The organism is Microbacterium caowuchunii (genome assembly GCF_008727755.1).
Lineage (GTDB): Bacteria > Actinomycetota > Actinomycetes > Actinomycetales > Microbacteriaceae > Microbacterium > Microbacterium caowuchunii.
This window is the reverse complement of the sequence record NZ_CP044231.1, coordinates 171,628-284,692: the sequence shown is the minus strand read 5'-3', so window position 1 is coordinate 284,692 and position 113,065 is coordinate 171,628. Positions and strand designations below refer to the sequence as shown.

Here is a 113,065-nt window from a genome sequence, read left to right as displayed (position 1 = left end):
GTCTCGGGCTGTCGACGTACCTGTACCAGTTGTGGATCCCCGCGGGGACGACGAACGTCAGCGTCCCGACGTTCCCCCGCCTGGACATGGGCCCGCTGACCGACATCCCGCTGATCGGCCCGATGATCTTCGGGCAGAGCGCGCTCGTCTACGGAACGCTGGTCATCCTCGTGGCGGCGTGGGCCGTCATGCGGTTCACCCGGTTCGGCCTGCAGATCCGTGCGGCCGGCGCGGACCCCGCATCCGCCGCCCTCCGCGGGGTGCGACCGCGTCGCGTCGGCGCGAACGCGCTGCTCATCGGCGGCGCGCTCGCGGGCCTCGCCGGAGGGTTCATCGCCCTCGGCTCGATCGGCTCGTTCACCCCCGGGATGACGGCCGGACGCGGCTACATCGTGCTCGCGATCGTCATCATGGGCCGGATGACGCCGGCCGGGATCGCGCTCGGCGGCCTCCTCTTCGGATTCCTGCAGAGCTTCTCGCTGCTGTCACAATCGACGAGCATCGAGCTCCCCAGCGAGCTCTACACGACGCTCCCGTACCTGGTCACGCTGCTCGTGCTCGTGCTCACCTCCCGCGCGCAGATCCGACGCCATGCGTCACGACTGCGCCTGGCCTGATCCCCACCCGACCGACTGACCCGAACAGTCCGACCCGAAAGGAGCATCCGCATGCTCACCCGTCCCTCCCCCGTCTCCGTCCCCGCCGCCGAACAGCGCTGGGTCGACACCGTGGCGGAACTCGCACCCGGCTTCGCCGCCACCGTCGCCGCGGACGACGCCGCCGCGCGGCTGCCGATCGACCACCTGCAGACGCTGCACGCCTCCGGCCTCGACGCCGCGTTCCTCCCCGTCGAGCACGGCGGGGAGGGCCTCTCCTACGCCACGCTCGGCACGATCGTCCGCACGCTGGCGGCATCCCACCCCGCCGTCGCGACCGTCTGGCTCATGCACATCGGCGCAGCGCACGCTCTGGTGACGCTCTCCGCACCGGAGGAGGCGGCCTTCTTCGCCGCCGAGCTGCGTGCGGGACGCCGCTTCGCGAACGCCCTGTCGGAGCCGGCCGGCGGCAACCACTTCCTCGCGTCACAGCAGGACGCCGACCCGGCGGGCGAGGACTGGACCCTCACCGGACGCAAGCTCTTCGTGTCTGGTTCGGAGGCGGCCACCCACCTGTTCCTGAACGCCCGCGTCGACGGGGGTCCGGCGTTCTTCGGGGTCACCCTCGACGACACCGTGACGTTCCCGCCTATCGACGAGACCATGGGGATGCGCGCGACCCGCAGCCGCAGCATGGTGTTCGAGAAGACGCCGCTGCGTCGCGCGCGCCTGTGCGCTCCGCCGGCACCCGACTACGCCAACCTCATCACGGTGGGCTTCGCGTTCCTGTCGGTCGGTATCGCACAGGCCGCGCTCGACGCCCTGCGCGACACCGCCAACAAGAGCAAGGGCGGCACGACCCTGGCCGACGTGCAGTGGGTCCGCCAGGAGACCGGCATGATGTGGGCCGAGGTCGAGGCGACCCGCCTGATGGCCGAGCGCACCACCTGGCTCGCCGATCAGCGCTCCCCCGAGGCCATGCTCGCCGCGACCGAGACGAAGATGCTCGCGAACGAGGTGGCCAAGCGCGCCGCCGCGCTCGCGGTGCGCGTCGGCGGCGGCGGCGGGTACCTCCTCGCTTCGCCCATCCAGCGCATCTTCCGCGACGCTCAGGCGGGCGCGCTGATGGCCTACTCCGTGCCGTTCAGCCAGGAGGTCGTCGGCGGCTGGGTGCTGCAGACGGTCTGACCGACCCCCGGCCGGGGATGACAGCGCGCCCCCTACGCGGTCAGCCCCGGCCGGGCCTCTCCCGGTGTCCGCACCGCGGTGGTGACGCCTCGCCGGGCTGTGCGGCTCCGCGGGTCGCCGCGGCATCGGGTGACGGGGTCGCCGGTCGCCGGTCGCCTCGGGTGACGGGGGTCGCCGGTCGCGGCGGCATCCGGGCCGCCTCCATGGTCGCCGCGGCATCGGGGGATGTCCGCACCCCCGCGTAGCCTGGGGACATGGCCTCTCGTCGACCGGCACCCGCCCCGTACCGCTGCACCGAGTGCGGATGGACGACCTCCAAGTGGGCGGGTCGCTGCGGCGAGTGCCAGCAGTGGGGCACCGTCGTCGAAGCCGCCGCGCAGACCGGCGTTCTCCGGAACTTCTCCCCCGTGGCGCCGTCGGCGGCGCGGGCCGCACGGCCCATCACCGAGTTCACGACGGCCGAATCCCCGCGCCGTCCGAGCGGCGTCGCGGAGTTCGACCGCGTGCTGGGCGGGGGCATCGTGCCCGGCGCCGCCATCCTGCTCTCCGGCGAGCCCGGCGTCGGCAAGTCCACGCTGCTGCTCGAGGTCGCGGCTCAGGCCGCGCGGGACGGCAACCGCGTGCTCTACGTCAGCGCCGAGGAGTCCACTGCACAGGTGCGGTTGCGCGCCGAACGCACCGGCGCCCTGCACGACGAGCTCTACCTCGCCAGCGAGACCGACCTCGCGACACTCATCGGGCACGTCGACGAGGTCAAGCCGTCCCTGCTCATCGTCGACTCGGTGCAGACGGTCTCGTCCTCGCTCAGCGAGGGTCTGGCGGGGCATCCGAGTCAGGTCCGTGAGGTCGCCGCCACCCTCATCCGGATCGCCAAGGAACGGGGACTGCCCGTCCTGATCGTCGGGCACGTCACGAAGGACGGCTCCATCGCCGGACCGCGACTGCTCGAGCACCTCGTCGACGTCGTCTGCCATTTCGAGGGCGACCGGCAGACCTCACTCCGGTTCGTCCGGGCGCTGAAGAACCGGTTCGGGCCCACCGACGAGGTCGGCTGTTTCGAGATGACCGGCGACGGCATCAGCGAGGTGCCCGACCCTTCCGGACTCTTCCTCGGCAAGGGCGCACCGGTAAGCGGCACGTGCGTCACGGTCGCGCTCGAGGGACGCCGTGCCCTCCCGGTCGAGATCCAGGCGCTCGTCATCCCGACATCCGCCCCGAACCCCCGCCGGGTCGTGAACGGTGTCGAGTCCTCCCGTGTCGCGATGATCCTCGCCGTGCTGGAGCGTCGGGCGCGGCTGAAGCTGAGCGAGCGGGACGTGTACGTGTCGACGGTCGGCGGTGTGAAACTGACCGAGCCGGGCGCGGACCTGGCCATCGCGCTGGCCATCTCCAGCGCCGCCACGGATCGCGCCATCCCGCACCAGGTGGCTGCCTTCGGCGAGTTGAGCCTCACCGGCGAGATCCGCCCGGTCGCGCAGCTCGCGCAGCGGCGCACCGAAGCCGGACGCCTCGGCTACACCGGCCTCATCGACGCCGGCGTGCAGGACCTCACCTCCGCGCTCGAGCGGCTGCGACTGCTTCCCGACTCCGGCGGACCGGGCGAGGACGCCCCGGTCGAACGCGGCGCATCCCGCGGGCGGCGCGAGCAGCCGGCCAACCGCGCGTCGTCTCCGGCGCGGCGCGAACAGTCGGCCGGGCCATCCCGTCCCGCGGCTCGCGTTCCGGATCGGATCGCCGCCGGGTCGGGAATGGCGGCCGACGACGGCATCTCCGAACACCCGGGCTTCTAGAGGGCTGGTCCCCGGGCGGGTTCGGGCGTGCGGGGTTTACCGTCGGGCTCAGACTTCGAGGGCGGCCAGGATGTCGGCGGGCGTCGCCTGCAGGGGGTGGGGTCCGGCGATGTCGAGGAAGACCGTCGTGATCTCGTCGCTGTGCGCGGTGAGGAAGGTCTTCAGCCATTCCGGGGACTGCAGCCCCACGGCTGGCGGGAGGCTCTCCGGCTTGTGCGTCGCGTCGCTGAACAGCAGCAGGGCCACCTGCCCGGTCTCCGGATCGCGATAGGTCCACACCTCGCCCTGATCCAGCGGGTTGTCACGCGTCCCGGGACGCATGAGTGGCACCACGGTCGGGCCGTGCCGGAGGGCGAACGCGATCGCGGCCATGTCCTGCGTCTGCAGGGCGTCGATCAGCGCCGTGTTGGTGAAGTCGACATCGGGCGCTGCGCGCTTCTTCCCCTTCTTACCGGCCATCGTCCCAGCGTATCGCCGGTCGGGCGATCGCCCTTGCTGTGCGCCCGTGCTCAGGAGAGGAACCCGCGCATCAGCGCCTCCGACGCGGCGAGATGGTCGCGCATGGCGGCGTCGGCGGCATCCGGACGTCCCGCCAGGATCGCGGTGATGATCCGCTCGTGCTGCTCCTCGGAATGCTCGATCGTGCGGGGAAGCAGCGGGAATGCATCGAGCCAGGCGTTGACCCGGGCCCGGCTGTCGGCGATCAGCGGCACGATCGAGGGGATTCCGGCGGCCTCGGCGATGGCGAGGTGGAGCAACGAGTCCAGCCGGCGGTAGTCCTGCAGCGATGCGGAACTCGTCGCCGTGTACCGCTGCCAGAGGGAGTCCCGTTCCTCCGCGGTCATCGTGCGCAACGCCGCCGCCCGCGCCGCTCCCGGTTCGAGCACCCGGCGCATCCCGAGGACGTCGTCGATCTCCGCGGGGTCGATCTCTGCGGGGTCGGTGGGACGGGGCAGCGGGTCGGCGACGAACGTGCCGCCGTATCTCCCGCGCCGCCGCACGAGGAAGCCCGTGTCGGAGAGCTCCCGGATGGCCTCACGGACGGTGTCCCGGCTGACGCCGTACATCTCGGCGAGCCCTCTCTCCGGCGGCAGCGCCTCCCCGGGGGCGACGACCCCGATCCGGATCGTCTGCACGAGGCGCGAGACCGTGTCCTCGAGGGCGTTGGAACGGCGTACGGGACGGTACACCGCACGGTGCGCCTCGTCCCAGCCCGGTTCCACACTCATGCTCCGAGCTTCTCACGAGGCACAACTCCTGCGTTCCGCCCTGCCCGCCCTCCGACAGCCACCACCAGCCCCGTTCTGCAGGAGTTGTGCCCGCCGCCGGGCCCGCTGCCCCCGCCCGCGGCGGAGCCGGTACCCGCGGCACGGCGGAGCCGGTACCCGCGGCACGGCAGAGCCGCCCGCGGCACAACTCCTGCAGTCCGGCCACCCCGCACGCCGCCGGCACGGCTGGACCCCGGTTCTGCAGGAGTTGTGCGGGCCCTCACACCCGGACCGAGCAGCGCCGACCTGCGGATGCCGCGCCCACCGCCCCGGGGATCAGCGGGTCACAGGGGCGTCACGTAGGCGTTCGTGATCCCCCCGTCGACGACGAAGGCCGTCGCCGTGATGAAGCTCGCGTCGTCGGAGGCGAGGAAGGCGACGGCCGCCGCCATCTCCTCCGGTTCCGCGAAACGGCCCATCGGCACGTGCACCAGCCGGCGCTCGGCACGCTCGGGGTCCTTCGCGAACAGCTCCTGCAGCAGCGGGGTGTTCACCGGCCCGGGGCACAGGGCGTTCACGCGGATACCCCGCCGGGCGAACTGCACCCCCAGCTCGCGTGTCATCGCCAGGACGCCGCCCTTGGATGCGGTGTAGGAGATCTGCGACGTCGCCGACCCGAGCAGAGCGACGAACGACGCCGTGTTGATGATCGACCCGCGCCCGGCTGGCACCATGTGCCGGAGCGCTGCCCGAGAGCACAGGTACACGCTCTTCAGGTTCACGTCCTGCACGCGGTCCCACGCCGGAAGCTCCGTCGTCTCGATCGAGTCGTCGTCCGCGGGGGAGATACCCGCGTTGTTGAATGCGATGTCGATCCCGCCCAGTTCCGCGGCCACCCCGTCGAACAGCTCATCGACCGACTGCTGGTCTGCGACGTCCACCGTCCGGTAGCTGCCGCCGACCTCCGCCGCGGCCCGTTCACCGGCCCCGCGATCGAGGTCGGCGACGACCACCCGGGCTCCCTCCGCGGCGAAGCGGCGCGCCGTGGCCAGCCCGATCCCGCTGCCGCCCCCGGTGACGACCGCGACGCGGTTCTGCAGACGCTGCGTCAGATCCATGGATTCCCCCTCACTGGCCGGGACGGACGGCGCACCGTCACGCCTCCGTCGCGTAGAACACGTTCTTGGTCTCGGTGAAGTGTTCCGCGGCGTCCGGACCGAGTTCCCGCCCGAGGCCGGATGCCTTCATGCCGCCGAACGGCGCCCAGTACCGCACCGAGGCGTGCGAGTTGACCGAGAGCACGCCGCTCTTCACGGCCCGCGACACCCGGACGCCGCGGCCGAGGTTCTCGGTCCAGATCGAGCCGGCGAGCCCATAGACCGTGTCGTTGGCCAGACGGATGGCGTCCGCTTCGTCGTCGAACGGCAGCACGGCGACGACGGGGCCGAAGATCTCCTCGCGCGCGACACGGTCCCCGGATGCGGCGCGCACCACCGCCGGGGCGAACCAGAAGCCGTCCCCGCCCGGAGCGGAGCCACGGAATGCGATGTCCGCCCCGTCGAGGAAGGAGGCGACGCCGTCCCGATGGGCGGCCGAGATCAGCGGACCCATGTCGGTCCCTTCTGCGGAGGGATCCCCCACGCGCCAGGCTGCGACGGCCGGTTCCAGCAGTTCCAGGAACCTGTCGTACGCGGAGCGCTCGACCAGGATGCGGCTGCGCGCGCAGCAGTCCTGGCCGGCGTTGTCGAACACGGCGCCCGGCGCCGACGCGGCGGCCCGCTCCAGGTCCGCGTCGGCGAAGACAATGTTGGCGCTCTTCCCGCCGAGTTCGAGGGTCACCGGCTTCAGCATCCGTGCGCACCCCGCGGCGACCGCGACCCCGACCTCCGTGGATCCGGTGAAGACGACCTTGCGCACATCGGGATGGGACACGAACCGCTCGCCGACGACCGAACCCGGTCCGGGCAGGACCTGCAGCAGCCCTTCCGGCAGGCCCGCCTCGAGGGCGAGCTCCCCGATGCGCACCGCCGTGAGCGGGGTGAGTTCGGCGGGCTTGAGCACCACGGCGTTGCCTGCGGCGAGCGCCGGCGCGAAACCCCATGCGGCGATCGTCATCGGGAAGTTCCAGGGCACGATCACCCCGACCACGCCGTAGGGCTCGTGGAAGGTCACGTCGATCCCGCCGTCGACCGGGATCTGCCTGCCCATCAGCCGCTCCGGCGCGCCCGCGTAGTAGTTCAGCACCTGCGCGACGTGTCCCGCCTCCCACCGCGCGGAGCCGATCGGATGCCCCGAATTGCGCACCTCCGACCGCGCCAGTTCCTCGATGTGCTCCTCGATCACCCGGGCGAACGCACGCAGGGCATCCGCGCGGGCGCCCGGCGGGAGCGCTGCCCAGTCACGTTGCGCGACGACGGCCCTCGCGACGGCGGCGTCCACGTCGGCCTCCGTCGCCCGAGGGAGCTCATGGAACGGTTGCCCCGTGGCGGGGTCGATCAGGGTGATGGTGCTCATGCGTCGGTTCCTCCGGCCGGGACGGGGGCGGATGCGGTACGTCGGGCGCGGAAGGCGGATGCGGCCGCGACGAGCCCGAGGAACAGCCGCCGGTCTGCGGCGTTCTCCTCGGGGTGCCACTGCACCGCGACGAGGTACTCGTCGCCGGGGAGCTCGAGGCCCTGGACCAGGCCGTCGTCCGTCCGGGCCGTGACAGCCAGCCCCGTGCCCACCCGGTCGACGCCCTGGTGGTGGTAGCTGTGCACGACGTACTCGCCCGCCCCGAGGAGGCCGGCCAACCGGGTCCCGTCCGTGATCCGCACCGTGTTCTCGGCGAAGACCCCGCCGCCGAGGCGGTACTGCTCGGTGCCGAGCGCTTCCGGAAGATGCTGGTGCAGGCTTCCGCCGAAGGCGACGTTGATCACCTGCAGCCCGCGGCAGATGCCGAAGACGGGGATGCCGCGCTCCCGCGCGCCGCGCAGGAGCGCGAGCTCCCAGGCGTCACGGTCGGGGCGGGCGGGGTCTGTGAGCGGATGCCGGGCGGCTCCGTAGAGCTCGGGCTGCACGTCGACGCCGCCGGTGAGGATGAGCCCGTCGAGGCCTTCGAGCACGGCGGCCGCGGCCGGCTCGGGATCGGCCTGCGGAGGAAGGAGCACCGCGGCCGCCCCGGATGCGGTGACCGCCTCGACGTACGGGCGGGGCAGGAAGGCCGCCGGCACGTCCCAGACCCCCTGGGTCGCACGCTCGAGGTACGTGGTGAGTGCCACGACCGGCATCCCGTCAGAGTCGTTCGAAGCCACGCACGCGCTCCCAGTCCGTCACGGCCGCCTCGAAGGCCTCCACCTCGACGCGGGCCTGGTTCAGATAGTGCTCCACGACGTCGTCGCCGAACGCGGCACGGGCGATGCCGGACTCCTCGAAGAGCGTGGCCGCCTCACGCAAGCTCGTCGGCAGGGTGTCGACGCCGGAGGTGTAGGCGTTGCCCCCGAGCGGTTCCGGCAGCGGCAACTCGTGCTCGAGCCCGTGGAGGCCGCCGGCGATGATCGCCGAGATGGCCAGATACGGGTTCACGTCTCCCCCGGGCACCCTGTTCTCCACCCGGAGTCCCGACCCGTGCCCGACGACCCTCAGCGCGCAGGTGCGGTTGTCCACCCCCCAGGCCACCCCCGTCGGCGCGAACGATCCCTTGGCGAACCGCTTGTACGAGTTGATGGTCGGGGCGTAGAGCAGGGTGAACTCGCGCAGGGTCGCGAGGACCCCGGCGATCCAGTGCTCCATCAGAGGGCTGAATCCGTGCGCACCCTCCCCCGACATGACGGGCTCCCCGGAGGCCGACCGCACCGACAGGTGGATGTGGCAGCTGTTGCCCTCGCGCTCGTCGAACTTCGCCATGAAGGTGAGCGCCTTGCCGTGCCGGTCCGCGATCTCCTTGGCCCCGTTCTTGTAGATCGTGTGGTCGTCGGCGGTGGCCAGCGCCTCGTCGAAGCGGAAGGAGATCTCGTTCTGTCCGAGGTTGCACTCGCCCTTGACGCCCTCGCAGTAGAGGCCGGCGGCTTCCATCCCGTTGCGGATGTCCCGCAGGAGCGGCTCGATCCGGGTCGTGGCGAGCAGGTTGTAGTCCACGTTGTAGTCGCTCGTGGTGGCGAGGCCGCGATACCCCTTGCGCCAGGCATCCCGGTACGTCTCGTCGAACACGAGGAACTCCAGCTCGGTGCCGGCGAACGCGACGAGTCCCCGCTCGGCGAGACGCTCCCGCTGGCTGTTGAGCACGCTGCGCGGCGAGGGGACGACGGCGGCACCATCCGCCCAGCGGAGGTCGCTGATGACGAGGGCGGCGCCCTCCTGCCACGGGATGCGGCGCAGCGTCGAGGTGTCGGGGACGAGCAGCATGTCGCCGTAGCCGGTCTCCCAGCTGGACATGGCGTATCCCTCGACCGTGTTGAGATCGACGTCCACCGAAAGCAGATAGTTGCATGCCTCGGCACCGTGGGACAGCACCACGTCCCGCCACATCCGTCCGGACACGCGCTTGCCGACCAGCCGTCCCTGCGCGTCGGGGAAGGCCACGACGATCGTGTCGATCTCGCCCGCGGCGATCGCCGCGTCGAGGTCGGCCACGCTGAGGTTTCCCGGCATCATCGTCCTCCCGTCAGCCCGGATGTCCGGGCGAACCGACCTTTGCGGCACCGGGGGGCGCCATGAATTCCCTCACCCTAACGACCTGACGGGCGTTAAAGGTAGACATGGCGTGCCAATAGGGAACACAATCTTGCCCACGGCGCACATCCCGGTGCGGCGGTCACGGCAGCACCCGAACCCGCACGGAGGATGGATGTCTCAGAGCAGTGAGTCACATAGGGTCGCGGGGGCGACCTACACGCGCGCCGGCGACGGCTACTTCGAGAGGCGCACGCTGAAGCGGTCCGCCGGGGTGTGGGGGCTGTGGGCGCTCGCCGTCGCGGCGGTCATCTCCGGGGACTTCTCCGGCTGGAACTTCGGGATCGACTTCGCCGGCTTCGGCGGCATGACGATCGCCTTCGTCATCCTCGTCGTCATGTACTACGGCATGATCTTCTCGATCGGGGAGATGGCGGCCGCGATGCCGCACACCGGAGGCGCGTACTCGTTCGCCCGGACCGCGATGGGCCCCTGGGGAGGTCTGATCACGGGCGCGGCGGAGACCATCGAATACGTCGCCACGACCGCCGTGATCGTGTACTTCTCCGCCTCCTACGCCGACGCCATCACGAGCGAGCTGCTGGACTTCTCGATGCCGGCGTGGGTGTGGTGGGTCATCCTGTACGCGGCGTTCATCGCGCTGAACGCCGCCGGGGCGAACATCTCCTTCACCTTCGCGATCGTGGTCTCGATCATCTCCATCGGCATCATCCTCGTCTTCTCGGCCATGGCGATCTTCTCCGGGGCGTTCTCCTGGGCGAATCTGTGGGACATCGCCCCCGATCCGGGTCAGACGGCGTTCCTCCCGCATGGTGTGCTCCCGATCCTGTTCGCCCTGCCGTTCGCCATGTGGTTCTTCCTGGGCATCGAGGAGCTGCCGCTGGCCGCCGAGGAATCCCATGATCCCGTCCGCGATATCCCGCGCGCCGGCTTCTGGGCACGCGGCACGCTCATCGTCACCGGACTGCTGGTGCTGTTCCTGAACACCGGGGTCCTGGGCGCGGAGGCCACCGGCGTCGCCGGGGAACCGCTCCTCGACGGCTTCCGGGCGATCGTCGGCGACGGCCTCGCCGCGGTACTGGCGCTGTTCGCCCTGGTGGGGCTGCTGGCCTCGCTGCAGGGCATCATGTTCGCCTACGGACGCAACATGTACTCGCTCTCGCGGGCGGGCTACTACCCGCGCTGGCTCTCCCTGACGGGCAAGCAGCAGACGCCGTGGGTGGCGCTCGTCATCGGTGCCGTGATCGGTTTCGTCGCGCTCGTCGTGCTGGACACGCTCTCCCAGCTCAACGAGAGCATCGGGGCTGTCGCCGGGGCGATCGTCCTGAACATCGCCGTGTGGGGCGCCGTGCTGGCGTACTTCCTGCAGCTGGTGTCGTTCCTCATCCTGCGTCGGAAATTCCCGGATGTCGTGCGGCCCTACCGCAGCCCCTGGGGCGTCCCGGGAGCGGTGGTCGCGGCCGTCATCGCCGCGCTCATCTTCGTGGGCTTCCTGCTGAACCCCACGTTCCTCCCCGCCATCATCGCGATCGTGGTGGTCTACGCGATCATCCTGCTCGGGTTCGCCCTGTTCTTCCGGCACCGGCTGCTGCTCTCCCCGGAGGAGGAGTACGCGCTCTCCGGCGGTCAGCACCGGGACCCGCAGTCCGAGGGCTACGACACCATGGCGAAGGAGGTCTTCGACCAGAAGCCCTGATGCGGGCGCGCCTCAGCCCAGGATGAACTGGGCGGTCGAGGTCGACGGGATGCCGCCGATGGCGACCGCCAGGTGATAGGACGCACCTCCGCCGGGCGCGGTCGCTCGGTTGGGGTCCTGACACGAGTCCACCGAGGACCGCGTGCGGTCCCACGTCACAGGGGCAGCGCTCATCACGCTCTGACCGGCGGCGATCGTCACGACCATGTCGCTCGGCTCCGTCTGGCAGTCGGTCGAACGCCACCACGTGTCGTTGCCGCTCGTGATCGTGAACGACTGACCGCTCGTGCCGACGTTCATGGCGCAGTCCGTGTCGGACGTGTTCGTCAGCCGGATGGAGAGCTGAGGATTCTGGTCGGCGGCGTAACTCGCCTGGTCGGTCAGCGCCTCCACGCTCACGTCGCCCCGTGCACACTCGGCCACCCCGTCCGCCCCCTCCGCGGGGGCGTCCGGCACGTCCGCGGTGGCACCGTCGGAGGTCGAGCTCGGCGCGGCCGAGGGCGTCGTCGTCGCGAGCGTCACCGTCGGGGAGGAGGCCGGAGCGGATGCGGTGTCCCCCCGCCAGGGTTGGGCGATCAGCAGCCAGACGAGTGCGGCGACGCCGATCAGCAGGATCAGCAGCGCCAGCCGACGGCGCCGATAGACGGCCGGGGAGTGTCGACGACGGGCGGGAGTGCTCACCCTTCCAGGCTAAGCGCCCGGGCGGGGACCCACGGATGCGGCGCGCCCGCGGCGGGCCGCGTCAGAGCGTCTTCAGCATCCGCGTGTTGCCGAGCGTGTTGGGCTTCACGTGCGCGAGATCGAGGAACTCGGCGATCCCCTCGTCCGGGCTGCGGACGAGCTGCGAATAGACGTCCGGGTCGACGACGTGCTCCCCGATCGGCACGAAGCCCCGCCGGGTGAAGAAGTCCACCTCGAAGGTGAGGCAGAAGAGTTGCTTCAGACCCAGCTGTCGGGCGCTCTCCTCGAGGGCCTCGACGATCCCGCGACCGACACCGCGGTGCAACCAGTCGTCGGCGACGATGAGCGTGCGGATCTCACCGAGATCGTCCCACATGACGTGCAGGGCGCCGCATCCGACGAGCTCGCCGTTCTCGTCCTCGGCGACCTGGAACTGCTGCACGGCCTCATAGAGCACGACGAGGTCCTTGCCCAGGAGGATCCGTCGCTGCACGTACGGATCCAGCATCCGGTGGATGCCGCGGACGTCTGCGGTCCGTGCGGGACGGACGGTGAACTCACTCACGCTCCCACCCTACGCCGGGTGCCCCGGGCGTCCGCTGAGCGCGCCCCGGGGACGACGAAGGGGCGGATGCCGCAGCATCCGCCCCTTCGTGCGTCGGTGTCAGGCTCCGGCGACGATGTCCGGGGTCGCGGTGATCTCCCCGGCGGAGGCGACGCCCACGGCGACCTTCTCGCCGCGGGGCGCGGTCTCGAACACGAACTTGCCGTCCTGGACGTCGACCTTCACGTGGTCGCCGGCGTTGAGGCGACCGTGCAGGATCTCCTCGCTCAGCTGGTCCTCGACCTCTCGCTGCATCGCACGACGCAGCGGGCGGGCACCAAGGGTCGGGTCGAACCCGATCTCGATGAGCTTGTCCCTGGCCGCCTGCGACACCTCGATGGTGAGGTCACGGTCGAGCAGGCGCTCGGCCAGGCGCTTCGTGAACAGGCCCACGATCTCGCGCAGTTCGTCCTTGTTCAGCTGCGGGAAGACGATGACGTCGTCGACGCGGTTGAGGAACTCGGGCTTGAAGTGACGCTTCAGCTCCTCGTCGACCTTGCCCTTCATCCGCTCGTACGTCGTCTGCGCGTTGCCCTCGACCTGGAACCCGACCGGTCCGCCGGCGATGGCCTGCGAGCCGAGGTTCGTCGTCATGATGATGACGGTGTTCTTGAAGTCGACGACACGGCCCTGACCGTCGGTCAGACGACCCTCTTCGAGGATCTGCAGGAGCGAGTTGAAGATGTCCGGGTGGGCCTTCTCGATCTCGTCGAACAGCACCACGGAGAACGGCTTGCGGCGCACCTTCTCGGTGAGCTGGCCGCCCTCCTCGAACCCGACGAACCCGGGAGGGGCACCGAACAGGCGGGAGACGGTGTGCTTCTCACCGAACTCCGACATGTCGAGCGAGATCAGCGCGCCTTCGTCGTCGAACAGGAACTCGGCGAGGGCCTTGGCGAGCTCCGTCTTTCCCACACCGGTGGGGCCGGCGAAGATGAACGAGCCCGAGGGACGCTTCGGGTCCTTGAGACCGGCGCGCTGGCGGCGGATCGTGCGCGACAGCGCAGCGATGGCCTCCTCCTGGCCGATGACCCGCTGGTGCAGGGCCTTCTCCATGAAGACGAGACGGCTGGTCTCCTCCTCGGTCAGCTTGAACACGGGGATGCCGGTGGCCTGCGCGAGCACCTCGGCGATCAGGCCCTCGTCCACGACCGCGGTCGTGGCGACGTCGCCGCTCTTCCACTGCTTCTCGAGGCGCAGGCGCTCGGCGAGCAGGGACTTCTCCTCGTCGCGCAGCGATGCGGCCTTCTCGAAGTCCTGCTCCTCGGAGGCGATCTCCTTCTGCTCGCGCACCTTGGCGATCTTCTCGTCGAACTCGCGGAGCTCGGGCGGGCTGGACAGGATCGACAGGCGCAGGCGGGCACCGGCCTCGTCGATCAGGTCGATCGCCTTGTCGGGCAGGAAGCGGTCCGAGATGTAGCGGTCGGCGAGGTTCGCGGCGGCGACGATCGCGCCATCCGTGATCTGCACCTTGTGGTGCGCCTCGTACCGGTCGCGCAGCCCCTTCAGGATGTTGATCGCGTGGGGCAGGCTCGGCTCGGCCACCTGGATCGGCTGGAACCGGCGCTCGAGCGCAGCATCCTTCTCGAAGTGCTTGCGGTACTCGTCGAGCGTCGTCGCACCGATCGTCTGCAGCTCGCCGCGGGCGAGCAGCGGCTTCAGGATGGAGGCGGCGTCGATCGCGCCCTCGGCAGCACCGGCGCCCACGAGCGTGTGGATCTCGTCGATGAAGACGATGATGTCGCCGCGGGTGCGGATCTCCTTGGTGACCTTCTTCAGGCGCTCCTCGAAGTCGCCGCGGTAGCGGGAACCGGCGATGAGCGAGCCGAGGTCGAGCGAGTAGACCTGCTTGTCCTTGAGCGTCTCGGGCACGTCGCCCTTGACGATGGCCTGGGCGAGGCCCTCCACGACGGCGGTCTTGCCGACGCCGGGCTCACCGATCAGTACCGGGTTGTTCTTGGAGCGGCGCGACAGGATCTGCATGACGCGCTCGATCTCCTTCTCGCGTCCGATCACCGGGTCGAGCTTGTTGTCCCGCGCCGCCTGCGTCAGGTTGCGACCGAACTGGTCGAGCACGGCCGAGCCTCCCTGGGCGGCCTGAGTGGACTCGTTGGCGGCGCCACTGACAGCGGCGGGCTCCTTGCCCTGGTAGCCGGACAGGAGCTGGATGACCTGCTGGCGGACCTTGTTCAGGTCTGCGCCGAGCTTGACCAGCACCTGCGCCGCGACACCTTCGCCCTCACGGATGAGGCCGAGCAGGATGTGCTCGGTGCCGATGTAGTTGTGACCGAGCTGCAGTGCCTCACGCAGGGACAGCTCGAGCACCTTCTTCGCACGAGGCGTGAAGGGGATGTGGCCGGTGGGCTGCTGCTGCCCCTGGCCGATGATGTCCTGGACCTGCTCGCGCACGGCGTCGAGCGAGATGCCCAACGACTCGAGTGCTTTGGCAGCGACACCCTCGCCCTCGTGGATGAGACCGAGCAGGATGTGCTCGGTACCGATGTAGTTGTGGTTGAGCATCTTCGCCTCTTCTTGGGCGAGGACAACAACACGACGGGCTCGGTCCGTGAATCTCTCGAACATCGTCCACTCCTCCGGGCGCACTCCGGCGCCGTACATCGGGCGCAGCTCTGGCGCTGTATATCGAGGCTAACCAGCCGCGGCGGGCAGGAGGCGCGTGTTCGCCCTGGGCGCACGGACGCCATCCGGCCTTGCGCGAACCGGCGCATCCCCCGCAGCGCGAGCGGAGGAGATCTCGCGAGGGGAGGAGGGAGAGGGCGGGTCCGGTCCTCCGCCCGCCGAATCTCCTCCGCTCGACGACCGCCCTCAGCCCAGGATGGGGATGCGGACGCCGGAGAAGGTGTCGCCCTGCAACACCAGCTCGACGCCGTCGTCGTCCGCGAGACCGTCCACGGCGGCGAGCGCCACCCGCGGCGCCATGTCCATCGTGCAGATCCGATCGGCGGGCGGCGTGGCGAAGGTCAGCGTGACCTCCTTCTCCGCGGATGCCTGGACGTCCTCGACCACGGGCGCACAGGACGAGGAGCCCCAGGTCACGACCGCGAAGAGGCCCTCCTCCACCCAGCCGGCGCTGGGCTCGTAGTCCGTCGGAGTCGTGGGGGCGGCGAGCCCCGGGACGCCGTCGAGTTCGGTGTCACCGACGGCGGATGCGTACGTCACGCGCACGTCGAGGTCCTGTGCCGGGTCGATCCCCTCCGGAAGGCCCACGAGCGTCGCCCGCGGCGCCATGTCGGCGGTGCAGGCCCGCTCCGTCTCCTCGCCGACCGGAGGCGGATCCAGCAGGGTCACGCTCAGCACGCCGTCCTGCTCGAGCACACCCTCCTCCGCGATCGGTGCGCAAGTCGAGCTCCCCCAGGTGACGAGGGCGATCATCCGCCCGTTGTCCACCCACGCGGCCTCGACCTCGAGGTCGTCGATCACCGTGGGCGTCCCACCGCTCGTCCCGGCACAGCCCGACAGCGCCACCGCTGCCGCCAGAGCCATGCCCGCCATCGCCCATCCCCGTCGACTCATGTGTACGCCCCTCCGCGATCCATGTCTTCCCCACATCATGTCGCAAAACGCCTGCGCGTCCGCCGAAGGGCTGGTCACGGCACGGTCACGCGTGGACCGTGCGGTTCACTGCAGGGCGGAGGTCAGCCGGGCCAGGTTGTCCAGCACGGTCGAGCGCAGCGGCTGCTGCAACCACTCGTCGAGGGTGAGCTCTCGGCTGAGGCTGCGGTACTTGTCCTCGACCTCGCGCATCTCCTCGACGAACTCACCGCCCCGGATCATGAGCGTGATCTCCATGTTCAGACCGAAGGAGCGCATGTCCATGTTGCTCGAGCCGATGACGGCGACCTCGTCGTCGATCGTGAACGCCTTGGTGTGCAGGATGTAGGGACGCCGATACATCCAGATCCGCACGCCGGCGCGGAGCAGCGCCTCGTAGTAGCTGCGCTGCGCATGGTAGACGAGGGCCTGATCGCCCTCCTCGGAGACGAACAGCTCGACCTCGACGCCGCGGTGACATGCCGTGGTGATCGCGAGGAGGATCGCCTCGTCCGGGACGAAGTAGGGGCTGACGACCGAGATGCGTCGCTTCGCCGCGTAGAGCAGGCCGATGAACAGGCGCAGGTTGTTCTCGAACTCGAACCCGGGTCCGGACGGCACGATCTGGCAGTCGAGATCGCCGGTGGACCGGTTCAGGTCGTACTGCCGCACCTCTTCGCTCAGGATCTCGTCGGTCTCGCTGTACCAGTCCGAGAGGAAGACGGCATCCACGCTGCCGACGACCGGGCCCTCCAGCCGCACCATCAGGTCGACCCAGTGCAGGCCGCGCTTGATGTTCTTGCGCAGGTTGTAGGTGGAGTCCGTGACGTTCTGCGACCCCATGAAGGCCACCTGGCCGTCCACCACGAGGAGCTTGCGGTGGTTGCGCAGGTCCGGCCGCTGGTACTTGCCGCGCAGCGGCTGCACCGGCAGCATGAGCCTCCACTTCGCGCCCATCGCGTCGAGCCGCTTCAGCGTCCGACGGTAGTAGGGCTTGCCGCGGTTGGCCCAGTGGTCCAGCAGCACCCGCACGCTGACGCCGCGGGCCGCGGCCTCCTCCATCGCGCGGAAGAAGTTGTCGGTCGAGGCGTCCGACTGCAGGATGTAGAACTCGACGTGCACGTAGGCCTCGGCATGGCGGATGGCGTCGGCCATCGCGTCCAGGCTCTCCTGGTAGTCGGAGATGAGGTGCGCGTCGTTGTCACCGGAGATCGGCATGGCCCCCAGGTTGCGGTTGAGCGTCACGAGCGACGTGAACCAGCCGGGTGCATCCGGCCGGAGCGTCCCGAAGTCGAGCCCTCTGGTCGTCTCCTGGATGTACTCGTTCACCGCGCGTTGCCGGCGCCGCCGGACGCGCGGGAGCCGCGGCGTGCCGATCAGCAGGAAGAGGAAGACCCCGATGATGGGGATGAAGTAGATCGCCAGCAGCCAGGCCATCGCCGCGGTCGGGCGGCGGTTCCGGGGCACGATGATGATCGCCGCGATGCGGATGGTGGCGTCGAACACGAAGACGGCCAGCAGCCACCACGGATCATCGAAATCGATCTGGAACACTCGGCCTCCCGGGCAACTCGATCAGCGTATCGGGCAGGGAGGCTGGAAGCGGGACGACGGCTGCGGTGGCGGCGCAGTACGCGTCGACGGTGGCGGCGCTGAGCCGGAGCGGATGCGGTCGACCGGAGAGGCGGCGCCGGCCCGGAGCGTCAGCGGTCGGCAGGAGCGGATGCAGGCGACGGCATCCCGCGCTTGGCGCGTTCCTCGGCCTCGATCCGCGCGTAGACCTTGCGCTCGGTGCGGTCCATGCGCACGATCGAGCGGAAGATGTAGAAGAACGCCAGGGTGACGACGATGGTCGGCAGGATCGCCCACAGCACCGCGACCCAGTAGCTCTCCATGACTCCATCCTAATCCCCTGCGACCTGTCCTCCCCTGGGAGAGTTCCGCTCGGACCGCCTGTGGACTCGGTCACGGCCGCCGCCGCGCGAGCACGCTCGGGACATGACCACCATCATCAAGGCCGCGGATGCCGCGGAGTTCCTCGCCCTGGCCCCGCACCTGCTGGGCTTCACCCCGAGCCGGAGCGTCGTGCTGGTGCCGTTCGCCGACGGCCGCAGCCTCGGCGGCATGCGGTTCGACCTGCCCCCGGAGGACGCCGATCCCGTCGGCTTCGCCTCCACCGCCATGGGGCTCGCCTGCCGGGTCTCCCCCGTGGACGCGGTCCTGGCGATCGTCTACTGCGATGCGGCGGAGCTCGCCCCACCCCCGCGCCGGGAGCTCGCCGCGGCGCTGGAGACCGCCGCCGAGCGGTGCGGCCTGCGTCTGATGGACCTCCTCTGCGTGGGGACGGACGCGTGGACCCGGTACGGGCCGGGGCCCCACCCCGTCGCTCCCCTGGCCGGGCTCCCGGCGCCGCCCCCGCAGGCCCTCGCCGAGAACCCGCTGCATCCGGACCACCTCGCCGGCGCAGAGCTCCCGCGGGCAGATCTCGCCGCCCGCGAGCGGGTGGGACGAGCGCTCCAGCAGGTGCAGCGCGCGATCGCGGTCTGCTGCGACGGCTCCGCCGCGGGGTCGGACGACCGGATCGATCCCGCCGCCTTCGTGGCGGCGTGCGCGCTCGACGATCTGCCCGCGCTGTTCGAGGAGGCGCTGGAAGAGCCGCCGGACGACCCCTACGACCAGGCGGCGCTCATCTGGTGCCTCGCCCGGCCCTCACTGCGCGACATCGGGCTGACGGCATGGCTGGACGGGCTGGATGCCGGCGACGCCGCCCTCGACGCCCAGTTGCGATGGGAGGGCGGCCACGAGTATCCGGCCTCGCTCGCCGAACGGATGATGGGCGAGGGGGAACGCCCGGACGGCGAACGGCTGAGGACCGCGCTGGAGGTCACCCGGCGACTCGCCGCCGTCGCACCGCGGGACGTCCGGCCGGGGCCGCTGTCGGTCTGTGCCTGGATCGCCTGGGCCCTGGGCCGGTCGACGCACGCGGAACGGTACGCCTCCTGGGCCTGCGAGATCGACCCCGAGCACGGCCTGAGCCGCATCGTGCTGTCGATGGTGCAGGCGGGCCATCTGCCTGACTGGGCCTTCCGACCCCGCCGGGACGGAACTACTTGACCAGCGGGAAGAGGATCGTCTCGCGGATGCCGAGACCGGTGATCGCCATCAGCAGTCGGTCGATGCCCATCCCCATCCCGCCCATCGGCGGCATGCCGTGCTCCATGGCGCGCAGGAATTCCTCGTCGATCCGCATGGCCTCGACATCGCCGCGCGCGGCGAGCTTGGCCTGCTCGACGAAGCGTTCCCGCTGGATGACCGGGTCGATCAGCTCGGAGTATCCGGTGGCCAGCTCGAAGCCGCGCACGTACAGGTCCCACTTCTCCACGACCCCGGGGATCGACCGGTGCTCCCGGACCAGGGGGCTCGTGTCGATCGGGAAGTCCATGACGAAGGTGGGACGCGTCAGATCGCGCTTGACGAAGTGCTCCCACAGCTCCTCGACGTACTTACCGTGCGTCGCGTGCGGCGGCTCGTCCACGCCGGACTCCGCGGCGAACGCGCGCAGTTCCTCGAGCGGGGTCTGCGGCGTGATCGTGCGTCCGCACGCCGCGGAGAGCGAGTCGTACATCGAGATGCGGTCCCAGTCACCGCCGAGGTCGTACACGGTGCCGTCCGCCCAGACGACATCGGTCGAGCCGGACACCGCGATGGCGGCGTTCTGGATGAGCTCCTGCGTCAGGTCGGCGATGCCGTTGTAGTCGGTGTACGACTGGTACGCCTCGAGCATCGCGAACTCGGGGCTGTGCGTCGAGTCGGCACCCTCGTTGCGGAAGTTGCGGTTGATCTCGAAGACCCGGTCGAGCCCGCCGACGACGGCGCGCTTCAGGTACAGCTCCGGCGCGATGCGCAGGTACAGCTCCGCGTCGAACGCGTTCGAGTGGGTGACGAAGGGCCGCGCGGACGCGCCACCGTGCTGCACCTGCAGCATGGGGGTCTCGACCTCGATGAAGTCGTGCTCGCTGAAGGTCCGGCGCAGACTCGCGTTGACCGCCGCGCGGGCCCGCACCGTGGCGCGCGCCTGATCGCGGACGATGAGGTCGAGGAAGCGGGAACGCACCCGGCTCTCCTCGCTCAGCTCGGTGTACATGTTCGGCAGCGGCAGCAGTGCCTTCGAGGCGATCGCCCAGTCGGACACCATGATCGAGAGCTCACCACGGCGGCTGGAGATGACCTCACCGCTGACGAACACGTGGTCGCCGAGATCGACGAGATCCTTCCAGCGCTGCAGGGACTCCTCCCCGACGGCCGCGAGCGAGACCATGGCCTGGATGCGGCTGCCGTCGCCCGACTGCAGGCTCGCGAAGCAGAGCTTCCCGGTGTTGCGGCTGAACACGACGCGCCCGGCGACACCGGCGCTGACGCCGGTCTCCTCGCCCGCCTCGAGACCCGCGTAGCGTTCGCGCAGGGCCGGGATGGTGTCGGTGATCGGCAGCGAGACGGGGTAGGCGCCACCGGCGGCATCCGTGCGCTCCGCGATCAGACGCTCGCGCTTGGCCAGGCGCACCGCCTTCTGCTCGAAGACGTCCTCATCGGTCATCTCGGCGGGCGCGGCGGAATCAGGCGATTCGGTCATCGTGGGGGCTCCTCGGAAGTCACCGCCCAGTCTATCCGCGGCGCATGCCCCGCCCCGCGGGCGCGGATGCGGAGAGCCCGCGGATGCCGCGCGTCACCCGAGCGGGTCGTCGGGAAGCTCCGGGGTCCCGCCGTGCGGCGAGGCGCGGGTCAGCGCGTCGTCGACCGTCGAACGGACGAGCGCCGAGAGGTAGCCGCCCGGGTTCTCCACGCCGATCCCGCCGAGGATGCCGGTGGCCTGCTGCACGATCGAGCGGGCGAACTGGGTCGCGATGGCGATCGCCTCCGCGTAGGCGGGCCGGTCGCCCTCGGCGACCACCACCGGCTCGCAGCCCATCTCGACGGCGAGCGCCTGGGCGATCGGGAGCACCGCGGCGGGCGCGGTGACGGCGGCGTACGAGGCGGGCAGCTGCCGCAGGTCGATGCTCGTGCCCGTGAACGTGATCGCCGGGTGGACGGCGAGCGGGATGGCGCCCCGCGCCGCGGCGGGGGTCAGCACGTCGGTGCCGTAGGCGGCGTCCACATGCAGGACGAGCTGACCGACCTGCCATGCCCCGAGCTCGGCGAGCCCCGCCACGAGACCGGGCAGCTCTTCGTGCGGGACGGCCAGGACGACCAGTTCGCTGCGCCGGACGACCTCCGGCGCCTCGAGCACGGGCACACCGGGCAGGATCGCCTCGACCCGGTCGTCGTCCGAACCCGAGGTGATGCCGGTGAGGGCGTGTCCGGCACCGGCGAGTGCGGCGCCCACGATGGGGCCGACCTTGCCCGCACCGATGATCCCGACTCCCAGCCGTCCGTCGCGGCTCATCGTGTCTCCGTCCTTCCCGGCGACGTCAGGTCCACCGGGTCCGGGCGCTCCGGCGTCACCGCGACGGGCACGTCGGCGGTCCCGCCGTCCGGCTCCCGCCCCTGCTCCTGCTCCTGCTCCTGCTCCTGCTCCTGTTCCTGCTCCTGCTCGGCCGCGTACCAGCGGTGCGTGCGATCCCGTGCCGAGCTCGCGATGGCGCCCGCCTCGGCCTCGGCGAACAGCGCCAACGCATCGAGCCGCTCGATCGCCCCGATGCCGGTGTAGACGGTGCCCGTGACGGTGTGCGCGCGGACGGTCGCCACCTCCAGCATCCGCTCGATCGGGCCCTGGTGCACGGCGATGCTCTGCATGCGTGCCAGCGGGACGATCGCGAGGGAGCGGAGGATGCGGCCGCGACGGAGGAACAGGGCGTCCGGCGTCATCCGGAAGCCGTTCCGACGCCAGGAGACCGGTCGCAGGAACCAGCGCGCCGCGGGCGTGGTCGTGAAGGGGTCGTCGCCCGGTTCCGCCAGCACACCGCGGGCGAAGACGAGGTCGCGCTGCTCGGCGGTCAGCCACGGCAGCAGCAGATCGACCACGCGTTCCGCGTCCGCGCGGGTGCCCACGGGCAGCACCTTGGTGAACGCCTCCGACGCCTGCTGTCCGGACCGTGTCCCGGATAGCCGGTTGATCGTGACGGTCCACCATCCCGCCCGGCGCCACAGCAACGGCTGCCGTACCTGCACGGCGTGCACACGTCCCGGCGGGAGGATCTCGGTCACGGTCGTGAACAGGCCGAACACGATCCGTACTCCGTGGTCGGTGGGGGCGATCGCGTACCGCAACGCGCGCGTCACGGACCGGATGGTGTACGCCCCGAACGCCAGGACCATCGGGAACAGACCGATGAGGATCCACGGCGTACCCACCGAAGCACCCACGATCATCGCCGCCACGGCGGCCAGGATGACGATGGTCGTGCTGCTGAGCACGACGGACCCGATGAGCCGGCCGGGCGGGATGTGGACGACCGACTCGGGTTCGGCCGGCTCCTCGACGCCCATGACGATCCCGGTCACGCCGTCCGCGATCGTGTCGGCCGCGCCACCCGCCCAGGTGCGGGCTCCCGCGGCGGACGTGACCGCCGCGCCGAGTTCCCTGCCCGACGCGAGCTGGAGGATGTCGGCGCGGACCGCCTCCGCGGCGGGCGTCGACAGGTACTCGAGCCGGACGTTGGCGTCGAGACCCGCTCCGACCACCTCGAGCTTCGCGAGGCCGAGCAGGCGCGCCACGAGCGGGCGGGTGAGGTTCACCCCCTGCACGCGGTCGAGCGGCGCACGGCGATGGGTGCGGAAGACGACGCCGCTGCGCACCTCGACGTCGTCCCCGGTGATCCGGAACGTGTGGAACCGCCAGGACAGCCAGAACAGGGCGACGAGCACCAGGACCGCTCCGAGGACCGCCAGCAGCGCGAGGAGCACCAGGTCATGGCTCAGGATGTAGTCGAGCGGGTCCCGCGGGCGCTCGGCATCCTCGTCCGGCAGGAACCAGGGCAGGAAGATGTCCACCAGGCGGTCCCGCAGGTTGGCGATCACGATGCCCACGACCACCACGAGGAAGAGCCCGCCGCGCAGCAGCGGGGTCAGCGGATGGGGCCGGTGCCATTCGCCGTCACTGAGTGGCGATCGCGCGGCGAGCGGGGGCGTGCTCACAGTCCGGTCCGACGCGTCTCGGCGACCTCGATCAGGGCGTCCCGGAGTTCCTCGGCGGCGGCCTGGGTCAGCCCGGGGAGGGCGACCGCCGTGGCCGCCGCGGCGGTGACGAGCTTGAGCTGTGCGATCCCGAAGGCGCGGTCGAGAGGGCCGTGAGTGATGTCGACCAGCTGCATCCGCCCATAGGGCACGGCGACCACGCGCTGGAAGAGGATGCCCCGGCGCAGCACGAGGTCGTTCTCGCGGAGCCGGTAGCCGAAGGAGCGCACCTGGCGGGGCGTGATCGCGAGGGTGACGGCGAACACCACGAGCAGGACGGAGGCGGGGATCCACACCCAGACCACGCCGGTCGCGAGGGAAAGGACGGTCGCAGCGACCGCGACGAGCACCAGCCACAGCGCCGTGGAGATCAGCTGCACCACGAGATAGGGACGGGCGAGCTGGTGCCATGTCCCGTCACCGATGACGAGACCCGGCCGACGCGGCTCAGGGATCGTGGAGAACGTGCCGACGTCCAGCGTGGAGTCCGCGGCGGATGCGGTGCGCTCGGGGACCTCCGAGATCACCGGGCCCTGGGCCGTCTCAGTGGGCGAGGGTGTCGCCGGCGGCTTCTCCGGTTCCGGGTTGGTCGTCATCGTCGTCCTTCCGGATGGTGCAGAGATTCTCGGCGACGAGCGCGCAGGCCGTGAGTAGCGCGCACGCCGCCACGGTTGCGATGACCGCCCCCATCGAGCTTACCGAGGGGACCACGGGGCGGGTGAGCAGGAAGATCAGGAGGCCCACCGAGAGCCCGCCGACGGCCGCTCCCACGATGCTCGCGGCCTTCGAGAGCATCGCGACCCGGACGGCGCGGAACGGATCGATCGGTGTCCGAACCGGCCCGCGCGTGGCTCGCCGGATGGGGATGGCGAGGGCGAGCACGAGTCCCCCGAGCAGGGCGAGCAGGATGGGCAGCGTCGCCGTCGGGGTGAAGGTCGCGTTCCCGGACGCGGTGAGCGCCTGGTCGATGGCGAAGCCGAGGCCCGCGCCCAGGACGGCGGCGGTGGCCAGGACCGCAGGACTCGTGCGCTTCATCGGTCCTGCTCCAGCTGTGCGCGCAGGGCGTCGACCCGGCCGAGCCCCGGTATGACGGCGTCCGGGTCGAGTTCCAGCCACGGATCGAGCACGAACGGACGCTCGGCGGCACGGGGATGCGGGACGGTCAGCCGCGGCGTGTCGACCCGGAGATCGCCGTACACGATGAGGTCGAGGTCCAGGGTCCGGTCACCCCAGCGCTCCCGCCGTTCGCGTCCGTGCCGGTCCTCGATCGCGTGCAGGTACGACAGCAGGATGGAGGGGGCCAGCCGGGTGGAGATGAGGGCGACCGTGTTCAGGTACGCCGGCGCATCCGCATCCGGTCCATCGGGACGGACGGCGACCGTCTCGATCGGGGTGGCGACGTGCACACCGGAGGTCAGGGGCAGGCGGCCGAGGTCGGCGATGGCGGCGTTCAGGAGCGTGACCCGGTCACCGAGGTTGGATCCGAGGGCTACGACCGCCTGCACCGCCGGTCCGGGGTGCGGTTCGGTCACCTGGATGCCCTGCGCGAGACGACGGTTCACCGGTCCTCCCGGGTGCGTTCGACCGTCACCGACACGTCGGTGAACGGCACGGTGATGGGGGCGGAGGGCTTGTGCACGGTGACGGCGACCGCACGCACCAGGGGGCGGGCGAGCACGACATCCGCGATCCGTCCGGCGAGCGTCTCGATCAGGTCGACCGGGCGCTGTTCGATCTCGGCGACCACGTCATCGGCGACCTCGCCGTAGTGGACGGTGTCGGCGACGTCGTCGCTCGCGGCGGCGGGCCGCAGATCCACGGTCATCGTGACGTCGACGACGAACTCCTGGCCCTCGCGCTTCTCCTCGGGATAGACCCCGTGGAAGCCGAATCCCCGCAGGCCCGTGATCGTGATCCTGTCACCGCTCATGCCGCGCCGCTCTTCCATGCCTCGGCCACCCGCAGCGCGTCGCGCGTGGTCGGCACGTCGTGCACGCGCACCGCCCAGGCGCCGGCCTGCGCGGACAGGACGCTCGTGACGGCCGTCGCCAGGTCGCGCCGTTCCTCCGACGCGTCCTCCCCGAGTACGTCGGCCAGGAAGCGCTTCCGGCTCGTGCCGACCAGCACGCGAGCGCCTGCGCCGACCAGGTGCGGGAGTCCGCGCAGCAGCTCCCAGTTCTGGGCGCCGCGCTTGGCGAAACCGATCCCGGGATCCAGGATCACGCGGGAGGGCGCGATGCCCGCGGCGGCAGCGGCGGACAACCGCTCGCGCAGCTCACCGACGACCTCGCGGGTGATGTCCCGGTACTCCGCCTGCGCGTACATCCGGTCCGAATGACCGCGCCAGTGCCCCAGGACGATGTCGGCGCGGGACTCCGCCACGACCGGCAGCAGGTCGGGATCCGCGAGACCCCCGGACACGTCGTTGACGATGCGCGCACCCGCCGCGATGGCGGCGGACGCGGTACTCGCGTTCATGGTGTCGATGCTGACCACCGCACCGAGCTCGGCGAGGGCGTACACGACCGGGATGACGCGTTCCTGCTCCTCCTCGACCGAGACGCGAGCGGATCCCGGCCGGGTCGATTCGCCGCCGACGTCGAGGATCGCCGCTCCCTGCTCCCGCAGGCGCAGCCCGTGGGCGACGGCGGATTCGGGATCCGCATGGCGTCCGCCGTCGCTGAACGAGTCGGGCGTGACGTTGACGATGCCCATGATCAGACAGGCCATTCTGTCCTTCCGGTCAGGAGTGCGATGATCTCGGCGCGCGCCGCGGGCTCGGAGAGCTCGCCGCGGGCGGCGATGGTCAGCGTATCGGCGTCCGGCTGCCGGCCGCCGCGCATCGTCATGCACTCGTGCTGCGCCTGCAGGATGACGAGGACCCCGCGGGCGTCGAGCGCGCCGGCGATCGTGTCGGCGATCTGCTCGCCCAGCCGCTCCTGAACCTGCGGCCGGGCGGCGAGCACGTCCACCACGCGCGGCAGGGCGCCGAAGCCGACCACCTGCTCGCCCGGGAGGTACGCGATGTGCGCGCGGCCGCGGAACGGCAGCAGATGGTGCTCGCAGATCGACCGGAATCGGATGTCGCGGACCATCACGGCGCCGGATGGCAGCGTCTCAGGGGCGGGACCGCGGGAGACCGAGATGGTGTGGGCCAGAGCGGCCGCGGGGTCCTCGCCGACACCGGCGAAGAACTCTGCGAAGGTGTCGGCCACGCGCTGCGGCGTCTGCTTCAGCCCCGGCCGGTCGGGGTCCTCACCGATCGCGTCGAGCATCTCGCGCACGAGTGCGGCGACACGTTCCCGGTCCACGGCCATTGGCCGAGCCTACGCGGTCGCGGGGCGCGCCTGTCCCGCAGGACGACGGGCAGGAGCCTCCTCGGCCGCCGACTCCGCTTCCTCCTGCGCGACGGCACCGACCGGCATGGTGCGGCGCGGCACCTGCACCGGCGGCACCTCAGACACCGGGCGTTCGGAGCTGGACAGCCACTGCGGGCGCTCGGGCAGACGACGGATGTCCTTGAAGATCTCGGCGAGCTCCAGGTGATCGAGCGTCTCCTTCTCGAGCAGGAGGAGAGCGAGCCGGTCGAGGACGTCACGGTTGTCGTTGAGCACCCGGTACGCCTCGTTGTGCGCCTGCTCGATGAGGGCACGCACCTGAGCGTCGACGCGCTCGGCGATGCGCTCCGAGTAGTCCCGGCCATGGCCCATGTCGCGGCCGAGGAACATCTCCCCCGAGCTGCCCCCGAGCTTCACCGGTCCCACATCCGTCGTCATGCCGTACTCGGTGACCATCTTGCGAGCGATGTTGGTCGCCTTCTCGATGTCGTTCGAGGCACCGGTCGTCGGGTCGTGGAAGACGATCTCCTCGGCGACGCGTCCGCCCATGGCGTAGGTCAGCTGGTCCTGGAGCTCGTTGCGGGTGACGGAGTACTTGTCGTCGAGCGGCAGCACCATCGTGTACCCGAGCGCCTTGCCGCGCGGCAGGATGGTGACCTTCGTGACGGGGTCGGTGTAGTTCATCGCCGCCGCAGCGAGAGCGTGGCCGCCCTCGTGGTACGCGGTGATGAGCCGCTCCTTGTCCTTCATCACGCGGGTCCGGCGCTGGGGGCCGGCGATGACGCGGTCGATCGCCTCGTCCAGCGCGCGGTTGTCGATGAGCTGAGCGTCGGAGCGCGCCGTGAGCAACGCCGCCTCGTTCAGCACGTTCGCGAGGTCCGCACCGGTGAATCCGGGGGTCTTCCGCGCGACCACCTCGAGGTCGACCGAGTCGGCCAGGGGCTTGCCGCGCCCGTGCACCTCGAGGATCTTCTGGCGACCCTTGAGATCCGGCGCATCCACGCCGATCTGACGGTCGAAGCGTCCGGGACGCAGCAGCGCCGGGTCGAGGATGTCGGGGCGGTTCGTCGCCGCGATCACGATGACGTTGACCTTCGGGTCGAAGCCGTCCATCTCGACGAGCATCTGGTTCAGCGTCTGCTCGCGCTCGTCGTGCCCGCCGCCCATGCCGGCGCCGCGGTGACGGCCGACCGCGTCGATCTCGTCGATGAAGATGATCGCCGGAGCGTTCTCCTTCGCCTGGTTGAACAGGTCGCGCACGCGGCTGGCGCCCACGCCGACGAACATCTCGACGAAGTCGGAACCGGAGATGGAGTAGAAGGGGACCCCCGCCTCACCCGCGACAGCGCGGGCGAGGAGCGTCTTACCGGTTCCGGGAGGGCCGTACAGCAGCACGCCCTTGGGGATGCGGGCACCGAGGGCCTGGAACTTGGTCGGGTCCTTCAGGAAGTCCTTGATCTCCTGCATCTCCTCGATGGCCTCGTCGGCACCGGCGACGTCCTGGAAGGTCACGGTCGGCGTCTCCTTCGAGACGAGCTTCGCGCGGGACTTCCCGAACTGCATGACCTTGTTGCCGCCGCCCTGGGCGGAGGAGATGAGGAACCAGAAGATGAGGCCGAGCAGCAGGATCGGCAGCATCAGGGAGAGCAGGCCGTCGAACCACGTCGCGCGCGGCACCACGTCGTTGAAGCCGTCCGAGGGGTTGGCCGCGTCGACCGCGCTGACGACCTCGTCGGCGCGGGCACCCACGTAATAGAACTGGACGTCGTTGGCGCCCTCGTAGGGGCTCGACAGCTTCATGTCGACGCGCTGGTCGCCATCCGTGTTGGTGACCTCCGTGACCGTGTTCCCGGAGAGCAGCTCCAGACCCTGCTGCGTGGTGATCTGCTTGGCGCCGCCGAGGCTGGAGATCAGGGAAAAGCCCACGATGAGGAAGAGCCCGATCAGGAGCACATACAAAAGAGGATTGCGGGTGATCTTCTTGAAGTCCATTGTGCGGGGACGGACCCCGGCCCTTTCGTCAACGAACCGCCTGCCGGACGGTCGTTACAGGGTAGCGCGAGCCATCTATGACCCGTCTGTGCATTCGCCCACGGCGTACAGCCCGGGCGGGCGCTCAGGAGTAGACGTGCGGCGCGAGGACGGCGACGTCGCGGAGGTTGCGGTAGCGCTCCGCGTAGTCGAGTCCGTAGCCCACGACGAACTCGTTCGGAATGTCGAATCCGACGTAACGGCAGTCGACCTCGACCTTCGCGGCCTCGGGCTTGCGGAAGAGGGCGAACACCTCGACGGAGGCGGCGCCGCGCGCGGCGAAGTTCTCCAGCAGCCAGCTCAGGGTGAGTCCCGAGTCGATGATGTCCTCGACGATCAGGACGTGCTTGTCGTGGATGTCGGTGTCGAGGTCCTTGCGGATCTGCACGACACCGCTCGAGCGGGTTCCCGTGCCGTAGGAGGAGACCGCCATCCAGTCCATCGGGGCGAGGAGCGGCAGGGCGCGGGAGAAATCGGCCATCACCATGATCGCGCCCTTCAGGACGCCGACGAGCACGAGATCCTTGCCCTTGTAGTCGTCGGCCACCTGTGCCGCGATCTCGTCGAGCTTCGCGAGGATCTCCTCCTCCGTGGCCAGGACAGTGGTGAGGTCGTCCGCAAGATCGGCTGCGCGCATGGGTTGAGTCTACGAGCCCGGAACTGTGGCCGAGGTGAAGACGATCCTGGGCCCCTCGCGGTGTGCGCGGCAGCCCGGCAGGTCGATGGGACCCTGGCCGCGCCAGTCGGTGACGAGCCGCGCGACCTCCAGGGTCTGGGTCCGGCTCAGCGACACGTGGAACTCGCTGGCGACGACGTGGCGGATGATGCGGTTGCGCAGCGCCGCGGGGTTGGCCGCGAGCGCGGGGACCGATACCGCGATGCCCGCCTCGGCGGGCTCGACGATGTCCTCGATCGTCTCGTCGATCATCTCCGCGAACGCCTCGGCGTCCTCGCGCAGCTGTTCGGCGGTGCGCGCGAGCGCCTCCGCGACGCCCGGTCCGAGCTCCGCTTCCAGCACCGGGAGCACCCTGGTGCGGGTGCGGACCCGGGCGTACTGCGGGTCCTCGTTGTGCGGGTCGTGCCAGGGGGTCAGACCCTGCGCGGCGCACGCCGCCTCGGTGGTGGCCCGCCGGACGCCGAGGAGCGGACGCGTCCAGGCGATCTCGTCCTCGTCGACGATGGGCGCCATCCCGGCCAGGCTCGCGGCACCGGATCCCCGGGCGAGGCCGAGCAGCACGGTCTCCGCCTGATCGTCGAGCGTGTGGCCGAGCAGCACCGCGGAGGCGGTGTAGTCGTAGGCGGCGTCGCGGAGGGCCTCGTAGCGCGCCGCGCGCGCGGCGGCCTCCGGGCCTCCCTCGTCGCCGACCTCCACGGCGACGATGTGGGCCTCGAGCCCGAGCCTCCGCGCCGTCTCCGCCGCTTCGGCCGCGACGGCGACGGAACCGGGCTGGAGCCCGTGGTCGACCGTGACGGCGATCGCCCGGACGGCGGCCTTCTCCGCCTCGAAGGCGACCGCGGCAGCGAGCGCGAGCGAGTCCGCCCCGCCCGAGAAGGCGATCAGGACGGTGGTGTGGCCCTCGAGGGCCGGCCGTACGGCTCGGCGGGTCTCGGCGACCGCAGGATCCAGCTTCGGACGCATGCTCCCACCGTAGCGCGGCGCACAACTCCTGCAATCGGCCCGGCTCCGCCGCCCGCGGCGGCCCCCTCCCCCGATCTGCAGGAGTTGTGCGCCGCGCGACGGCCGAACGGCACCGGTGCCGCCCGGGTCACGCGGCTAGGCTGGTGCGCGGAATCCACCGAACCTCCGAAGGAGCACACGTATGGGCGCATACGACGCCGTCATCGAGATCCCGCGCGGCAGCCGCGTCAAGTACGAGGTCGACCACGGCACGGGTCGGGTCTTCCTCGACCGCGTCCTGTTCACCCCGATGGGATACCCCAGCAACTACGGGTTCTTCGAGAACACACTGGGCGAGGACGGCGACCCGCTCGACGTCATGGTCCTGCTCGACCGGGAGATCTACCCCGGTGTGATGGCCAAGGTGCGCCCCGTCGCCGTCCTGAAGATGAGCGACGAGGCCGGCGGCGACGACAAGGTCGTGGCGGTGCTCGCCAAGGACCCGCGCTGGGCGCACATCCAGGACGTCGGCGACATCGACGAGTGGACCAAGGGCGAGATCAACCACTTCTTCGAGCACTACAAGGACCTCGAGCCCGGCAAGTGGGTCAAGGTCGACGCCTGGGGCGACGCGGCCGAGGCCGAACGTCTCGTCTCCGAGGCGTTCACCCGCTTCGAGGAGCACGAGGGCGAGACCCGCACGCAGGGTGAGGGCGAGTCCCCCAAGACCGTCTGACTCAGACGCTGCGAAAGACGAGGAGCGGATGCCGGGCGACCGGCATCCGCTCCTCCTCGTTTCAGGGGCGGTCTAGATCCACACGCCGCGGTTCGCGAGGAAGTGCCGCGGGTTGGTCGTGCCGCCGTTGACGTAGACCTCGAAGTGCAGGTGGCAGCCGAACGAGTTCCCCGTGTTTCCGACGTGCGCGATGACCTGACCGGCGTTGACCCACTGTCCACGCGAGACGCGGATGCCGCCGCCCACGATGTGCGCATACCCGGTCGCGACGCCGCCACCGTGCTCGATCCGTACGAAGTTCCCGTATCCGCCGTTGCCGCCGGCATAGCTGACCGTGCCGGCAGCGGCGGCGTAGATGTTCCCCCAGCATCCGGTACCGAAGTCCGTGCCGTAATGGGTGCCGCTGGCGCAATAGCTGGGTCCGCACTGGGAGTACCGCGGCCCGTACTCGCTGGACACGCCGCCCGCGGTCGGGCGCACCCATCCGGAGCCGTTGTTGACGGGAGCGCCACCGCCACCGCCTCCGCCGCCGCCGCCGCCACCACCGCCTCCGCCGCCCTGGTTGTTCTTGGCGGCCTCCTCGGCGGCACGGCGGGCGGCTTCCGCCGCCGCGGCCGCGGCCGCTGCCTCACGCGCCTTGCGCTCTTCTTCCTCACGGCGCCGCTGCTCCGCGACGCCGGCTTGGTAGTCGGCGACGGTCTTGGCCGTGGTGTCCTTGAGCGCGGCGAGCTGCGCCTGCAGTTCACTCAGGTGCGCGTTCTGCGCGTCGAGGGCCGCCTGGGCCGCGTCCGCTGCCGCCTGCGACTCCTGCATGGCGACCTCGGCCGCCTGCTGGAGCTTGTCGCGCTCGTCGCGCGCCGACTTGGCCTGATCGGTGAGCACCACCGCGGCGTTGCGCGCGGTGACCGCATCCGCGTACACCGCCTGGTTGCGCTCGAGGAGCTTGTCCATGGTGCCGAGCCGGTCGAGCAGGTCGTCGGCACCCGCCGCTGATCCCGTGAAGAACAGCTGCATCGACGTGTCGTCGCCGCCGGAGCGGTAGAGCTGGCTCGCGACGCGACCGGCCTTGTTGGCCGCTTCGGTCGCCGCGGCGGCCTGCGCGTCGGCCTGCGTCTGCAGCGAGTCCGCGCGGAAAGCGGCGTCGAAGAACGCCTGCTGCGCCGCGAAGAACTCGTTCGACTTCTGCAGCGCGATCGCCTGCTTGTTCGCGACATCAGCCTGCAGTTGGGCGATGAGTCCCTCGATGCGAGAGATCTCGGAGTTCTTCGCCGACTCGTTGTTCTTGGCACGCTGCACGTCATCCCAGGAGGGGTAGCCCTCGATGGCGAAGGCCCGCGGCATGTGCGGACCGGCCACGACTCCGAGCCCCACGACGCCGAGCGCACCGACGCCGAGGGCGCCCCGGCGGGTCACGCCTGGCCAGAGGCGCGCACGCTCACGAGGCGTCGGAGCGCAATCGCAATCCTCCGCCGGCGGGAATTCTTCGGGTGTCACAGGAGCCTCTCCGTACAGCACAACTTTGAACACAGTAACAACTTCACTCACATGCGCAACAGTTTTGCCCGGTCCGGGGCGTTTTCGTCACCTGAGGGCGAAGGCGTGCTCGCGTCATCCTCCCTCCGTCTCAGCCCATGGCGCGGGCGGCGCGCGGACACGGCCGCGATCTCGATTTGGCGCAACGGCGGAGGGATGCGTATGCTTGACCTTCGGTAAGCGTGAGCCCACCGGGTTCGCTCGGCCCCATCGTTTAGCGGCCTAGGACGCCGCCCTTTCACGGCGGTAGCACGGGTTCGAATCCCGTTGGGGTCACTCACCGACATACAATTGAATACATCAAGGCCCTGTAGCGCAGTTGGTTAGCGTGCCGCCCTGTCACGGCGGAGGTCGCGGGTTCAAGTCCCGTCAGGGTCGCTCTGAGCGACGGGCCCTTTCTTCTGGAGAGGGCCTTTCGTCTCGGGCGCGACATTCGTGCCGCGCGGCTCTGTAGCTCAGTTGGTAGAGCGTTCGACTGAAAATCGAAAGGTCACCGGATCGATGCCGGTCGGAGCCACAAGGATCATCATTACAGTGATCCCAGAAACCCTCGCCTAGCTTCTACATGGCGGGGGTTTTGCTTTTCCCCTCCGGACCGTCCCGACGCATCTCACTCTGGCCTTCCCCTCGCGCCGTCTCATAGGTTGGGAGCATGCGCGACCTGCAGAATCCTCTGCTTCCAGCCGGGTACGACATCGCCTGGTCGACGATCACGGCGCTCACGATCTGCCTTGTCGTTGTGGCTCTGATCTCGCTCGCCCGCTCAGCCAAGCGCCTGACCTCAGCTCAGGCGTTGGGGTGGACCCTGGTCACGCTCCTTCTTCCCGTGCTCGGGCCTATCGCCTGGTTGTCGATCGGACGGCGGTCGGCCTCGACAGAGCGCGCCCGCCAGCAGACCTAGCCGAGCGGGGAGGATCGTGAACAGCACGACGAAGAAGATCAGCTGGGGGGTTGCCGGCCTGGCGGTCGTCGGCCTCTTCGCCCTCGCGCTCCCGGCGGTGTCGTCAGTCGTCACCACCGCGCAAGCCCTGGGCAGCAACACAGCGAAGCTGCTCGAAGAGCCCGAACCCGAGTCGGAACCCGCCGGACAGCGGGCGGCCTCGACCGCCGAGCTTCCCGAAGGCTATGTGGACATCGGCGAAGGCGTCTCCATCCCCGCGGGCGGTCCCGGCGACTGCACGGCATCGTCGTTCATCAACATCACGAGGGACGACGGCAGCCCCTGGCGCGCGAGCCTCCTCGGCCCCGACCTCGTCGACATGGGGCCGCGGGAGTTCGCGGTCGGTGATGTCGGTTATGCGGCGGACGGCCGCATCGCGACATACACCGTCGAACCCGGCGACTCCCCGTGGGCGATCGGCGACCGGTTCTGCCTCAACAACGGCAATGCGGTCCCCCTGTTGAACGGTCTCAAAGGCTATGAGGCGATCCAGCCGGGCCAGGTACTCGTCCTCAACCCCGAAGCCGTCCCCGACTTCGAGTTCGTCTATCCCTACGACGAGTAGCCACCGGATCCTCACGGTCTGCCCGGCTGCCGTCGTCATTCGAGCGCGCCCCTGCCGCCTTCGCGGCTGCCCGTCAGCGGTACGAGATCCCGCGATCATCGCGGCCGGCGGCGGCGCGACCGTCAACACGTCGTCGATCCTGGGCGTGGTCGGCGAGCCGACGGCGGCCCCGTACGCGGCCGCCAAGCACGGCGTCGCGGGCATGACGAAGTCGGCGCGAGCCGCGTATGCCGCGCAGGGAGTGCGGATCAACTCGGTCCATCCGGGCTACATGGACACCCCCTCCTGGAGGCGCTCCCGCGAGAGGCGTACGACGCCCTCGTGCAGAAGTATCTGATCGACGGCGGCTACACCGCGATCTGACGGCTCCGTCGCCGGCCGACCGGGCCGGCGAGACGCCGCGCTACCCACTGCGCCGTGCGGGGTATCGCGCCGTCGTCATCGTGGATAGGTTGAGGGCCAGATCCTGGAGGTACGACCGACAGGACCGGGGGGGGGCGCGGATGCGGATGTCACGACGGGTCGACCGGGACGGTGGCCGCCGATCCCTCCTCCGCACGGTGATCGGGCTGGCCGCCGCCGCGGCCCTGTGCACCGGCCTCACCGCATGCGTGACGGCGCCGGCAGCGTCGGATGCCTCACCGACTCCGACCGGCCAGGGTCGGACACCCGGTTCGTCGATGGACCCCGAGCTCGTGACCGCGCTGGAGGCGGCGCTGGACGAATCGTTCGGCGCGACCCAGCTTCCCGGCATCCTCGTCGGACTCTGGATCCCCGGCCATGGCGAGTGGGTGGCATCGCGCGGGACGGCGAACCTCGAGACCGGCGAGCCGATGAAAGCGGGCAACCAGCAGAAGATCGGCAGCATCACCAAGAGCATCGTCACCAGCGTCGCCCTGCAGATCATCGGCGAAGGCACATCCGGCATCGCCCTGGAGGACACGATCGACCGCTGGTACCCGGAGTTCCCCGAGGCCTCCCGCATCACCGTCAGGATGCTGATGAACATGTCCAGCGGCATCGGCCCGCCGGGGATGGAGCAGATCGAGCGCATCTGTGCGGACCCGCAGGCGAGTCCCGATCCGGAGCGTGTGATCGCCATCGGAGCGGCGACGCCGCGGACCGGCTTCGCCCCGGGCGAGGGATTCAGCTACTCGGGCTTCAACACGTTCATCCTCGGACGCATCCTCGAGCGTCAGACCGGCGACGACCTCGCCGGTCTGATCCAGGCCCGGATCATCGAACCGTTCGGCATGAACCGCAGCCGGTTCGCCCCCGACGGGCAGGTGGAAGCTCCCTCGACACACGGGTACAGCCTGTTCTGCCCTGGGATGCCGCAGCCCACGGACACGATCGAGTGGTCCAACGCGGAGAGCTGGGCTGCCGGCGGCATGGTGTCCACCCTGGACGACATGCACGCCTGGGGCCGGGCCCTGGGGTCGGGGGCGGGTATCGCTCCGGATCTGCTGCGCGCCCGGTACGCCGCGGCGCCCGGCTCCGAGACCGACGGACTCGGCTACGGGCTGGGGGTGATGGTGCACCGGGACGTCGCCACGCGATGCATCCTCGCACTCGGGCACACCGGCGCGGAGCCCGGGTACGGCACGAACGTCACTTACTTCACCGGCACGGATGCCGTGTTCGTCGCCTTCGCCAACGGCGACGGCGGAACCGGCGAGGAGATCTTCCAGGTCACCCAGGCGCTGCGCCCCCTCTTCCCGTCGACGGTCAGCGAGGTGCCCACCCAGACGTGCAGCGAGTGAGATGCGGCGTCGGACCCGTCGGGTCGAGCTGCATCCATCCGATCCACATGTCACGCCGTGGCTTGCGGCGGGGTCATGAACCACTCCACGAACCGATGCGCACGGCCATCCGGCGCGAAGTGCACCTCCCAGAGGTTCGAGTACTTCTCGTGGCCCGGGTAGTCGACCCATCCGGTGATGATGCCCAGATCGTCGTCCTCGATGAGCACCCGGAGGTCGTACACGGGCTCGGCGGGTTCCTCCTCCTGCCACATCTCCACGATGGCGTCGATCCCGACCACGGGCTCGGGGTCGTCGGGACGGAATCGGTACTCGGCATCCTCGGTGAACAGGGCCCGGACGTCCGCCGGCTCCTTGCTGCGCCATGCCCGCTCATAGCCGGTGAGCCAATCACTCGCGCGTGTCATGGCTCGGGTCTACCTCCTCGGCGAGGGGTGCGCCACGGCCTTGACCCCTGCACTCGGAAGGGTCGGGGATCGCGGCCCCTTTGGACTCTTGTCCCCGATCCGCATCCGTGTCACGCTCCTTCGACAGACAGCGGGTCGGCCGATGGTGGCCGGCTCCCGACCGCTGCCCATGGCGTGCGGGTGGCTGTGGGCGGCTCAGAAACGAGGAGCTCATGGCTGAACTGATCGTGATCGCATTCGACTCCGAGGCCGACGCGGAGAGCGCCTACAACAAGATCCAGGAGCTGCAGAACGACCTGGTGGTGGAGCTCGCAGGTCTCGCGCTGGTGAAGGTGGATGCCGACGGCAAGACGCGCGTGGAGTACCCGGGCCCGGCGGGCAAGATCGGATACGGGGTGGCGGGCGGCGCGCTGTTCGGCACCCTCATCGGCATCCTGTTCTTCGTCCCCGTCGTCGGCCTGGTCTTCGGCGGACTGTTCGGCGCGCTGTTCGCGGGCCTGGACAAGACGAGTCTGGATGCGGAATTCCGGAACCGGGTGCAGTCGACCGTCTCGTCCGGGAAATCGGCCGTGGTCGTCTACGCCCACAAGCTGACGGAGGACAAGTTCGCGGCCGCCCTCGCGCCCTTCCACGGCACCGTCGTGCAGACCTCCCTCTCCGAGGAGGACGAGCGGGAGCTCATCCACGACCTCGCCGGCCAGCCCTGAGACGGGCCGGTCCGTCAGGCCCGCCGCGAAGCGGGAGACCCGGCCGCCGCGCACTCATCATGCATGGATGATGGCGCGGCGGCCGGACCGCTCCGTCGGGGACCTGCTCAGTTCTGCAGGTGGATCTGCTGGCCCTTGATCAGCGGGTAGGCGGCGAGTTCCTTGCCGTCCAGGTCCTCCTTGTGCATGTCGACCCCGCTGACCTGGCTGTTCTCGTAGGTCGTGTAGTAGTAGATCCCCTTGTCGGTGTTGCAGCAGGACGAGTAGATCGTGATCTCGAACTTGCCCGGGGACACCTCGACGCATCCGCGCTGCTGCGCGACCGAGCCGAGGATCTGGAAGAACTGACTGATGGATTCGGACTCGGAGTCCCCGGAGACGGAGTTCATCTTCGTGAACGCGGCTTTGACGAACCGCGACGCGGACGACAGGTCTCCGGGAAGTCCGATCGCGCCCATGCCACGGCTGTAGACGTCGAACTCCAGCGCGTCGGAGAAGTGCTTCTCGGGCGGATTCTTCGACAGGTGCATGAAGTTGTTCAGGTTGAACGACTGGATGTCGAAGGTCGGGTTGTTCGTGAGGACCCCGATGGGGTTGTCGTACACCTTCAGCCCCTCCTTCACGCTCTCCACGGTGATGGATGCCGTCCGGTCGGAGATGATCCAGTGCAGGGGCGAGAGCGGGAAGCTCTCACTGAAGGAGATGTCGACGAGACTCATGGTCTGCAGCGCGGTCTTGACCTCATCCACGGTCTCGAACTGCCCGAGGATCCAGGGGATGAACTCGAACGGGGTGATGTTCGCCTTGTCCGGCGCCTCGGGCTTGTAGTCGGCGTTCTCCGGGAAGTTCAGCCCCGCCATGCTGAGCCCCTTCTCGTTCGTCGCGTCGTAGTACAGCGGGTAACCGTCTGCGATCGTCGCCATCCCGATGATGGCGTGGTGGGTCGGGAGCGGATCCGCCTTGCGGAACTCGAAGGGGAAGTTCCGAGGTGTCACGGTGACGGTCTCGTTGTAGGAGAACTCCAGATCGAGGTTCCGTCCGAAGTAGTGGTCCCGGGTGGTGTAGTTCGCTCCTGTGCACATGTGGCCCTCCGATGTGAGCTGGTCCGTCCCGCGTGGTCGTGCCACCCTACGTCCGGGTGGACCGGCGCGCTATGGCCAAATGACCCGCGAAGGAACGCGTCGATCGGGCGCCGCCGGGGGCTTCCGCGACCTGCTGCGCGACCCTGCGCCCCGTGCTGTGCGCAGGTCCGAGCAGGGCGCCCTCCCGTGGGACCTCCGTCCCTATCATGGCCACGCGGCCGGACCTATTCTCGTCGCCACGGGTACACCAGCGAGCACTCGTGCTCGGGCCATATCGAACGTGTCACGGCCGCCCACCCGTGGTCCTTCAAAGGAATGGGAGAAGTCCATGAACGCATCTCACGCCGACGACCTGACCCCGAAGTTCGCCCGCACGGGCGAGGGTACGGTCCTCGCCCGCCACACCATTCCGCAGCAGGAATCCCTGCCCGACACGGCCAAGCAGATCGTCGATGACGAGACGATGCTCGACGGCAACTCCCGGCTCAACCTCGCCACCTTCGTCGGCACGTGGATGGATGACGAAGCGAAGCAGGTGTACGAGGCATCCTTCGACAAGAACATGATCGACAAGGACGAGTACCCCCAGACCGCCGCCATCGAGGACAACTGCTGGCACATGCTGGCGAATCTGTGGAACGCGCCGGACGCCGCACAGAGCATCGGTACCTCCACGATCGGCTCGTCGGAGGCCTGCATGCTCGGCGGACTCGCCTTCAAACGGCGCTGGCAGCAAGCCCGTCGCGCCGCGGGCAAGGACACCTCGAAACCGAACCTCGTGATGTCGTCCGCGGTGCAGGTGTGCTGGGAGAAGTTCTGCAACTACTTCGACGTCGAGCCACGTCTCGTCCCCATCAGCCTCGAGCACAAGACGCTCGACGGGTACGACCTGGAGAAGTACGTCGACGAGAACACGATCGGGGTCGTCGCGATCATGGGCGTCACCTACACCGGCATGTACGAACCGGTGGCCGAGATCGCCAAGGCGCTGGACGAGATCCAGGCGAAGACCGGGCTCGACATCCCCATCCACGTCGACGGGGCCTCCGGCGCCATGATCGCCCCGTTCCTGCAGCCCGATCTGGTGTGGGACTTCCGCCTGGAGCGGGTGCACTCCATCAGCACCTCGGGCCACAAGTACGGCCTGGTCTACCCGGGCCTGGGGTGGGTAGTCTGGCGCAACACGCAGTGGCTGCCCGAGGACCTCGTTTTCCAGGTGAGCTATCTGGGCGGGCAGATGCCGACGTTCGCGCTGAACTTCTCCCGCCCCGGCGCGCAGGTGCTCCTGCAGTACTACATGTTCCTGCGCCTCGGATTCGAGGGCTACCGCGCCGTGCAGCAGGCCTCGCAGGACGTCGCGAAGTACCTCGCCGAGGGCATCGCCAAAATCGGTGCCTTCGAGCTCTGGAACGACGGCAGTGACATCCCCGTCTTCGCGTGGTACCTGAAAGACGGGCACACCAAGAACTGGAACCTCTACCACCTGCAGGACCGGCTGCGCATGAAGGGCTGGCTCGTGCCGGCCTATCCGATGCCGGACGACCTGACCGACCTCACGGTGCAGCGCATCGTGGTCCGGAACGGGCTGAGCATGGACCTCGCCGCCGAACTGCTCGAGAGCATCGAGACAGAGACCGCGTATCTCGACGCCCTCGAGTCGCCCATGCCCGTCGAGGGCCAGCACCCCGCGTTCCACCACTGAGGCAACGACATGTCGACGACATCGAAGCAGACCTCGGATGCCGCGGCCCAGGCCGCGTCGAATCATCCGCTCACATCCAGCAAGCTGGTCACGAGCTACCTCGGGGTCGGCCAGCTCGCCCTGCTGACGCTGGTCGTGGTCGCCAGCCTGCGTTCCCTTCCCGCAATGGCCGTGTACGGCCTCGGCAGCGTGACGCTCTACATCATCCCGGCCATCCTGTTCCTCATCCCGACGGCGCTAGTCGCCGCCGAGCTGGCCACCGGGTGGAAGGGCGGGGTGTACGTCTGGGTGAGGGAGGCGTTCGGAAACCGCTGGGGCTTCACTGCGGTCTGGCTCCAGTGGATCCAGAACGTGGTCTGGTACCCCACGCAGATCGCGTTCATCGCCGCGGCACTGGCGTTCGTGTTCGTGGACCCGTCCCTGTCGAACTCCGGGCTGTACACCGCGATCGTCATCCTGGTGCTGTACTGGGGGTCGACGCTCATCACGCTGCGCGGCGGGAATCTCTTCGCCAAGCTCGGCTCGTGGGGCGGGATCCTGGGCACGCTCCTCCCGGCGGTCCTGCTCATCGTGTTCGGCTTCATCTGGCTGGGCACGGGGCAGAAGAGCGAGGTCCCGCTCGAAGCCTCGGCGATCATCCCGCCGTTCACCGGCATCGCCTCCATCGTGCTGATCGTCTCCAACGTGCTCGCCTACGCGGGCATGGAGGTCAATGCGGTGCACGTGAACCAGATGAAGGACCCGGGTCGCGGGTATCCACGGTCGGTGCTGATGGCGTCGATACTCATCCTGCTCGTGTTCATCCTGCCGACGATCGCGATCGCTCTCGCCGTGCCGGAGAAGGAGCTCGGACTCACGAACGGCATCATGCTCGCGTTCCAGGCCTACTTCGACAAGTGGGACCTGGGCTGGGGGACCGCAGTGGTGTCGGCGCTCATCGCCGCCGGCGCACTGGCCTCCGTGATCACCTGGATCGCCGGTCCGTCCAAAGGCCTGCTCGCCGCAGCGGAGACGGGGCTCCTGCCGCCGGCGCTGCAGAAGCGGAACAAGGCGGGCGTCCAGTCGGGCATCCTCATGCTGCAGGGCACCATCGTCACGATCCTCGCGGCGATCTTCGTCATCGTGCCGAATGTGAGTGCGGCGTTCGTCGCGCTCATCGACATGGCGGCGGCGCTGTACCTCATCATGTACATGCTCATGTTCGCCGCGGCGATCGTCCTGCGCCGCAAGGAACCGAACGTGAAGCGCACCTACCGGGTGCCGGCGATGAACTTCGTGGCGGGGGTCGGTTTCCTCGGTTGTCTCACCGCATTCGTCCTCGCCTTCGTTCCGCCGGATGGCTTCACGGCATTCCCCGTGGCGGCCTACCCATGGATCGTGGGACTCGTCATCGTCTTGCTGGGGGTGCCGCCGCTCATCTTCTATGCGATCCGAAAGCCGAACTGGGACCGACGGAGCGACGCGGACAAGGCGAAGCACGGCACCCACGACGAGGACGAGGCCGAAGCGGCCGCGACGACGCGATCGAAAACGACGCGAACCGTCGAGCGGCCGGCCGGCGGACCGGCGCCCGGTTCCTCAGCGTCCACGCCGGACTCGACCGGCTGACGGGGCGTTCCCGGGCGTGTCGCTACACCGCAGAGCACCGGCGCGCGGCGAGGATGCGGCGGCGACATCGCGTCCTCGGCCTGAGGACGTCGGGGTCTCCGTCCTACGGATGGGCGGTCACGGACGCCGCGCCCGGGTGGTGCTCCGCATCCGCGTACCGCCCCACACCACGAACGCTCCGTAGGCCACGAGCGCCGAGGCGACCAGCGCCACGAACACCCCGGTCGCCGGCCGCCCCCAGATGAGGTCGTCACGCCGGGCGATCAGTGAGAGCGCGATCGCAGCGAGGCTGACCAGCTGAGCGGGGAAGATGACGCGGAACGCGGACCACCGCCGGTCCCAGAGCAGCGCCACGTTCACCACGCCGGTGAGGCTCAGCACGGCGCCGGTCACCCGGCCCGTCAGTGGAGTCAGCTGCCACGGCCAGAAGGACGCGGCGAACTCCGGCACGAGGAAGACCGTCGCACCGAACCCGAAGGCGGCCGCGCCGATGACGGCGAGCCCCACGGCCACGATGCCCGGCACCACGACGTCACCCGGTTCCGGCTCACGGCGAGCGAAGCGTCGCTGCACCAGGGCGACGACGGCCACCGCGACGGGCGTGGTGACGTAGAGCACCATCCACACGGCGAAGGAGAGGTTCGCCGAGAAACGGTCGAGGTGCAGCAGGGTCGCCACCAGCAGCGCCGTGGCGAACACGATGACCGCCGGGAAGCCGTGCTGCACGCGATGCCACCGGCGTTCCCGCGCGACCGCGCCGAAGAACCAGATGCCGCCCACGTAGGCCGATGCGAGGAAGTAGGCGGAGAGCGGCGGGTCGATCGGCCAGGCGAACAGCTCACCGGTGCGCTCCGGGAACACGTACAGCAGGAACGCGGCGACGAGCAGGAACGGCAGGATGACGAGCGCGAGGATGCGGGTCGCCACCAGGACCCGGTCGTCGCGGCTGCCCCCGGCATCACCCGTGGACGGCATCGAGCACCTCCCGTGGGGCCATGGTCGCGCCGCGTGCGAGCGCGTCGTCGAGCAGCGCGCCCCGCCCATCCGTCCGCATCGCCTCGAGCAGCGGGGTGTACGGCGCGAAGTTCGCCGTGTTCACGAGGCCCGTCCGGCGCCGGACGGCCCCGGCGGATCCGAGGAGCAGTCCTGCACACTCGGCATCGCCCCGCGCCGCCGCGACGCCGCCCAGCCCCTCCAACCCGTAGGCGACCCCCTCGTCATGCTCGAGCATGAGCGATCCGTCCAGGCCCGCCCCGAAATCGGCCTCCGCGCCGGCGAGGTCCCCGCCGGCGAACCGCACCCAGCCCCGATGGTGCCGCGCGATCGCGATACCCAGGAGCTCGTGCTCCTGCTCGGCGAGTTCGAGGCTCCGAGCGAATCTCGACGTCGCGTCCTCGAGCGCGCCACGCATCATGTCCACGCGGCCGAGCACGACGAGAGCCATCGCCTCACCCCACCTGTCACCGCCGTCCCGGAAGCCCGCGACCGCGTCACCCACGGTGCGTTCGGCCGCCGAGACGTCCGGTCCTTCCGGCCTCGCCAGGAATGCCAGGCCGATCGAGATCCGGGCGAGCGCCGCGGATGCCGCATCCCCCGTCTGCGCGAAGAGGTCCGCGCTGCGGGTGAGTCCCGGGACGACGTCGCGCTCCGGGTCCTGCCAGAACCCCACCGCGGAGGTGTAGTAGAGCCCGACCGCCTCGCTCCGCGGATCGATGGGGACTCCCTCCCGCTCGGCGGACGCCAGCATCTCGGTCATCCACGCCTGCATCAGCCCCAGCATCCCGCTCATCCAGACGAACAGGTACATCGACCAGGCGAGCTCCGCCGCCTCCCGGATCCGCCGTGCATCGATGAGGAAACGCAGGACCTGCGTGACGTTCTCGGTCTCCGCGTTGAGCCGCCGCAACCACTCGACCTGCCCGTCACCGCTGAGGCGCCCCGCCGCGTTCGCCATCACCCCCCGGTAGTACGTCACCCAGCGCTCGGTCGGCCCCTCCTCCCCTGGCGCAGGTCCACCCTCCAGGTCGAGCGCGAACTCCCGCACCAGCGAGAGCAGTGTGAACAACCGCACACCGCCGCGCTCCCGCTGCTGCAGCAGGCTCGCATCGGCGAGCGCATCGAGCGCGCTCGGATCGGTCCCGGGGACACCCGCCAGCACGAATTCGGCGGCCTCGCGGGTGAACGGACCGGTGAACACGGCGAGGGCGGCGAGCGCGATGCGTGCTCGTTCGTCGAGCAGATCGACGCTCCATCCGATCGTGCTGCGGATCGTGCGCTGACGAGGCGGGAGGTCGCGCGCCCCGTCCGTCAGCAAGGACCACGCGGAATCGAGGCGGGTGAGGACCTCGGCGGGAGCGAGCGAACGCACCCGGGCGGCAGCCAGCTCGATCGCGAGCGGCAGTCCGTCCAGCCGTCGGCAGATCCGCGCGATGGTCCGTGCGTCGGCGTCGGTGAGACGGAAACCGGGATGCGCCGCAGCCGCCCGTTCGCTGAAGAGCTGAACCGCCGGAGAGTCCGCCGTTTCCGCGTCGTCAGCCGGCACGTCGAGCGGACCGACCTCGAAGACGTGCTCGGCGCGGACGCGCAGGGGTGATCGGCTCGTCACGAGCACGGTGAGCGCCGGGAGGGCGTTCAGCAGCCGGACGAGGTCGGTGCTCGCGTCCAGCAGTTGCTCCATGTTGTCGAGCACCAGCAGCAGTCGCCGGCTCTGCAGGGCGTTCACCAGGGCGGCCTCCACGGAGGCGTGCGCGATGTCGCGCAGACCCAGCGCCCGGGCGATCCCGGGAAGCACGGCGTCCGCAGAGGTCTCGGTCTCCAGCAGGACGAACGCGACGTCGACGCCCTCCCCGGCGACCGCCGAGGCCACGTCGATCGCGAGGCGGGATTTGCCGATGCCTCCGGGGCCGACGAGCGTCACCAGCCGCACATCGGGACGCCCCAGCATCCCGAGGATCTCCTCCCGTTCCCGGCTCCGGCCGACGATGGAGGTGTACGCGGAGGGGATCGGCGCCCTCCGTACGGAACGGTCGGGGCCGTCGCCGGCCCGGGTGGCGTCGAAGCGCTCGGCGAGCAGGGTCACCAGGTCGTTCGCGATGAGCTCCCCCAGCTCCTCCGCGTCGCGGAAGGACTTGTAGGAGACCCGATCGTCGGCGCGGATGCGGTCGAGGAGTTCGGAGAGACGGGCCTCTCGCCCGGGGGCCGGCGACTTGATGTAGATGAGCGAGGGGATGCCGGCGGAGAGGCGGTACTCGTCCTCCAGCCCGGAGATCTCCTCTCCGGGACCGATCCACCCGTAGCTCTGCCAATAGATCCCCAGGAAGACGTCGCTCTGTTCGAGGTAGGAGCGGTAGAGCGAGCGCGGCGGATGCGGCCGCGAGCCCAGCTCGAACATCACCGGTGCGAGGCGCAGCGACTCGACGGCCGTCCGCGCGGCCGCGCGCTCGGGTTGCAGCTCGGCGAGCGTGGAGCTGATGAACACGCGAAGCCGCTGGTCGGGTGTCCGGATGGAGCGCGGTTCCGTGCGGAAGTCGTGGGCCGTCGGCCTATCCATTCGCCCAGTCTGACCCCATCTTCCCCGGGCGGCCAGGAATTATCCGAACCGGGGAGACTCCCCCCTACCTAGCGCGTCGGTACGTAGCGCATCGCCACCGCACCGGTCGCGAAATCCTTCCGGCCGACGAACGTCAGATCGAGCGGCTCCGACAATCCGTCGAAGAGCCGCGGACCGTGCCCGGCGACCCGCGGCTGCACGATGAACTCGTACTCGTCGATCAGGCCCATCTCCGCCAGGGCCGTGGGAAGCGTCACGCCGCCGACGTACAGCCCCGCGCCCGGCTGCTCCTTGAGCCGGCGCACCGCCGCACCCAGGTCGCCGCGCAGCAGCTCCGCATTCCAGTCCACCTCGTGCAGGGTGCTCGAGACGACGTACTTCTTCGCCGCGTCGATCGTGCGCGCGAAGGGACGGGTCCACTCCGGCATCGCGTCGGAGGCGGGCGGGCGCCAGGCGTCGGCCATCATCTGGTACGTCACTCTGCCGAACAGCAGTGCATCGGCACCGGCCAGGGTCTCGGCCGCATGCCGGTGCCCTTCGGCGGTCGCGATGCCCTCACGGTGATCGACGCAGCCGTCCAGCGTGACGTTGATCGAGTAACGGAGCGGGCGCATCGCCGATCACCCGACCAGGATCCGAAGGTGCGCCGGCAGGCGATCCTCGAAGTCCGCCCTCGTCGTCTCGTAGGTGAATCTGCCCATGTCCGCCCTTCGCCGGGCGCGATTCCACGTCTTTTCTCCCCGGCCACCGTGTGGCCGCACACCGCCGGCTCGTCCGCGCTCGTACACATCACCCTGCCGCAGCTCGTCGCCGGTGTCGACCGTCACCGCGACGCACGGATCTCTGCCACCACCACCGCGTGCCCGTCAACCCCCCGATCACGACGACGAGGTCGACGTCGAAGACCTGCCCTGACCTGACATCCGGGTCCTCGCCGCGACACCCCGCGGCGAGGACCCGGGAGTCAGCGCTGCAGGTCCGCGATGCTCCGTGCCCGCGGCTTCGGACGGGGACGTGCCGGCGGAAGCGGATGCGGGTTCGCCCGCTTCGCCCCCACGACACCGGTGAGCTCGCCGAGGCGCTCGACGCGCATCGTGACGACGTCGCCCTCCACCAGCGGAGGCGGCGTCAGCTCGCCACCGGCCAGACCCCACAGCTCGCCCAGGCACCCGCCGTTACCGACGGTCCCTGAGCCCAGCACGTCGGCGGGGAGCACACGGGACGCCCGCGACGCGTAGGAAATCAGCTCGGGGAAGGTCCAGCCCATGTTGGACAGGAGGTCGTGGCCGATGAGCACGCCGTTGACGAAGACCTCGGCGCGCAGCGCGAGGAAGCCATCCGAATCCACCCGGTCCGCGACCTCGTCCGCGGTCACGATCCACGGGCCCAGCGACGTCGCGAAATCCTTGCCCTTGGCCGGTCCGAGCCGCACCATCATCTCGGCGGCCTGCAGGTCGCGTGCCGACCAGTCGTTCATGATCACGTAGCCGAAGATGTGCTCGGCCGCCGTCGCGACGTCCAGGTCCTCACCCGGCTCCCCGCCGAGCACCACCGCCACCTCCAGCTCGTAGTCGAGCCGCTCGGTGGCCGGGGGGCGGATCGTCTCGCCCGTCCCGTGGATGGCGTGCGGATTGGTGAAGTAGAAGGTGGGCGAGCGGTACCAGGCTTCGGGGACGTGGCTGACGCCGTCCGCATCCGAGCTCATCCCCTCCACGTGCTCCTCGAAGACCGCGAAGTCCCGCACCGAGGCGGGCACCAGCGGTGCGAGCAGCGTGACCTCGGCGAGCGGCACTCCCGCCCCCTCCGGAATCCGGGCGCCGAGCTCCTGTGCCGCCGGGAGTCCGGCGCGGAGCACCTCCGCGACCGTCCGTCCGTCCGGGAAGGCGACCACCCGGTCGCCCACGACGAACCCCTCTTCGACCACGTCCTCGCGTGTCCAGCGTGCGATCCTCATGTCCTGTCTCCTTCTGCGTCTCAGACGGCCTGAGCCAGTCGCTGGGACAGCTCGCCGATCAGCTGCGGCATGTCGGCCGAGTGGTCCTCGCCGTCGCGCTGCCACTCCGCGAGCTGGACGGATGCGTCGACGACCGCGGTCGCCCGCGCCACCCTCCGGCGGTGGAACTCGTCCCACAGGTCCTGGTCGATCTCCTCGCGCTCGGTCAGGAGCTCCGTGAGCACGAGCGCGTCCTCGAGCGCCTGCGCGGCACCCTGCGCGATGGTGGGCGGGCAGGAGTGGGCGGCATCGCCGATCAGGACCACGCGGCCGCGGTTCCAGGGCGCCGGCAGCACGTGACGGGTGAACCAGGTGTAGTTCACCGCCGCATCCCCTCGTTCGAGGTCCGCGCGGATCGTGTCCCAGGGGCCGCCGTACGCCCGGGACTGCTCGATCATGAGCTTCGCGGCATCGGCTGCGGGCATGTCGAAGTGCTTCTCCGCGTCGAACACGAGGAAGGCGTACATCGAGTCCTCGCCGGTCGGGGTGTACCCCGCGATGTAGGCGGGACCGCCGTAGTAGAGCTCGGTCGTCTCCACCTCGGGCGGGCGTGAGACGAAGGCGCGCCAGATCCCCATCCCGGTCGGCTGCGGACCGTTCTCGAGACCGAGACCCGTGCGGACGGCCGAGTGCAGTCCGTCCGCTCCGATCACCAGGTCGTACTCACCGACCTCGCCGTCGGCAGAGAGCACCGCGACGCGGTCGCCCCGTTCCTGCGTCCCTGTCGCGCGGATGCCGAATCGGACGGTCGCTCCGGCCGCCTCGGCATGCGTGAAGAGGATGCGCGCGAGAGCCGGGCGCGGCATCCCCATCGCCGACGGGAGCCCGGAGGCGTCCAGCGCCCCCTCGGCGCGTCGGGCGATGACGGGCGCCGTCGGGCCGGGCGCGCGCATGACCATGCCGTCGAAGGCGTAGCCCGCGGCCGCAGCGTCCTCCCAGACGCCCAGGGCCGCGAACGCCTTGAGTGCGTTGCTCTGCAGCGAGATCCCGGAGCCCAGCGCGGTGAGCTGGGGCTGGGATTCGATCACGTCGACGGCGACACCGGCTCGGGCGAGCCGGATGGCCGAAGCCAATCCGGACACTCCCGCGCCGATCACGGCGACACTTCGGACAGCTGGCACGTCGAACCTCCTTGTTCGTGGTGCCTGGGGGCGCGACGCGCGCCCCCAGGTGCTACAGGACGGCGATCGGGTTGATCGGTGACCCGACCGCCCCGGTGATGGGCAACGGGGGTGCGGACAAGAGGAACTCGTAGCGTCCGCGGTCGGCGCACACGCGTCCGATCTCCTCAAGATCCCACATCTCCCCCACCGTCAGGCCCATGTTCGGGATGACGATCTGGTGGAGCGGCTGGAACGACTCGTCGAACTCGTTCGGACGAACCTCGAAGCCCCACGTGTCGGTCGCGATCGCCGCGATCTCGCTGCGGTGCAGCCACCCGGCGGTCGTGATCGACAAGCCAGGGGCGGCGCCACCGGCGTACTCCCCCCAGCCGTTGCGCCGTGCCCGCGCGAGCTGGCCGGTGCGGACCAGGAGGATGTCGCCGCGTCGCACCGCCGAGGTGGCTCCCTGAGCCGCGATGCACGCGTCCAGGTCGGCGGCCGTGATGGCGTAGCCGTCCTCGAGCTCGCCGGTGTCCGGACGCAGGTGACGACCCATGTCCAGCAGCACGCCGCGCGACACGATCACCGCGGCCGCGTGCTCGATGCCGGTGACCCCGTCACCCTGAGTGGTGACGACGTCTCCGGCGCGACGCCCGTTGTAGGCCAGGCCCCGGTCGAAGATGTGCCCGAGTCCGTCCCACTGGGTGGAGCACTGCAGCGGCATCATGATGACGTCGTCCGCCCCGCCGATGCCGTGCGGATTGAAATCCGGGTTCCGTTCGTGGTCGAGGCCCGTGCCGGTCATGGTGTGCACCGGGTTGTTGCGCTTCTTCCAGCCGCGCTGCGGTCCGTCCTCGTCGAACGACTGCGCGAGCGAGACGGTCCGTCCCTCGACCACGAGCCGGGCGGCCGCCGCCCGCGTGGGTTCGTCGATGAAGTTGAGCGTGCCGAGCACGTCGTCCTCACCCCAGCGTCCCCAGTTGCGGTAGGCCTCCGCGCGGACGACGACCTCGCCGAGCGCGTCCGTGCGGTCGAGCTCGGCGGGGTCTTCGGAGAGCGAGCTCACACTCGGCCCTTCAGCAGGTCGGCCTTGATCTCGTCCGGAACGCCCTCCTCGGTGGCCGTCGGACCGTCCGCGGGCGGGAAGGAGTCGCTCAGCGAGAGGGGGAAACCGCTGTTGCGGTAGATGTCGTAGGAGCCCTGCGAGGTCTTCCAGGTCTGCGGCTCCCAGTCCGGCACGTAGTTGCGGTAACCGCCGGTGTTCAGCTCGATGCGCATCGTGGACGGATCGCGGTAGTAGAGGAACGACTGCTCGCCGATGCCGTGGATGGTGGGGCCGTACTCGATCATGGTGCCGTTCTCCATGAGGAGGTCGGCGGCGATGAGCATCTCCTCCCGGGTGTCGTACCAGAAGGCGAAGTGGTTGACGCGCCCGGCGCGGCTGGAGCCGTCGAGCACGACGCCGAGGTCGTGGGACTTCTCGTTCGTGGTGAGCACCGAGAACACCGAGATCGGCGCCTCCTCCAGCACGGTGCGGGCCATGATGCGGAAGCCGAACACATCGCGGTACCAGGTCGCGAAGGCGTCGACGTCGCTCGCGCAGATCGTGACGTGGTCGAGCTGGCGGGGAGCGCCGGCCAGACGCGAACGGCGCTGCGGACGGTCCGGGAAGGTCGAGGCGAGGTCGCCCTCGGTGTAGCGGTGGTGCGCGACATCCCAGTGCAGCACCATCGTGTGACCCCACGGTCCGACGAAACGGTACGCGCGACCGATGTCGCGGCCTTCGAACCATTCCCCGACCGAGCCCGCGGCTTCGATCCGCTCGACGGCGGCTTCGAGCGCCTCGGCGCTGGTCGTGCGCCACGCCATGGAGTGGAGGGCGGGCTCGTCGCCGGCGGTGATGACGAGGCTGTAGCTGTAGTAGTCACCCCAGCAGCGAAGGTAGACGCCGTCGTCGTCGCGTCCGACCTCGGTCAGACCGACCTGGTTGACGTAGAAGTCGACGGACGCCTCGACATCGGGCGTCGTCAGCGCCACGTAAGAGAGGTGCGAGAGCAGTGTGATCATCCTTGATCCTTTCGTCGGCGCGGAAAGGCGCTGACTTCATCTTTCGGCCCGTGGAATTATTCGACAAGCGAAGAATCACTATCACTAGCATCAGAATCTCCAATAGCCCGTGCACCGATGGAGGAGCCGGCGTGCCCGACGATCCGCTGTTGTCCCGTCTCGATCTGAATCTGCTCATCTCGCTCGACGCGCTGCTCACCGAACGCAACGTGACGCGTGCGGCCGAGCGGCTGCACATGAGCCAACCGTCGCTCAGCGCCGCACTCGCGCGTCTGCGCGTGCACTTCGACGACCCCCTGCTCGCGCGCAGGGGGAACACCTACGAACTGACTCCACTGGCCACCCGGCTCTTGGAGCACACCGCCATCGCGCTGAGCACGGTGCGGCGTGTGTTCGAGAGTCAGTCGCGCTGGGATGCCAGCGAGTCCACCCGTGAGTTCACCGTCCATGGATCGGACTACGCCCTCGCGATGATCGGCCCGGCGGTATCCCGGATGACGAGCGAGCAGGCGCCCGGAGTTCGGTTGCGCTTCGTCCCGACCACCAGCCGCGCCATCGAGGACGTCACGGCGCGCCTGTCCTCGGTGGACGGACTCCTGCTGCCGCACGGCGTCGTCACCGACCGGCCGAGCATGGACCTCTGGCGCGACGACTGGGTGGTCCTCGCCGCCGAGGACAACGCGGTGGTCGGGGAGGCGCCGACCCTGGCGACCCTGTCGGCCATGCCGTGGGTCTTCACCTACCAGACACGGGTGTCGTTCACCGCGGTGGGCCGGCAGCTCGAACAGCTCGGGCTGCATCCGCGTCTCGAAGCGATCGTGGAGAGCTTCACGCTCCTGCACCTGTTCGTCGCGAACACCGATCGCCTGGCGCTCGTCCAGCGCCGCCTCGCCCCGCTGCTCACCGGCCTGGGCGGCGTGCGCGTGTGCGAATTGCCGTTCGAGGCCACCCCGCTGATCGAAGCGCTCTGGTGGCACCCCGCCCACGACAACGACCCGGAGCACGAGTGGATGCGCAGCATCTTCCGGGCCGCGGCGGAGCAGATGGGATGACGCCCACGTGCGGGCGGCCGGTCAGCCGGCCCGCACCGCCGAGACGAGCCCGTCCGCGTTCGTGCCGAGGATGAGCTCCGCGGTGTCCGCATCCAGATCCGCTCCGCGCACGAACGCGACCGGATCGTCGAGCCCCATGTCGAAGGGGTAGTCGCTGCCCAGCACGACGCGGTCCGCCCCGGCGACCTCGATCAGCTGGCGGAGAGCACGGGCGTCGTGCACCACGGTGTCGAACCAGATGCGCCGCAGGTACTCGGACGGAGCGTGACGGCAGCCCTGGGCGTCGGGACGCACCCGCCACGCGTGGTCGGAGCGACCGATGGCCGTGGGCAGGTACCCGCCGCCGTGCGCGGCCACGATGCGCAGATCGGGATGGCGGTCCAGGACCCCGGCGAAGATGAGATGCGACAGCGCCACGGCGTTCTCGACCGGCTGCCCCACCGTGTTCGCCAGGTAGAACCGGTCCAGCCGTTCATCGAGGGAACAGCCGAACGGGTGCAGGAATACCACGGCCCGCAATTCGGCCGCGCGCGCCCAGAAGGGCTCCAGCCGCGGATCGGACAGTTCCACGTCGCCGGCGAAGGAGGGGATCTCCACCCCGGCCAGACCGCGATGGACGACCGCGTCGTCCAGATGCGCCACGAGGAGCTCCGGATGCTGCAGCGGGACGAGCCCGAGTCCGATGAGCCGGTCCGGCGCGTGGGCCACGTGCTCCGCGACGAGCCGGTTCGCCTCCGCGGCGGCCCACGCGGCGAGCTCCGCCGGAGCCCACGGATAGAAGTGGTTCGGGGACGCGCTGACCCACTGCCGGTCCACACCCTGCGCGTCCATGGCCGCCAGCCGGGCGGACACGTCCGTCAGCGCGGGGATGCGGGACCCCACCATCGGGCCGGAGACCGCCTGGCTGGCGGCACCGTTGCGGCGCAGATCGAGCTCCGCCGCCTCCCGGACGAGGTCCGGCTCGCGCCGGGTCACCTCGGCATGCAGCGAGGGCAGCAGGACATGTGCGTGGACATCGGTGATCATGGGCGTTCGCCCTTCCTTCTCAGATGGGGGCCGGTCGCGCTCAGCGGGCGCCGGTCAGGAACGGGTTTCGGCGACGCAGCGCACGACCTGTTCGCCCAGCATCGTGATCCGGCCCGTCATGACGTCGCCGTCCTTGAGGAACCGGCCCCAGTGCTGACCGTTGCCGGCCGGGCTGCCGGTCAGGATGAGATCCCCCGGGAACAGGCGCGTCGTCTGCGAGGCATCCGAGATGATCGCGGCGACGTCGTAGATGAGCTCCGCCGTCGTCGCGTCCTGCATCACCTCGCCGTTCAGCTCGAGCACGACGCGGGCGTCACCCGGATCGAGGAACCGGGCGGGCACGAGGAACGGGCCGGTCGGCAGGAAGCCGGGGGCGTTCTTGGAACGGAACCAATCCGCCCCGATCTCGCCGGCTCCTCCCGGGAACACGCGGTCCCGCGTCGTGATGTCGTTGACGATCGTGTAGCCGGCCACATGCGCGAGCGCGTCCTCGGGGCTCACCCGGAACGCCTCCCGCCCGACCACCACCGCGAGCTCCAGCTCCCAGTCGTGCTCGTCGCTGTAGTCCGGGAGCACGAGCGGCTCGTCGTCGCCGACCACGACACCGGGCAGCCCCAGGAAGATGATGGCTCGTCCACTCGCGGCACGCGCGTCCATCGCCGCCTCGGCGCGGGCGCGCAGTTCGTCCCGCGGGACGTCCCGGTCCGCCTTGGCGATGCCCGCCATGATCAGCTGGATGACATGGGTGCGGTAGTTGGCGCCCGCCTGCAGCACGTGACGGGGTTCGACGGGTGCGGTGAGGGTCACCTCGGCCAGGGGCCGCCACGGCCCGTCCGCATCCACGAGACGCTCGAGCCGGTCCCAGTCGCCGGCCGCGAGGAAGCCGTTGAGATCGGCGGCGCCGAGATCCTCCTCGTCGAGCGGCCGGATGCGGTTGCCCGCGACCAGTCCGAGGCGCACCTCTTCCCCGTCGCGGTATCGGGCCAGCGCGAAGGGGGCCTCCGGTCCGTTGGCGGTCATCGTGCTCCCTCTCCTGATGCGCAGGAGGAGGATCCTCCTGTGCTGATGTCGGGCGTCATCCGCCCGTCACCTGCTGGGTCAGACCGTGCTGCTGGATCTCCTCGAGCACGCGGGTCCGCAGCTCGATGAAGGTCGGCGTCGCACGGCTGGTCAGCTGGTTGCGCTCCCGGCCCAACGGCACCTCGACGTCGTCGACGATGCGCGACGGGCGCCCGCCGAGGACGACCACGCGGTCGCCGAGGTAGACCGCCTCGTCGATGTCGTGGGTGACCACGACGATCGTGATGCCGAGGTCGTTCCGCAGCCGGAGGACCAGGTCCTCGAGTTCGAACCGGGTCTGGGCATCCAGCGACCCGAACGGCTCGTCCATGAGCATGATCGGCGCCTCGTACGCGAGAGCCCTCGCGATGGCGACGCGCTGCTGCATCCCACCGGAGAGCTGCCAGGGGTACTTGTCCGCGCTGTCCGCGAGCCCGACAACCTCGAGCGCGTCCTGCGCACGGCGGAGCCGCTCCGCCTTCGGCACCTTGCGGCCCTCGAGCGGGAAGGCGACGTTCTGCGCCACCTTCATCCACGGCAGGAGCGACCCGCGGTAGTCCTGGAACACGACGGCGACCTGCTCGACCGGTTCGGTGATGACCTTGCCCCCCAGCGAGACGGTTCCGCTCGTGGGCGTGGCCAGTCCCCCGAGCAGCCGCAGCAGCGTCGTCTTGCCGACGCCGGACGGACCGACCAGACAGGTGACGTCGCCCGTACGGATGTCGAGATGCAGGTCCTCGATCACCGCGACCCGATCGGCGCCGACGCCGAACGACTTGCTGACGTGAGAGGCGCTGAGCGCCACCTCCGTCGTCGATTCAAGAGTCACTTGCCGTCTCCTTTCACTGCTTTCGTGCGCGTGACGTCAGCGTCTTCGCGCGTCCAGGCGAGCACCCGGTGTTCGATGAGGACGTAGACCGCGGTGAACGCCCATCCGATGACGCCGACCAGGAGCGTGCCGCCCCAGGCCGCGGCGAGCTGGAACCGCTGCCCGCTCTGGAGGATGAAGTAGCCGACGCCTTCGGTCGACCCGTACATCTCGCTCACGACCAGCATGACCAGACCGATGGTCACCGCCAGCCGGATGCCGATGGCGATCTGGGGCGACGCCCCCGGCAGCACCACCCGGCGGATCCGCAGGCCGAGCGGGATGCGATAGCCGCGTGCCGTCTCGAACACGCTCGGAGCGATCGCCCGCACGCCCTCGATGCAGTTGAGCAGGATGGGCCAGACGCAGGCGAGGAAGATCAGGAAGATCTTCGGGCCGCGGCCCACGCCGAGCACGAGGATGACGATCGGCACGAACACGACGATCGGCAGCGTCCGGAAGAAGTCGAGGTAGGGCGAGAGCACCTGCCCGACTCGGGGGAGCAGGCCGATGGCGAGCCCGAAGCCGAGGCCCACCACGATGGCGAGTGCGAGCGCGAGGAAGTAGTTGCCGAAGCTGAAGACGAGGTCGCCCCACAGCTTGCCGGAGGCCGCCCAGTCCACCACCGTCTGGAGGATCGTGGACAGGGAGGGCCAGAAGACCGACGTGGAGTTCGCCGACGCGACGAACCAGAGCACGACCAGGGCGATGGGGAGCCATGCCTGCAGGAGGATGGTGGCGACGGGGCCATAGGTTTTGAGCTTCATCTCAGTTCTCCCCTCCCATGGCGGGACGCCATCTCAGGAGGACGGACTGCAGCTTCTCCAGCCCGATGTTCACCGCGAATCCGAGGAAGCCGGCCGTGACGATGTACGCGAAGGACAGCGCCGAGTTCGCCCCCATCTGAGCATCCGTGATCTGGTTCCCGATACCGGGCGAGCCGCTGAGGACCTCGGTGGCGATCGCCACGAGGATCCCGACGGATGCGCCCAGCCGGAGCCCGGTGAGGATGGACGGGGTCGCGCTGGGCAGCATGACCTTGCGCACCAGCAGCGCGCGCGGGGTGCGGAACGCGCGTGCGGTCTCGATGACCGACGACGGCACGCGACGCACCCCCTGCTGCGTCTGCAGGAGGATCGGGAAGACCACCGCGACGAACACCAGCGTGGATTTGAGCTCGAGCCCGCGGCCGAGGATCAGCACGAGCACCGCGATCAGGGCGACGGCCGGGAAGGCCCGCCCGAAGTCGACCAGGAACCGGGTCGACAGTTCAGCCGCGGTGGAGGCGCCGGTGATGACACCGATCGCGATGCCGACCACGGCGGCGGCGAGGAGCCCGATCAGGGCCCCCCACACCGTCAGTCCGACGGCCTGCCAGTACTCGACAGTCACGACCTGCTGGGCCAGGGTCACAACCACGGATGAGGGGGCGGGAACGAGACCTGCCGGGACGACCCCCGACGCGGCGATCGCAGCCCACAGCGCGATCCCCGCGACGAAGACACCGACTCGCCAGAGCATGATGCCGGGCGTCGCGCCTTTGCGATGTGACGCCGCCGCGCTCGTACGGATGGTTTGAGTCCACGTCATCTTGATCTACTCCCGCCCCCCGACCTACCCGGCCTCAGCGAGCCCCTTCCCAGACGATGTCCTCCACGGTGAGGTCGTCGCGCACCTCGCCGGTCTGCTTCATGCCCTTGAGCAGCACGTCCCAGCCCTTCGGGTTGAAGGCGACATCCAGCGGTTCGAGGATCATCACGTTGTCGATGAACGGCGCGGGCAGCTCCGTGTTCTCGTGGTAGACCTTGCGCACCGCGTCGGGGTTCTCGTTCCCGTACTCCGTGCCGAGCTCCAGGGCCGCGCGGAAGCGCGTGAGGGCTTCCGGGTTCTTCTCGGCGAACTCGACGGTGGAGACCCAGAGGGACTGCGGGGCGTAGGGCAGGAACTCGCGCACGCCGGTCCCGACGCGGGTGAAGCCGGCGTCGAGGGCGGACAGCATGAAGATGCTGAAGGTGAAGACCGCATCGACCTGCCCGTTCTGCGCGGCCGCGACGAGCGCGTCCATCGGGACCGGGACGATCTCGACCGAGTCGAGCGGCACGCCGTTCTCCTCGAGTGCGGTCACGACCGTGAGGTAGGGCAGGCCGCCGAGCTCGGGCACGCCGACCTTCTTGCCTTCAAGGTCCTTCCAGGAGGTGATGGTGCTTCCCGGCGGGACGATGAGCCCGTCGGAGACCTCGCCCTCGTAGTCGGGCTTGGCCGACTTCGTGCCGGCCACGACGACGATCGGCATGTTCTCGTTGATCGCCCGGATGGCGGTCACCGCGTCGGTCGCTGCGATGTCGAACTCGCCCGCGATGAGCGCCGAGTTCGTCGCCGCGCCGCCGCCGCCACCGGTGACCTGGAGGTCGACGTCCAGACCCTCCTGTTCGAAGAAGCCCTGTTCCTGGGCGATGATCGCGCTCTCGAGGTTCACGGCGCCGCGGGCGACGACCACCGAGATGAGTTCCTCCGGAGCGTTCGCGTCGGGTGCCGCGGAGTCGTTCGTGGCCGGAGCCGAGGACGAACATCCGGACAGGGCGACGGAGACCATGAGGGCTGCTGTTGTGACGAGCGCGGCTCCACGCAATGTGCGTAGGGGTCGACGACGTTCCATTTCATCTCCTTTGATGCAGTCGGAACTCACCGGACGGGTAGAGAACCGGTGAACTTACTCCTACTATCCGCACCGGGCGAGCCATCAGGGAAGATGTGTTTCCCGATTCGGATCATCAGAGCTGCCTATACCCCGAGGGGGATTCTTGTGCATCGGACCCGTCATTCCACGGCGAAGACGGTCAGCTCCACGGCATCGGGACGACGGATGCCGCGCCCCACGAACAGGGTCCGATTCACCCAATCCCACCCGCCCGCCGGCGCCCGCAGGGCGGGCACGGAGCGGAAGTAGATGCGGTCCGGGTCCACCGGCTGACCGGCCATGAGCTTGGCGATGTCCTCGGGGTCCCCCGCCCGGATCCCGCGGTTGACGATCTCGATACGGGTGCCGTCGGACGTCTCGATGGCGTACCGGGCCTCCAGCTCCGTGACGCCGTCCGGCCGCAGCACCTGGAAGTCGGCGCCACCGGGCAACACGACGCCCTCCAGCTCGCCGGCCGCGGCGCCGGAGACGATCGGGACGATGCGGCGCCTGCCGTCCGGCCCCTCGCCCAGTTCCATGGGCTCCGCGACCTGCACGCGGATGGTGGAGACGAGCCGGAGGGCGGGAGCTACGGGCGGATGATCGGCGGTGGTCATCCTCGCATCGTAGGAGAGGCGACGCACGGCGACGTACTCCTTCAGTTCGTCGGGACCCCGGCGTAGCGTCTCGGCATGGTCTCCCCCACCGCGTCACCCGCATCCTCCTCCCCCGGCATCGTGCCGGGGTATGTCCTCGCCCGCCTGGCAGAGTCCGGCCGGTTCCCGCAGGCGGCGACAGCCGCGCGGCGGACCTTGCAGACCGGACGCCCGCCGCTCCGGGCACGCATCGACCTGTCCATCGATGACACCGGTTCCCTCGTCGCCACGCTCAGCGACGCCCCCGACCGCACGGTCAGCGACGCGCAGAACACGCAGGACCTGCCCGGCGTGGTCGTCCGCACGGAGGACGATCCTCCCGTCGCCGACGTCGCCGTGAACGAGGCGTTCGACGGACTCGGGGCGACCTTCGAGCTGCTGCTGGCCGCCTTCCAGCGTCGCTCCGTGGACGATGCGGGAGCCGCCCTGCAGGCGACCGTGCACTACGGCGTCGACTACGACAACGCGTTCTGGGACGGCGAACGGATGGTGTTCGGCGACGGTGACGGCGAGGTCTTCCGCGGGTTCACCGGTTCACTGTCCGTCATCGGGCACGAGCTCGGCCACGGCGTCGTCCAGTACACCGCCGGCCTCGAGTACCGCGGGCAGTCCGGCGCCCTGAACGAGTCCATCGCGGACGTGCTGGGGGCGCTGACGGAGCAGTTCACCGCCGGCGAGACGGCGGAGTCCGCATCCTGGCTCATCGGGGCGGGGATCTTCACCGAGGCGGTGCAGGGCGTGGCCCTGCGGTCGATGATCGCACCGGGGACCGCATACGACGACGACGAGCTCGGCCGGGATCCGCAGCCCGCGCACATGCGGGACTTCGTGGTGACGACCGAGGACGACGGCGGCGTGCACATCAACTCGGGCATCCCTAACCGGGCGTTCGCGCTCGCCGCGCGGGAGCTCGGCGGCTTCGCCTGGGAGCGGGCCGGAGTGGTCTGGTACCGCGCCCTGACCGGTCCGTTGTCGAGCACCGCATCCTTCGTCGAATTCGCCGACGCGACGGTGTCCGCGGCCGAGCAGGAGTACGGTGTCGACTCAGAGGTGGCCTCCGCGGTGCGCGCGGCGTGGACCACCGTGGGAGTGTACGAGGATGAGCGAGACCGCCCCGCCGGATGACGACACCCTCCTCGTCAGGGTCGTCCGCACCGGCGGGATCGCCGGCATCCGGCGGCAGTGGCAGGTGCGTCCCGCGGGACGCGATGCGGACAGGTGGATGGCGCTCATCGACCGCTGCCCGTGGCCGGCTGCCCCGGACAGGACACCGGCACCGGACCGCTTCGTGTGGGACATCCGCGTGCGGACGCCGGAGGGGCAGCGGCGGTGCAGCCTCGGCGAACGACAGCTCACCGGCCCCTGGCGTGAGCTGGTCGACGCCGTGCGCCAAGCGGCGGGACGCCCGTCGCCGGACACCGGGTGATCTCGGGGATATCCCAGGTCGTCAGCCTAAAATGTGAGGGCTTCGTCGCAGGTGACGCCGTCCGCGCGTGCGGCTCCGGCGTCGCCCGAGATCGGGTACGCGCCACGTGCCGCCCCTTCCGCCATCCGGCTCCCGCAGGAGCCACGGTGTCGACGGACGTCGTACGAATCGAGGTTCCTCTTGCTCTTCTCCGTCGGTCAGACCATCGCCCACCCCTTCCACGGCCTCGCCACCGTCCGTTCCCTGCGGACGCGCACGGTGCGGGGCGAGGCTCGCGACTACCTGGACCTGGAAGTCGCCCGCGACGGTCTGCGGATCAGCATCCCGCTGGATTCCGCGGATCAGGTCGGCGTGCGGGCGCTCTACACCAAGGCCACGATCGGTGAGCTCCTCGAGGTGCTGCGCGGACCGAGCGAGAAGTACGACAAGACCTGGGCGCATCGCATCAAGCAGTACCGTCAGCGTCTCGTGACCGGAGAGGGATCCGCGAAGGCGGCGCTGGTCCGCGAGATCGTGCGGACGAAGGGCGTCTCCCCCCTCCCGGGCGCCGAGCGTGAGCTGCTCGACGAGGCGCGGAACGCACTCGGCGAGGAGTTCGCCGCCGTTCTCGGCGTGACTTTCGAGGATGCCCTCCGGATGATCAACGAGGCGGCACTGGCGGGCGCGGAGACGGTCCCCCCCGCACGCACGGCCTGATCCGCTTCATCGGCGCGGCACGCGCTCGGTCGGGTACCGTTCCCGGATGCGTTCGCGGAAGAACCGTCCGTGACTGTCGGCGGCGAGGAGCCCCCGATGCACCGACGGCGGCACGGCGAAGTACCGGTACACCTCACCGCTGGTGAACTCGATCTCCAGGACCCCGTTCGCCGCGTCGTAGCCGACCGAGGCGAGTGCTGAGGACTCGACGGGCCGGCGCTTCATGACCGCTCCCGGATGCGCGCGGCGAGCGCCAGCGCGTCGTGCGGAGCGTGCCCGCGCGCATCGTTGTCGAAGTACACGTACACGTCGCGGGGACGCCCGTCCGGAGTGTCGCTTCCATCGGCCCAGGCGAGGATACGGTCCGCCCAGGCGTCGAGCTCGGCTCCGGTGTAGCCGCTGGCGTAGAGATCCTCGGCGCCGTGCAGCCGCACGTAGGCGAAGTCCGCCGTGACCTGCCCGAACGCCGGCCACCGGCCCGCGGTGTCCGCGACCGTGAGCGCCACGGAGTGCCGGCGCAGCATCTCCACCACGGCGGGGTCCTCGAAGCTCGGCGATCGCGGTTCCAGCGCATGGCGGATCGGACGGTCCGCGTCGATCGAGAGCCACGCGCGCCCGTCGAGCCGTTCATCGTGCCGGCGGGCGGACTCCAGTGCCGCTCCCGTCGAACGCGGGAGCCCCTGCAGGAACTCCTCCAGCCCCACCGGGTCGAACGACAACCGCTCGGGCAGCTGCCACAGGATCGGCCCGAGTTGCGCGCCGAGGGCCAGCACACCCGAGGCGAGGAAGTTGGACATCGCCGTCTCGACATTGCGCAGCCGCAGCATGTGGGTGATGTACCGGGAGCCCTTCACCGCGAACACGAAGTCCTCCGGCACGGCCTCCCGCCACCGGCGGTAGCTCTCCGGTCGCTGCAGCGAATAGAACGACCCGTTCACCTCGAGCGTCGACATCCGCTCGCCGACGTACTCCAGCTCCCGGCGCTGGGCGAGGCCCCGCGGATAGAAATCACCGCGCCAGGACGGGTACCGCCATCCGGATATCCCGACCCGGATGCGTCCCGCCTCCCCGTCGGATCGCCCAGCCGCCATGCATCCGGGATACCAGCCGCCGAGGCAGGGCGGAGGGGACTTGCGCCCGGTTATGATCTCCGGGAGGGTCCCACCGGCCCTGCGGACGAGGGAGCAGTACCCGCAGCTGACAAGACTGACTCGGAAGGTCTCGTCATGGCATGGATCGTGCTGATCGTCTCGGGGATGCTGGAGGCCGTCTGGGCCTCGGCGCTCTCCGCCTCCCGGGGATTCCGCCGGGTCGTCCCGACGATCGTGTTCGGGGTCTCGCTGCTGGCCAGCATGGCCGGGCTCGCCTTCGCGATGAACGAGCTGCCCACCGGCACCGCCTACGCGGTGTGGGTGGGGATCGGCGCGACGCTCACCGTGGTGTGGGCGATCGTGACCCGCGCCGAACGGGCCTCGCTCGGCCGCATCCTGCTTCTGCTCCTGTTGGTCGCCTGCGTCATCGGCCTCAAGGTGGTGAGCTGAGATGCCGTGGATCGTGCTGCTGGTGAGCGCCGTGTTCGAGGCGGTGTGGGCCACCGCGCTGGGCTCCTCCGAGGGTCTCAGCCTCCCCGTGCCGACGGTGGTGTTCGTCGTCGCGCTCGTGGCGAGCATGGCCGGACTCGGCTGGGCGGCGAAGAGCATCCCGATCGGTACCGCGTATTCGGTCTGGGTCGGTGTCGGCGCGGCTCTGACGGTGGGCTTCGCACTGGCGACCGGGGCGGAGGAGTTCTCCGTCTGGAAGGTCGTGTTCATCGCCGGGATCATCGGCGCGGTCGTGGGCCTGAAGCTGCTGCCGGCGCCTCCGGCGGACGCCGCGAAACCTGAACCGCTGTCGGGGGACTGAGGAGGCTTCTACTCCGAGGGGGGTCTTCATCTCCCCTGAGGACACGGGGAACGCTGGCGAGGGAGCGCCGGCGCTACTCCGCCGCGACGCCGCCGGAGAGTCGGCGGTGGAACGCGGTGGTCGCCTCGTTCATCCCCTCCAGGACCACGGTCTTCCCGTGCTGGCCGTACTTCGTGACGATGGCATCCAGCGCCGCCACGGTCGACGCGTCCCAGATGTGCGAACCGGACATGTCGATGACCACGTGCGCCGGGTCCGCGGTGTACTCGAACTGGGTCGTGAGGTCGTTGCTGGAGGCGAAGAAGAGTTCGCCGTCCACCCGGTAGTGCGCGGTCGGCACGGGCGCGTCGGCATCCACCGTGCGCGTGACCGTCGCGAAGTGCGCGACCCGGCGGGCGAACAGCACCATCGCCAGGAGCACTCCCGCGCCGACGCCGATCGCGAGGTTGTGGGTCCACACGGTGATCGCGACGGTGACGACCATGACCGCGGTCTCGCTCTTCGGCATCCGGCGCAGGGTGGAGATGCGGATGCTGTGCCAGTCGAACGTCGAGATGGAGACGAGGATCATGACGGCCACGAGGGCCGCCATGGGGATGATCGCGACGATGTCGCCGAGCACCACGACGAGGATCAGGAGGAACACACCGGCCAGGAAGGTGGAGATGCGCGTGCGCGCGCCCGAGGCCTTCACGTTGATCATCGTCTGGCCGATCATCGCGCAGCCGCCCATGCCCCCGAACATCCCGGAGGCGATGTTCGCGACGCCCTGACCCCACGCCTCGCGGGTCTTGCGCGAGTGCGTGTCCGTGATCTCGTCGACGAGCTTCGCCGTCATCAGCGACTCCAGGAGACCGACCACGGCGACCGCGAGCGCGTAGGGCGCGATGATCCGCAGCGTCTCGAAGGTGAGCGGCACGTGCGGGATGAACAGCTCCGGAAGGCTCCGCGGCAGCTCCCCCTGGTCGCCGACCGTCGGCACCGAGATCGCGAACACGACGACGGCGCCGGTCAGCAGCACGATGGCCACGAGAGGGGCGGGCACGACCCGGGTCAGCTTCGGGAGCAGGAACAGGATGACGAGGCCCACCGCGACGAGCGGATACACCGCCCAGGGCACGTCGATGAGTTGCGGGACCTGCGACACGAAGATCAGGATGGCCAGCGCGTTCACGAAGCCGACCATGACGCTGCGCGGGATGAAGCGCATGAGCTTCGCGACGCCGAGCAGCGCCAGGAGGATCTGGATGACGCCGGCCAACAGCACCGTGGCGATGAAGTAGTCCATCCCGTACTCGCGGGCCACCGGCGCGATGACGAGGGCCACCGCCCCGGTCGCCGCGGTGATCATCGCCGGACGGCCTCCGACGAAGGCGATGACCACGGCCATGACGAACGACGAGAACAGCCCCACCCGGGGGTCGACCCCTGCGATGATCGAGAACGCGATGGCCTCGGGGATGAGGGCGATCGCCACCACGAGCCCGGCGAGCACCTCACGGGTGAGCAGCCGGGGGCTGCGGAGCGCCTGCAGGACGGTCGGTTCGATCCGGTAGCGGGACGGGACGGCGGGTGCGGCGGGCACGGGGACTCCAGCGGATCAGGGGGGTGCCGGCGCGGCATCCGGGAACTCCCGGCGGGAGCGGATCCGGGCGGCGCGGCCTCAGAAACCCTACCCCTCCCCTTGTCGCCCGCCGGGCGGCAGGTGTCCGGACGGTTAGGATCGCAGCGTTGCAGTGGCGGCCGCGCGGGGAGCAGAGGAGCCGCCCGCACGAAGGGGGAACATGAACCGGGCACGACATGCGCAACGGATGCCGGGGCGCGCACGCAGACTCGTCATCGGCGGACTCGTCGGGGCGGTGGTGCTGGCCGTGGCCGTGGTGGTGACCCTCGCGGTGATGCGCTCGGTGAGCGCGAGCGCACCCGCCGTTGCGGCCCCCGACTCTCCGACCGCCACCCCCACCCCGACACCCACCCCCGCTCCGCTGACCGCGGCGGAGGCGCTGCTCGCCACGACCGACGATCCCGCGGCGTGCGCCGTGAGCTTCGCCGGTGACGGCATCGCCGACGGCCCGCAGCTGCAGTCCCAGGGAACGCTCTACGCCGGCCTTCCGATCCCTGCCCGTGACGGCGCCGCATTCGCCGGCTGGTACGCGACCCCCGAGGACGCCGCGGCCCTCGCGGTCGGGGCGCGCGTCAACGGCGCGGATGTCGTGACCTGCACGGATCGCGAGGTCACCCTGCACGGCGCGTGGAAGTCCGCCGATGAGGTGGCGGCGGAGGACGTCGGCGTCCCCATCCTGATGTACCACCAGTTCACGACCCGGCCCGAGGGGGAGGACAACTGGCTGAAGGCGAACTTCGCCTACATCGGCGACTTCGAGGCGCAGATGGCCTACCTCGCCGAGAACGAGTTCTACCTGCCCACCTGGGACGAGCTGAGCGCCTTCATCGACGGCCGCCTCTACATTCCGAAGCTGTCCGCGATCGTCACCGATGACGACGCGGACTCCACCTGGCTGGAGCTGGCGGCGCCGATCGTGGAGGCGTACCGCATCCCCACCACGTCGTTCGTGATCACCTCCGCCCGCACCGAGCCGACGCCCAACATGTACGTGCTGCAGCGTTCGCACACCCACGACATGCACAGCGCCGGCGACAACGGGAAGGGCCGGATGGTGAACTGGAGCGTCGACCAGATCGCCGCGGACATGGCGACCTCGGCGGAGATCCTCGGCGCGACCGAGGTGATGGCCTATCCGTTCGGCCACTACAACGACACGGCCAAGGAGGCGCTGCGCCGGTCCGGCTTCGAGCTGGCGCGCACCGTCGAGCCGGGGTACGTGCGCATCGGCACCGACAAGCTGGCGCTTCCCACCATCCGGATCAACTACGGCATGGGTCTCGACGCCTTCCGCAACCTCGTCGGCTGACCCCCGAGCCGCCCACCCCGCACACCCCACCGCGACACGCCCGGGCGGCCCCACCCCTCCCCCGCGAGACTGCACGCACAGCACGAGACGGACGTCGTCACGCGCAGTCTCGTGCGTACCGTGCAGTCTCGCGGGAAAGAGAGGGGTCAGAGCTCGCCGGGGGAGATGGCCTGACGGTCCAGCTCTTCCACGAGCTTCCGCGCCGGGGAGGCCGGCGCGGACGTGCGGCGCGGGGCGTAGACCACGAGGGAGTGGAACAGGAAGCGCAGGATGAACGCCGCCACGAGGGTGATCCCGGTCGCGATGACCACCGAGATGTGCCAATTCGAGATGATCAGCGCGGTGATCGGGATCCGCACCACGAGTTCGGCGTTGTTGAAGGCGAAGGACTTCACGAACCGGGTGGCGAGGCCGGATGCATCCGCCTTCACGTCCTGGAAGACGAACCGCTCCTGCAGCGCGAAGTTCGCGATGATCGTCGTCTCGGCCGCGATGATCATGGCGACCACGTCCGCCACGCCCAGCTGCGACAGCGCCCAGACGATGGCGAGGTTCGCCACCGCCCCGAGCCCTCCGATGATCGCGAACAGCGACATCTTGCCGAATCGGAGCGCGGTCAGCTGGGACAGGAAGTGGATGCCCTGACGGAACGAGGCCTTCGATGCGCCGGCGTGACGGTCCGCGAACGAGAACGGGATCTCGCCCACCCGCATCGGCCGCCGGGCCAGGATCTCCAGCAGGATCTTGAACCCCTGGGGGCGCAGCTGGGAGAGGTCGACGGACCGCCGGTCGATGAGGAAGAACCCGGTCATCGGATCGGACACGTCGCGCAACCGCTTGGGGAACATCGCCTTGGTCACGTGGGTGGACGCCCGCGAGACGAGGATGCGGGTGCGGTCGGCGAGACCGCCGGCCGCGCCCTCTCCGCCGTACCGGGATGCCACCACGACGTCGACGTCGCCCTGCAGATAGCGCGACACGAGGGCGGGGATGTCCTCCGGCGGATGCTGCAGATCGCCGTCCATGACCACGCACACGTCCGAGACTGCGGCAGCGAGGCCCACGGCCACCGCTCCGCCGAGGCCGCCGGTGGGAACGTCGCGGTGGATGACGCGGACCGGGACAGGGGCTGTGCGCGCCACCCGCTCGATGACCTGCGGGGTGTCATCCGTGCTGTCGTCCACGAGCAGGATCTCCGCGACGAGGCGGTCCGTGCCGGCGACGATCCGACGGACCAATTCGGCGACGTTGGGCGCCTCGTTGTAGGTCGGGACCACCACCGTGACCTGCATGCACTTCCGCCTTCGCGACCGAGACCGATCACCCGATCGGACGACCGACATCATCCTGACACGGACTCCGCCTCGACATCCGGGGGTTGTGCGTCCGCACAGCAATCGCCCGGCCTATCCATGGCGCCGACCGCCGGAACTCCTTCTACTGTGGAGGGATGACTGAGAACAACGCGGGTATCACGATGTTCGGTGCCGAGTGGTGCCGCGACTGCCGTCGCACGAAGGCGCAGCTCGACGGACTGGGTCTGGAGTACACCTACGTGGACCTCGAAGCGGACCCGGCCGCCGCGGAGGTGGCCCGGGAGATCTCCGGCCGCACCAACATCCCCGTGGTCGTCTACCCCGACGGCACGCACCACGTGGAGCCTTCCAACGACGACGTCGCTGCGAAGCTCCGCTCGCTCTCCCTCATCTGAGCCCACCCCGCGCCTCACCGGCCGTCCCCGGTGACGGGACGAGGGCGCCGCGCCCCTACACTCGGACGGGCACCCTCGGCCTGCCTATGAACACGTCCTCTCCTCCCGCCCCGCGCACGCGTCGCGACATCCAGGGTCTGCGTGCCCTCGCCGTCGTCGGCGTCGTGCTCTGTCACGCGATGGGGTGGCCGACCGGCGGTTTCGTCGGGGTCGACGTGTTCTTCGTGGTGTCCGGGTTCCTCATCACCGGGCTGCTGCTGACGGAGGTCGCGGACACCGGACGGATCTCGCTGCCCGCGTTCTTCGCCCGGCGGGTGCGACGCATCCTGCCCGCGTCCGTCCTGGTCCTCCTCGTCGTCTCGACCGCGGCCTTCTTCGTCTTCAACCGCGTCCGCGCGGAGGACACCCTCGGCGATGCCCTCGCCGCGCTGCTGCTCGTCGCGAACTGGCGCTTCGCCGTCGAGGGGACGGACTACTTCCACGCGACGGATGCGGTCTCCCCGCTGCAGCACTTCTGGTCGCTGTCCGTCGAGGAGCAGTTCTACCTCGTCTGGCCGGGGCTGCTCCTGCTCGCCCTCCTCCTCCTCTCCGCGACCGCCCGGCGGGGCACCGCCGGCCGGGTCCTGACCGGCCTCGTCGCCGGCGCGATCGGCACCGCCTCCTTCGCGTGGGCCCTCGCGCAGACCGCCGGCGAGCCGACCGTCGCCTACTTCTCGACCGCGACGCGGGTGTGGGAACTCGCCGTCGGCGCCGTGCTGGCCGCCGCGGCTCCGCTCTGCGCCCGGATCCCCGCGCTCGTGCGCGCATTCCTGGGCTGGGCGGGACTGGCGGGGGTCGTGTGGTCCTTCCTCACGATCCTCCCCTCGAGTCCGATGCCGGCGCCGGCAGCACTCGCCCCGGGCGTGGCGACGGCCATGATCCTCGTCGGGGGCATCGGGGCGGACCCCCGGATGCGGCACCTGTTCCCGCTGTCCAACCCGCTCAGCACGGCGATCGGCGACATGTCCTACTCGCTGTACCTCTGGCACTTCCCGGTGATCGTCTTCGCCGGGGTGCTGCTCCCGGCCGATGCCCCCGGCCTTCCGATCGTGCTCGGCACGATCGCCGTCCTGTCCGTCGCCGCCTATCTGCTGGTGGAGCAGCCTCTGCACCGTTCCCCCTGGCTGCGCCGGATGCCGCGCGGCATCGGCGCCGATGCCGCGCCCGCCGACCGGCCGCAGCCGGAGACCTCCCCGTCGCGCGCTCGCGCATCCGCCGTGGTGACGACGCGCGTCGCGCCGCCCCTCGACCCGACCGCGCGGCCCGCAGGATGGACGCCGGGCCTGCGCTACTACCCCGGCTCGACGCGCCCGCAGTATCCGCCGGCGGAGCCCGCGAAGCCTGAACCGCCCGTGGAGCCCGCCGCCCTCATGGGTACCGCCGGTCCGGCCGAGACGGACGGGGCGGGAGCCGGTCCGGCCGCGGCATTCAGCGCAGCAGCGGACGCTCCGCGGACGGTCGCCGCCGCGCGTGCGCCGACCCGGGAGGAGCGTCGCACGCTGCGCCGCGAGGCGTGGGCGGCGTGGCGGGAGCGGTTCGGTGCCCAGATGGCGCTCACTGCGACGGGCCTGGCGGTGGTCGTCGGCGTCGCGGTGCTGGTCGTCCAGACCACCGTCGGCGGCCCGGTGCTCGGCCCGCTCCTCCCCGGCGGCGGGCAGGCCGAGGCCGCCGACCCTGCCCCGGGTATCCAGGATGAGCTCGCCCAGGCGGTGGCGGCGACGAGCTGGCCGACGCTCTCGCCGAGCCTGGACGAGGTCATCGCCCGGTCGTCCGCCGACAACCCGGCCCGCGACTGCTTCTCCCCCGCGGTGAGCCCCGATCCGGCCGCCTGCACCTGGGGCGACCCCGCCGCGCCGCGGCACATGTATCTCGTCGGAGACTCCACCGCCATGGCCTACGCACCCGCGTTCAAGAAGATCGCGGAGGACAGCGGCGGGCAATGGCGCATCACGACCGTCGGACTGTACGGATGCCGCTTCACCGACGTCCTCGTGCAGAACGACGGTGCGGGGGTGATGGCCGCCTGCCCCCAGCGGAAGCTCGACGTGCGGGCGATGATCGCCGCCCAGCCGGCGGACCTCGTGGTCGTCTCGAACGCGTTCACGCTCGGCCGCACCCCGTCGGGGACGGACCTGTCGGCGAGCGCGCTCGTCGCCGCCACGCAGGCCGAGGTCGCGACGTACGGGACGCCCGGGCGGGTGGTGCATCTCGCGCCGCCGCCTGCGGGCGCCGACCTGGGGCGCTGCTACTCCCCACTGTCCGATCCCGCGAGCTGCCTGAGCCCGGTCGATGCCACCTGGCACGAGATGGCCGCCGAGACGGAAGCGGCCGCGGCCGCATCCGGAGACATGGCCGTGAGCTCCCTGCCGTTCATGTGCTGGCAGGACCTGTGCCCCGCCTTCGCCGGCGGGATCCCCACCCGCTACGACCAGACGCATCTCACCACGGCGTACGCGGAGCACATCGCGCCGGCGCTGCGCTGGACGCTCGCCTCCCTGGGTGCGCTCTAGACGACCGCGCCACGCGGCTCAGTAGGCTGGGAGCCACCGCCCGAAGGAGACCCCGTGCCGACAACCGCACCGTCCGACGACACCACCCCGGACGCCGCGACCGGCGACCGGTTCGCGCGTGAGGTCGCCGACCTGCGGGCAGGGGCGCGCACCTGGACGGCACTGACGCTCGGTCAGCGTGCGGGGCTGCTCCGCGCCGTCCGCCGCACGGTCGGCGCGGCGGCCGAGGACTGGGCGACCACGGCCGCGGCGACCAAGGGCCTCTCCCCGACCCATCCGCTGCGCGGCGAGGAGTGGCTTTCCGGTCCGTACGCGACCCTCGGCGCGCTGGACGGGTACATCGCGACCCTCGAACGCCTCGCGCGCGGCGGGAGCCCGCTGGACGGGGTCCCGGTCGGCACCGCCCCCGGCGGGAGGGTCCGCGCGCGGGTGTTCCCCGCCCAGCCCATCGACTCGGTGCTGCTGTCGGGGTTCAGCGGCGAGATCTGGCTGCGACCGGACGTCAGCGTCGCGGATGCGGCACGCACCGCCGGTCTCGCCCAGCTCTCGCCGAGCGCGCCCGCCGAACTCGGACTGGTCCTGGGCGCGGGGAACATCACCTCGATCCCCGTCCTGGACGTGCTGTACGAACTCCTCGCGGAGAACCGCGTGGTGCTCCTGAAGGTGAACCCGACGCAGGACCTGCTGGTGCCGATCTTCGAACGGGCCCTGGCCCCGCTGATCGAGCCGGGCCTGCTGCGCATCGTCCGCGGCGACGGCGAGGTGGGCGCGGCACTCACCCAGCTTCCGGCCTTCTCGCACATCCACATCACCGGATCGGCAGCGACCTTCGACGCGATCGTGTGGGGAACGGATGAGGATGCCGCGGCCCGGCGCGCCGCGGACGACCCCCGGCTGACCATCCCGATCACGGCGGAACTGGGCGGCGTCGCCCCCATCATCGTGGTCCCCGGTGCCTGGACGGCCGCGGACCTGCGCTACCAGGCCGAGCACATCGCGACCATGCGCCTGCAGAACAGCGGCCACAACTGCATCGCCGGGCAGGTCGTGATCGTGAGCAGCGACTGGCCGCAGCGCGAGGAGTTCCTGCGCGCCCTCCATGCCGCCTACGCCGAAGCGCCGGAACGACCGGTCTGGTACCCGCATGCGACCGAGCGGATGGCGGCGGCCGCCGCGGCCCACCCCACCGCCCAGCATCTCGCCGACGGGACCCGCCTGCTCGTGCAGGTCGCGGATCCGGATGACGCGCACGACCTCGAGACGACGGAGTACTTCGCGCCGGTGCTCGGCGTGATCGCGCTCCCGGGCACCGGGCAGGAGTTCCTGGACGCGGCGGTCGCGCATGCGAACGACCGGCTGGTCGGCACCCTGGGCGCGAACGTGCTCATCGATCCGGACACCGAAGCCGAGCTCGGCGCCGGCTTCGAACGGGCCATCGCCGATCTGCGCTACGGCGGGATCGCGATCAACGCCTGGACGGGCGTGGTGTTCGCGACCACCGTGCTGTCCTGGGGCGCATTCCCCGGCGGGACCCTGGAGGACGTCGGGAGCGGGATCGGCGTGGTCCACAACACGCTCCTGCTGGACGGGATCGAGAGATCGGTGCTGCGCGGTCCGTTCCGGCCCTTCCCGCGGTCCCTCACCGGGGGCGGGTTCAGCATCCTGCCCACGCCTCCGTGGTTCGTGAGCTCGCGCACCGCAGCCGCCGTGAGCGAGGGCCTCACCCGCTACCAGATCGGCAAGAGCCCCGCCGTGCTGGCCGCCACCCTCATCAAGGCGCTCGGCGCCTGAGCACGAGGCGGGGGCGGCGGGCTCCCGCGTCCGTCGTCAGCCCGCCAGGCGGTCGGTCGCCGCGCGGAGTGCGGCTGCGATCCCCGGCTCGGAGGCGGAGTGGGAGGCATCCGGGACCACCACGAACTCCGCTTCGGGCCACGCCCGGTGCAGATCCCACGCGGTCATGATCGGCGTGCACACGTCGTACCTGCCCTGCACGATGACGGCCGGGATGTGCCGGATGCGGTCGACGTCCTCGATCAGCTGCCCCTCGCGGAACCATCCCCCGTGCACGAAATAGTGGTTCTCGATCCGCGCGAACGCCGTCGCCGCGTCGGCGTCCGTCATGCTCGCCACGAGATCCGGGTCGGGGCGCAGGGTCAGCGTCGACGCCTCCCAGCGCGTCCACGCGAGCGCCGCGGGACGATGCACGGCGGGATCGGGGTCGAAGAGCCGGCGGTGGTAGGCGTCGATCATGCGGTTGCGTTCCAGGACGGGGATCTCCGCCACGAAGTCCTCCCACAGATCGGGGAAGATCGCGGAGGCACCGCCCTCGTAGAACCACTCCAGCTCGTGGCGGCGCAGGGTGAAGATGCCCCGGAGGACCAGCTCGGACACGCAATCGGGATGCGCCTGCGCATACGCGAGGGCGAGGGCGCTGCCCCACGACCCGCCGAAGACCTGCCAGGTGGTGATCCCGAGGTTGCGACGGAGGAGGTCCATGTCCGCCACGAGGTGCCAGGTCGTGTTGTAGCTGAGGTCGGCGGTGGGCTCGCTGGCACGCGGCGTGGACAGTCCGCAGCCGCGCTGGTCGAAGAGGACGATCCGGTACCTCTCCGGATCGAAGAAGCGCCGCTGCCAGGGAGAGGTCCCGCCGCCGGGGCCGCCGTGCACGAAGACGACCGGCTTGCCGTCCGGGTTCCCGGACTGCTCCCAGTACACGCGCTGACCGTCGCCGACGAGCAGCTCCCCGGTCTCGTAGGGCTCGATCGGCGGGTACAGAACGTCGTCGAGGTGGCGCGTGGTCATGCCCTTAAGGTACCGGTCCGCGCCCCGCAGGCCCGGGACCCCTGCGGCCGAGCCTGGCCGCCACATATGCTCACCGCATGGCAGAGCTCGCCGTCGTCGTCCTCGGGGTGGTGATCGTCGCGGTCGTGACCGCTCTGAGCCGCCGCGTGAACATCGCCGGGCCCCTCGTGCTCGTCGCCATCGGGCTGCTGCTGGCCGTGCTGCCCTTCGTGCCCGACATCCAGCCCGTCGACCCGGAGTGGATCCTGGTCGGCGTCCTCCCCCCGCTGCTGTATTCGGCGGCCGTGCGGCTGCCCGCGATCGAGTTCCGCCGCGACTTCCGCCCGGTCGCGGGCCTCTCGGTACTGCTGGTGGTCGCCAGCGCGGTCCTGCTCGGGTTCTTCTTCGCCTGGGTGATCCCCGGCCTCAGCCTCCCCGTCGGCATCGCCCTCGGCGCCATCCTCTCCCCCACGGATGCGGTCGCCACCTCGATCGTCAAACGGATGGGCATCGCACCCCGTGTCGTCACGATGCTGGAGGGCGAGAGCCTGCTCAACGACGCCACCGCCCTCGTACTCCTGCGCACCGCCATCGTCGCGATCGCCGGAGGCTTCTCCTTCGGCACCACCGTGCTCACGTTCTTCTGGGGAGTGCTGGTCGCCCTCATCATCGGGGCGCTCATCGGGTACCTCAGCCTGCGTCTGCGCGTGTGGGTGGCCGACTCCGCCGCGAACACCGCCCTGAGCTTCGCCATCCCGTTCGCCGCCTACCTGCCCACCGAGCAGCTCGGCGGATCCGGGCTGGTCGCGGCGGTCGCGGCGGGCATCGTGACGGGGCAGGGCGGCGCCCGGTGGCTGCCGCCGGAGCAGCGCCTCTCCGACGCGGCGAACTGGCGCACGATCGAGCTGGTCCTGGAGGGCGGGGTCTTCCTCGTCATGGGCCTCGAACTCTCCGAGGTGATGACCCGCAACATCCTCGACCACGGCGGTCTCTGGCCCGGCACCTGGCTCGCGCTGAGCGCCCTGCTGATCATCCTGCTCACCCGTGCGGTGTACGTCACGTTGCTCGTGTGGCGTCAGGGCCACCGCGCCCGGCGGTTCGAGCGGATCGACCTCGATCGCTTCGGGATGCACCTGGACGACGTGGCATCCGGGGGCCCCGCTGCGGACGGGCCCGGCGGCCGGGACCGTCGGCGCCGACGCGCGCGCTCCCTCCGCCGTCGCCTGCCCCGACTGGTGGCCGATCTCGACTACTACCGCTCCTCGCCGCTCGGATGGAAGCACGGCACGGTCATCGTCTGGGCCGGGATGCGGGGCGTCGTGACCCTCGCGGCCGCGCAGACGCTGCCGGCGGACACCGAGCGGCGGCCGCTGCTCATCTTCGTCGCGTTCCTGGTCGCGATCATCAGCCTCCTGCTGCAGGGCTTCACACTGCCGCTGCTCGTGCGGGTGCTGCGCATCCCCGAAACGGCCGCCGGCCCGACGCCGGAGGAGCAGCACCGTCTCGACCTGGAGCTGCGGGAGGCTGCCGGTGCGGCGCTCGGCGGGGACCTCCGTCGGCGGGACGGCTCGCCGTTCAGCGAGCGCATCGTCGACGCCGTCGGGTCCCGCCTCGTCGAACCGCCCGACGACGACACGAGCAGGGCTGCGGCGGAGGCGCTCGAGTTGCGCCTCGTCCTCATCCAGGCCATGCGCCGGCATCTCGTCGAGGTCGGGGCGAGCGGCCGCTTCAGTACCGCGGCGCTCCGGCACGCGCTGGCGGAACTCGACGCGGACGAGCTCAGCCTCGAACTGCGCCTGGACGGGGAGGGCGACGACTGACACGTACCGCTGGAGGCCTCCGTCGGGAGAGAATGGAGACCGGACACGGACGGAGGCGAGATGACGGTGAACGACGCGCCCGCGCAGGACAGCGCGGAGCACGATGCCGCGACGCACACCCACGCCGCCTTCGAATGCCCGCTGTGCTTCACGCAGCTGCAGTCCGACCACAACTGGTGGCGTGCCCGCCCGGTCGGCTCCCGTCTGGTCGGACTCGTCGTCAATCGTGAGGACATGCCCTCGGTCACCGAACAGCGCACCGAGCTCGCCCGCTTCGGCGTGCCGATCGAGGGTTTCCGGCACCCGGCGCCCGAGACCATGGAGAGCTGGGAGTCGCGGCTGGCCCGCCTGTTCGGCCGGCTCGACCGCGGTGACGTCCTGGTGGTGACCTCGGTGCACGCCCTCGGCCGCGACATCGAGGAGGAGACGCGCACCGTCGCGGAACTGCACCGCCGCGGCGTCGTGGTCAAGGTGCTCGGCGTCGGCGGCAGCCACCTCTTCGACACCGGTCGCTGAACGCCGGGCCCGCCGCCACCGGGCGCTCCGCTACTACCGGGCCCTCCGCCGCTACCGGGCCCGCCGCCGCTACCGGGCCCGCCAGCATCCGGCGACGTGATCGTCGACCATCCCGGCCGACTGCATCAGTGCGTACATCGTCGTCGGGCCGACGAACCGGAAGCCCCGCCGGCGCAGCTCTTTGCTGAGGGCGACGGACTCCGGGGTCGTCGCCGGCACATCGGCGAAGGTCTGCGGCGGCCGGGACGCAGCGGGCGGAGCGAAGGACCACATCAGCGCGTCCAGTTCCCCGGGCGCCATCGACCGCACCAGACGGGCGTTGCCGACCACCGCCTCGATCTTCGCGCGGTTGCGGACGATGCCGGCATCCGCCATCAGGTGGTCGATGTCGGCCGGACCGAACTCCGCCACGAGCGCCGGCTCGAAACCGGCGAACGCCTCCCGGAACCGCGGACGCTTGCGCAGGATCGTGATCCAGCTGAGCCCGGCCTGGAACCCCTCCAGGCTCATCTTCTCGAAGAGCGCGCGGTCCCCGTGCAGGGGGGTTCCCCACTCCTCGTCGTGATAGCGCAGGTACTCCGGATCGGCGCCCGCCCAGGCGCACCGGGCGCGGTCGTCGAGTCCGAGCAGCACGTCGGTCATGCGATCACCGTAGCGGTGACGATCGGACCGACGCGCGCGCACAACGGCACGGGTCCCGCCCGACACGCCGCCCGGGACACGGCGGACCCGGGGTGTCGGGCAGGATCTCCGCCGTTGTGCGCCGGGTCGGCGCCCAGCCGGATGCGGAGTACCGGCCGGGCGGCGGCGGAGACGCCTACTTCTTCTTCTTCAGCGACTTCTCCGACATGGGCGCCTCACCGGATGCGGCGAGCGCGGCCATGTACGCGGCGGCCTCGTCCTGCCGGGCCTGCTCGGCTCCGGAGGCGATGGGAGCGCGGACGTGCTCCGGCTCGAAGCCCCACGCGTCGACGAGGTCCTGGGCGTGCGGGCGCAGCCGGTTGCAGAGCCGGCCGATGTAACGCGACACGGCCGAGGCACGCTGCGCCGACAGCCGACCGCTCATGAGGTACCAGGCGAGGTGCTTCTCGATGAGGGACAGCCCGAACAGATCGCGCAGCCAGGTGAGGACCTGAAGGGTGCCGTCGTCCCCGGCGCGGTGGATGGCGTCGGTGAAGGCCTCCCACTGCAGCAACTCCGCGTGCGCCCGCGCGGCCTCGATGAGGTCGGACTGGTTCTCGTTGAACACCGCGGCGGCCTCGGCCGGTGCGAGCTTGGCGACCGGACGCAGGCGCATGGCGACATCCGCCACCATCTGCTGCACCCGGTCGGCGAGGAGTTCGTGCTGCTGGTCCTCGCGCAGGCCCAGCTCCACCGAGCGGGCGGTCGAACCCAGGTCCGCGACCGCCTGACCCAGCTGACGCAGGCCCGCGCCGTGGAACACCTTGCCCGCCGTCTTGCCGACGGCGAAGCGGGCGAGTGCCGCCGCATCCTTGCCCTTGAACTGCTTCGCGTAGTCGCTCAGCAGTCGCTTGCCCACCAGCTGCAGCAGGACGTTGTTGTCGCCCTCGAAGGTGACGTAGATGTCGAGGTCGTGGTGCAACCCCACCAGACGGTTCTCGGCGAGGAAGCCCGCGCCGCCGCAAGCCTCGCGGCACTCCTGGATCGTGTCCAGCGCGTTCCAGGTGCTCAGCGGCTTCAGCGCCGCGGCGAGCGTCTCGAGGTCCTCGCGCTCGTCCGGGGTGTCGGTGCGCCCGGAGAACACGCCGTCGAACTTCTTCAGGAACTCGTCGTGGGCGAACGCCTGCGCGTAGACCGTCGCCAGGCGCGGAAGCAGCCGGCGCTGGTGGCGGCCGTAGTCCAGCAGCACGACCTCCGGCGTTCCCGCGCCGGAGTCGAACTGGCGGCGCTGGTTCGCGTAGGTCGTCGCGATGTACAGCGCGAGGGCGGCACCCGTGGTCGCGGCGCCGTCCAGCGAGATGCGGCCCTGCACGAGAGCACCGAGCATCGTGAAGAAGCGGCGGCCGGGGCTGGCGATCGCGCTGGAGTAGGTTCCGTCCGCGGCGACGTCCCCGTAGCGGTTGAGCAGGTTCTCCCGGGGGACGCGGACCTGGTCGAAGTGCAGCCGGCCGTTGTCGATGCCGTTCAGGCCGCCCTTCACGCCGTCGTCCTCACCGCCGATGCCGGGGAGGAACGCCCCATCCTCGTCGCGGATCGGGACGAAGAAGCAGTGCACGCCGTAGTTGACGCCGCCCGTGATGAGCTGCGCGAAAACCGTCGCTGCGCGCCCGTGCACGGCCGCGTTGCCGAGGTAGTCCTTCCAGGCGCCCCGGAAGGGCGTGTGGATGACGAACTCCTCGGTGTCGACGTCGTAGGTCGCCGTGGTGCCGATGGCGGCGACGTCGGAGCCGTGCCCGGTCTCGGTCATGGCGAACGCGCCCGGAAGGGCCATGTTCGCGACGTCCTTCAGCCACTTGTCGTGGTGCTTCTTGGTACCGAGCTGCTGGATGGCGGCGCCGAAGAGGCCCCACTGCACACCGGCCTTGATCTGGAGGCTCGGGTCCGCGAGGACCAGCTCCTCGAACCCGGCGATGTTCGCGCCGTTGTTGTCCTCGCCGCCGTACTCGGCGGGATACGCGCGTGCGGAGGCGCCGTTCTCGACCAGCAGGTGCAACTGGCTGAGCACGCGCTCGCGGTGCTCGTCGACCGACAGACCGTCCACGCGCCAGAAGGCGGGGTCCTTGATCATCTGGCGGGCCGCACGCCGGGTGTCGCCCCACGTCCCGAGAAGCAGATCGGTCACCGCGGCGACGTCGATGCGTGCCTCCGCGGCTTCGCTCGCGGAGTGGGCGGCGGTGGGGGCGCCGCCGGCGGGGGTGCGCGTGCTGGTGGCGGGCTTGGAGGTTCGGACGACGGCGTCAGCCATGGCATCACCCTTCGTTTCGGAGACGATGGAAGTCACCTTCAACGTAGGAGACCCACAAGCACACCCCAACTCACCTAGAGGTAAGTCACAAACCCGCGGCGGCGCGGTGCCGCCGCGCCTTGTGCGTCGGCTACATCCGCCCGCCTGCCGCGGCCGGGCCGGGCGGGGGGCACGGCGAGACGCGCGGGTAACGCGGGGGCGCGGGGTCAGGAAGCGGCGATGACCTCGAGCACGGCCTCGCCGTACGCGTCCTTCTTCTTGGCGCCGATACCGCTGATCCCGTCGAGGTCGGCCAGCGCGGCGGGCCGGTGTTCGGCGAGCGCCCGCAGGGTGGCGTCCCCGAACACGATGTACGCCGGCACACCCTGCTCGCGTGCGGTCTGGGCGCGCCACTCGCGGAGGGCCTCGAACAGCCCCCGGTCACCCTCGGCGAGGGTGTCGGATGCGGACGCACGCCGCGCCCGCGGGGCGCTCGCGGGACGGCCCATCACGTCGCGCCGCAGCGGAACCTGCTCGTCTCCGCGCAGCACCGCCGCGGCGGGCTCGCCGAGCGCCAGCGTCCCGTAGTCGCCCTTGGCGACCAGGATGCCCCGGGCCAGCAGCTGCCGGACGACACTGCGCCAGTCCTGGTCGCTGAGGTCGGCACCGATCCCGTAGGTCGCGAGCTCGTTGTGCCGTTGCTGCCGGATGCGTTCGGTGTCCGCGCCGCGGAGGATGTCGATGATCTGGCCGGCTCCGAAGGACTGGTTGCGCTCCCGCTGCAGGCGCACCACGGTCGACAGTAGCTTCTGCGCGGGGACGAGCCCGTCGAAGGTCTCGGGCGGCGTCAGGCAGGTGTCGCAGTTGCCGCAGGGATCGGACTGCTGCCCGAAGTAGCCGAGAAGGTTCTGCCGACGGCATCCCACGGTCTCGCACAGGGCGAGCATCGCATCGAGGTGCTGACCGAGCCGCATCTTGTACGTGCGGTCCCCCGGGCTCTGATCGATCATGCGCCGCTGCTGGACGACGTCGCCCAGCCCGTACGCCATCCAGACGACCGACGGCTCGCCGTCGCGGCCGGCGCGACCGGTCTCCTGGTAGTACCCCTCGACGGACTTCGGCAGGTCGATGTGCGCGACGAAGCGCACGTCCGGCTTGTCGATCCCCATGCCGAAGGCGATCGTCGCGACCATGACGACACCGTCCTCACGGAGGAAACGGGACTGATGCCGGGCGCGCATCTCCGCGGGCAGACCCGCGTGGTAGGCGAGCGCGTCGATCCCCTGCGTGCGCAGGTACTCGGCGGTCTGCTCCACGCTCTTCCGGCTGAGGGCATAGACGATGCCCGCCGACCCGCCCTCCTGCTGGGACCGGATGAACGACACGAGCTGACGGCGCGGATCGACCTTGGGTTCGATGCGGTACTGGATGTTGGGACGGTCGAAGCTCGCGACGAAGTGCTTGGCATCGCCGAGGCCGAGCCGCTCGGTGATCTCCCGGTGGGTCGCCCGGGTCGCCGTGGCGGTGAGCGCCATCCGCGGGACCCCCGGGAACTGCTCACCCAGGCCTCCCAGGGCGAGGTAGTCGGGCCGGAAGTCGTGACCCCACTGCGACACGCAGTGGGCCTCGTCGATCGCGATGACGGAGAGCCGCCCCCGGGAGAGCAACGCAGCGGTCGAACTCAGGTTGAGGCGCTCGGGCGCGACGTAGAGCAGGTCGAGGTCGCCGACGACGTAGGCCCGCTCGACCGCCGCCCGTTCGGCGGGGCTCTGGGTGGAGTTCAGGAACGCGGCACGGACACCGTTGGCGAGCAGGGCCTCGACCTGGTCGTGCATGAGGGCGATGAGCGGGCTGACGACCAGCCCGGTTCCCGGACGCACCAGCGCCGGGACCTGGTAGGTGACGCTCTTGCCCCCACCGGTCGGCATCAGCACGATCGCGTCGCCGCCGCCGACGACCTGGGCGACGATATCGGCCTGGTCGCCGCGGAAGGCGTCGTAGCCGTAGACCTCCTTGAGGACGGTCAGCGGATCGGCGCCGGTGAAGTCGCGGTGCTGCGGCAGCGCATCGGCGGATGCGGCCGTGCCGGAGGCGAGCGGACCCGCATCCGTCGCCGGTGCCGCGTACCGGGGCGCAGGGCCGGGATCCGGCATCGCGTCGTATCCCGCGGGCACGTCGTCGTAGGGCGGCGGGCCGTCGTCGTACGGCGGCGGCGCGTCCTCGTCGGTGGGCGGGGCCCAATCGTCGAGGGGGAGGTCGCCGTACGGAGAGTCGATCGGCGCGCGGGTCATCCCTCCAGGGTAATCGCGACCGCCGACCTCGCCGCCCGGGATGCGGTCAGCACCACTTGTCGGCGAGGGCGTTCACCACCGTGAGGTTGCGGTTGGTGGCGACGCCCAGGAGCTTCGCCGCCTGCAGGGGGTCGACGGTGCCGTTCTGATAGCCGGCGGCGAGCAGCGCATGCACGGCCCGGCCGCGCACGATCATCTCGCCGGCGGGGCCCGACGTCGCCTCGACCTGTGCGATCACGTCGTCCGGGAGTTCGTCCTTCAGCAGGTAGACGTAGTGCCGGGCGGCGTCGGGCCGGGTGGCGCTCACCTCGCGGGCGGAGGCGGCGAGTTCGGCGAACTGGTCCGCCCGGAAGACGATGGTCGGTACCGGGAAGCCGCGGTTCTCGAAGAACGCCCGCTCCAGCGCGTCCTCGATCCGGCCGCGGGAACGCATGCGGGTCGTGAACCGGACGTTGCCGGTGTTGATGTGCGTGACGATGTCCTCGAATCCCACGGACTCGACCGCGCGCCGGATCTCGTCCTTCGGGAACACCCGCTTCGCGCCCAGGTTGATGGCGCGCAGGAACGCCAGGTACGTCGACATCCGCCCATTGTGCGGGTGACCGCCGTGGTCGCGCCACAACTCCTGCAATCCGGCCGCCGTGGCGGTGTGGATGGGCTCAGCCCGGCACTTTGCAGGAGTTGTGCGGGAAGAGGTGCCACCACCTGCGCCGGCAGGGCCCCCGAGGGTCAGGGGAAGGCGGACTTCAGCTCCACGATCCGACGCGCCGAGGCGTCGACCTTCTCCCGGAAAACCGGGTCGCTCTCAGCGCGGTCCCGGACGGCCGCGTACATCTCCGGGAACACGGATGCGTCGGCCGAGACGAGCAGCAGATCGACCCCCGCGTCGATCGCCAGCGTCGCCCGGTCGGCGGGCGTCCAGCGCTCGACCTGGGCGGTGGCGGAGAGGTCGTCGGTCATGACCACGCCGTCGAACCCCACCTGGTCCCGGAGGAGCCCCGTCACGACCGGCGCGGAGAAGGCCGCCGGGGCGGTGGGGTCGATCAGCTCGTACACGGCCGTCGCCATCATGACCACGGCCGGCCCCTGCGGGATCAGCGTGCGGTAGACGGCCACGTCGGCGGATGCGGCGTCCACCGTCGTGTCCAGGACGTCCGCGGCGTAGTCGGTGTTGCCGGTCACGCGGCCGAGTCCCGGGAAGTGCTTGAGCGTCGGCAGGATGCCGGCGTCCCGCATCCCCTGGGCGAAGGCACCGGCTTTGGCGGCCACGGCGGCCGCGTCGAAGCCGTACTCCCGGTTGTAGATGCCGATGGGCTTGTTGTCGGCGGCGGTCTCCGGGCTCGTGACGATGTCCACGACCGGGGCCAGGTTCATGTCGATGCCGGCCGCGGCGAGCTGTGCGCCCCATCGCGCCGCGTCCGCACGCAGGGTGGCGTCGTCGCGCTGGGCCGAGGTCAGCGCCGTGGGCATGGCTTCGAAGCCCTCCCCGGAGAGCACCTGCACGTCGCCGCCTTCCTGGTCGGTCGCGACCCACAGGCGCGGCGCCTCCGGATCGTGCAGATCCGTGAACTCGGCGACCAGCTGAGCCGTCGCCGCAGCGCCCGCGGACGACCGGCCGTGCAGGAAGATGCCGCCGATGCCGTCGTCCGCCACGGCCGCCAGCGTGACCGGATCCGCGCCGTCGACGGAGGTGCCGACCATGAAGAGCTGGCCGACGCGCTCTTCGAGGGACAGATCCGCAATCGGATCCGCCACCGTCGGAGTCGGGCTCGGGGTGGGGGTGGTCGTCGTCCCGGACGGGGTCGGCGTCGCAGGCACTTCAGGGACGCAGGCGGTGAGCGCACCGAGGAGGATCAGGGCGATCGTCGCGCCCCGTAGTCGTCGGCCGGTTCCCATGCGCCCAGTCTCCCTCCTCCCCATCTGAATCGCCGGGGAGGGACGTTCGGGCGTCCGTGCACTCAGAGCCGGACGACCTCGGTGACACGGACGACGGCCGCGCCCTCCTCGGCGGACGCCGCCAGGTCGACCTCCGCGCGGATCCGCCAGTCGTGGTCGCCGTCGGGATCGTCGATGATCTGCTCCACCCGCCACACCCCTGCGGCGGCGTCGGACTCGTCGATGACGCACAGCGCGGGCGAGCGGGCGGGTCCGCCGGTGAGGATCTCGTCGTGCTCGTCGAAGTAGGCGTCGAGCGCGGTGGACCAGTCGATGTCCGGGTCCAGGGCGTTCAGCTCGTCGTCGCTCTGCCGCGCGGCGAGCGTGACCCGGCGGAACAGCTCGTTGCGCACGAGCACCGTGAACGCGCGACGGTTGACCAGCACGGACGGCGGCGCCGGTGGCACGACCGGTTCACCGGGAGTCCCCGCATCCGGGTGGATGAGGCTCTCCCACTCGTCGACCAGGCTGGAGTCGACCTGGCGGACGAGCTCCCCCAACCACTCGATGATGTCGAGCAATTCGTCGGTGCGCGCCTCGGCGGGCACGGTCTGACGGATGGCGCGGTAGGCGTCGCTGAGATAGCGCAGCACGAGCCCTTCACTGCGCGCCAGCTGGTACCAGTTGACGAACTCGGCGAAGGAGAACGCCTGCTCGAACATGTCGCGGACGACGGATTTGGGTCGCAGCTCGAAATCCCGTACCCAGGGCTGGCTGGACGCGAAGACCTCGAAGGACTGCGCCAGCAGGTCGGCCAGGGGCTTCGCGTAGGTGACCTCCTCGAGGAGGGCCATGCGCTCGTCGTAGTCGATGCCCTCGCGCTTCATCGCGGCCACCGCCTCGCCGCGCGCCTTGTACTCCTGCTGTGCGAGCACCGGACGCGGGTCGTCCAGCGTCGACTCGATCACGCTCACGACGTCGAGCGCGTAGTGCGCGGTGCCGACGCCGTCGACCCCGTCCTCGGGATCGAGCAGTTCGATGGCGGCGAGCGCGAAGGGTGAGAGCGGCTGGTTGAGCGCGAAGTTGGGCTGCAGATCCACGGTCAGCCGGATGGTGCCCGGTTCGCCCGGCGTTCCGGGCGGCACGATCTCGACCACACCCGCGGTCCGCAGCGTCTGGAAGATCGCGAGCGCGCGGCGAGCCAGCGCGTAGCGGCGGGCGAGCGGCTCGTGGTTGTCGAAGACGAGCGAGCGCACATTGCCGAAGACGTCCCCGCCGCGGCCGATGACGTTGATGAGCATCGCCGCGGTGAGCTTCATCTGCGGCACCAGGGGCTCCGGGGGCGCCTCGATCAGACGCTCGAACGAGCCCTGACCCCAGTTGACGACCCCGGTGGGGGCCTTCTTGCGCACGATCTTCTTCCGCTTCGCGGTGTCGTCGCCGGCCTTGCGGAGCGCCTGCTCGTTCTCGATCTCCCACTCCGGCGCCATCACCACGACGTTCCCGTAGGTGTCATAGCCCGCGCGTCCCGCGCGTCCGGCGATCTGGTGGAACTCCCGCGCACTGAGCTGACGCATCCGCGTGCCGTCGTACTTGGACAGCGCGGTGATGAGCACCGTCCGGATGGGGACGTTGATGCCGACCCCGAGGGTGTCGGTGCCGCAGATCACCCGCAGCAGTCCCTGTTGTGCGAGGGTCTCCACCAGCCGGCGGTAGCGCGGCAGCATGCCGGCGTGATGCACGCCGATGCCGGCGCGCACGAGCCGGGAGAGGGTCTTGCCGAAGGCCGTGGTGAACCGGAACCCGCCGATCGCCTCGGCGATCTCGTCGCGCTGGACCCGGGTGGCGACCTTGACGCTCGCGAGGGCCTGGGCGCGCTCCATGGCCTGGGACTGGGAGAAGTGCACGATGTACACGGGGGATTCGTGCTCTTCGAGCAGGGTCTCCACCAGTTCGTGCGCGGGCTTTCGGGCGTAGGAGAAGTGCAGCGGCACGGGACGTTCCACGCCGGTCACCTCCACGACCGGACGGCCGGTGCGCCGGGCGAGGTCCGCGGTGATCGGGCTCACATCGCCGAGCGTCGCCGACATGAGCAGGAACTGGGCGCGCGGCAGCGAGAGCAACGGCACCTGCCACGCCCACCCCCGATCCGGATCGCCGTAGTAGTGGAACTCGTCCATCACGACCTGGTCGACGTCCGCATCCGACCCCTGCCGCAGCGCGAGGTTGGCCAGGATCTCCGCGGTGCAGCAGATGATCGCGGCGTCGGGGTTCACCGAGGAGTCCCCGGTGACCATGCCCACGTTCTCCGCCCCGAAGATGTCGACCAGCGCGAAGAACTTCTCGCTCACGAGCGCCTTGATCGGGGCGGTGTAGTACGAGCGGCCACCGCGGGCGAAGCAGGCCGCGTGCGCGGCGATCGCCACGAGGGACTTGCCGGTGCCCGTCGGCGTGGACAGGATCACGTGGGCGCCGGAGACGAGTTCGATGACCGCCTCGTCCTGGGCGGGGTACAGCTCGATGTCACGATCGAGCGTCCACGACAGGAACGCGTCGTAGAGCGCATCCGGGTCGTCGCCGGCACCGCGGACGAGGTCGGCGAGGGAAGCGGTCATCCTTCGAGTCTGCCGGATGCGGCGCCCGCGCCGGGCCGTGCTCCACCCCGGCGGCGGCCCTACAGGGCCTGCGCCGGACCCCTCACCACCCCAGTTTGTGCGTCGGGGTGAAGGTGATCAGCGTGGAGAAGACCTCGGCCATCTTCTCCAGGGGCATCCCGTAGGCGGCGATCGCCTCCCGGTACTTCGCCTCGTACGGCTCACGGAACCGCCCGAGCCACTCCGTCACACCGCCGTCGGTGACCTCCACCGTGCCGCGGAACACCAGCACGTCGTCGCCGTGCGGACCGTCCGCGTTCAAGTGCATCAGGACGCGGGGGTCGCGGCGGACGTTGGCCACCTTCACCGTCCCCGGCTCGCTGAGCACGTAGATGCGGCCCTCGTCCCAGAAGAACCACACCGGGACCGCTCGCGGCGCCCCGTCCTTCCCGATGGTCGTGAACCAGGCGATGAGGTCGGTGGTGAGCATGCGCAGGTGCTTCTCGGTGGCCGGATCGCCGGCGTCGAACAGTTCGTCCATGAGGTCTCCTTCGTCCGTGCGGCTCACGTTATGCCCGAGCGCCGACGCGCGCGATCGGCTTGACGCGCGCGATCGGGCGGCCGGGCACCATGGCGCCCCTCGTCGCCTGCGCCTAGCGTGGAGAGCCAGCGACGAAAGGACCCGCCATGACCGACGCCGATGCCCCGGTGCACGTCGAACGGAACGACGCAGGATCCCGCTACGACATCCGGCTGGGGGAAGAGCCCGTGGGTGCCGCCTTCTACCGGGTGGACGGGTCCGGCCGCGTCGTCTTCACGCACACCGAGATCGACCCGGCCTTCGGCGGACGAGGGCTGGGCTCCGCCCTCGCCGAAGGTGCGTTGACGGATGCGGCCGCGCGCGGCGAGACGGTGGTGCCGAGGTGCCCCTTCATCGCCGAGTACCTCCGTGAGCACCCGATCGACGGCCTCCAGGTGGACTGGCCCGCCGACGGCGGCGAGAATCCGGCACGATGACCCGCCTGGACGCGGAGGTCGACGCCACCACCGAGGCGCCCGTGCCGCCGGCCGGGCCCCGCGCCGTCCTGCTCGAGTCCCGGGACGTCCCGCTCGGCGGTCTGCGCGGCATGCAGGTGCACCGGGTCCTGCCGCACCGTGACCTGCCGATGGTGGGTGCCTGGTGCTTCCTCGACCGGTTCGGGCCGCAGGAGGCCCGGATGCGCGTGGAACCGCATCCCCACATCGGCCTGCAGACCGTCACCTGGCCGTTCGTGGGGGATGTGCGCCACCGCGACGCTGTCGGCAGCGACGTCGTGATCTCGCGCGGTCAGCTGAATCTGATGACCAGCGGGGAGGGGATCGCGCACAGCGAGTATTCGCTCACGGACGAACCGATCCCGCTGGACGCGCTGCAGCTGTGGGTGGCCCTGCCGGAGTCCCGGCGGCACGGTCCGCCCGCCTTCGAACAGCACACCCGGCTCCCCGTGGCGGCCCTGGAGACGAGCGGGGAGGGACGAGCGGAGGCGACCGTCGTCCTCGGCGAGTTCGCGGGCGTCACGTCGCCGGCGAGCGCGTACACGCCCATCGCCGGCGCGGAGGTGCGCATCCCGCCCGGAGCCCGAGCGGTCCTGCCGCTGCATCCGGAGTGGGAGTACGCGATCGTCGGGATCGACGGCGACCCCCTCGTACATGCGGAGCCCGCGCGGAGCGAGGACGGCGACGTCCCCCTCGCCGCACTGCAGCTGCTCTATCTCGGCGTCGGCCGGGACCGCATCGAGGTCGGGTCCGCTTCGGGGGCGACGCTCTTCCTGCTGGGCGGCGAGCCGTTCCAGGACGAGATCGTCATGTGGTGGAACTTCGTCGGCCGTTCGCACGAGGAGATCGTCGCGGCCCGGGACGAATGGGAGTCCGGCTCCCCGCGATTCGGTCACGTCATCGGCCACGGTGATGAGCGGGTCCCGGCTCCTCCGCTGCCCGGGGTCCGGCTCACCCGACGGCGACGCCGGATGTGAGACCCGGCGTACGCATGACGGAGGCGGGGCGGGTCGAACACCCACCCCGCCTCGTCACGCGGGTTACTTGCGGCCGGTCACCTGACGGGCCACGATCTCGCGCATGATCTCGTTGGTACCGCCGTAGATGCGGTGCACGCGGGCATCCACGAACGCACGCGCCACCGGGTACTCGAGGATGTAGCCGTAGCCGCCGTGCAGCTGCACGCAGGTGTCCAGCACCTCCCACTCGCGCTCGGTGCACCAGAACTTCACCTTCGCCGCCTCTTCCGGCGTCAGCTTCTGCTGTCCGTAGAGCTCGATGGCGCGGTCGACGTAGGTCCAGAGCACATCCACGGTCGTGGCGATGTCCGCGAGCTTGAACCGGGTGTTCTGGAAGTCCGCGACCGGCTGCCCGAAGGCCTCACGGCTCTTCGTGTAGTCCAGCGTCCACAACAGCCCCGCCTCGGCCGCCGCGGCGGCGGCGACGCCGATCGAGAGGCGCTCGAGCGGCAGGTTGCGCATGAGCTGCACGAACCCGTGCCCGGGCTCGCCGCCGATGAGGTTCTCGTCCGGGATGAACACGTCGGTGAACGACAGCTCTGCCGTGTCGTGCCCGGCGAAACCCATCTTGTGCAGCTTCTTGCCGTGCTCGAAGCCCTCCATGCCGTTCTCGACCAGGACGAGGCTGAAGGCGTCGGGGCGGTTGCCCTCCCCGGTCTTCACGAACGTGACGAGCAGATCGGCGGTCTTTCCCGAGGAGATGAACGTCTTCGCACCGTTGAGGATCCAGCCGCCGTCGACCTTCTTCGCGACGCTCTTGATGCTGCGGAGGTCACTGCCGGTGCCGGGTTCCGTCATGGCGAGAGCGCCGATGACCTCTCCGGTCGCCATCCCGGGCAGCCACTTCTCCTTCTGCGCCTGCGTGCCGAAGTGGGCCAGGTAGGGCACCGCCAGGTCGTCCTGGATGCCGAAGGCTCCCGCGAGCGAGCCGAGACCGGCCTTGATGGTCTCCTCGTTGACGATCGCGCGGAACCGGTAGTCCTGCAGCATGCCGGCGCCGCCGAACTCCTCCGGAACGGAGAGCCCGATGATGCCGGACTCGCCGGCAGCCAGCATGGTGGCCCGGTCGACCTCGCCGTCCGCATCCCACTTCTCGCGCTTCTCGTTCGTGCCGTAGCGCTTGATGAACTCCTTGACGACGTCGCGGAATGCCTCGTGGTCCTCGTCGTAGATAACGCGCTCCATGGTGCGCCGGTCCTCCCTCTCCGCGGTGGCGGTTCTCAGGGCGACGCTGCGGCACGGGGTGCGCGCGGCGACGTCGCCACGTGCGCGATTCTAGGCGAAGCGCGCGGACGCGGCCAGGATGCTGTGGGATTCCATCCCGGCTGGCGCGGAACTGAGTTCCGCGATTGTCGGTCTCCGCGAAAGCCGATCAACCGGGGTAGGCCGGGGCCGCCGGAAGCCCGAAGAACTCCTCCAGGCTGCGCCATCCGCCCTCGTGATACGCGCGCGCCAGTTCCGGCCCGATGAACCTGAGGTGCCAGGGCTCCGCCTCATAACCGGTGATCGCGGTGCTGTCCGCCTCGTACCGGACGATGAACCCGAACTCCCACCCGTTCTGCGCGACCCACTGCCCCACCGGCGACGGGCCGAAGTCGTCGAGCGTGCCGCATCCCTCTGCGCACGGCATCAGATCCATCGTGATGCCGAGCTGGTGCTCGCTGTACCCGGGGCGCGCGCTGGAGACGTCCGCCTCAGCCTGTCCCCCGCGAGCGACGTTCTCGGCATACGTGCGGACCTGCATGTCGTACGAACGGTAACCGCTGAGCTGACCGATCTCCCCCACCCCCGCCTGCCGCGCCGCCGCGGCCATGGCGGCGAGCGCGTCGGCGGCGTCCTGGCGGAGGATCCCGCCGTTGAACGTCCGCAGACCCTCCACCGTCACCAGCCCCTGCGGTTCATAGGAGACCGGTTCGAGCGGACGCTGCTTGTTCACGACGACCCACCGCCGAGCGGGGTCCGAGAGCGAGATGCACGGCGCCGCACCGGTCACCACGGCCTCGCGGAAGGCGACGCCGCCGCCCGCCGCCACCACGACCGCCTCGTCGTCACCCGCCGCCATCGCGGCAGCGACCGCCGGGTCGTCGCAGATGGAGGGGGACGGGGCCACGGTGGTGAACCGGGGGGCGGGAAGCGACTGGACCCCGGCCGGTCGCGCTGCGGCAGCCTCCCCGCCCGTCTGGTCGGAGCCCGTCCCGCCGGTGATACCGGCGATACCCGCGATCACCGCGACCACGGCCAGCACCCCCAGGCACAGCACGGCGAGCCGCCGGCGACGGAGCCGGAGGGCTGTCGCGCGGGCGGCACGGCGGGTCGGGGCCGCCGCGGGTTCGGCGGGGTGGATCACCGGACCATTGTCCTCTACGCCGCCGGCGTCCGCGCCCCCACAGCGGACCGCGATGGATCTTGTGTACGATCGGCACGCCGACCGCATTGACTCCGGTTCGTCTTTTTGTTCTACTCGCTGTATGAGATGGCAGGGTCAGCAGGTGGGCGCGACGGATGCGGACGCGCTCCCGGGACTCGAGCGCCTCACGGGTCTCGTGCGCTCCGTGACGACCCCCGAGTTCGCGGGGATGACGTTCCACGAGGTGGCGGCGAAGTCGGCACTGAACCACGTGCCCGGCTCATCCGCGATGCCCTTCGACTGGACGGTGAACCCCTACCGGGGTTGCTCGCATGCCTGCGTCTACTGCTTCGCCCGCGGCACCCACACGTACCTGGACCTCGACACCGGTCGGGATTTCGACTCGCAGGTCGTCGTCAAGGTCAACGTCGCCGAGGTGCTCGAGCGGGAACTGCATCGGCCGTCCTGGGCGCGCGAGCACGTCGCGCTCGGGACGAACACCGACCCGTACCAGCGCGCCGAGGGACGCTACCGCCTGATGCCGGGGATCATCGACGCGCTCGCGGCTTCGGGCACGCCGTTCTCCATCCTCACCAAGGGCACGCTGCTGCGCCGGGATCTTCCGGTGCTGCAGCGGGCGCGTGAGCACGTCTCCGTCTCGCTGGCGATGTCGATCGCGGTCTACGACGACGAGCTGCAGAAGGCGATCGAGCCCGGGACGCCGACGGCGCAGGCGCGCCTCGACACCGTGCGGGCGGCGACGGACGCGGGGTTCCGGGTGTCCGTGTTCCTCATGCCCGTACTCCCCCACCTCACCGACTCCGCGGCGGCCCTCGATGACGCCCTGGCGCGGATCCGGGCCGCCGGCGCCGTGCGCGTCGTCTACGGCGCTCTTCATCTGCGCCCGGGCGTGAAGCCCTGGTTCATGCAGTGGCTCGCGCGGGAGCACCAGGAGCTCGTACCGAAGTACCTGGGTCTGTACCCGGGTGCGGCGACCTCAGCACCGAAGGGCTACCGGCAGTGGCTGGCGGGCCGCATCCGTCCGCTCCTGCGCGCGCACCGGCTGGACGGACGCGACGAGGAGGAGCCGGTGCGCGCGCGGCCGGTGTCCCCATCCGTGGCGCAGAGCGTGCGCACGACGGCTTCCGCCGCCACGGCAGGGCGCTCGCTCTTCGGCGACGATGCGGTGACCCTCGTTCCGGTCCGTCGGGGGCCGGGTCCCGTCCGTTCGACCGGCCGAACCCCGGCCATCGCCCCCGCCCCGCAGCCGCTGTTCTGACCGCTCCGGAGCCCTGCGCCCCGGCAAAAGACCGCGAGACTGCATCCCCCGCACGAGACGGAGCGTGGGAACGTCCGTCTCGTGGCGGGAGTGCAGTCTCGCGGTCGAGGGGATGCGGGATCAGCCGGTGACGTCGGCGAGCTGGCGGCCGGCGACCTCTTCGATCAGGTCGTCGCCGATGCTCACCTCGTCGAACGGCGCATCGATCTCGGCACGGCCGAGCAGCTCGGTCATGCGACGACGACGCTGGCGGGTGATGAGGGTCACCACCGTGCCTCGGCGGCCGGCGCGGCCGGTGCGGCCGGAACGGTGCAGGTAGGTCTTGAACTCGTCCGGCGCGTCGGCCTGGACGACCAGGTCGATGTCATCGACGTGGATGCCGCGGGCTGCGACGTCCGTGGCGACGAGCACCTGCACCTTGCCGTCGGTCAGACGCTGCAGATTGCGGGTGCGGCGTGCCTGGTTGAGGTCACCGTGCAGCGCCACCGCGGCGATACCGGCATCCTCGAACGCTTCGGCGAGCATCTCGGCGTAGGCACGGGTGCGGGCGAACACGAGCGTCTTCCCGTCACGGTCCACGAGAGAGGTGAGCATCTCACCCTTGTCCCGGTGGTCGATCACGAAGACCCGGTGGTCGATCGTGCCGGAGTCCTGCGTCTCACCGGCGACCTCGTACACGGCCGGATCGCGGAGGAACTCGTCGACCAGCGCCGCGACCTCACGGTCGAGCGTCGCCGAGAACAGCAGCTTCTGGCTGTGCGGGGCGGTACGGCGGAGGATGCGCTGCACCGGCTCGACGAAGCCGAGCTCGCACATGTGGTCCGCCTCGTCGAGCACCGCGATCTCCACCTGGGAGAGGTCGAGCTTGCCCTGGTTGACCAGGTCCTCGATGCGACCGGGCGTGCCGATGATGATGTCGACGCCCTTCTTGAGCGCGCCCACCTGACGCGCCTGCGGCACGCCACCGTAGATCTGCGTCGTGAACAGGCCGACGCTGCGCGCGATCGGCTGCACCGTACGGTCGATCTGGAGCGCGAGCTCACGCGTCGGCGCCATGATCAGTGCGCGGGGCGCACGCCCGAACTCGCGCTTCGTGCCGGCCTGCGCGCGCAGCACGTTCTCCACCAGCGGAGCACCGAAGGCGATGGTCTTGCCCGAGCCGGTACGGCCGCGGGCGAGGACGTCGCGGCCCTCGAGGATCGACGGCACGGTGGCCGCCTGGATCGGGAAGGGCGACGGAGCACCCAGCTCGGCGAGCGCCTTCACGATGTTCTGGCCGAGGCCCAGATCTCCGAACCCCTGGCCTTCGACGGCGGCAGCCACCACGGACTGCGCCTCGAGCCGCTCGTGCACGACATCCACGTTCGGGTCGTGCGCCTTGGGCGCGGCCTTCCAGTCCGAACGACCCGGTCCGTCCGTGCGACGGGGGCGGTCATCGGACGAACGCCGAGGACGGTCGTCGAACGACCGTGCCGGACGGCCCTCGGTGCGACGCGGGCGCTGGTCGTAAGACCGGGCGGACCCTTCGTCGAACGAGCGGCCGGGACGGTCGCCGAAGGAGCGGCGCGGCCGGTCCTCGGCTGCACGCGCGGGGCGCTCGTCGCGGACCGGACGGTCGTCGAAGCGGCGCTGCGGGCGATCGGAGTGCGCCGGGCGGCCCTCGAAGGAGCGTGCGGGACGGTCGTCCTGCGAGCGCCGCTGCGGGCGGTCGTCGTACGAGCGTGCCGGACGGCCGCCGGAGGGACGGGCGGGACGGTCGCTGTACGAGCGTGCCGGCCGGTCGTCGTTCCGACGCGGGCGGTCGTCGAACGAGCGTGCCGGGCGGTCGTCGTTCCGAGCCGGACGGTCGCCGTAGGAACGGGCCGGACGGTCGTCGTAGGAACGAGCCGGACGATCATCGTTCCGACGCGGACGGTCGTCGAACGAACGCGCCGGGCGCGCGCCGGTCGGGCGAGCGGGGCGGTCGGCGTAGGAGCGAGCGGGACGGTCGCTGTACGAACGCGCCGGCCGGTCGTCGTGGGAGCGCGCAGGGCGGTCGCTGTACGAACGCGCCGGACGGTCGTCGTTCCGACGCGGACGGTCATCGTAGGAACGAGCCGGACGGTCATCGTACGAACGAGCGGGTCGGTCGTCGTAGGAACGAGCCGGACGGTCGTCCTGACCGCGGCTCTGCGTACGGATGCCGCGAGCTTCGTCGCGTCCGGCGCGCTCCTGCGCGGTCCAGCGGCGCTTCGGGGCGGCCGACTCGGTGGTCTCCTCCGCGCGGTACCCGCGGTGGCCGGCGCTCTTGGATCCGGTCGTCCCGGCCGAGGCCTCGCCCGGGCGACGCTTACGGTCCTGGAACGAGGTCTTCGCGCCGTAGCGCGGCTCGAAGTTCTTGGCGGGTCGTCCGCCGGCGGGTTTCTTGCTCTTGGGCATGGTGGTGTCCTTCTGGGTTCTCTCGCACGAGAACAGCACCCACGTACACGTGGGGATACCCGGACAGTCGTCGGCCGGGGGCCATTATCGATGATGATCATGCGCGCAGATCAGCGCTCACCATCGGCCCCTTGGACTCACAAACCCATCCGCGCAGCATGCGCGGTGTCCAGAGCCGACGCTCCAGGGTAGCCCACCGACCTGAGAGGAGCCCGGCCACGGTCTACCCTGAAGGGATGAGCAGCGACCCCACGGGACGACGCTTCGTCCTCACCTCGTCCGCGGGTTCCGCCGAGATCGCCCAAGTGGGTGCGGCACTGCGCGCCCTCCGCATCGGCGCCACCGATCTCGTCCCGCGCTACCCCGACGCGGCGCCCACGCCCGCCGCATCCGGTGTCGTGCTCGTCCCCTGGCCCAATCGGATCCGGGACGGGCGTTGGACCCAGCGCGGCGAGACCCATCAGCTCGCGATCAGTGAGCCGAAGTTGGGGAACGCCTCGCACGGGCTGCTGCGCTTCACTCCCTACCGGGCGGTCGCGGAGCGCGCGGATGCCGTCAGCCTCGCCGCGGAGGTGTTCCCGCAGACCGGCTACCCCTTCCACCTCGACACCCGCGTCACCTACACGCTCACGGATCACGGCCTCGACGTCGCGCACAGGATCGTCAACGTGGGCATGCAGACCGCGCCGGTCGCGGTGGGGACGCACCCCTACCTCTTCATCTCCGACGTCCCGACCGCCGACCTGCGAGTGCAGCTCGACGCGGAGTCCTGGTTCCGCACGGACGACCGGAGCCTCCCCGTCGGCGAGGAGCCGCTCGACCCGCCGCATGACCTCCGCGCCCCACGCCGCCTCGGCGACCTGGACCTCGACACCGCGTACGCGGGTCTGCCGCGCGGGGCCGACGGGCGCGCCCGCGGCGTCCTGCACGCCCCCGATGGTCGCCGCCTGGAGCTGTGGGCGGGACGCGACTTCGACTTTCTGCAGGTGTTCACCACGGACCGCTACCCCGGCCAGGACCTCGCCGTGGCGATCGAGCCCATGACCGCGCCGGCCGATGCCTTCAACTCGGGACGCGGTCTGCGCTGGCTCGAACCCGGCGACGCGTGGGATCTCGAGTGGGGTCTCGCACTGCACTCCTGAGCGCGTCGAGGCACCCTACGGCGGCGCATACTCCGTCACGACTCGTCAACCGGTAACACGCGCCGGACCTGCTGTTAACCGATGGACTATATCTTTAGGTACAGCGGGGCGACCCGCCGTGCCGGGGGACCTGCTTCCGGCGCTTCACATCCGGTGCGGGACGGGGCTAAGGCGCCCTCACCGGCATAACCGGTGTCCGTCTGGGTGGAGGGTACCCGCATGCGTCTCGCAGTTCCGTTCTTTTCCGGTGTCTCATCGGCCGTGATCGCTTTCGGCCAGACACCGCCGGAGCGCACTCGCGTGCGGGCGTGGACGGCACGTCTGCTCGGCGCCAGCGCCATGCACCTCGCGGTCCTGGTGCTGCTCATCCTGGTCGTCGGCATCGGCATCTCCATCGCCACCACGACCGACCCGCAGTGGTGGCGTCTGCACTTCAGCCAGCTCGGCACGTTCAAGAACGGGTCGGCCGCCTTCTTCAACGGCGCGCTCATCGTGGGCGGAAGCGCCGTCGTGATCTTCGGGCGGGCTGCCGCGCGTGAACTGCGGAGCCTCGGGCGCAACCGTGTCCGGCGCGGAACCGCCCGCACCGCCCGCATCTGCTTCTCCACGATCGGCGTGAATCTCGCCCTCGTCGGTTGCATCCCGCTCAACTCGAACGGATTCGTGCACGACCGGGTCGCTGCGGGCATGGTGCTCGGCTTCGCCACCCTGCTGCTGGTGAGCCCGGTCATGATGCACCGCATGCCGCGCCGGCTGCTCCTGGCGACGGTCGCCATCTTCGTCGTCCTCTTCGCCGGCGCCTGGGTCTTCGTCACCGGCGACATCAACCTGGCCCTGTTCGAGGTCATCGCCTTCGGGTCCATGTTCGCGTGGTCGGGCGTCTTCCTCAGCGCCCTCACGGTGTCCGCGCAGCGGGATGCCGCACTCACCCCCTCCGCCGCCCCGGCCGTCGTCGCCGCCGCCCCGGCCGTCGTCTCCGCTGCTCCGGTCGCCGCCCCGGCCTCCATCCCGAGTGCGGCCCGGGCGATCGCCGCGCCGACGGCCGCCGCCGCCGTGGGGATCGCACCCTCGGCACCGGCCGAGCAGGACGCCCCCCGGCCGGTCGCCGCTACTGCGCGGCGCTCCGCAGTGCCCGCCGCGTGGGCGGAGGTCCGTCCGGTCCGCCATCTGGCGCCGCGTCGCCCTCGGGCGCATCGCCGCGTGACGCGGCGCGACGTTCCCGTGCGCCCTCGACGAGGTTGTACAGCGTCGGCAGGACGAGCAACGTCAGAACGGTCGAGGACAGCAATCCGCCGATGACGACGATCGCCAGCGGCTGGGAGATGAACCCGCCGTGACCGGTGATGCCGAGCCCCATCGGCGTCAGCGCCAGGATCGTCGCCAGCGCCGTCATCAGGATCGGCCGCAGTCGGCGTGACCCACCCGCGATCGTCGCGTCGTGGGCGTTCATGCCCTTCTCCCGGTACTGGTTCACGAGGTCGACGAGCACGATCGCGTTCGTGACCACGATGCCGATGAGCATGAGCACGCCGATCAGCGAGGCGACGCCCAGCGGCACTCCGGTCGCCAGCTGCAGGAGGATGGCGCCGGTCGCGGCGAAGGGCACCGAGACGAGCAGCAGCAGCGGCTGGCGGAGCGACTTGAAGGTCGCCACCATCACGATGTACACGATGAGGATGGCTGCGAGCAGGGCCAGCCCGAGCTGAGCGAACGCGTCCGTCTGCTGAGTCAGCACGCCGCCGATCGAGGCGTCCGCGCCGGCCGGGAGCGCGACATCCGCGAGGGCGGTGTTCACGGTGGCGGACACCGCGGTCAGGTCGTCCCCGGAGGGAGTGACCGTCACGGTCGCGGTGCGCTGCCCGCGGGTGGTGGTGATCGAGGTCGGGCCCTGGCTCTCCTCGACGGTGGCGATCTCGTCCAGCCGCACCGGGCCCGCTGCCGACGGCACCTGCAGGGCGCGCAGTTCATCGAGGGTCGCCGGGCGCTGAGCGGCGGCCAGATAAACGGTCAGGGTGGTGTCGTCGATCTCGACCGCCCCGATGGAGCGCGGCTGCATCGTGTTGGACACCAGCGCACCCACGGCGACCTCGGACAGCCCGAGCGACGCCGCCTTGTCGCGGTCGACCACCACGGCGATGTACGGCAAGGATGCGGACAGGTTCGTCCGGACCTGGCTGATGCCCTCGGAGCCGTCGAGCGAAGCGACGACGGCGTCCGTCGCTTCCTGCAGCGTCTGCTGATCGGGGGCGGTGACGTCGATCTCGATGTCGCTGGAGCCGAAGCCACCACCGGATGCGGCGACCGTGATGGTCCCGGCACCCTCGAGGCCCGCGACGGCGTCCTGCACCCGCTCGCGCAGCTCGACCTGGTCAGCGTCCGCATCCGTGGTGATGGAGTAGGTGATCCCCCCGCCACCGCCGGCGAACGCGTCGCGGATGGCGGATCCGCTGGATCCGATGGAGACCTGGACGGTCTCGATCCCGTCGAGTTCGACGATCGCGTCCTCGACCAGCTGGGCTGCGGCATCCTCGGCCTCGAGGCTGGAGGACGGGCCCAGGGTCTGGGTCATGCTGAAGGTGTTCTGCCCCGAGTCGCCGATGAAGTTCGTCTTCATGAGCGGTGCCAGCGCCGCCGTGCCGATGAGCACGATCACCGCCAGCCCGAGCGTCGCCCAGGAGTGGGCGAGCGTCCAGGAGAGCACCGGCAGGTAGGCCTTCTGCAGGCGCGAGGGCGGGGCCTCCGGGGACTCGGGATCGACCGGCGAGCCGGACGCGTCCAGCAGGGGCTTGCCCGGGCGCAGGAACCAGTAGGCCAGCACCGGCACGATGGTGAGGGCGACGAACAACGACGCCACCATGGCGATGGTGACTGTCAGCGCGAAGGGCCGGAACAGCTCGCCGGTCAGGTCCCCGACGAACGCGATCGGCAGGAACACCGCGACGGTCGTGATCGTGGAGGCGGTGATGGCCGCGGCGACCTCGCGGACGGCCAGCAGGATGGAGGCGCGCTTGTCCGCGTCGCCCACGTAGTGCCGTTTGATGTTCTCGATCACGACGATGGAGTCGTCCACCACGCGACCGATCGCGATCGTCAGCGCACCGAGGGTGAGGATGTTCAGGGAGTAGCCGAATGCCTGGATGCCGATGAACGTGATGAGCACGCTCGTCGGGATCGAGATGGCCGTGACCATGGTCGAGCGCACCGACAGCAGGAACAGCAGGATCACGAGCACGGCGAAGACGAGCCCGAGCAGGCCCTCCTCGGCGAGAGCCTGGATCGACTGCTCGATGTACGGCGCCTGGTCGAAGACGATGGAGAACTCCGCGGCACCGCCGAGCGACTCGCTGAGGGCGGGGAGCGCGGCGGTGACGGCGCGGGAGACGTCCACCGTGTTGGCGGACGGCAGCTTCGTCACCGCGATGGTGAGCGCCGGCTCGCCGTCCACCCGGGAGACGGAGGTGATGGGGTCGGCGGCCTGCGCCACCGTCGCGACCGATCCGATCGTGACGGTGCCGTCCGCGGACTGCTCGGGCGAGGTCGGTACCAGCGGCAGCGCGGCGATCTCGTCGACGGAGGTGAGCTTCGTCCCGGTCTGGACCGTCAGGGTCTGGTCGCCCTCGGTGATCTGCCCGCCCGGGAACAGGACGCCGTTCTGATCGAGCGCGTCGGTGATGGCCTCCTGGCTGAAACCGGCGGCGGCCAGCGCTGCCTGATCGGGCGTGATCACCACGCGCTGCCCGACGCCGCCGACGATGCCGGCCGCGTTCACGCCGTCGATGTCCTCGAGCTCGGGGATGACGGTCCGCTCGAGCTGCGCCTGGATCTCGGACTCGTTCTCGTATCCGGTCACGGCGAGCTGGATGACGGGCAGGTCGTCGATCGAGACCGCGATGACGTTCGGTTCGACCGATTCCGGCAGCTGCGACTTGATCCGGTTGATCGCCAGGCTGATCTTCTGCTCGGCAGTCGCGAGGTTCGTGCCGTAGGTGAACGACGCCTGCACGATGGAGGCGTTGGTCGTGCTCGTCGCCGTGGTCGATTCGAGGCCCGCCACACCCTGGATGGCGTTCTCGATCGGCACCGAGACGTCGTTGGCCACGACCTCCGGCGAAGCGCCCGGGTAGGTCGACAGGATGGACAGCTGCGGGAACTCGATCGAGGGGATCAGTTCCTGCTTCAGGTTCACCAGGGCGAGCGAGCCGAAGACGGCGGCGACGATGGTCACGAGCGCGATGAGCGCGCGGTTCTTGAGGCTCAGGACGGCGAGTGAGGACACGGGCGCGCTTTCGTGACGGCCGGCGCGAACCGGATGCGGGAGGTGCGGCGCCGCGGAGCGGCATCGATACAGGAACGTATCGGCTCAGTATCCCATGCACCCGGGCGCCCGAGGCGGTTGGGCGGAGTACGCCCCGACCGCCTCGCGGTCAGCGCTGGACGAGTCTGCGCAGCGCCGTCTCCGGGGCGACGTCGGTCTCGAGCAGTCGCCCGCGGCCGTAGGCCTTCCACACCCGCGGATCGATGTAGCTGCTGCGGGCGACGGACGGAGTGTTGCCGAGGAAGCCGGCGGCCGCGCGGACCGCCTCGCGTTCGCTGATCTTGCGGGCCTTCTTCGTCTCGACGTGTCCGATCCGCGCAAGGGCGTCGGCGGCGACGATGGTGCCGCGGAGGGTGCGGAAGTCCTTCGCCGTGAAGTCACCTCCGGTCAGGGCGCGGATGTAGGCGTTGACGTCGGCGGGGGTGAGCGGCACCCGGCGCCGGCCGCGCCGGAACGTGAGCAGAGTCGAGCGCGGGCGTCCCGCCGTCAGGGGTTCGAGGGCGACCGCGAGATCCTCGTCGGCGAGTTCGATGTGCGCGTGGACGCCGCTCTTCGCCGGGAAGTCCAGGATGACCACCCCCGCCTCGATCGTCGCGTCCCTCCGCTGCAGGGTGGTCAGCCCACGGCCACCGCCGCGCGCCAGGTACGTCCGGGACCCGATGCGCAGCGCGCCCGAGTCGAGCAGCCGGAACGCGGTGGCCAGCGCCGCCTCCCGGGATTCGTCCGCGCGCCTCAGCGAAGCGGTCACCCTCCCCCGCGCATGCGGAAGAGCCTCGGCGAGCGCCAGGGCGCGGGCGTATTTGCCCTTGTCCCGCCGGGTCGACCAGTCCGGGTGGTAGAGGTACTGCCGCCTGCCCGCGTCGTCCGTCCCCACCGCCTGGATGTGGCCGTGCGGGTCCGTGCAGATCCACACGTCGCGCCAGGCCGGCGGGATCACCAGAGCCGCGATGCGTTCACGGTCGGCGTCGCCGATGGAGCCGCCGTCCGGGGCGGTGTACCTGAAGCCCTTGCCCGCCCGCACGCGGGTGATGCCCGCATCCGACCCGGGGTCGACGCGGTTGAGTCCCGGCACAGCGGTCAGTGGTTGCGCAGGGCCGAGATGAGCTCGGCCTTGCGCTGGGACGAGTACCCGGTGAGACCGAGCTCCTTGGCGCGGCCGCGGAGTTCCGCCACCGTCCAGTCCTCGTAGTCCCCCGATCGGCCACCGCGGGCGCCCACCTTCGAGCGACCGTCACGCGCGGCCGCGTTCGAGATCCGGGCAGCCTTCTCCTTCGACGCCCCGCCCTCGCGGAGCTCCTCGTACAGCTCCGGGTCCTTCAGACTGTTCGCCCCGCGTCCGCCTGGCATCCACCCGTCCCCTTCCGACGCGCACCCGCGCGCACCTCGGAAAATGACATTAGGCAGCCGATTGAGAGCCGTCTGGTGGTTGACATAAGGGCCGGACGGGGTTATCAGGGGTTATCACCGCGGCGAGAACGGCGTCAACCCCCCCGAGCCCCGAAGTGCCGTGATGGGAATGTGGTCTCTGTGCCGCCACGGCATCCGGGCGCAGCGCTATCCACCCGATAGGGCGCTCGTCAACTACGAGGAGAGTCTTCATGAACATCGTGCTTCTCATCATCATCGTCGTCGCCATTGTGCTGGCGATCGTCGGTGGACTGAACACCGCGCTCAGCTGGCTCCTGTGGGTCGCGCTGATCGTGGGCGTCATCGCGCTCATCGCGTTCCTCTTCCGAGTGATCAGCGGGAACCGGCGCGCCTGACCTCGACGTCGAACGAGTAGACGAAACGGATGCCGCGGACCTTCGGGTCCGCGGCATCCGTTTCGTCTCGTGCGCGACATCTCCCCCACCCGAGGCGTCAGGCCGAGGCGTCGAGGTGGTGGAACAGGGCGTCACGGACGAACCGCGCTCCCGCTTCGCCGCCGTAGTTCCGGGCGAACCGGGGGTCCGCAACGTACATGTCGGCGAGGCCACGCACGTATGCCGTTGTGTCCCCGCCCGGCGTCGCGGCGGGCGTACCCGGCATACCGGCGAGCCAGGCGATGTGACGCGCCGCGAGTTCCTGCGCGGCCGCACCTCGGGGATCGGCACCCTCCCGCGCCGCGTCCGCCCAGGCCGCGGCGAGGTCCGCAGCATCCTCCTCCCGCGCCGTCCGGTCCTGCCGGGACATCCCCGTCCACCAATCGTGCGCGCGCGTGGCAGCCTCCGCGCCCCAGCGCTCCTCGACCTCCTCGCGATACTGCGCGTGGTCGAACCCGTCGAACATCTTCTCCGCCACCAGTTCTCTCCTTCCCTGTCGTGCCTCGATGGTCGCTTCCACCGCGGCGATCCGGCGGGCCAGCCGTTGCTGCTCCGCCCGGAGACCCCCGAGGTGCCGGGTCAGAGCGACCTCGTCGGGTTCGCCGCGATCCAGCACCGCACGGATCTCGGCGAGCCCCACGCCGGCTTCCCGGAGCAGCAGGATCCGCTGCAGACGGACGAGGGCGTCGTCGTCGTAGAACCGGTATCCGCTCCCCGCCGTGCGGCTGGGCGGAAGCAGGCCGATCGCGGCATAGTGGCGCAGCGTCCTGCTGGTGATGCCGGTGACCCGGACCACATCCTGTATCCCGAGTTCCATGGGACCTCCTTCGCTTCATCCACGGTAGAAGTTGACGTTGCGTCAACGTCAAGTGCGCTCCGGCTCGGATGCCGCCCACCTCTGTCCAATCGCGATATATCGTGTTACCGTCTCCGAACGCGATATATCGCGATTCGACGTGAGGAGAAATCGACATGAACCCCGAGAAGTGGCTCATCCACCCCGGCGAGACGCGCGTGATCGATCTGGAAGACGTGCGCACCTTCAAGATCGGGCTCGTCGGCGGGCAGATCGACATCGTGGCTCACGACGAGCCCGGCGCGCGTATCGAGGTGCACGCCGTCACGACGAAGGATCTGCGCATCTCCGCCGAGGACGGCGCCGTCGAGATCGACCACCCCCAGCTCCGCTGGGACAACTTCCTCGAGGTCTTCCGCAACTTCGGTTCCGGCGGCCCCCGAGCCGAGATCAGCGTGGCCGTGCCACGCTCGGTGGCCGTGACCCTCGGCGTCGTGAGCGCGAGCGCGCTCGTCGCCGACCTCGCCACCGACGCCCGGGTCAACACCGTCTCGGGCGACATCATCGTGGACGGCCTGCACGGGGACCTCACCGTGAACGCCGTCTCCGGCGACGTGCAGGTGCGCAGCCTCGAGGGCAGCCTCAACGCCAACAGCGTCTCCGGCGACGTGGCCGTGACCGGACGCCTGCGCAAGACGACGATCGACACGGTGTCGGGCGCGATCATGATCGATGCGGCCGAGGCGGTGCATCAGATCTCCCTGAACACCGTGAGCGGGCGCACCACCATCCGGCTGGACGAAGGCCTCGCCGCGAACTACGTCGTGCGCAGCGTCAGCGGGAAGGTGCAGATCGACGGTTCCGTGCATTCCGGACGCGGCACGGTGCCCAAGACCAACTACGTCGGCTCGACCGGCGAACTCAGCGGAACGTTCGTGGACGTCCGGGCGAACTCGGTCTCCGGCGACATCACCGTCCTACGCCGGCAGCGTCCCACGCCCGCCATCGACGACGACGCGGAGGTGCTGTGATGCCCCCCGTCTTCTCGCACGGCGACCTGCGCCTGTACCTGCTCAACCTGCTCGACGAGGGTCCGCGGCACGGCTACGACATCATGCAGGCCCTGTCCGATCGGACCGGAGGGACCTACACGCCCAGCGCCGGGACGATCTATCCGCGGCTGGCGAAGCTCGAGGAGGAAGGCCTCGTCACCAAGCGGATCGACGGGCGCAAGACGGTCTACGAGATCACCGAGCGCGGCCGGGCCGAGGTCGCCGCCCGCTCCGGCGAACTCGAAGGGATCCAGGCGGATCTCGCCGACTCCGTCCGCCTCATCGCCGACGAGGTGCGCGGCAGTATGCGCGAGGCGATGAAGAGCCTGCGCGCCGACCTGGCCGCGGCGGCCAGAGCCGAGCGGGACGCTCCGCCGCAGACGGAACCCACCCCGGACGACGCCCGCACCCGTGCCCGGGAACAGCTCCGCCGCGCAGAAGCGGGCGTGAACGAGTTCCGCGCCCAGGTGCGCACCGACCTGCGGACGCATGTCGCCCGGGGCGGAGAGCTGGCCGCGGATGCGGTGGATGCGCTCATCGACCGGCTCGACGCTGCGGCGCGCGAGCTCAGCCGATCACTACGGGACCGGTGACCTCACTCGGCCCAGGGGTCGTCGCTCTCGGTGAACGGCTCCTGGGTGGGTACGACGAGCACCGGCCGATGCTGGCGGTGCGCGAGGCGCGCCGCCACCGAACCGGTGAAGAACTCGCGGACGGTCTCCCCGAACCCGCGACGACGGGTGCCCACCACGATCACCGCGGCGTCCACCTCTTCGGCGAGGGCCTTGAGCGCCGACGCCGGGTCACCCACGAGCGAACGGAAGCTCCATTCCACACCCGCCAGGTGCTCCTCGGCGGCTTCGCGCACGTTCTGTCCGTGCCGGCTCGCGGCAGCGGAGAGGGTGAGATCGAGCGGAGCAGTCATCGGCATGCCGTCGGGGTCCTCGTAGGTGACGAAGCGCGTCACATCCACGTAGGCCACGATGAGTTCGCGCCCGAAGAGGGCGGCGTACCGAGCGGCTTCCGCCCAGACACGGTCGGACAGGTCCGGGATCGCCCCCAGGACGACCGGGCCATTGGAGACGTACTCGCTCATGATTCCTCCCCCTGGGGCCCACGCGGCGATCCGCAGGGGGCTCCGTGTTATTCTGAATTCTACTCTTACCGGCCTCAAGCCGAACACGTGAACGCGTCGAGCACCAGACGAAGCCGACGTCAGAACAGAGGGGGTCTCGCATGGGGCGTGGCCGTCAAAAGGCGAAGCACACCAAGATCGCCCGGGAGCTGAAGTCGTACAGCCCTGCCGTGAACTATTCCGCATTGGAGCGTGAGCTCGCACACCCGTCGGACGACCAGTACGTCGACAAGTGGGCGGATCAGTACGAGGACGAGTACGAGGAAGAAAAGGCCTGAGCTCGCGGGCGTCCTCATCGACGCCTGATCAGTGAAGCGTCACCGCGTGCCGTGGTGACGCTTCACTCCTGTCTGCCCACCGTCGCCTGACTCCGCAGCACCCGCCGCCTCGCGTCAGGACTGCGTGCAGCCGGGTCTTCCGGCGCGTGCGGACCGCGTTGTACGCTCGGGGGTCACAGCCGACGACGATGCCGGCCGGGCGCCTGTCGGCGCGTGAGTTGGGGGACTCTGCGATGGAGACGACGCGAACGGGTACGTCCGCGGCGGGTCCGCATGAGCATACGGACCGCCCACCCGATCGGGTCCGCCCCCCGGGCGCGCGACCGCATCTGCCCCCTCGGCCCGAGATCTCCCCCTCCGCGGCGTACCAGCCGGCGTACCGACGTATCGACGTGTCGGCCGGAGTCTCGTCGGGTCTGGACATCGACATCGACGCGCACCGCGAACGCCGCCTCCGCTCGATCGTCGGTTCCCTCCCCGTCGGCACCCGGGAGGCGCGGACGTTCCACACGGCCGAGCTGGTGCCCGAACCCGACCACCCCGGGAACCCCGGCGCGGTATCCGTGCGGATCGGCGGATCCACCGTGGGGTACATCCCGGCGGACGTGGCGGCGGAGCTCGCACCGGCGGTCATCGCGCTGGTGACCCGCGGCGCGGTCCCGACCGTTCGGGCGACGATCCGGACGCGGCAGGCGGCCGACGGTGGGAGTCCCCGGAGCACGGTCCGCCTCGCCCTGACTCCGGCCTCCGTGGCGAGCGTCATCCCCGAGAACGATCCACCGGGCGAGCCGTACACGGTCCTGCCGCGCGGCACGGGCACTCTCGTCGCCGGTGACGCGGTGCAGGCCGGCCCCATCGTCGCTTACCTCCCGGCGAGCGGCGCGGCCAATCTGCTCGTGACTCTGCACGCGGGCGGCGACGGACGCCCTCCGGTCGGGGTCGTCCTCGACGGCTTCCGGGTCGGTGAGCTCCCGCCGGATGCCGCCCGGCGGACGCTGCCGCTGCTCCTGGCTCAGACGCGACGCGGTCTCCTGACGGCGGCCTGGGCGACGCTCGAGGGGACGTGCGCGACCCTCCGTCTGTCGGTGTCCGTCCCGGAGCCGGAGGCAGTGGACCGGGGATGGCTGGACGGACCGCCCTGCACGGTGCCCACGAACCCGGGGCACGAACGCCTTCCCCTACCGCCGGCGTATCGGCCGCACGGCGGCGAGCTCTGATCGCACGCCCAGCCCGTGGCCGATCGGTCACGGGCTCCTTCCTTTACGCGAACGCGCGGTGCTGCGAGTCCGACTCAGGCCTCGCCCCGCCCCCAGATGGTGTTGAGGTGCGACTGCGAATCGCGTTGATTGTTGAGCGGTCCTCCGACAGCGATGTACCGGGGACCGGCGATCAACAGTTCTTCAGCGGGGAATTTCGTGATGACCTCGCACCCGTCGGCAGTGACGACCACTTCCTCCTCTATGCGGGCTGCACCCCACCCGTCCGCCGACGGCCAGTAGGTCTCGAGGGCGAAGACCATCCCCTCCTGGAGGACTTCGGGGTGATCGAACGATGTGAGCCTCGAGAAGATGGGCTTCTCCCAGATGGACAGGCCTACGCCGTGGCCGTACTGAAGTGCGAACGCGGCCTCCTCGTCGGGGAAACCGAACTCCTGCGCCGTCGGCCAAACCGCACAGATGTCCGCCGTGGTGGCTCCGGGCCGAACGAGCGCGATCGCGCGGTCCATGTACTCGCGTGCCCGCGTGTACGCGTCCTTTTGCGCACGGGACGCCGAGCCGACCGCAAAGGTGCGGTAGTAACAGGTGCGGTAACCGTTCCAGCTGTGCAGGATGTCGAAGAACGCAGGGTCGCCGGGTCGGATGAGTCGGTCACTGAACACGTGGGGGTGCGGCGAGCAACGTTCTCCCGAGATCGCGTTGACGCCTTCGACGTACTCCGACCCCAGGTCATACAGCGTCTTCGCCACGAGTCCCACAGCCTCGTTCTCTCGAACGCCCGGCCGAAGGAACCGGTAGAGCTCTTCATAGGCCGCGTCGACCATCGACGCCGCCTGGGTGAGAAGACGGATCTCATCGTGAGTCTTGATGCGGCGGGCCTCCATGAAGACCTGCTGGCCGTCAACGACCTGGATTCCGAGCTTCTGAAGGGCGAACAGGATCGGCAACTCAATGACGTCGACACCGAGCGGCTCATCGGCGACGCCGAACCTGTCCAGTTCCCGCTTGATCTTGCGGGCGACTTCCTCGGCGATGCCGGCGTCCGGCGGGAACGCTCCGCGAAGCGTGGAGATCCCCGCTCGGGCGCCAGACTCGAGCCGCGGACGCTTCACGCCTTCATGAGGGGCGTGGGGGTCGGCATCCATCTCCGAGGACGTCACATCGAGCCAGGGGTTGTACAGGGCGTGATGCTTCGCGGCGGAACCGAAATCCCAGGAGATCGGGTCCGTGTGTCGGGTCAGCAGACTGAACCGGATGAGCTTGTCCATAGCCCACGTGCCGATGTGGGTCGATGTCATGTAGCGAATGTTCGAGAAGTCGAAGGCGAGCACGGCCCCGAGGTGAGACTCGTTGAGACTCGCCTTCAGTCGCCCGAGTCGCTCATCGCGAAGGCGGTCGAAGTCAACCCGAGCCTCCCAATCGACCGCATTGGTACCCGTAGTAGCGGTGCTCTTCATGGTGTCCTCCGTTCGAACGCACTCGTCCCGGTGTTCACCATAGGTTAACACCGGGACGGATGGCGAGGAGGAGCGGCGGATCAGTCGAATGAGTCCAGGCGGTGCAGCACCTCTACAGCCGACCGCACGGCGCGGGGCGGCGGAACGTTCCGCTCGATCTTCTGAGTCGCCTGGTCCCGCCGACCAACGACGAACCAGACGCCGGTCGCCGGGTCCGAACCCCGATTCGAGAACATATGTGGTCGAGAAGAGTCGAAATGGACCGAGTCCCCCGCACGGAGGACGTGCTCCTCGAAGTCGATCTGCAAGGTGATCTCGCCGCTGAGGAGGTACGCGTACTCCTGGCCGGCGTGGCGCATCAGCTTCCCTTCGACGGAGCTGGATGCTCCCGGCTGATACGTCACCAGAAGCGCGTCGGCCGGTCCGCGCTGCCCCATTGCGAGTCGCTCCCAGCGGACGCCGTTCTCCATCTCGATCGCGGGATTCTCTGCACCCCGCTGCAGGTCGAGCCGCGCGGTACGCGTCTCCACCGAAGGGGGCTCGGGCTCCAGGCCGAGGAGCTGATCCACTGAAATGGCGAGGACATTGGCCAGCGAGTAGAGCGTCGCAACGGAAGGCTGACTTTTTCCCGTCTCGACCTGTGACAGCATGCTCGCTGACACACCGACTTCCTGGGCGACCTTCCGCAGGCTGATTCCGCGCGCTTCGCGCGCACTGCGCAGGCGAGAGCCGATGTTGTCATTCGCTGTCGTCATCGCCTATCCCGCGGTCGCTCATCCTGTCCCCAGTCGGCCCACCTTACCGTGCACCGAGGACGAACCCTCAGTCGCGCACGGAGGGACGGCGGCTGATCTCAGCGATGCTCGCCCAGTCGCCGTCCGCCAAGGTCTCATCACTCAGTGCGGCTTCGAAACGATCGCGAAGCACCCGCGCGGACGCCACGTCGACTCCCGATTCTCGCGCCATCGCCTCCGCCAGACCGAGGTCTTTGAGGCCCAGAAGCAGGGAGAACCCGGCAGGCGCGTACCGGCGTTCTGCGATGATCCCGCCGTAGGTTTCGTAGACGATGCCACCGAAGAAGGTGCTGGTGAAAAGCTCGACGAAGTCGGCGGCGGCGATTCCCTCGCCCTCGACGAGGGCGATTCCCTCGCCCATCGACTCCAACGCGTTCAGAAGCATGAAGTTCATGGCGATCTTCGCCGCGCTTGCGTGACGGGGCACATCACCCATCCGCCACCGTCGAACACTGCACACGGCGAGCACCGGGTCGACTCGGTCGAGCGATTCGCTGGGACCGGCCAGAAGGACGTTCAAGCGGCCCGCCGCAGCGACCTCGGGCCTGCCCAGGACGGGCGCAGCGACGTAGCGGACACCGGCCACGGCGAACCGTTCCTCGAGCGTGGAGGTCATCTCGGCGCTGACCGACGCCATGTTGACATGGATGCGGGCGCCACCTGCGCCGATGTTCGCGGCGCTGAGCACGTGATCAGCCGCCGCGTCATCCGCCAGCATGGAGAAGGACATCGGCGCGGCGAGCGCCTCCCGCGGTGAGTCCACGGGAGAGGCGCCGGCCGCGACGAGTTCGTCGAAGGAGTCGCTGCGACTGCGGTTCCAGACTTCGAGGTCGAAACCAGCCGCGAGCATGCGCGCGGCCACGGCTGCCCCCATCCGGCCCAAACCGAGGAAGCCGAGCGGCGCACTCAAGGAATGTCTCCGTCCGACGTGATGCTGCGCGTTCAGACGGCCGCGATGGCGTCGATCTCGATGGTCGCACCGTTGTACAACGAGTGAACGCCGATGACGGTGCTCGCCGGGGGCTCCTCGACCTGGACGATGCGATTGCGCGTCGTCCGCCAGATGGCGAGCTTCTCCTGGTCGAGCTCGGTGATGTACACGTTGACCCGCACGAGATCCTCCCACGTCGCTCCCGCTGCCGTGAGCGCGCGCTCCAGCTCTGCGTACGTGAGTTCGATGGCCCGCTCGAAGTCCTCGGGGACAGAGCCGTCTTCCTCGAAGCCGACCTGCCCAGAGATGAAGACGAGGTCACCCGCGGACACCCGCGTGCTGTCGGAGATTCCCGGCACGACGGGCGCGGGGATGCGGCTGATCCGGCTATTGGACATGGTTCACCTTTCTGTCGACGACCGGTTCCCGGCCGTCATCTCAACGCTTGTATCTTCGCCCTACTCGTCGCGACCGTAGACCAGGCAGAAGGGGGAGACGCGCTCCGGCATGACCGATCGCTCGCCCAGGGTGTGCCACTTGCGACTGTGGTAGACGAGCGGCGTCGGCTCCGACCGGGGGCCTTCGCTGCGCGGCTTCCCTTCGAGCGCTTCGACGATGAGGAGGGTCGCGCCACTGACCGCGACACGCTGCGTGACTTTGCCCCGGAGCCAGTGCGCGTCCGGGTAGTACGGCTCCCCCGTCGGGAGTCGCCGCCAGTCCACGAGGGGCCCGAATCGCTCCGAACCGGACTGAGCGCAGAGCTTCGCGAGCTCGACGTCCTGTGCGGAGAGGAGGTGGACCACCAGGGTGCCCACTCGAGTGATCGTCGGCGTGCTGGAGGAAAGCGCGGAGGCGGAGAAGACGAGGGTGGGAGGGTCCATGGAGACGGATGCGACTGAGCTGACGGTCATCGCCACCGGACCGGAACCGTCGTCCGCCGTGACTATGGCGACGCCGGCCGGGTGGGCGCGGAACGCATACCGGAAATCGTCTCCGGTGATCGCGGCCCGCTGCAGTGCCTGTGTCATGGACCCTCCTCCTCATGGGGTGACTGCTAGACGATGGGCAGGACGAATCGAGCGTCGTCCTCGCGCCCGAAGATGACCTTCCCGAACGCCTCGAAGCCGCTCGCCGCCAGCGTGTGGCCGTGACGAGCCGCGGTGGCCTGGTCACGCCAGATGCGCTGCAGGGCGGCGGAATCGGCGAACCCCGCGGAGCCGTGCGCGGTGACCAGGTCGTTGATGATGTCGGTGATCGTCTCCACGATCCATCCGGCCTTGGCCCGCATCTCGATGCGCTTCCCGTACGGCGCGTAGAAGTCGGGCTCGCCACCGCCGTGGATCTCGTCCGCGACCTGCGCGGCGAGGGCCTCGGCCGCGTCCAGACGGACGGATGCGCGCGCGACAGCGGACTGGAAGAGGGCCGAGTCGGCCTGCTTCTCGTATCCGGTGTATGCGATCGCCTTGCTCTCCGCCTTCTCGATCACGTAGTCGAGTGCCGCACGGCCCATGCCGAGGTGGGGGCCGATCAGCTTCATGAAGAGAGACGGGACGAACACGGTCTTGTAAGACGCTTCGTCGTTCCGACCCAGGTAGCCGCCCTCGACAGCAGCGGTGAGGGGGAAGATGCGGTGCTCGGGCACGAAGACATCCTCCGCGACCTGCATCACACTGGCGGTCGACTTCATACCCGCGACGAACCAGTTGTCCTCATAGGTGAGTTCCGCCGTCGGGATGAGGGCGAGGCCCGCGTCGACGACCTCTCCGTCCTCATTCTTGAGCGGCACGCCCAGAAGCGACCACGAGGCGTTCATGCTGCCCGTGCCGTAACCCCACTTACCGGTCACGCGGTAGCCACCGTCCACGCGCTCCGCGTTCGAGGTCGTGGCGAGGACGATGGAGATGAACGAGTTGAGCCCTTCCTCTCCCCCCCAGACATCCTGCTGCGCACGCTCGTCCATGAGGCTGAGGACCCACGCCCCCGAGTCGAGGATCCCATCGACCCACGCCAGGCTGCCATCGCCTCGACCGATGGCCCGCGCGACCGCGTGAGCTTCACGGGTGTTGGCAGCGAACCCTCCGAACTTCGTGGGTGCCGAGATGCTGAACGCACCCGTGCCTGCCACGGCGGCGAAGGACTCCTCCGGAATCCGGCGGTTGGCATCCGCGTCGCGCCCCGCAGCGGCCAGCATCGGCCGCAGAGCATCGATCTTCGCGACGATCTCGGCGATCTCGGGCCGGATAGCAGCGTCTGTCATGAAGGTCTCCTTCTGTTCGCCGGTGAACAAGGGTGTCCACCAAAGAATCGCAGTGCCGGACAAGACTGTCAAGTAACACTGAACACTATGAACAGTGCGCCGACAAGGGCGGAAACAAGGTCGTGACGAGTTTTTTCGACCGTCGACAACGACCCGGGAGAACGCGAGTATCGGGTCCGTTCAGAGCGTCGACGGACCTTCGTCAGATGAGCAGGCTGAGGGGATGTTCGATGCCCCGCGTGAACGCAGCCAGCCATTCCGCGGCGACTGCGCCGTCGAGCACGCGATGATCGGCGGACAGGGTCACGGTCATCACGGTGCCGACCGCGAGCCCGCCGTCCGCATCCACCACCGGCGTCTTCCGCGCGGCACCCACCGCGAGGATCCCGGCCTGCGGCGGATTGAGGATCGCGGAGAACTCCTTCGTGCCATACATCCCCAGGTTCGATACGGCGAACGAGCCGCCTTCGAGCTCGTGCTGCTTGAGACGGCCCGCGCGGGCGCGCTCGGCGAGGTCGGCGACCGAGGTGGAGATCTCGCCGAGGCTCAGCCGATCGGCGCCCCGCACCACGGGTGTGACGAGTCCGCCATCGATGGCGACGGCCACCGCGATGTCGACGTCGCGGTGGCGCCGGATCGCCGACTCACCCCAGGTGACGTTCGCGTCCGGCACCGCGCGCAGGGCTCCGGCGACCGCCTTGAGCACGAAGTCGTTGACGGAGATGCGCACGGATGAGGCCTCGTTGACCTCGCGACGCAGCTCGATCAGGCGATCGACCCGGCAGTCCGCGACGAGGTAGAAATGCGGCACCGTCGTCTTGCTCTCGGTGAGCCGGCGGGCGATTGCGCGCCGCATCCCCGTGAGCGGGATCTCGTCGTACTCTTCGCTCCGGCCCACGGGGACGGATGCCTCGGCCTGCGCCGCGGGGAGAGCATCCGTAGCGGAGTAGGCGGCCGCCGATGTGGCGGCATCCACGCCGTCGATGTCGCGGCGGACGATGCGGCCGTTCGGCCCGGTCCCCGTGATCGAGGCGAGATCGATGCCGCGCTCGCGGGCGAGGCGTCGTACCAGAGGGCTGGCGAACCGGCGCACGGGCGGAACAGCAGCGGGCGCAGCGGCATCCGTCGTCGGTACCGGCGCGGGAGCAGTCCGCGTCGGGGCCGCGTCGGGCACCGGCGGTTCGTCACCGGCCTGCGGGGAGGCCGGCTCGTCACCGGTCACGGGAGCGAGCGCGGCATCCGGGGTCTCCCCCGATTCACCGACCTCCTCGCCCGCGGCGCCGACGACGACGATGGGGTCACCGATGGCCACGCCGACGCCCTCGGCCACCAGCAGCTCGAGCACGGTGCCCGCGGTCTCGGACGCGTACTCCACGACGGCCTTGTCCGTCTCGATCTCGGCCAGCGGCGTGCCGACCTCGACCTGCTGACCGACCGCGACGAGCCACGTCGCGATGGCGGCCTCGGTCACTCCCGTCAGGACTTCCGGCATGCGGATGCTGGTGGCCATCAGGCACCGCCCATTCCGGCGCGCAGGCGCTCGATGCCCGCGACCACCTCGTCGGTGCGGGCGATCGCCGCCCGCTCGAGCACTTTCGAGATGCTGGGGCTCGCTTCGCTGCCCGTCACCCGCTGCACAGGTTGATCGAGCCAGTCGAAGAAGCGCCGCTGGATCTCGTCGGCGAGCCAGCCGCCGTACGAGGTGCCCTGCGCCCCCTGCTCGACGATCAGCACGGCATTCGTTTTCTTGATCGACTCGCCGATCATCTCCCAGTCCAGCGATGCGCGGTCGAGCCAACGCAAGTCGATGACATCGGCGTCCAGCCCGGTCTGATCGACCGCCTCCATGGTGTGGTGCACCATCGAGAGATAGCTGATGATGGTGGCGTCCGCGCCCTCGCGGCGCAGCGCGGCCTTGCCGAACGGGAGCTGGTAATCCAGGTCGCCGTCGGGAATCTCGTCGGCACGGCCGTACAGATCGACGTGCTCGATCACGAGCACGGGATCTTCCAGCGCGAGTGCGGCGTTCATGAGCCCGACGTAGTCCGCGGCCGTCGACGGAGCGATGATGCGCCAGCCCGGACTCGTGGCGAAGATACCCGCCGGGTCCATCAGATGCTGCGATCCGTAACCCGAGCCCATCGCGACCTTGGTCCGCAGCACGAGCGGCACCGGGTTGACGCCGCCGAACATGTGCCGAGCCTTGCCGATCTGGTTGAAGACCTGGTCGGCGGCCACCCACATGAAGTCGGGGTACATGAACTCCACGACAGGGCGGAAGCGTCCGTCCAGCGCCATTCCGCCCGCGAGCCCCGCGAAGGCGTTCTCGCTGATCGGTGTGCCGAGCACGCGATCGGGGAAGCGCGCCGCCAGCCCCTTGGTCGCGCCGTTCGTGCCGCCCGCTAGCCGATGCACGTCTTCGCCGAGGACGACGATGCGCTCGTCCTGCTCCATACGCCGGCCCATCACCGCGGCCACGGCATCCACGAACTTCGACGGGGTCATCCCCGTCGCCGCGGTCGCCGGGTCCAGCGTGCGCGCGCCGGCGAGTTCGGTGGTGTCACCGCGCAGGCCGACGTCCACGAACTCCGGCTCGGGCCACAGCTCGGGCCTGATGCGCCGCTTCCCGGCGTTCTCGGGATCGGGCTCGAGCAGCTCGTCCACCGCGGCGCGCATCGCCTGCTGGGCCTGGGCGCCCACCGACGCCACCTCCTCCGCGGTGACCTGGCCGAGCTTCTGCATCTCGGCGGCCACGCGCAGCAGCGGGTCGCGTTCACGCCACTCCGCCTCCTCCCGCTTCGTGCGGTATCCGAACGCGCTTCCCGGGTACGGGCCGTTCTGATGGAAGAAGCGGTAGACCTCCGCCTCGATCACGGCGGGACCTGCGCCCGAGCGCATGTGTTGGATGGCCTCCGTCATCGCGAGATGCACCGCCAGCGGGTCCATGCCGTCGACTCGCCACGACGGGATGCCGAACCCTTGGCCGCGTACGGAGAGGCGGGTGTCGGCGGTGATCTCCGACACATGGGTGGAGACGCCGTAGAGGTTGTTCTCGACGAAGAACGCGACCGGAAGCTTCCACGTCGCCGCCAGGTTCATGCTCTCCAGCACCGAGCCGATCTGGCTCGCCCCGTCGCCGAAGTAATTGATGGTGAGATCGGTGGCGCCGGAGCGCTTCTGCGCCCACGCGTTTCCGGTCGCGAGCGGTGCTCCGCCGCCGACGATCGCGTTCGTGCCGAGCGCGCCCGCCTCGAACCACTGCAGGTGCATCGAGCCGCCGCGCCCGCGGCAGTACCCCTGCGCGAGTCCGAGGATCTCGGCGAGCGTGCGCTGCAACACCTCCTGGATCTCGGGGGTGACCAGCGTGGCGAGATCGGACCGGATGCCGCCGACATGGGTGAGCGCCTTGGCGAGGAACTGATGGTGGCCTCGATGTGATCCGTTCACGGCATCGCTGGAGCGCAACCCGATGATCGAGCCCACCGCGCCCCCCTCCTGCCCGATGCTGGAGTGCGCGGGTCCGTGCACGAGTCCTTCGCCGGCGAGCTCGAGGACGGTCTCTTCGAACGCGCGGATGAGGTGCAGTTGCGCGAGCATCCCCGCCAGCAGCGCGGGATCGGCGGCCTCCCAATCGGCGGCCGTGGTGGACAGCTGCACCCACGGCGTTCCGGTTTCCAGGCGGCGGTGTTTCGGCATCGGAATCGTCCTCCCTCGGCGCGCGACGGTGCGGTGCCGCTCCACACGATAAGCATCATTGGATCCAATAGCAAGCGTGCTCTTTGTGATCATGGACGTCACGACGGGCGCTGCCCTATATTGGATCCATTGACGGACCATCACCATCAAGGACGAACGCATGGGACTTCCCGGCCTGAGAGGCACCGAACACATCGGGTTCACCGTGCCCGACCTCGACGAGGCCCATGCCTTCTTCGTCGATGTGATCGGCTGCCAGTACGTGTACTCGCTCGGGCCGTTCCGCGCCGACGACGACTGGATGAGCGAGCACCTCGCAGTGAGCCCCCGCAGCGTCATGCGGGAACTGCGCTTCTACCGTTGCGGATTCGGCCCGAATTTCGAGATCTTCGAGTGGGATGCCGCCGACGGCCAGCATCCGCAGCCCCGCAACAGCGACATCGGCGGCCATCATCTCGCGTTCTACGTGGACGATCTGGACGGCGCCGTCGCCTATCTGCGCGAGCGAGGCATCCGCGTGTTGGGCGAGCCGACCGCGAGTCGCAACGCAAGCGAAGGTCAGCGCTGGGTCTACTTCCTGACACCCTGGGGTATGCAGCTCGAGCTCGTCAGCTATCCCGACGGCAAGGCCTATGAGCGCACAGGCGGCCCGGCGCTCTGGCACCCGGCGAGGCCCGCCGAATGACCGCCGCCCGTCTGCCAGGGCACGGCGAGGCCACCGCCCACATCGCGGGCCTGCTGCGCGAGGCCATCGTGCGCGGCGACTTCACGCCCGGCGCCCGCGTGCGCCAGGAACAGATCGCCGAGTTGACCGGCGCGAGCCGGGCCCCCGTGCGCGAGGCGCTGCGCATGCTCGCCG

At 70.1% G+C, this 113,065-nt stretch carries 105 protein-coding genes, 3 tRNA genes, 1 pseudogene and 1 riboswitch (2 of these 110 running past the window's edge); of the genes and pseudogenes, 40 read left to right on the top strand and 69 right to left on the bottom strand.

Annotation, left to right across the window (positions count from 1 at the left end):
* The 3 genes from F6J84_RS01305 to radA form a co-directional block, all read left to right on the top strand.
* Positions 1-617, top strand: partial view of an ABC transporter permease gene (locus tag F6J84_RS01305; protein WP_150970757.1) — the 3' portion only. It extends 298 nt beyond the left edge of the window; the window shows 617 of its 915 coding nt (coding positions 299-915); the start codon falls outside the window, past its left edge; the stop codon is at positions 615-617.
* 51 nt (positions 618-668) lie between these two features.
* Positions 669-1,784: an acyl-CoA dehydrogenase family protein gene (locus F6J84_RS01300; RefSeq protein ID WP_150970755.1), complete on the top strand. Its 1,116-nt coding sequence runs from the start codon at positions 669-671 to the stop codon at positions 1,782-1,784.
* 254 nt (positions 1,785-2,038) lie between these two features.
* The gene (gene radA / locus F6J84_RS01295) at positions 2,039-3,574 is read left to right on the top strand and encodes a DNA repair protein RadA (RefSeq protein ID WP_150970753.1); all 1,536 of its coding nucleotides are present in this window, start codon (positions 2,039-2,041) and stop codon (positions 3,572-3,574) included.
* A 48-nt stretch (positions 3,575-3,622) separates the two neighbouring features.
* Here radA and F6J84_RS01290 read toward each other — a convergent pair whose 3' ends face one another.
* The 6 genes from F6J84_RS01290 to F6J84_RS01265 form a co-directional block, all read right to left on the bottom strand.
* Complete coding sequence (locus F6J84_RS01290; RefSeq protein ID WP_150970751.1) at positions 3,623-4,033, bottom strand: dehydrogenase; 411 nt, start codon at positions 4,031-4,033, stop codon at positions 3,623-3,625.
* Between the two features lie 50 nt (positions 4,034-4,083).
* A complete protein-coding gene (locus F6J84_RS01285) occupies positions 4,084-4,803 on the bottom strand; it encodes a FadR/GntR family transcriptional regulator (RefSeq protein ID WP_150970749.1) in 720 nt (239 codons plus the stop codon).
* A 323-nt stretch (positions 4,804-5,126) separates the two neighbouring features.
* Complete coding sequence (locus F6J84_RS01280; protein WP_150970747.1) at positions 5,127-5,900, bottom strand: 3-oxoacyl-ACP reductase; 774 nt, start codon at positions 5,898-5,900, stop codon at positions 5,127-5,129.
* 37 nt (positions 5,901-5,937) lie between these two features.
* Complete coding sequence (locus F6J84_RS01275; protein WP_150970745.1) at positions 5,938-7,296, bottom strand: aldehyde dehydrogenase family protein; 1,359 nt, start codon at positions 7,294-7,296, stop codon at positions 5,938-5,940.
* Positions 7,293-8,051 carry a gamma-glutamyl-gamma-aminobutyrate hydrolase family protein gene (locus F6J84_RS01270; protein WP_150970743.1) on the bottom strand — a complete coding sequence of 253 codons (759 nt, stop codon included), beginning with the start codon at positions 8,049-8,051 and terminating at the stop codon, positions 7,293-7,295. The genes F6J84_RS01275 and F6J84_RS01270 overlap by 4 nt, the downstream gene beginning before the upstream one ends.
* 4 nt (positions 8,052-8,055) lie before the next feature.
* Complete coding sequence (locus F6J84_RS01265; protein WP_150974624.1) at positions 8,056-9,411, bottom strand: glutamine synthetase family protein; 1,356 nt, start codon at positions 9,409-9,411, stop codon at positions 8,056-8,058.
* Positions 9,412-9,607: 196 nt separating this feature from the next.
* Between F6J84_RS01265 and F6J84_RS01260 the strand changes: the two genes are divergently transcribed.
* Positions 9,608-11,149 carry an amino acid permease gene (locus F6J84_RS01260; protein WP_150970741.1) on the top strand — a complete coding sequence of 514 codons (1,542 nt, stop codon included), beginning with the start codon at positions 9,608-9,610 and terminating at the stop codon, positions 11,147-11,149.
* 12 nt (positions 11,150-11,161) lie between these two features.
* Here the strand turns inward: F6J84_RS01260 and F6J84_RS01255 are convergent, their stop codons facing one another.
* The 6 genes from F6J84_RS01255 to F6J84_RS01230 form a co-directional block, all read right to left on the bottom strand.
* The gene (locus F6J84_RS01255) at positions 11,162-11,830 is read right to left on the bottom strand and encodes a hypothetical protein (protein ID WP_191905715.1); all 669 of its coding nucleotides are present in this window, start codon (positions 11,828-11,830) and stop codon (positions 11,162-11,164) included.
* 61 nt (positions 11,831-11,891) lie between these two features.
* Entirely contained in the window at positions 11,892-12,395 is a 504-nt protein-coding gene (locus F6J84_RS01250) for an amino-acid N-acetyltransferase (RefSeq protein ID WP_150970739.1), read from the bottom strand.
* A 99-nt stretch (positions 12,396-12,494) separates the two neighbouring features.
* Positions 12,495-15,017 carry an ATP-dependent Clp protease ATP-binding subunit gene (locus tag F6J84_RS01245; RefSeq protein ID WP_150974622.1) on the bottom strand — a complete coding sequence of 841 codons (2,523 nt, stop codon included), beginning with the start codon at positions 15,015-15,017 and terminating at the stop codon, positions 12,495-12,497.
* Between the two features lie 243 nt (positions 15,018-15,260).
* Positions 15,261-15,968 (bottom strand): hypothetical protein, encoded by a 708-nt coding sequence (locus F6J84_RS01240; RefSeq protein ID WP_150970736.1) that lies wholly within the window; start codon positions 15,966-15,968, stop codon positions 15,261-15,263.
* A gap of 105 nt (positions 15,969-16,073) precedes the next feature.
* Positions 16,074-17,531, bottom strand: coding sequence for a cardiolipin synthase (cls, locus tag F6J84_RS01235; protein ID WP_150974621.1), 1,458 nt, complete (start codon positions 17,529-17,531; stop codon positions 16,074-16,076).
* A gap of 158 nt (positions 17,532-17,689) precedes the next feature.
* Positions 17,690-17,881, bottom strand: a complete 192-nt coding sequence (locus F6J84_RS01230; RefSeq protein WP_150970734.1) for a hypothetical protein — start codon at positions 17,879-17,881, stop codon at positions 17,690-17,692.
* 103 nt (positions 17,882-17,984) lie between these two features.
* Between F6J84_RS01230 and F6J84_RS01225 the strand changes: the two genes are divergently transcribed.
* On the top strand, positions 17,985-19,100 hold the full coding sequence (locus F6J84_RS01225; protein WP_150970733.1) for a DUF4192 family protein: 1,116 nt from the start codon (positions 17,985-17,987) through the stop codon (positions 19,098-19,100).
* Here the strand turns inward: F6J84_RS01225 and lysS are convergent.
* From lysS to tilS, 12 genes are all read right to left on the bottom strand, one after another.
* On the bottom strand, positions 19,093-20,616 hold the full coding sequence (gene lysS, locus F6J84_RS01220; protein WP_150970731.1) for a lysine--tRNA ligase: 1,524 nt from the start codon (positions 20,614-20,616) through the stop codon (positions 19,093-19,095). The two genes, F6J84_RS01225 and lysS, sit on opposite strands and share 8 nt — an antisense overlap.
* Before the next feature lie 93 nt (positions 20,617-20,709).
* On the bottom strand, positions 20,710-21,426 hold the full coding sequence (locus F6J84_RS01215) for a DUF2520 domain-containing protein (RefSeq protein WP_150970729.1): 717 nt from the start codon (positions 21,424-21,426) through the stop codon (positions 20,710-20,712).
* Positions 21,423-23,117: a PH domain-containing protein gene (locus F6J84_RS01210; protein ID WP_191905714.1), complete on the bottom strand. Its 1,695-nt coding sequence runs from the start codon at positions 23,115-23,117 to the stop codon at positions 21,423-21,425. Before F6J84_RS01210 ends, F6J84_RS01215 begins: the two co-directional genes overlap by 4 nt.
* Complete coding sequence (locus F6J84_RS01205) at positions 23,114-23,752, bottom strand: PH domain-containing protein (RefSeq protein WP_150970727.1); 639 nt, start codon at positions 23,750-23,752, stop codon at positions 23,114-23,116. Before F6J84_RS01205 ends, F6J84_RS01210 begins: the two co-directional genes overlap by 4 nt.
* Entirely contained in the window at positions 23,700-24,191 is a 492-nt protein-coding gene (locus tag F6J84_RS01200) for a DUF3180 family protein (protein WP_150970725.1), read from the bottom strand. Before F6J84_RS01200 ends, F6J84_RS01205 begins: the two co-directional genes overlap by 53 nt.
* Entirely contained in the window at positions 24,188-24,718 is a 531-nt protein-coding gene (gene folK / locus F6J84_RS01195) for a 2-amino-4-hydroxy-6-hydroxymethyldihydropteridine diphosphokinase (protein WP_150970723.1), read from the bottom strand. Before folK ends, F6J84_RS01200 begins: the two co-directional genes overlap by 4 nt.
* Positions 24,715-25,086 carry a dihydroneopterin aldolase gene (gene folB, locus F6J84_RS01190; protein WP_150970721.1) on the bottom strand — a complete coding sequence of 124 codons (372 nt, stop codon included), beginning with the start codon at positions 25,084-25,086 and terminating at the stop codon, positions 24,715-24,717. The genes folK and folB overlap by 4 nt, the downstream gene beginning before the upstream one ends.
* Entirely contained in the window at positions 25,083-25,886 is an 804-nt protein-coding gene (gene folP, locus F6J84_RS01185) for a dihydropteroate synthase (RefSeq protein WP_150970719.1), read from the bottom strand. Before folP ends, folB begins: the two co-directional genes overlap by 4 nt.
* Positions 25,874-26,473: a GTP cyclohydrolase I gene (folE, locus tag F6J84_RS01180; RefSeq protein WP_150970717.1), complete on the bottom strand. Its 600-nt coding sequence runs from the start codon at positions 26,471-26,473 to the stop codon at positions 25,874-25,876. Before folE ends, folP begins: the two co-directional genes overlap by 13 nt.
* A 9-nt stretch (positions 26,474-26,482) precedes the next feature.
* A complete protein-coding gene (gene ftsH, locus F6J84_RS01175) occupies positions 26,483-28,486 on the bottom strand; it encodes an ATP-dependent zinc metalloprotease FtsH (protein WP_150970715.1) in 2,004 nt (667 codons plus the stop codon).
* 124 nt (positions 28,487-28,610) lie between these two features.
* On the bottom strand, positions 28,611-29,162 hold the full coding sequence (gene hpt, locus F6J84_RS01170; RefSeq protein ID WP_150970713.1) for a hypoxanthine phosphoribosyltransferase: 552 nt from the start codon (positions 29,160-29,162) through the stop codon (positions 28,611-28,613).
* A 9-nt stretch (positions 29,163-29,171) separates the two neighbouring features.
* A complete protein-coding gene (gene tilS, locus F6J84_RS01165) occupies positions 29,172-30,164 on the bottom strand; it encodes a tRNA lysidine(34) synthetase TilS (protein WP_150970710.1) in 993 nt (330 codons plus the stop codon).
* 181 nt (positions 30,165-30,345) lie between these two features.
* Between tilS and F6J84_RS01160 the strand changes: the two genes are divergently transcribed.
* Positions 30,346-30,879, top strand: coding sequence for an inorganic diphosphatase (locus tag F6J84_RS01160; RefSeq protein WP_150970708.1), 534 nt, complete (start codon positions 30,346-30,348; stop codon positions 30,877-30,879).
* A 72-nt stretch (positions 30,880-30,951) separates the two neighbouring features.
* Here F6J84_RS01160 and F6J84_RS01155 read toward each other — a convergent pair whose 3' ends face one another.
* A complete protein-coding gene (locus F6J84_RS01155) occupies positions 30,952-32,220 on the bottom strand; it encodes a peptidoglycan DD-metalloendopeptidase family protein (protein WP_420846189.1) in 1,269 nt (422 codons plus the stop codon).
* Positions 32,221-32,615: 395 nt separating this feature from the next.
* Between F6J84_RS01155 and F6J84_RS01150 the strand changes: the two genes are divergently transcribed.
* The 7 genes from F6J84_RS01150 to F6J84_RS01120 all read left to right on the top strand — a co-directional run bounded on the left by F6J84_RS01150 (position 32,616) and on the right by F6J84_RS01120 (position 35,680).
* Positions 32,616-32,688: transfer RNA gene (locus F6J84_RS01150), tRNA-Glu, on the top strand.
* Between the two features lie 28 nt (positions 32,689-32,716).
* Positions 32,717-32,790: transfer RNA gene (locus F6J84_RS01145), tRNA-Asp, on the top strand.
* Between the two features lie 66 nt (positions 32,791-32,856).
* Positions 32,857-32,929, top strand: a tRNA-Phe gene (locus F6J84_RS01140).
* A 135-nt stretch (positions 32,930-33,064) separates the two neighbouring features.
* A complete protein-coding gene (locus tag F6J84_RS01135; RefSeq protein ID WP_150970706.1) occupies positions 33,065-33,313 on the top strand; it encodes a PLDc N-terminal domain-containing protein in 249 nt (82 codons plus the stop codon).
* Between the two features lie 16 nt (positions 33,314-33,329).
* Positions 33,330-33,917 carry a LysM peptidoglycan-binding domain-containing protein gene (locus F6J84_RS01130; RefSeq protein ID WP_150970704.1) on the top strand — a complete coding sequence of 196 codons (588 nt, stop codon included), beginning with the start codon at positions 33,330-33,332 and terminating at the stop codon, positions 33,915-33,917.
* Positions 33,832-34,254 carry an SDR family NAD(P)-dependent oxidoreductase gene (locus F6J84_RS15790; protein WP_150970702.1) on the top strand — a complete coding sequence of 141 codons (423 nt, stop codon included), beginning with the start codon at positions 33,832-33,834 and terminating at the stop codon, positions 34,252-34,254. Before F6J84_RS01130 ends, F6J84_RS15790 begins: the two co-directional genes overlap by 86 nt.
* A gap of 172 nt (positions 34,255-34,426) precedes the next feature.
* On the top strand, positions 34,427-35,680 hold the full coding sequence (locus tag F6J84_RS01120; protein ID WP_238702552.1) for a serine hydrolase domain-containing protein: 1,254 nt from the start codon (positions 34,427-34,429) through the stop codon (positions 35,678-35,680).
* Between the two features lie 50 nt (positions 35,681-35,730).
* On the opposite strand, the gene F6J84_RS01115 is transcribed toward F6J84_RS01120, so the two are convergent.
* Positions 35,731-36,087, bottom strand: a complete 357-nt coding sequence (locus F6J84_RS01115; RefSeq protein ID WP_150970698.1) for a nuclear transport factor 2 family protein — start codon at positions 36,085-36,087, stop codon at positions 35,731-35,733.
* 212 nt (positions 36,088-36,299) lie between these two features.
* On the opposite strand from F6J84_RS01115, the gene F6J84_RS01110 reads away from it, so the two are divergent.
* The gene (locus F6J84_RS01110) at positions 36,300-36,794 is read left to right on the top strand and encodes a DUF1269 domain-containing protein (RefSeq protein ID WP_150970696.1); all 495 of its coding nucleotides are present in this window, start codon (positions 36,300-36,302) and stop codon (positions 36,792-36,794) included.
* A gap of 107 nt (positions 36,795-36,901) precedes the next feature.
* Here F6J84_RS01110 and bsh read toward each other — a convergent pair whose 3' ends face one another.
* Entirely contained in the window at positions 36,902-37,876 is a 975-nt protein-coding gene (bsh, locus tag F6J84_RS01105) for a choloylglycine hydrolase (RefSeq protein WP_150970694.1), read from the bottom strand.
* Between the two features lie 328 nt (positions 37,877-38,204).
* Here bsh and gad point away from each other — a divergent pair, with 328 nt between their 5' ends.
* Together gad and gadC are read left to right on the top strand one after the other, a co-directional pair.
* Positions 38,205-39,578, top strand: coding sequence for a glutamate decarboxylase (gene gad / locus F6J84_RS01100; RefSeq protein WP_150970692.1), 1,374 nt, complete (start codon positions 38,205-38,207; stop codon positions 39,576-39,578).
* Between the two features lie 9 nt (positions 39,579-39,587).
* Entirely contained in the window at positions 39,588-41,186 is a 1,599-nt protein-coding gene (gene gadC / locus F6J84_RS01095) for a glutamate/gamma-aminobutyrate antiporter GadC (RefSeq protein WP_150970690.1), read from the top strand.
* A gap of 117 nt (positions 41,187-41,303) precedes the next feature.
* On the opposite strand, the gene F6J84_RS01090 is transcribed toward gadC, so the two are convergent.
* The 7 genes from F6J84_RS01090 to F6J84_RS15625 all read right to left on the bottom strand — a co-directional run bounded on the left by F6J84_RS01090 (position 41,304) and on the right by F6J84_RS15625 (position 49,899).
* On the bottom strand, positions 41,304-42,161 hold the full coding sequence (locus F6J84_RS01090) for a hypothetical protein (RefSeq protein WP_150970689.1): 858 nt from the start codon (positions 42,159-42,161) through the stop codon (positions 41,304-41,306).
* Entirely contained in the window at positions 42,145-44,736 is a 2,592-nt protein-coding gene (locus tag F6J84_RS01085) for a DUF4062 domain-containing protein (protein ID WP_150970687.1), read from the bottom strand. The genes F6J84_RS01090 and F6J84_RS01085 overlap by 17 nt, the downstream gene beginning before the upstream one ends.
* A 68-nt stretch (positions 44,737-44,804) precedes the next feature.
* On the bottom strand, positions 44,805-45,350 hold the full coding sequence (locus F6J84_RS01080; protein ID WP_150970685.1) for a dihydrofolate reductase family protein: 546 nt from the start codon (positions 45,348-45,350) through the stop codon (positions 44,805-44,807).
* Between the two features lie 350 nt (positions 45,351-45,700).
* Positions 45,701-46,690, bottom strand: coding sequence for a fumarylacetoacetate hydrolase family protein (locus tag F6J84_RS01075; RefSeq protein ID WP_150970683.1), 990 nt, complete (start codon positions 46,688-46,690; stop codon positions 45,701-45,703).
* Positions 46,691-46,710: 20 nt separating this feature from the next.
* The gene (locus F6J84_RS01070) at positions 46,711-47,850 is read right to left on the bottom strand and encodes an FAD-dependent monooxygenase (RefSeq protein WP_150970681.1); all 1,140 of its coding nucleotides are present in this window, start codon (positions 47,848-47,850) and stop codon (positions 46,711-46,713) included.
* Positions 47,851-47,902: 52 nt separating this feature from the next.
* Positions 47,903-48,898, bottom strand: a complete 996-nt coding sequence (locus F6J84_RS15630; RefSeq protein WP_150970679.1) for a cyclase family protein — start codon at positions 48,896-48,898, stop codon at positions 47,903-47,905.
* On the bottom strand, positions 48,895-49,899 hold the full coding sequence (locus F6J84_RS15625; protein ID WP_150970677.1) for a VOC family protein: 1,005 nt from the start codon (positions 49,897-49,899) through the stop codon (positions 48,895-48,897). The genes F6J84_RS15630 and F6J84_RS15625 overlap by 4 nt, the downstream gene beginning before the upstream one ends.
* A 131-nt stretch (positions 49,900-50,030) precedes the next feature.
* Here F6J84_RS15625 and F6J84_RS01055 point away from each other — a divergent pair, with 131 nt between their 5' ends.
* The gene (locus F6J84_RS01055; RefSeq protein WP_150970675.1) at positions 50,031-50,951 is read left to right on the top strand and encodes a LysR family transcriptional regulator; all 921 of its coding nucleotides are present in this window, start codon (positions 50,031-50,033) and stop codon (positions 50,949-50,951) included.
* Positions 50,952-50,972: 21 nt separating this feature from the next.
* Here the strand turns inward: F6J84_RS01055 and F6J84_RS01050 are convergent, their stop codons facing one another.
* The 7 genes from F6J84_RS01050 to F6J84_RS01020 form a co-directional block, all read right to left on the bottom strand.
* The gene (locus F6J84_RS01050; RefSeq protein WP_150970673.1) at positions 50,973-51,977 is read right to left on the bottom strand and encodes an amidohydrolase family protein; all 1,005 of its coding nucleotides are present in this window, start codon (positions 51,975-51,977) and stop codon (positions 50,973-50,975) included.
* A 54-nt stretch (positions 51,978-52,031) separates the two neighbouring features.
* The gene (locus F6J84_RS01045; protein WP_150970671.1) at positions 52,032-52,997 is read right to left on the bottom strand and encodes a fumarylacetoacetate hydrolase family protein; all 966 of its coding nucleotides are present in this window, start codon (positions 52,995-52,997) and stop codon (positions 52,032-52,034) included.
* Positions 52,998-53,052: 55 nt separating this feature from the next.
* Positions 53,053-53,865 carry an ABC transporter ATP-binding protein gene (locus F6J84_RS01040; RefSeq protein ID WP_150970669.1) on the bottom strand — a complete coding sequence of 271 codons (813 nt, stop codon included), beginning with the start codon at positions 53,863-53,865 and terminating at the stop codon, positions 53,053-53,055.
* Entirely contained in the window at positions 53,862-54,671 is an 810-nt protein-coding gene (locus F6J84_RS01035) for an ABC transporter permease (RefSeq protein ID WP_150970668.1), read from the bottom strand. Before F6J84_RS01035 ends, F6J84_RS01040 begins: the two co-directional genes overlap by 4 nt.
* A 1-nt stretch (position 54,672) precedes the next feature.
* A complete protein-coding gene (locus tag F6J84_RS01030) occupies positions 54,673-55,425 on the bottom strand; it encodes an ABC transporter permease (RefSeq protein WP_191905711.1) in 753 nt (250 codons plus the stop codon).
* Positions 55,426-55,528: 103 nt separating this feature from the next.
* Complete coding sequence (locus tag F6J84_RS01025) at positions 55,529-56,497, bottom strand: ABC transporter substrate-binding protein (RefSeq protein ID WP_191905710.1); 969 nt, start codon at positions 56,495-56,497, stop codon at positions 55,529-55,531.
* A 224-nt stretch (positions 56,498-56,721) separates the two neighbouring features.
* The gene (locus F6J84_RS01020) at positions 56,722-57,198 is read right to left on the bottom strand and encodes a DUF3237 domain-containing protein (RefSeq protein ID WP_150970662.1); all 477 of its coding nucleotides are present in this window, start codon (positions 57,196-57,198) and stop codon (positions 56,722-56,724) included.
* A gap of 75 nt (positions 57,199-57,273) precedes the next feature.
* On the opposite strand from F6J84_RS01020, the gene F6J84_RS01015 reads away from it, so the two are divergent.
* The 3 genes from F6J84_RS01015 (at position 57,274) to F6J84_RS01005 (ending at position 59,359) form a co-directional block, all read left to right on the top strand.
* The gene (locus tag F6J84_RS01015) at positions 57,274-58,362 is read left to right on the top strand and encodes a M4 family metallopeptidase (protein WP_150970661.1); all 1,089 of its coding nucleotides are present in this window, start codon (positions 57,274-57,276) and stop codon (positions 58,360-58,362) included.
* A complete protein-coding gene (locus F6J84_RS01010) occupies positions 58,337-58,663 on the top strand; it encodes a protealysin inhibitor emfourin (protein ID WP_150970660.1) in 327 nt (108 codons plus the stop codon). The genes F6J84_RS01015 and F6J84_RS01010 overlap by 26 nt, the downstream gene beginning before the upstream one ends.
* A 180-nt stretch (positions 58,664-58,843) precedes the next feature.
* Positions 58,844-59,359: a CarD family transcriptional regulator gene (locus F6J84_RS01005; protein ID WP_191905709.1), complete on the top strand. Its 516-nt coding sequence runs from the start codon at positions 58,844-58,846 to the stop codon at positions 59,357-59,359.
* A 6-nt stretch (positions 59,360-59,365) separates the two neighbouring features.
* On the opposite strand, the gene F6J84_RS01000 is transcribed toward F6J84_RS01005, so the two are convergent.
* Complete coding sequence (locus F6J84_RS01000) at positions 59,366-59,584, bottom strand: KTSC domain-containing protein (protein WP_150970657.1); 219 nt, start codon at positions 59,582-59,584, stop codon at positions 59,366-59,368.
* Positions 59,581-60,450 carry a DUF72 domain-containing protein gene (locus tag F6J84_RS00995; protein ID WP_150970655.1) on the bottom strand — a complete coding sequence of 290 codons (870 nt, stop codon included), beginning with the start codon at positions 60,448-60,450 and terminating at the stop codon, positions 59,581-59,583. The genes F6J84_RS01000 and F6J84_RS00995 overlap by 4 nt, the downstream gene beginning before the upstream one ends.
* A 60-nt stretch (positions 60,451-60,510) precedes the next feature.
* A riboswitch (guanidine-III (ykkC-III) riboswitch) is annotated at positions 60,511-60,575 on the top strand.
* A 10-nt stretch (positions 60,576-60,585) separates the two neighbouring features.
* Here F6J84_RS00995 and F6J84_RS00990 point away from each other — a divergent pair.
* Both F6J84_RS00990 and F6J84_RS00985 read left to right on the top strand, forming a co-directional pair.
* Positions 60,586-60,900, top strand: coding sequence for a DMT family transporter (locus F6J84_RS00990; RefSeq protein WP_150895149.1), 315 nt, complete (start codon positions 60,586-60,588; stop codon positions 60,898-60,900).
* Between the two features lies 1 nt (position 60,901).
* On the top strand, positions 60,902-61,261 hold the full coding sequence (locus F6J84_RS00985; RefSeq protein ID WP_150970653.1) for a DMT family transporter: 360 nt from the start codon (positions 60,902-60,904) through the stop codon (positions 61,259-61,261).
* Between the two features lie 73 nt (positions 61,262-61,334).
* Here the strand turns inward: F6J84_RS00985 and F6J84_RS00980 are convergent, their stop codons facing one another.
* Complete coding sequence (locus F6J84_RS00980) at positions 61,335-62,846, bottom strand: SulP family inorganic anion transporter (protein WP_150970651.1); 1,512 nt, start codon at positions 62,844-62,846, stop codon at positions 61,335-61,337.
* A gap of 199 nt (positions 62,847-63,045) precedes the next feature.
* On the opposite strand from F6J84_RS00980, the gene F6J84_RS00975 reads away from it, so the two are divergent.
* Positions 63,046-64,194 (top strand): polysaccharide deacetylase family protein, encoded by a 1,149-nt coding sequence (locus F6J84_RS00975; protein ID WP_238702551.1) that lies wholly within the window; start codon positions 63,046-63,048, stop codon positions 64,192-64,194.
* Between the two features lie 146 nt (positions 64,195-64,340).
* On the opposite strand, the gene F6J84_RS00970 is transcribed toward F6J84_RS00975, so the two are convergent.
* Positions 64,341-65,486, bottom strand: coding sequence for a glycosyltransferase (locus F6J84_RS00970; RefSeq protein ID WP_150970648.1), 1,146 nt, complete (start codon positions 65,484-65,486; stop codon positions 64,341-64,343).
* A gap of 158 nt (positions 65,487-65,644) precedes the next feature.
* Here F6J84_RS00970 and F6J84_RS00965 point away from each other — a divergent pair, with 158 nt between their 5' ends.
* The 3 genes from F6J84_RS00965 to F6J84_RS00955 all read left to right on the top strand — a co-directional run bounded on the left by F6J84_RS00965 (position 65,645) and on the right by F6J84_RS00955 (position 70,245).
* Positions 65,645-65,905 carry a glutaredoxin family protein gene (locus F6J84_RS00965; protein WP_150970646.1) on the top strand — a complete coding sequence of 87 codons (261 nt, stop codon included), beginning with the start codon at positions 65,645-65,647 and terminating at the stop codon, positions 65,903-65,905.
* Between the two features lie 86 nt (positions 65,906-65,991).
* Positions 65,992-68,454, top strand: a complete 2,463-nt coding sequence (locus F6J84_RS00960) for an acyltransferase family protein (protein ID WP_150970644.1) — start codon at positions 65,992-65,994, stop codon at positions 68,452-68,454.
* A 54-nt stretch (positions 68,455-68,508) separates the two neighbouring features.
* Positions 68,509-70,245 carry an aldehyde dehydrogenase family protein gene (locus tag F6J84_RS00955; protein ID WP_150970642.1) on the top strand — a complete coding sequence of 579 codons (1,737 nt, stop codon included), beginning with the start codon at positions 68,509-68,511 and terminating at the stop codon, positions 70,243-70,245.
* A gap of 36 nt (positions 70,246-70,281) precedes the next feature.
* Here F6J84_RS00955 and pip read toward each other — a convergent pair whose 3' ends face one another.
* A complete protein-coding gene (gene pip, locus F6J84_RS00950; protein ID WP_150970640.1) occupies positions 70,282-71,256 on the bottom strand; it encodes a prolyl aminopeptidase in 975 nt (324 codons plus the stop codon).
* Positions 71,257-71,333: 77 nt separating this feature from the next.
* Here pip and F6J84_RS00945 point away from each other — a divergent pair, with 77 nt between their 5' ends.
* Both F6J84_RS00945 and F6J84_RS00940 read left to right on the top strand, forming a co-directional pair.
* Entirely contained in the window at positions 71,334-73,055 is a 1,722-nt protein-coding gene (locus F6J84_RS00945; RefSeq protein ID WP_150970638.1) for a cation:proton antiporter, read from the top strand.
* Between the two features lie 60 nt (positions 73,056-73,115).
* On the top strand, positions 73,116-73,571 hold the full coding sequence (locus tag F6J84_RS00940) for a recombinase family protein (protein ID WP_150895125.1): 456 nt from the start codon (positions 73,116-73,118) through the stop codon (positions 73,569-73,571).
* A 69-nt stretch (positions 73,572-73,640) separates the two neighbouring features.
* Here the strand turns inward: F6J84_RS00940 and F6J84_RS00935 are convergent, their stop codons facing one another.
* From F6J84_RS00935 to F6J84_RS00905, 7 genes are all read right to left on the bottom strand, one after another.
* Complete coding sequence (locus F6J84_RS00935) at positions 73,641-74,213, bottom strand: DNA-3-methyladenine glycosylase I (protein WP_150970636.1); 573 nt, start codon at positions 74,211-74,213, stop codon at positions 73,641-73,643.
* Between the two features lie 175 nt (positions 74,214-74,388).
* Positions 74,389-76,497, bottom strand: coding sequence for an acyl-CoA dehydrogenase family protein (locus F6J84_RS00930; protein WP_150970634.1), 2,109 nt, complete (start codon positions 76,495-76,497; stop codon positions 74,389-74,391).
* 206 nt (positions 76,498-76,703) lie between these two features.
* A complete protein-coding gene (gene recQ, locus F6J84_RS00925; protein ID WP_150970632.1) occupies positions 76,704-78,767 on the bottom strand; it encodes a DNA helicase RecQ in 2,064 nt (687 codons plus the stop codon).
* A gap of 46 nt (positions 78,768-78,813) precedes the next feature.
* On the bottom strand, positions 78,814-79,350 hold the full coding sequence (locus tag F6J84_RS00920; protein ID WP_150970630.1) for a DUF1697 domain-containing protein: 537 nt from the start codon (positions 79,348-79,350) through the stop codon (positions 78,814-78,816).
* 146 nt (positions 79,351-79,496) lie between these two features.
* Entirely contained in the window at positions 79,497-80,663 is a 1,167-nt protein-coding gene (locus F6J84_RS00915) for a glycoside hydrolase family 3 N-terminal domain-containing protein (RefSeq protein WP_150970628.1), read from the bottom strand.
* A 62-nt stretch (positions 80,664-80,725) separates the two neighbouring features.
* Positions 80,726-83,257 (bottom strand): DEAD/DEAH box helicase, encoded by a 2,532-nt coding sequence (locus F6J84_RS00910; RefSeq protein WP_150970626.1) that lies wholly within the window; start codon positions 83,255-83,257, stop codon positions 80,726-80,728.
* Positions 83,258-83,339: 82 nt separating this feature from the next.
* Positions 83,340-83,777 carry a pyridoxamine 5'-phosphate oxidase family protein gene (locus tag F6J84_RS00905; RefSeq protein WP_150970624.1) on the bottom strand — a complete coding sequence of 146 codons (438 nt, stop codon included), beginning with the start codon at positions 83,775-83,777 and terminating at the stop codon, positions 83,340-83,342.
* Between the two features lie 146 nt (positions 83,778-83,923).
* Here F6J84_RS00905 and F6J84_RS00900 point away from each other — a divergent pair, with 146 nt between their 5' ends.
* Positions 83,924-84,253, top strand: coding sequence for a GNAT family N-acetyltransferase (locus tag F6J84_RS00900; RefSeq protein ID WP_150970622.1), 330 nt, complete (start codon positions 83,924-83,926; stop codon positions 84,251-84,253).
* On the top strand, positions 84,250-85,248 hold the full coding sequence (locus F6J84_RS00895) for a pirin family protein (protein WP_150970620.1): 999 nt from the start codon (positions 84,250-84,252) through the stop codon (positions 85,246-85,248). The genes F6J84_RS00900 and F6J84_RS00895 overlap by 4 nt, the downstream gene beginning before the upstream one ends.
* A gap of 63 nt (positions 85,249-85,311) precedes the next feature.
* On the opposite strand, the gene F6J84_RS00890 is transcribed toward F6J84_RS00895, so the two are convergent.
* Both F6J84_RS00890 and F6J84_RS00885 read right to left on the bottom strand, forming a co-directional pair.
* A complete protein-coding gene (locus F6J84_RS00890) occupies positions 85,312-86,475 on the bottom strand; it encodes an acyl-CoA dehydrogenase family protein (RefSeq protein ID WP_150970618.1) in 1,164 nt (387 codons plus the stop codon).
* A gap of 187 nt (positions 86,476-86,662) precedes the next feature.
* A complete protein-coding gene (locus tag F6J84_RS00885) occupies positions 86,663-87,637 on the bottom strand; it encodes a M15 family metallopeptidase (protein ID WP_238702550.1) in 975 nt (324 codons plus the stop codon).
* A gap of 121 nt (positions 87,638-87,758) precedes the next feature.
* Between F6J84_RS00885 and F6J84_RS00880 the strand changes: the two genes are divergently transcribed.
* Positions 87,759-88,916 (top strand): Rv2578c family radical SAM protein, encoded by a 1,158-nt coding sequence (locus F6J84_RS00880; RefSeq protein ID WP_150970614.1) that lies wholly within the window; start codon positions 87,759-87,761, stop codon positions 88,914-88,916.
* Positions 88,917-89,036: 120 nt separating this feature from the next.
* Here F6J84_RS00880 and F6J84_RS00875 read toward each other — a convergent pair whose 3' ends face one another.
* Entirely contained in the window at positions 89,037-91,334 is a 2,298-nt protein-coding gene (locus F6J84_RS00875; RefSeq protein WP_150970613.1) for a DEAD/DEAH box helicase, read from the bottom strand.
* A gap of 236 nt (positions 91,335-91,570) precedes the next feature.
* Here F6J84_RS00875 and F6J84_RS00870 point away from each other — a divergent pair, with 236 nt between their 5' ends.
* Positions 91,571-92,476, top strand: a complete 906-nt coding sequence (locus F6J84_RS00870) for an aldose 1-epimerase family protein (protein ID WP_150970611.1) — start codon at positions 91,571-91,573, stop codon at positions 92,474-92,476.
* 219 nt (positions 92,477-92,695) lie between these two features.
* Positions 92,696-93,349: pseudogene (locus F6J84_RS15620) on the top strand (DUF998 domain-containing protein); the annotation flags it as partial.
* 235 nt (positions 93,350-93,584) lie between these two features.
* On the opposite strand, the gene F6J84_RS00860 reads toward F6J84_RS15620, so the two are convergent.
* The 3 genes from F6J84_RS00860 to F6J84_RS00850 all read right to left on the bottom strand — a co-directional run bounded on the left by F6J84_RS00860 (position 93,585) and on the right by F6J84_RS00850 (position 98,138).
* Positions 93,585-96,752 carry an efflux RND transporter permease subunit gene (locus tag F6J84_RS00860; RefSeq protein ID WP_150970607.1) on the bottom strand — a complete coding sequence of 1,056 codons (3,168 nt, stop codon included), beginning with the start codon at positions 96,750-96,752 and terminating at the stop codon, positions 93,585-93,587.
* Positions 96,753-96,900: 148 nt separating this feature from the next.
* Positions 96,901-97,863: a DNA topoisomerase IB gene (locus F6J84_RS00855; protein ID WP_150970605.1), complete on the bottom strand. Its 963-nt coding sequence runs from the start codon at positions 97,861-97,863 to the stop codon at positions 96,901-96,903.
* 5 nt (positions 97,864-97,868) lie between these two features.
* Positions 97,869-98,138 (bottom strand): DUF7218 family protein, encoded by a 270-nt coding sequence (locus tag F6J84_RS00850; protein ID WP_150970603.1) that lies wholly within the window; start codon positions 98,136-98,138, stop codon positions 97,869-97,871.
* Between the two features lie 251 nt (positions 98,139-98,389).
* Between F6J84_RS00850 and F6J84_RS00845 the strand changes: the two genes are divergently transcribed.
* Positions 98,390-98,554, top strand: a complete 165-nt coding sequence (locus F6J84_RS00845; RefSeq protein WP_150893422.1) for a DUF2207 domain-containing protein — start codon at positions 98,390-98,392, stop codon at positions 98,552-98,554.
* A 97-nt stretch (positions 98,555-98,651) separates the two neighbouring features.
* Here F6J84_RS00845 and F6J84_RS00840 read toward each other — a convergent pair whose 3' ends face one another.
* Positions 98,652-99,410, bottom strand: coding sequence for a MerR family transcriptional regulator (locus F6J84_RS00840; protein WP_150970601.1), 759 nt, complete (start codon positions 99,408-99,410; stop codon positions 98,652-98,654).
* A gap of 155 nt (positions 99,411-99,565) precedes the next feature.
* Between F6J84_RS00840 and F6J84_RS00835 the strand changes: the two genes are divergently transcribed.
* Positions 99,566-100,420, top strand: coding sequence for a DUF4097 family beta strand repeat-containing protein (locus F6J84_RS00835; RefSeq protein ID WP_150893418.1), 855 nt, complete (start codon positions 99,566-99,568; stop codon positions 100,418-100,420).
* Positions 100,420-101,034: a PadR family transcriptional regulator gene (locus F6J84_RS00830; RefSeq protein WP_150970599.1), complete on the top strand. Its 615-nt coding sequence runs from the start codon at positions 100,420-100,422 to the stop codon at positions 101,032-101,034. The genes F6J84_RS00835 and F6J84_RS00830 overlap by 1 nt, the downstream gene beginning before the upstream one ends.
* Before the next feature lie 2 nt (positions 101,035-101,036).
* On the opposite strand, the gene F6J84_RS00825 is transcribed toward F6J84_RS00830, so the two are convergent.
* Positions 101,037-101,537, bottom strand: coding sequence for a universal stress protein (locus F6J84_RS00825; RefSeq protein WP_150970597.1), 501 nt, complete (start codon positions 101,535-101,537; stop codon positions 101,037-101,039).
* A gap of 140 nt (positions 101,538-101,677) precedes the next feature.
* Between F6J84_RS00825 and F6J84_RS00820 the strand changes: the two genes are divergently transcribed.
* Together F6J84_RS00820 and F6J84_RS00815 are read left to right on the top strand one after the other, a co-directional pair.
* The gene (locus F6J84_RS00820; RefSeq protein ID WP_150893412.1) at positions 101,678-101,854 is read left to right on the top strand and encodes a DUF3073 domain-containing protein; all 177 of its coding nucleotides are present in this window, start codon (positions 101,678-101,680) and stop codon (positions 101,852-101,854) included.
* A gap of 392 nt (positions 101,855-102,246) precedes the next feature.
* Entirely contained in the window at positions 102,247-103,071 is an 825-nt protein-coding gene (locus tag F6J84_RS00815) for a hypothetical protein (protein ID WP_150970595.1), read from the top strand.
* A gap of 74 nt (positions 103,072-103,145) precedes the next feature.
* Here F6J84_RS00815 and F6J84_RS00810 read toward each other — a convergent pair whose 3' ends face one another.
* From F6J84_RS00810 to F6J84_RS00775, 8 genes are all read right to left on the bottom strand, one after another.
* A complete protein-coding gene (locus F6J84_RS00810) occupies positions 103,146-104,528 on the bottom strand; it encodes a M24 family metallopeptidase (RefSeq protein ID WP_150970593.1) in 1,383 nt (460 codons plus the stop codon).
* Positions 104,529-104,608: 80 nt separating this feature from the next.
* Positions 104,609-105,283, bottom strand: a complete 675-nt coding sequence (locus F6J84_RS00805) for a cupin domain-containing protein (RefSeq protein ID WP_150970590.1) — start codon at positions 105,281-105,283, stop codon at positions 104,609-104,611.
* Between the two features lie 67 nt (positions 105,284-105,350).
* A complete protein-coding gene (locus F6J84_RS00800) occupies positions 105,351-106,232 on the bottom strand; it encodes an NAD(P)-dependent oxidoreductase (protein WP_238702549.1) in 882 nt (293 codons plus the stop codon).
* Between the two features lie 32 nt (positions 106,233-106,264).
* Entirely contained in the window at positions 106,265-106,651 is a 387-nt protein-coding gene (locus F6J84_RS00795; protein WP_150970588.1) for a RidA family protein, read from the bottom strand.
* Positions 106,652-106,711: 60 nt separating this feature from the next.
* A complete protein-coding gene (locus tag F6J84_RS00790) occupies positions 106,712-107,281 on the bottom strand; it encodes a flavin reductase family protein (RefSeq protein ID WP_150970586.1) in 570 nt (189 codons plus the stop codon).
* Between the two features lie 26 nt (positions 107,282-107,307).
* Positions 107,308-108,510 (bottom strand): acyl-CoA dehydrogenase family protein, encoded by a 1,203-nt coding sequence (locus F6J84_RS00785; RefSeq protein WP_150970584.1) that lies wholly within the window; start codon positions 108,508-108,510, stop codon positions 107,308-107,310.
* Positions 108,511-108,712: 202 nt separating this feature from the next.
* Positions 108,713-110,020 (bottom strand): dihydrolipoamide acetyltransferase family protein, encoded by a 1,308-nt coding sequence (locus tag F6J84_RS00780; protein WP_150970581.1) that lies wholly within the window; start codon positions 110,018-110,020, stop codon positions 108,713-108,715.
* The gene (locus tag F6J84_RS00775; RefSeq protein ID WP_150970579.1) at positions 110,020-112,206 is read right to left on the bottom strand and encodes an alpha-ketoacid dehydrogenase subunit alpha/beta; all 2,187 of its coding nucleotides are present in this window, start codon (positions 112,204-112,206) and stop codon (positions 110,020-110,022) included. The genes F6J84_RS00780 and F6J84_RS00775 overlap by 1 nt, the downstream gene beginning before the upstream one ends.
* Positions 112,207-112,366: 160 nt before the next feature.
* On the opposite strand from F6J84_RS00775, the gene F6J84_RS00770 reads away from it, so the two are divergent.
* Both F6J84_RS00770 and F6J84_RS00765 read left to right on the top strand, forming a co-directional pair.
* On the top strand, positions 112,367-112,891 hold the full coding sequence (locus tag F6J84_RS00770; RefSeq protein ID WP_150970576.1) for a VOC family protein: 525 nt from the start codon (positions 112,367-112,369) through the stop codon (positions 112,889-112,891).
* Positions 112,888-113,065, top strand: partial view of a GntR family transcriptional regulator gene (locus F6J84_RS00765; RefSeq protein ID WP_150970574.1) — the start only. It continues 530 nt past the right edge of the window; only the first 178 of its 708 coding nucleotides appear in the window; it begins with the start codon at positions 112,888-112,890; its stop codon lies off the right edge, out of view. The genes F6J84_RS00770 and F6J84_RS00765 overlap by 4 nt, the downstream gene beginning before the upstream one ends.

Coding starts and splice junctions, on each gene's coding strand:
- F6J84_RS01300 (WP_150970755.1), top strand. CDS start 669: ATGCTCACCCGTCCCTCCCCCGTCTCCGTCCCCGCCGCCGAACAGCGC.
- radA (WP_150970753.1), top strand. CDS start 2,039: ATGGCCTCTCGTCGACCGGCACCCGCCCCGTACCGCTGCACCGAGTGC.
- F6J84_RS01290 (WP_150970751.1), bottom strand. CDS start 4,033: ATGGCCGGTAAGAAGGGGAAGAAGCGCGCAGCGCCCGATGTCGACTTC.
- F6J84_RS01285 (WP_150970749.1), bottom strand. CDS start 4,803: ATGAGTGTGGAACCGGGCTGGGACGAGGCGCACCGTGCGGTGTACCGT.
- F6J84_RS01280 (WP_150970747.1), bottom strand. CDS start 5,900: ATGGATCTGACGCAGCGTCTGCAGAACCGCGTCGCGGTCGTCACCGGG.
- F6J84_RS01275 (WP_150970745.1), bottom strand. CDS start 7,296: ATGAGCACCATCACCCTGATCGACCCCGCCACGGGGCAACCGTTCCAT.
- F6J84_RS01270 (WP_150970743.1), bottom strand. CDS start 8,051: ATGCCGGTCGTGGCACTCACCACGTACCTCGAGCGTGCGACCCAGGGG.
- F6J84_RS01265 (WP_150974624.1), bottom strand. CDS start 9,411: ATGCCGGGAAACCTCAGCGTGGCCGACCTCGACGCGGCGATCGCCGCG.
- F6J84_RS01260 (WP_150970741.1), top strand. CDS start 9,608: ATGTCTCAGAGCAGTGAGTCACATAGGGTCGCGGGGGCGACCTACACG.
- F6J84_RS01245 (WP_150974622.1), bottom strand. CDS start 15,017: ATGTTCGAGAGATTCACGGACCGAGCCCGTCGTGTTGTTGTCCTCGCC.
- F6J84_RS01240 (WP_150970736.1), bottom strand. CDS start 15,968: ATGAGTCGACGGGGATGGGCGATGGCGGGCATGGCTCTGGCGGCAGCG.
- F6J84_RS01230 (WP_150970734.1), bottom strand. CDS start 17,881: ATGGAGAGCTACTGGGTCGCGGTGCTGTGGGCGATCCTGCCGACCATC.
- F6J84_RS01225 (WP_150970733.1), top strand. CDS start 17,985: ATGACCACCATCATCAAGGCCGCGGATGCCGCGGAGTTCCTCGCCCTG.
- lysS (WP_150970731.1), bottom strand. CDS start 20,616: ATGACCGAATCGCCTGATTCCGCCGCGCCCGCCGAGATGACCGATGAG.
- F6J84_RS01215 (WP_150970729.1), bottom strand. CDS start 21,426: ATGAGCCGCGACGGACGGCTGGGAGTCGGGATCATCGGTGCGGGCAAG.
- F6J84_RS01205 (WP_150970727.1), bottom strand. CDS start 23,752: ATGACGACCAACCCGGAACCGGAGAAGCCGCCGGCGACACCCTCGCCC.
- F6J84_RS01200 (WP_150970725.1), bottom strand. CDS start 24,191: ATGAAGCGCACGAGTCCTGCGGTCCTGGCCACCGCCGCCGTCCTGGGC.
- folB (WP_150970721.1), bottom strand. CDS start 25,086: ATGAGCGGTGACAGGATCACGATCACGGGCCTGCGGGGATTCGGCTTC.
- folP (WP_150970719.1), bottom strand. CDS start 25,886: ATGGCCTGTCTGATCATGGGCATCGTCAACGTCACGCCCGACTCGTTC.
- folE (WP_150970717.1), bottom strand. CDS start 26,473: ATGGCCGTGGACCGGGAACGTGTCGCCGCACTCGTGCGCGAGATGCTC.
- ftsH (WP_150970715.1), bottom strand. CDS start 28,486: ATGGACTTCAAGAAGATCACCCGCAATCCTCTTTTGTATGTGCTCCTG.
- hpt (WP_150970713.1), bottom strand. CDS start 29,162: ATGCGCGCAGCCGATCTTGCGGACGACCTCACCACTGTCCTGGCCACG.
- tilS (WP_150970710.1), bottom strand. CDS start 30,164: ATGCGTCCGAAGCTGGATCCTGCGGTCGCCGAGACCCGCCGAGCCGTA.
- F6J84_RS01160 (WP_150970708.1), top strand. CDS start 30,346: ATGGGCGCATACGACGCCGTCATCGAGATCCCGCGCGGCAGCCGCGTC.
- F6J84_RS01155 (WP_420846189.1), bottom strand. CDS start 32,220: ATGCCGCGGGCCTTCGCCATCGAGGGCTACCCCTCCTGGGATGACGTG.
- F6J84_RS01135 (WP_150970706.1), top strand. CDS start 33,065: ATGCGCGACCTGCAGAATCCTCTGCTTCCAGCCGGGTACGACATCGCC.
- F6J84_RS15790 (WP_150970702.1), top strand. CDS start 33,832: ATGAGGCGATCCAGCCGGGCCAGGTACTCGTCCTCAACCCCGAAGCCG.
- F6J84_RS01120 (WP_238702552.1), top strand. CDS start 34,427: ATGTCACGACGGGTCGACCGGGACGGTGGCCGCCGATCCCTCCTCCGC.
- F6J84_RS01115 (WP_150970698.1), bottom strand. CDS start 36,087: ATGACACGCGCGAGTGATTGGCTCACCGGCTATGAGCGGGCATGGCGC.
- F6J84_RS01110 (WP_150970696.1), top strand. CDS start 36,300: ATGGCTGAACTGATCGTGATCGCATTCGACTCCGAGGCCGACGCGGAG.
- bsh (WP_150970694.1), bottom strand. CDS start 37,876: ATGTGCACAGGAGCGAACTACACCACCCGGGACCACTACTTCGGACGG.
- gad (WP_150970692.1), top strand. CDS start 38,205: ATGAACGCATCTCACGCCGACGACCTGACCCCGAAGTTCGCCCGCACG.
- gadC (WP_150970690.1), top strand. CDS start 39,588: ATGTCGACGACATCGAAGCAGACCTCGGATGCCGCGGCCCAGGCCGCG.
- F6J84_RS01090 (WP_150970689.1), bottom strand. CDS start 42,161: ATGCCGTCCACGGGTGATGCCGGGGGCAGCCGCGACGACCGGGTCCTG.
- F6J84_RS01085 (WP_150970687.1), bottom strand. CDS start 44,736: ATGGATAGGCCGACGGCCCACGACTTCCGCACGGAACCGCGCTCCATC.
- F6J84_RS01080 (WP_150970685.1), bottom strand. CDS start 45,350: ATGCGCCCGCTCCGTTACTCGATCAACGTCACGCTGGACGGCTGCGTC.
- F6J84_RS01075 (WP_150970683.1), bottom strand. CDS start 46,690: ATGAGGATCGCACGCTGGACACGCGAGGACGTGGTCGAAGAGGGGTTC.
- F6J84_RS15625 (WP_150970677.1), bottom strand. CDS start 49,899: ATGATCACACTGCTCTCGCACCTCTCTTACGTGGCGCTGACGACGCCC.
- F6J84_RS01050 (WP_150970673.1), bottom strand. CDS start 51,977: ATGATCACCGATGTCCACGCACATGTCCTGCTGCCCTCGCTGCATGCC.
- F6J84_RS01045 (WP_150970671.1), bottom strand. CDS start 52,997: ATGACCGCCAACGGACCGGAGGCCCCCTTCGCGCTGGCCCGATACCGC.
- F6J84_RS01035 (WP_150970668.1), bottom strand. CDS start 54,671: ATGAAGCTCAAAACCTATGGCCCCGTCGCCACCATCCTCCTGCAGGCA.
- F6J84_RS01030 (WP_191905711.1), bottom strand. CDS start 55,425: ATGCTCTGGCGAGTCGGTGTCTTCGTCGCGGGGATCGCGCTGTGGGCT.
- F6J84_RS01025 (WP_191905710.1), bottom strand. CDS start 56,497: ATGGTCTCCGTCGCCCTGTCCGGATGTTCGTCCTCGGCTCCGGCCACG.
- F6J84_RS01020 (WP_150970662.1), bottom strand. CDS start 57,198: ATGACCACCGCCGATCATCCGCCCGTAGCTCCCGCCCTCCGGCTCGTC.
- F6J84_RS01015 (WP_150970661.1), top strand. CDS start 57,274: ATGGTCTCCCCCACCGCGTCACCCGCATCCTCCTCCCCCGGCATCGTG.
- F6J84_RS01010 (WP_150970660.1), top strand. CDS start 58,337: ATGAGCGAGACCGCCCCGCCGGATGACGACACCCTCCTCGTCAGGGTC.
- F6J84_RS01000 (WP_150970657.1), bottom strand. CDS start 59,584: ATGAAGCGCCGGCCCGTCGAGTCCTCAGCACTCGCCTCGGTCGGCTAC.
- F6J84_RS00995 (WP_150970655.1), bottom strand. CDS start 60,450: ATGGCGGCTGGGCGATCCGACGGGGAGGCGGGACGCATCCGGGTCGGG.
- F6J84_RS00990 (WP_150895149.1), top strand. CDS start 60,586: ATGGCATGGATCGTGCTGATCGTCTCGGGGATGCTGGAGGCCGTCTGG.
- F6J84_RS00985 (WP_150970653.1), top strand. CDS start 60,902: ATGCCGTGGATCGTGCTGCTGGTGAGCGCCGTGTTCGAGGCGGTGTGG.
- F6J84_RS00975 (WP_238702551.1), top strand. CDS start 63,046: ATGAACCGGGCACGACATGCGCAACGGATGCCGGGGCGCGCACGCAGA.
- F6J84_RS00970 (WP_150970648.1), bottom strand. CDS start 65,486: ATGCAGGTCACGGTGGTGGTCCCGACCTACAACGAGGCGCCCAACGTC.
- F6J84_RS00965 (WP_150970646.1), top strand. CDS start 65,645: ATGACTGAGAACAACGCGGGTATCACGATGTTCGGTGCCGAGTGGTGC.
- F6J84_RS00960 (WP_150970644.1), top strand. CDS start 65,992: ATGAACACGTCCTCTCCTCCCGCCCCGCGCACGCGTCGCGACATCCAG.
- pip (WP_150970640.1), bottom strand. CDS start 71,256: ATGACCACGCGCCACCTCGACGACGTTCTGTACCCGCCGATCGAGCCC.
- F6J84_RS00945 (WP_150970638.1), top strand. CDS start 71,334: ATGGCAGAGCTCGCCGTCGTCGTCCTCGGGGTGGTGATCGTCGCGGTC.
- F6J84_RS00940 (WP_150895125.1), top strand. CDS start 73,116: ATGACGGTGAACGACGCGCCCGCGCAGGACAGCGCGGAGCACGATGCC.
- F6J84_RS00935 (WP_150970636.1), bottom strand. CDS start 74,213: ATGACCGACGTGCTGCTCGGACTCGACGACCGCGCCCGGTGCGCCTGG.
- F6J84_RS00930 (WP_150970634.1), bottom strand. CDS start 76,497: ATGGCTGACGCCGTCGTCCGAACCTCCAAGCCCGCCACCAGCACGCGC.
- recQ (WP_150970632.1), bottom strand. CDS start 78,767: ATGACCCGCGCGCCGATCGACTCTCCGTACGGCGACCTCCCCCTCGAC.
- F6J84_RS00920 (WP_150970630.1), bottom strand. CDS start 79,350: ATGTCGACGTACCTGGCGTTCCTGCGCGCCATCAACCTGGGCGCGAAG.
- F6J84_RS00915 (WP_150970628.1), bottom strand. CDS start 80,663: ATGGGAACCGGCCGACGACTACGGGGCGCGACGATCGCCCTGATCCTC.
- F6J84_RS00910 (WP_150970626.1), bottom strand. CDS start 83,257: ATGACCGCTTCCCTCGCCGACCTCGTCCGCGGTGCCGGCGACGACCCG.
- F6J84_RS00905 (WP_150970624.1), bottom strand. CDS start 83,777: ATGGACGAACTGTTCGACGCCGGCGATCCGGCCACCGAGAAGCACCTG.
- F6J84_RS00900 (WP_150970622.1), top strand. CDS start 83,924: ATGACCGACGCCGATGCCCCGGTGCACGTCGAACGGAACGACGCAGGA.
- F6J84_RS00895 (WP_150970620.1), top strand. CDS start 84,250: ATGACCCGCCTGGACGCGGAGGTCGACGCCACCACCGAGGCGCCCGTG.
- F6J84_RS00890 (WP_150970618.1), bottom strand. CDS start 86,475: ATGGAGCGCGTTATCTACGACGAGGACCACGAGGCATTCCGCGACGTC.
- F6J84_RS00880 (WP_150970614.1), top strand. CDS start 87,759: ATGAGATGGCAGGGTCAGCAGGTGGGCGCGACGGATGCGGACGCGCTC.
- F6J84_RS00875 (WP_150970613.1), bottom strand. CDS start 91,334: ATGCCCAAGAGCAAGAAACCCGCCGGCGGACGACCCGCCAAGAACTTC.
- F6J84_RS00870 (WP_150970611.1), top strand. CDS start 91,571: ATGAGCAGCGACCCCACGGGACGACGCTTCGTCCTCACCTCGTCCGCG.
- F6J84_RS00850 (WP_150970603.1), bottom strand. CDS start 98,138: ATGCCAGGCGGACGCGGGGCGAACAGTCTGAAGGACCCGGAGCTGTAC.
- F6J84_RS00845 (WP_150893422.1), top strand. CDS start 98,390: ATGAACATCGTGCTTCTCATCATCATCGTCGTCGCCATTGTGCTGGCG.
- F6J84_RS00840 (WP_150970601.1), bottom strand. CDS start 99,410: ATGGAACTCGGGATACAGGATGTGGTCCGGGTCACCGGCATCACCAGC.
- F6J84_RS00835 (WP_150893418.1), top strand. CDS start 99,566: ATGAACCCCGAGAAGTGGCTCATCCACCCCGGCGAGACGCGCGTGATC.
- F6J84_RS00830 (WP_150970599.1), top strand. CDS start 100,420: ATGCCCCCCGTCTTCTCGCACGGCGACCTGCGCCTGTACCTGCTCAAC.
- F6J84_RS00825 (WP_150970597.1), bottom strand. CDS start 101,537: ATGAGCGAGTACGTCTCCAATGGCCCGGTCGTCCTGGGGGCGATCCCG.
- F6J84_RS00820 (WP_150893412.1), top strand. CDS start 101,678: ATGGGGCGTGGCCGTCAAAAGGCGAAGCACACCAAGATCGCCCGGGAG.
- F6J84_RS00810 (WP_150970593.1), bottom strand. CDS start 104,528: ATGAAGAGCACCGCTACTACGGGTACCAATGCGGTCGATTGGGAGGCT.
- F6J84_RS00805 (WP_150970590.1), bottom strand. CDS start 105,283: ATGACGACAGCGAATGACAACATCGGCTCTCGCCTGCGCAGTGCGCGC.
- F6J84_RS00795 (WP_150970588.1), bottom strand. CDS start 106,651: ATGTCCAATAGCCGGATCAGCCGCATCCCCGCGCCCGTCGTGCCGGGA.
- F6J84_RS00790 (WP_150970586.1), bottom strand. CDS start 107,281: ATGACACAGGCACTGCAGCGGGCCGCGATCACCGGAGACGATTTCCGG.
- F6J84_RS00785 (WP_150970584.1), bottom strand. CDS start 108,510: ATGACAGACGCTGCTATCCGGCCCGAGATCGCCGAGATCGTCGCGAAG.
- F6J84_RS00780 (WP_150970581.1), bottom strand. CDS start 110,020: ATGGCCACCAGCATCCGCATGCCGGAAGTCCTGACGGGAGTGACCGAG.
- F6J84_RS00775 (WP_150970579.1), bottom strand. CDS start 112,206: ATGCCGAAACACCGCCGCCTGGAAACCGGAACGCCGTGGGTGCAGCTG.
- F6J84_RS00770 (WP_150970576.1), top strand. CDS start 112,367: ATGGGACTTCCCGGCCTGAGAGGCACCGAACACATCGGGTTCACCGTG.